100 protein-coding genes and 1 tRNA gene (2 of these 101 cut by a window edge) are annotated in these 115343 nt (G+C 48.5%); 73 read left to right on the top strand and 28 right to left on the bottom strand.

Translation table 11 applies throughout. The features are described from left to right. The 5 genes in view from aroC to M2387_RS11105 are tightly spaced (at most 28 nt apart) and all read left to right on the top strand, a layout consistent with a single transcriptional unit that may run on beyond the window. Positions 1 to 961 carry the 3' portion of a chorismate synthase gene (gene aroC / locus M2387_RS11125; protein WP_259049277.1) on the top strand. It extends 137 nt beyond the left edge of the window, so the window shows 961 of its 1098 coding nt (coding positions 138–1098); its start codon lies off the left edge, out of view; its stop codon occupies positions 959 to 961. Beyond that, positions 954 to 1778 (top strand): penicillin-insensitive murein endopeptidase, encoded by an 825-nt coding sequence (gene mepA, locus M2387_RS11120; RefSeq protein WP_259049275.1) that lies wholly within the window; start codon positions 954 to 956, stop codon positions 1776 to 1778. Before aroC ends, mepA begins: the two co-directional genes overlap by 8 nt. An 11-nt stretch (positions 1779 to 1789) precedes the next feature. After that, positions 1790 to 2587, top strand: coding sequence for a sulfite exporter TauE/SafE family protein (locus M2387_RS11115; protein ID WP_259049273.1), 798 nt, complete (start codon positions 1790 to 1792; stop codon positions 2585 to 2587). Between the two features lie 13 nt (positions 2588 to 2600). Continuing rightward, a complete protein-coding gene (locus tag M2387_RS11110; RefSeq protein ID WP_259049270.1) occupies positions 2601 to 3146 on the top strand; it encodes an elongation factor P hydroxylase in 546 nt (181 codons plus the stop codon). A gap of 28 nt (positions 3147 to 3174) precedes the next feature. After that, complete coding sequence (locus tag M2387_RS11105) at positions 3175 to 3453, top strand: YfcL family protein (RefSeq protein WP_259049269.1); 279 nt, start codon at positions 3175 to 3177, stop codon at positions 3451 to 3453. Positions 3454 to 3493: 40 nt separating this feature from the next. On the opposite strand, the gene mnmC is transcribed toward M2387_RS11105, so the two are convergent. Then, positions 3494 to 5524 (bottom strand): bifunctional tRNA (5-methylaminomethyl-2-thiouridine)(34)-methyltransferase MnmC2/FAD-dependent 5-carboxymethylaminomethyl-2-thiouridine(34) oxidoreductase MnmC1, encoded by a 2031-nt coding sequence (gene mnmC / locus M2387_RS11100; protein WP_259049268.1) that lies wholly within the window; start codon positions 5522 to 5524, stop codon positions 3494 to 3496. Between the two features lie 161 nt (positions 5525 to 5685). Between mnmC and fabB the strand changes: the two genes are divergently transcribed. Together fabB and M2387_RS11090 are read left to right on the top strand one after the other, a co-directional pair. Next, positions 5686 to 6906, top strand: coding sequence for a beta-ketoacyl-ACP synthase I (gene fabB, locus M2387_RS11095; RefSeq protein ID WP_259049267.1), 1221 nt, complete (start codon positions 5686 to 5688; stop codon positions 6904 to 6906). 285 nt (positions 6907 to 7191) lie between these two features. After that, a complete protein-coding gene (locus M2387_RS11090; protein ID WP_259049265.1) occupies positions 7192 to 8373 on the top strand; it encodes an MFS transporter in 1182 nt (393 codons plus the stop codon). Between the two features lie 29 nt (positions 8374 to 8402). Here M2387_RS11090 and flk read toward each other — a convergent pair whose 3' ends face one another. Beyond that, positions 8403 to 9428, bottom strand: a complete 1026-nt coding sequence (gene flk / locus M2387_RS11085; RefSeq protein WP_259049264.1) for a flagella biosynthesis regulator Flk — start codon at positions 9426 to 9428, stop codon at positions 8403 to 8405. A gap of 123 nt (positions 9429 to 9551) precedes the next feature. Here flk and pdxB point away from each other — a divergent pair, with 123 nt between their 5' ends. The 9 genes from pdxB to purF all read left to right on the top strand — a co-directional run bounded on the left by pdxB (position 9552) and on the right by purF (position 18595). Then, positions 9552 to 10688: a 4-phosphoerythronate dehydrogenase PdxB gene (pdxB, locus tag M2387_RS11080; RefSeq protein ID WP_259049263.1), complete on the top strand. Its 1137-nt coding sequence runs from the start codon at positions 9552 to 9554 to the stop codon at positions 10686 to 10688. A gap of 65 nt (positions 10689 to 10753) precedes the next feature. Further along, entirely contained in the window at positions 10754 to 11770 is a 1017-nt protein-coding gene (locus M2387_RS11075) for an aspartate-semialdehyde dehydrogenase (protein WP_259049262.1), read from the top strand. Continuing rightward, positions 11770 to 12585 carry a tRNA pseudouridine(38-40) synthase TruA gene (gene truA, locus M2387_RS11070; RefSeq protein ID WP_259049261.1) on the top strand — a complete coding sequence of 272 codons (816 nt, stop codon included), beginning with the start codon at positions 11770 to 11772 and terminating at the stop codon, positions 12583 to 12585. Before M2387_RS11075 ends, truA begins: the two co-directional genes overlap by 1 nt. A gap of 22 nt (positions 12586 to 12607) precedes the next feature. Beyond that, complete coding sequence (locus M2387_RS11065) at positions 12608 to 13270, top strand: DedA family protein (RefSeq protein ID WP_259049846.1); 663 nt, start codon at positions 12608 to 12610, stop codon at positions 13268 to 13270. Positions 13271 to 13402: 132 nt separating this feature from the next. After that, positions 13403 to 14323, top strand: coding sequence for an acetyl-CoA carboxylase, carboxyltransferase subunit beta (accD, locus tag M2387_RS11060; protein ID WP_259049260.1), 921 nt, complete (start codon positions 13403 to 13405; stop codon positions 14321 to 14323). A gap of 130 nt (positions 14324 to 14453) precedes the next feature. Further along, positions 14454 to 15722, top strand: a complete 1269-nt coding sequence (gene folC, locus M2387_RS11055; RefSeq protein WP_259049258.1) for a bifunctional tetrahydrofolate synthase/dihydrofolate synthase — start codon at positions 14454 to 14456, stop codon at positions 15720 to 15722. Continuing rightward, positions 15712 to 16383, top strand: a complete 672-nt coding sequence (gene dedD, locus M2387_RS11050; RefSeq protein ID WP_259049257.1) for a cell division protein DedD — start codon at positions 15712 to 15714, stop codon at positions 16381 to 16383. Before folC ends, dedD begins: the two co-directional genes overlap by 11 nt. 168 nt (positions 16384 to 16551) lie before the next feature. Beyond that, complete coding sequence (gene cvpA / locus M2387_RS11045) at positions 16552 to 17037, top strand: colicin V production protein (protein ID WP_259049255.1); 486 nt, start codon at positions 16552 to 16554, stop codon at positions 17035 to 17037. Between the two features lie 40 nt (positions 17038 to 17077). Further along, a complete protein-coding gene (purF, locus tag M2387_RS11040) occupies positions 17078 to 18595 on the top strand; it encodes an amidophosphoribosyltransferase (protein ID WP_259049254.1) in 1518 nt (505 codons plus the stop codon). Between the two features lie 77 nt (positions 18596 to 18672). Here purF and M2387_RS11035 read toward each other — a convergent pair whose 3' ends face one another. The 3 genes from M2387_RS11035 to M2387_RS11025 form a co-directional block, all read right to left on the bottom strand. Next, positions 18673 to 19338 (bottom strand): aspartate/glutamate racemase family protein, encoded by a 666-nt coding sequence (locus M2387_RS11035; RefSeq protein WP_259049252.1) that lies wholly within the window; start codon positions 19336 to 19338, stop codon positions 18673 to 18675. Beyond that, on the bottom strand, positions 19338 to 20741 hold the full coding sequence (locus M2387_RS11030; RefSeq protein ID WP_259049251.1) for an MFS transporter: 1404 nt from the start codon (positions 20739 to 20741) through the stop codon (positions 19338 to 19340). The genes M2387_RS11035 and M2387_RS11030 overlap by 1 nt, the downstream gene beginning before the upstream one ends. Before the next feature lie 219 nt (positions 20742 to 20960). Next, the gene (locus M2387_RS11025; protein WP_259049249.1) at positions 20961 to 21827 is read right to left on the bottom strand and encodes a MurR/RpiR family transcriptional regulator; all 867 of its coding nucleotides are present in this window, start codon (positions 21825 to 21827) and stop codon (positions 20961 to 20963) included. A gap of 127 nt (positions 21828 to 21954) precedes the next feature. Between M2387_RS11025 and M2387_RS11020 the strand changes: the two genes are divergently transcribed. From M2387_RS11020 to hisP, 9 genes are all read left to right on the top strand, one after another. Continuing rightward, positions 21955 to 22524, top strand: coding sequence for a histidine phosphatase family protein (locus M2387_RS11020; RefSeq protein ID WP_259049247.1), 570 nt, complete (start codon positions 21955 to 21957; stop codon positions 22522 to 22524). 92 nt (positions 22525 to 22616) lie between these two features. After that, positions 22617 to 22910, top strand: coding sequence for a type I toxin-antitoxin system antitoxin YafN (gene yafN, locus M2387_RS11015; protein ID WP_259049246.1), 294 nt, complete (start codon positions 22617 to 22619; stop codon positions 22908 to 22910). After that, positions 22907 to 23311 (top strand): type II toxin-antitoxin system YafO family toxin, encoded by a 405-nt coding sequence (locus M2387_RS11010; RefSeq protein ID WP_310572771.1) that lies wholly within the window; start codon positions 22907 to 22909, stop codon positions 23309 to 23311. The genes yafN and M2387_RS11010 overlap by 4 nt, the downstream gene beginning before the upstream one ends. A gap of 383 nt (positions 23312 to 23694) precedes the next feature. Then, positions 23695 to 24264: a UbiX family flavin prenyltransferase gene (locus tag M2387_RS11005; protein ID WP_259049245.1), complete on the top strand. Its 570-nt coding sequence runs from the start codon at positions 23695 to 23697 to the stop codon at positions 24262 to 24264. 289 nt (positions 24265 to 24553) lie between these two features. Continuing rightward, the gene (gene argT, locus M2387_RS11000) at positions 24554 to 25333 is read left to right on the top strand and encodes a lysine/arginine/ornithine ABC transporter substrate-binding protein ArgT (protein ID WP_259049242.1); all 780 of its coding nucleotides are present in this window, start codon (positions 24554 to 24556) and stop codon (positions 25331 to 25333) included. A gap of 165 nt (positions 25334 to 25498) precedes the next feature. Then, positions 25499 to 26281 carry a histidine ABC transporter substrate-binding protein HisJ gene (gene hisJ / locus M2387_RS10995; RefSeq protein ID WP_259049241.1) on the top strand — a complete coding sequence of 261 codons (783 nt, stop codon included), beginning with the start codon at positions 25499 to 25501 and terminating at the stop codon, positions 26279 to 26281. A gap of 210 nt (positions 26282 to 26491) precedes the next feature. After that, the gene (locus tag M2387_RS10990) at positions 26492 to 27178 is read left to right on the top strand and encodes a histidine ABC transporter permease HisQ (protein ID WP_259049238.1); all 687 of its coding nucleotides are present in this window, start codon (positions 26492 to 26494) and stop codon (positions 27176 to 27178) included. Beyond that, complete coding sequence (locus M2387_RS10985) at positions 27175 to 27888, top strand: ABC transporter permease (RefSeq protein ID WP_259049236.1); 714 nt, start codon at positions 27175 to 27177, stop codon at positions 27886 to 27888. Before M2387_RS10990 ends, M2387_RS10985 begins: the two co-directional genes overlap by 4 nt. Positions 27889 to 27898: 10 nt before the next feature. Further along, a complete protein-coding gene (gene hisP, locus M2387_RS10980; RefSeq protein ID WP_259049234.1) occupies positions 27899 to 28672 on the top strand; it encodes a histidine ABC transporter ATP-binding protein HisP in 774 nt (257 codons plus the stop codon). 36 nt (positions 28673 to 28708) lie between these two features. On the opposite strand, the gene M2387_RS10975 is transcribed toward hisP, so the two are convergent. Together M2387_RS10975 and folX are read right to left on the bottom strand one after the other, a co-directional pair. Then, entirely contained in the window at positions 28709 to 29611 is a 903-nt protein-coding gene (locus tag M2387_RS10975) for a TIGR01777 family oxidoreductase (RefSeq protein ID WP_259049842.1), read from the bottom strand. A gap of 22 nt (positions 29612 to 29633) precedes the next feature. Then, a complete protein-coding gene (folX, locus tag M2387_RS10970) occupies positions 29634 to 30002 on the bottom strand; it encodes a dihydroneopterin triphosphate 2'-epimerase (protein WP_259049231.1) in 369 nt (122 codons plus the stop codon). A gap of 238 nt (positions 30003 to 30240) precedes the next feature. Here folX and yfcF point away from each other — a divergent pair, with 238 nt between their 5' ends. From yfcF to yfcD, 3 genes are read left to right on the top strand one after another with little or no spacing between them, the layout of a single operon-like run. Then, positions 30241 to 30873 carry a glutathione transferase gene (yfcF, locus tag M2387_RS10965; RefSeq protein ID WP_259049229.1) on the top strand — a complete coding sequence of 211 codons (633 nt, stop codon included), beginning with the start codon at positions 30241 to 30243 and terminating at the stop codon, positions 30871 to 30873. A 28-nt stretch (positions 30874 to 30901) separates the two neighbouring features. After that, a complete protein-coding gene (gene yfcE, locus M2387_RS10960; RefSeq protein ID WP_259049227.1) occupies positions 30902 to 31453 on the top strand; it encodes a phosphodiesterase in 552 nt (183 codons plus the stop codon). A 56-nt stretch (positions 31454 to 31509) separates the two neighbouring features. Then, positions 31510 to 32091: an NUDIX hydrolase YfcD gene (gene yfcD, locus M2387_RS10955; RefSeq protein WP_259049225.1), complete on the top strand. Its 582-nt coding sequence runs from the start codon at positions 31510 to 31512 to the stop codon at positions 32089 to 32091. Positions 32092 to 32191: 100 nt separating this feature from the next. On the opposite strand, the gene pta is transcribed toward yfcD, so the two are convergent. Both pta and ackA read right to left on the bottom strand, forming a co-directional pair. Continuing rightward, a complete protein-coding gene (gene pta, locus M2387_RS10950; protein ID WP_259049223.1) occupies positions 32192 to 34336 on the bottom strand; it encodes a phosphate acetyltransferase in 2145 nt (714 codons plus the stop codon). An 82-nt stretch (positions 34337 to 34418) separates the two neighbouring features. Next, a complete protein-coding gene (gene ackA / locus M2387_RS10945; RefSeq protein WP_259049221.1) occupies positions 34419 to 35621 on the bottom strand; it encodes an acetate kinase in 1203 nt (400 codons plus the stop codon). A gap of 336 nt (positions 35622 to 35957) precedes the next feature. Between ackA and yfbV the strand changes: the two genes are divergently transcribed. The 4 genes from yfbV to M2387_RS10925 all read left to right on the top strand — a co-directional run bounded on the left by yfbV (position 35958) and on the right by M2387_RS10925 (position 39719). Next, on the top strand, positions 35958 to 36413 hold the full coding sequence (yfbV, locus tag M2387_RS10940; protein WP_259049219.1) for a terminus macrodomain insulation protein YfbV: 456 nt from the start codon (positions 35958 to 35960) through the stop codon (positions 36411 to 36413). A 222-nt stretch (positions 36414 to 36635) separates the two neighbouring features. Then, entirely contained in the window at positions 36636 to 37130 is a 495-nt protein-coding gene (locus M2387_RS10935) for a YfbU family protein (protein ID WP_259049217.1), read from the top strand. Between the two features lie 11 nt (positions 37131 to 37141). Beyond that, positions 37142 to 37801 (top strand): sugar phosphatase, encoded by a 660-nt coding sequence (locus M2387_RS10930; RefSeq protein ID WP_259049216.1) that lies wholly within the window; start codon positions 37142 to 37144, stop codon positions 37799 to 37801. An 85-nt stretch (positions 37802 to 37886) separates the two neighbouring features. Then, positions 37887 to 39719, top strand: a complete 1833-nt coding sequence (locus M2387_RS10925; protein WP_259049214.1) for an SLC13 family permease — start codon at positions 37887 to 37889, stop codon at positions 39717 to 39719. Positions 39720 to 39758: 39 nt separating this feature from the next. Here the strand turns inward: M2387_RS10925 and yfbR are convergent, their stop codons facing one another. Beyond that, a complete protein-coding gene (gene yfbR, locus M2387_RS10920; RefSeq protein WP_259049213.1) occupies positions 39759 to 40355 on the bottom strand; it encodes a 5'-deoxynucleotidase in 597 nt (198 codons plus the stop codon). A gap of 120 nt (positions 40356 to 40475) precedes the next feature. Beyond that, a complete protein-coding gene (alaA, locus tag M2387_RS10915; RefSeq protein WP_259049212.1) occupies positions 40476 to 41690 on the bottom strand; it encodes an alanine transaminase AlaA in 1215 nt (404 codons plus the stop codon). Between the two features lie 1073 nt (positions 41691 to 42763). Here alaA and M2387_RS10910 point away from each other — a divergent pair. The 23 genes from M2387_RS10910 to M2387_RS10800 all read left to right on the top strand — a co-directional run bounded on the left by M2387_RS10910 (position 42764) and on the right by M2387_RS10800 (position 68332). Continuing rightward, positions 42764 to 43690, top strand: a complete 927-nt coding sequence (locus tag M2387_RS10910) for a LysR substrate-binding domain-containing protein (protein WP_259049211.1) — start codon at positions 42764 to 42766, stop codon at positions 43688 to 43690. A gap of 579 nt (positions 43691 to 44269) precedes the next feature. Continuing rightward, positions 44270 to 44716: an NADH-quinone oxidoreductase subunit NuoA gene (gene nuoA, locus M2387_RS10905; RefSeq protein WP_259049210.1), complete on the top strand. Its 447-nt coding sequence runs from the start codon at positions 44270 to 44272 to the stop codon at positions 44714 to 44716. A 15-nt stretch (positions 44717 to 44731) separates the two neighbouring features. Beyond that, complete coding sequence (gene nuoB / locus M2387_RS10900; RefSeq protein WP_259049209.1) at positions 44732 to 45406, top strand: NADH-quinone oxidoreductase subunit NuoB; 675 nt, start codon at positions 44732 to 44734, stop codon at positions 45404 to 45406. Positions 45407 to 45492: 86 nt separating this feature from the next. Then, positions 45493 to 47301 (top strand): NADH-quinone oxidoreductase subunit C/D, encoded by a 1809-nt coding sequence (gene nuoC, locus M2387_RS10895; protein ID WP_259049208.1) that lies wholly within the window; start codon positions 45493 to 45495, stop codon positions 47299 to 47301. A gap of 2 nt (positions 47302 to 47303) precedes the next feature. Beyond that, positions 47304 to 47804, top strand: coding sequence for an NADH-quinone oxidoreductase subunit NuoE (gene nuoE / locus M2387_RS10890; RefSeq protein WP_259049207.1), 501 nt, complete (start codon positions 47304 to 47306; stop codon positions 47802 to 47804). Further along, the gene (gene nuoF / locus M2387_RS10885) at positions 47801 to 49144 is read left to right on the top strand and encodes an NADH-quinone oxidoreductase subunit NuoF (protein ID WP_259049206.1); all 1344 of its coding nucleotides are present in this window, start codon (positions 47801 to 47803) and stop codon (positions 49142 to 49144) included. The genes nuoE and nuoF overlap by 4 nt, the downstream gene beginning before the upstream one ends. A gap of 91 nt (positions 49145 to 49235) precedes the next feature. Further along, entirely contained in the window at positions 49236 to 51959 is a 2724-nt protein-coding gene (nuoG, locus tag M2387_RS10880) for an NADH-quinone oxidoreductase subunit NuoG (protein ID WP_259049204.1), read from the top strand. After that, positions 51956 to 52933, top strand: a complete 978-nt coding sequence (gene nuoH, locus M2387_RS10875) for an NADH-quinone oxidoreductase subunit NuoH (RefSeq protein ID WP_259049203.1) — start codon at positions 51956 to 51958, stop codon at positions 52931 to 52933. Before nuoG ends, nuoH begins: the two co-directional genes overlap by 4 nt. A 14-nt stretch (positions 52934 to 52947) precedes the next feature. Beyond that, the gene (gene nuoI, locus M2387_RS10870; protein ID WP_259049202.1) at positions 52948 to 53490 is read left to right on the top strand and encodes an NADH-quinone oxidoreductase subunit NuoI; all 543 of its coding nucleotides are present in this window, start codon (positions 52948 to 52950) and stop codon (positions 53488 to 53490) included. 10 nt (positions 53491 to 53500) lie between these two features. Then, positions 53501 to 54058: an NADH-quinone oxidoreductase subunit J gene (gene nuoJ, locus M2387_RS10865; protein ID WP_259049201.1), complete on the top strand. Its 558-nt coding sequence runs from the start codon at positions 53501 to 53503 to the stop codon at positions 54056 to 54058. Continuing rightward, positions 54055 to 54357 carry an NADH-quinone oxidoreductase subunit NuoK gene (gene nuoK, locus M2387_RS10860; protein WP_259049199.1) on the top strand — a complete coding sequence of 101 codons (303 nt, stop codon included), beginning with the start codon at positions 54055 to 54057 and terminating at the stop codon, positions 54355 to 54357. Before nuoJ ends, nuoK begins: the two co-directional genes overlap by 4 nt. Then, positions 54354 to 56195, top strand: a complete 1842-nt coding sequence (gene nuoL, locus M2387_RS10855) for an NADH-quinone oxidoreductase subunit L (RefSeq protein WP_259049198.1) — start codon at positions 54354 to 54356, stop codon at positions 56193 to 56195. The genes nuoK and nuoL overlap by 4 nt, the downstream gene beginning before the upstream one ends. 81 nt (positions 56196 to 56276) lie before the next feature. Further along, positions 56277 to 57806 (top strand): NADH-quinone oxidoreductase subunit M, encoded by a 1530-nt coding sequence (nuoM, locus tag M2387_RS10850; RefSeq protein ID WP_259049197.1) that lies wholly within the window; start codon positions 56277 to 56279, stop codon positions 57804 to 57806. Positions 57807 to 57812: 6 nt separating this feature from the next. Further along, on the top strand, positions 57813 to 59270 hold the full coding sequence (gene nuoN / locus M2387_RS10845) for an NADH-quinone oxidoreductase subunit NuoN (RefSeq protein WP_259049196.1): 1458 nt from the start codon (positions 57813 to 57815) through the stop codon (positions 59268 to 59270). Positions 59271 to 59383: 113 nt separating this feature from the next. Beyond that, positions 59384 to 59851, top strand: a complete 468-nt coding sequence (locus M2387_RS10840; RefSeq protein WP_259049193.1) for a GNAT family N-acetyltransferase — start codon at positions 59384 to 59386, stop codon at positions 59849 to 59851. A 46-nt stretch (positions 59852 to 59897) separates the two neighbouring features. Beyond that, entirely contained in the window at positions 59898 to 60209 is a 312-nt protein-coding gene (locus M2387_RS10835) for a glycine zipper domain-containing protein (protein ID WP_259049192.1), read from the top strand. Positions 60210 to 60312: 103 nt separating this feature from the next. After that, the gene (gene menF / locus M2387_RS10830; protein WP_259049191.1) at positions 60313 to 61614 is read left to right on the top strand and encodes an isochorismate synthase MenF; all 1302 of its coding nucleotides are present in this window, start codon (positions 60313 to 60315) and stop codon (positions 61612 to 61614) included. 82 nt (positions 61615 to 61696) lie between these two features. Continuing rightward, positions 61697 to 63364, top strand: a complete 1668-nt coding sequence (gene menD, locus M2387_RS10825; RefSeq protein ID WP_259049189.1) for a 2-succinyl-5-enolpyruvyl-6-hydroxy-3-cyclohexene-1-carboxylic-acid synthase — start codon at positions 61697 to 61699, stop codon at positions 63362 to 63364. Next, on the top strand, positions 63361 to 64134 hold the full coding sequence (gene menH, locus M2387_RS10820; protein WP_259049188.1) for a 2-succinyl-6-hydroxy-2,4-cyclohexadiene-1-carboxylate synthase: 774 nt from the start codon (positions 63361 to 63363) through the stop codon (positions 64132 to 64134). The genes menD and menH overlap by 4 nt, the downstream gene beginning before the upstream one ends. A 15-nt stretch (positions 64135 to 64149) precedes the next feature. Further along, positions 64150 to 65007, top strand: a complete 858-nt coding sequence (gene menB, locus M2387_RS10815) for a 1,4-dihydroxy-2-naphthoyl-CoA synthase (RefSeq protein ID WP_259049186.1) — start codon at positions 64150 to 64152, stop codon at positions 65005 to 65007. Next, a complete protein-coding gene (menC, locus tag M2387_RS10810; RefSeq protein ID WP_259049184.1) occupies positions 65007 to 65972 on the top strand; it encodes an o-succinylbenzoate synthase in 966 nt (321 codons plus the stop codon). The genes menB and menC overlap by 1 nt, the downstream gene beginning before the upstream one ends. Further along, entirely contained in the window at positions 65969 to 67336 is a 1368-nt protein-coding gene (gene menE / locus M2387_RS10805) for an o-succinylbenzoate--CoA ligase (protein ID WP_259049182.1), read from the top strand. The genes menC and menE overlap by 4 nt, the downstream gene beginning before the upstream one ends. A gap of 99 nt (positions 67337 to 67435) precedes the next feature. Continuing rightward, on the top strand, positions 67436 to 68332 hold the full coding sequence (locus tag M2387_RS10800) for an Rpn family recombination-promoting nuclease/putative transposase (RefSeq protein ID WP_259049181.1): 897 nt from the start codon (positions 67436 to 67438) through the stop codon (positions 68330 to 68332). Positions 68333 to 68426: 94 nt separating this feature from the next. Here the strand turns inward: M2387_RS10800 and M2387_RS10795 are convergent, their stop codons facing one another. Beyond that, positions 68427 to 69875 carry a catalase gene (locus tag M2387_RS10795; protein ID WP_259049180.1) on the bottom strand — a complete coding sequence of 483 codons (1449 nt, stop codon included), beginning with the start codon at positions 69873 to 69875 and terminating at the stop codon, positions 68427 to 68429. 384 nt (positions 69876 to 70259) lie between these two features. On the opposite strand from M2387_RS10795, the gene M2387_RS10790 reads away from it, so the two are divergent. Both M2387_RS10790 and M2387_RS10785 read left to right on the top strand, forming a co-directional pair. Further along, positions 70260 to 70796, top strand: coding sequence for a YfaZ family protein (locus tag M2387_RS10790; protein WP_259049179.1), 537 nt, complete (start codon positions 70260 to 70262; stop codon positions 70794 to 70796). Between the two features lie 67 nt (positions 70797 to 70863). Next, positions 70864 to 72066 carry a nicotinamide mononucleotide deamidase-related protein YfaY gene (locus M2387_RS10785; protein ID WP_259049178.1) on the top strand — a complete coding sequence of 401 codons (1203 nt, stop codon included), beginning with the start codon at positions 70864 to 70866 and terminating at the stop codon, positions 72064 to 72066. Positions 72067 to 72209: 143 nt separating this feature from the next. Here the strand turns inward: M2387_RS10785 and M2387_RS10780 are convergent, their stop codons facing one another. The 6 genes from M2387_RS10780 to ubiG form a co-directional block, all read right to left on the bottom strand. Beyond that, positions 72210 to 73139: a hypothetical protein gene (locus M2387_RS10780; protein WP_259049176.1), complete on the bottom strand. Its 930-nt coding sequence runs from the start codon at positions 73137 to 73139 to the stop codon at positions 72210 to 72212. A 50-nt stretch (positions 73140 to 73189) separates the two neighbouring features. Further along, a complete protein-coding gene (locus tag M2387_RS10775; protein WP_259049175.1) occupies positions 73190 to 78229 on the bottom strand; it encodes a YadA-like family protein in 5040 nt (1679 codons plus the stop codon). Positions 78230 to 79098: 869 nt separating this feature from the next. Continuing rightward, on the bottom strand, positions 79099 to 79353 hold the full coding sequence (gene yfaE / locus M2387_RS10770; protein WP_259049174.1) for a class I ribonucleotide reductase maintenance protein YfaE: 255 nt from the start codon (positions 79351 to 79353) through the stop codon (positions 79099 to 79101). 3 nt (positions 79354 to 79356) lie between these two features. Further along, positions 79357 to 80487, bottom strand: a complete 1131-nt coding sequence (nrdB, locus tag M2387_RS10765; RefSeq protein WP_259049173.1) for a class Ia ribonucleoside-diphosphate reductase subunit beta — start codon at positions 80485 to 80487, stop codon at positions 79357 to 79359. A 59-nt stretch (positions 80488 to 80546) separates the two neighbouring features. Then, a complete protein-coding gene (gene nrdA, locus M2387_RS10760; RefSeq protein WP_259049172.1) occupies positions 80547 to 82832 on the bottom strand; it encodes a class 1a ribonucleoside-diphosphate reductase subunit alpha in 2286 nt (761 codons plus the stop codon). Between the two features lie 353 nt (positions 82833 to 83185). Beyond that, a complete protein-coding gene (gene ubiG / locus M2387_RS10755; RefSeq protein ID WP_259049170.1) occupies positions 83186 to 83905 on the bottom strand; it encodes a bifunctional 2-polyprenyl-6-hydroxyphenol methylase/3-demethylubiquinol 3-O-methyltransferase UbiG in 720 nt (239 codons plus the stop codon). A gap of 160 nt (positions 83906 to 84065) precedes the next feature. On the opposite strand from ubiG, the gene gyrA reads away from it, so the two are divergent. Beyond that, positions 84066 to 86711, top strand: a complete 2646-nt coding sequence (gene gyrA, locus M2387_RS10750; protein ID WP_259049169.1) for a DNA topoisomerase (ATP-hydrolyzing) subunit A — start codon at positions 84066 to 84068, stop codon at positions 86709 to 86711. 269 nt (positions 86712 to 86980) lie between these two features. Further along, positions 86981 to 89836 carry a two-component system sensor histidine kinase RcsC gene (gene rcsC, locus M2387_RS10745; RefSeq protein ID WP_259049166.1) on the top strand — a complete coding sequence of 952 codons (2856 nt, stop codon included), beginning with the start codon at positions 86981 to 86983 and terminating at the stop codon, positions 89834 to 89836. Between the two features lie 69 nt (positions 89837 to 89905). Here the strand turns inward: rcsC and rcsB are convergent, their stop codons facing one another. Both rcsB and rcsD read right to left on the bottom strand, forming a co-directional pair. Beyond that, positions 89906 to 90559 (bottom strand): response regulator transcription factor RcsB, encoded by a 654-nt coding sequence (gene rcsB / locus M2387_RS10740; RefSeq protein WP_259049165.1) that lies wholly within the window; start codon positions 90557 to 90559, stop codon positions 89906 to 89908. Then, complete coding sequence (rcsD, locus tag M2387_RS10735) at positions 90552 to 93230, bottom strand: phosphotransferase RcsD (protein WP_259049164.1); 2679 nt, start codon at positions 93228 to 93230, stop codon at positions 90552 to 90554. The genes rcsB and rcsD overlap by 8 nt, the downstream gene beginning before the upstream one ends. Positions 93231 to 94061: 831 nt before the next feature. Here rcsD and ompC point away from each other — a divergent pair. The 5 genes from ompC to M2387_RS10710 all read left to right on the top strand — a co-directional run bounded on the left by ompC (position 94062) and on the right by M2387_RS10710 (position 100556). Further along, positions 94062 to 95171, top strand: a complete 1110-nt coding sequence (gene ompC / locus M2387_RS10730; protein ID WP_259049163.1) for a porin OmpC — start codon at positions 94062 to 94064, stop codon at positions 95169 to 95171. Positions 95172 to 95328: 157 nt separating this feature from the next. Continuing rightward, positions 95329 to 96375, top strand: coding sequence for an FAD:protein FMN transferase ApbE (gene apbE, locus M2387_RS10725; protein ID WP_259049162.1), 1047 nt, complete (start codon positions 95329 to 95331; stop codon positions 96373 to 96375). A 166-nt stretch (positions 96376 to 96541) separates the two neighbouring features. Then, positions 96542 to 98188 carry a multidrug ABC transporter permease/ATP-binding protein gene (locus M2387_RS10720; RefSeq protein ID WP_259049161.1) on the top strand — a complete coding sequence of 549 codons (1647 nt, stop codon included), beginning with the start codon at positions 96542 to 96544 and terminating at the stop codon, positions 98186 to 98188. Between the two features lie 318 nt (positions 98189 to 98506). Beyond that, positions 98507 to 99934, top strand: a complete 1428-nt coding sequence (gene mgtE / locus M2387_RS10715) for a magnesium transporter (protein ID WP_259049160.1) — start codon at positions 98507 to 98509, stop codon at positions 99932 to 99934. A 271-nt stretch (positions 99935 to 100205) separates the two neighbouring features. Next, the gene (locus M2387_RS10710; RefSeq protein ID WP_259049159.1) at positions 100206 to 100556 is read left to right on the top strand and encodes a DUF1304 domain-containing protein; all 351 of its coding nucleotides are present in this window, start codon (positions 100206 to 100208) and stop codon (positions 100554 to 100556) included. On the opposite strand, the gene M2387_RS10705 is transcribed toward M2387_RS10710, so the two are convergent. After that, positions 100550 to 100888 (bottom strand): DUF1294 domain-containing protein, encoded by a 339-nt coding sequence (locus tag M2387_RS10705; protein WP_259049158.1) that lies wholly within the window; start codon positions 100886 to 100888, stop codon positions 100550 to 100552. The genes M2387_RS10710 and M2387_RS10705 overlap by 7 nt on opposite strands. A 296-nt stretch (positions 100889 to 101184) precedes the next feature. Between M2387_RS10705 and M2387_RS10700 the strand changes: the two genes are divergently transcribed. The 7 genes from M2387_RS10700 (at position 101185) to M2387_RS10670 (ending at position 107517) form a co-directional block, all read left to right on the top strand. Next, positions 101185 to 101700 (top strand): RNA polymerase sigma factor, encoded by a 516-nt coding sequence (locus tag M2387_RS10700; protein WP_259049157.1) that lies wholly within the window; start codon positions 101185 to 101187, stop codon positions 101698 to 101700. Further along, positions 101690 to 102676 carry a FecR family protein gene (locus M2387_RS10695; RefSeq protein ID WP_259049156.1) on the top strand — a complete coding sequence of 329 codons (987 nt, stop codon included), beginning with the start codon at positions 101690 to 101692 and terminating at the stop codon, positions 102674 to 102676. The genes M2387_RS10700 and M2387_RS10695 overlap by 11 nt, the downstream gene beginning before the upstream one ends. A 153-nt stretch (positions 102677 to 102829) precedes the next feature. Then, positions 102830 to 105259, top strand: coding sequence for a TonB-dependent siderophore receptor (locus M2387_RS10690; RefSeq protein WP_259049155.1), 2430 nt, complete (start codon positions 102830 to 102832; stop codon positions 105257 to 105259). A gap of 5 nt (positions 105260 to 105264) precedes the next feature. Continuing rightward, positions 105265 to 106515, top strand: coding sequence for an MFS transporter (locus M2387_RS10685; protein WP_259049154.1), 1251 nt, complete (start codon positions 105265 to 105267; stop codon positions 106513 to 106515). Then, the gene (locus tag M2387_RS10680; RefSeq protein WP_259049153.1) at positions 106502 to 106939 is read left to right on the top strand and encodes a hypothetical protein; all 438 of its coding nucleotides are present in this window, start codon (positions 106502 to 106504) and stop codon (positions 106937 to 106939) included. Before M2387_RS10685 ends, M2387_RS10680 begins: the two co-directional genes overlap by 14 nt. A 119-nt stretch (positions 106940 to 107058) precedes the next feature. Then, positions 107059 to 107316 (top strand): DUF1902 domain-containing protein, encoded by a 258-nt coding sequence (locus M2387_RS10675; protein WP_259049152.1) that lies wholly within the window; start codon positions 107059 to 107061, stop codon positions 107314 to 107316. 3 nt (positions 107317 to 107319) lie between these two features. Continuing rightward, entirely contained in the window at positions 107320 to 107517 is a 198-nt protein-coding gene (locus M2387_RS10670) for a type II toxin-antitoxin system HicA family toxin (RefSeq protein ID WP_259049151.1), read from the top strand. A gap of 99 nt (positions 107518 to 107616) precedes the next feature. Here M2387_RS10670 and M2387_RS10665 read toward each other — a convergent pair whose 3' ends face one another. The 5 genes from M2387_RS10665 to M2387_RS10645 form a co-directional block, all read right to left on the bottom strand. Next, positions 107617 to 108087: an RES family NAD+ phosphorylase gene (locus M2387_RS10665; protein ID WP_259049150.1), complete on the bottom strand. Its 471-nt coding sequence runs from the start codon at positions 108085 to 108087 to the stop codon at positions 107617 to 107619. Continuing rightward, a complete protein-coding gene (gene parS / locus M2387_RS10660; protein WP_259049149.1) occupies positions 108084 to 108527 on the bottom strand; it encodes a type II RES/Xre toxin-antitoxin system antitoxin in 444 nt (147 codons plus the stop codon). The genes M2387_RS10665 and parS overlap by 4 nt, the downstream gene beginning before the upstream one ends. A 196-nt stretch (positions 108528 to 108723) precedes the next feature. Beyond that, positions 108724 to 108800, bottom strand: a tRNA-Pro gene (locus M2387_RS10655). 75 nt (positions 108801 to 108875) lie between these two features. After that, a complete protein-coding gene (gene yejM / locus M2387_RS10650) occupies positions 108876 to 110639 on the bottom strand; it encodes an LPS biosynthesis-modulating metalloenzyme YejM (protein ID WP_259049148.1) in 1764 nt (587 codons plus the stop codon). 19 nt (positions 110640 to 110658) lie between these two features. Further along, complete coding sequence (locus M2387_RS10645) at positions 110659 to 110886, bottom strand: YejL family protein (RefSeq protein WP_259049147.1); 228 nt, start codon at positions 110884 to 110886, stop codon at positions 110659 to 110661. A 138-nt stretch (positions 110887 to 111024) separates the two neighbouring features. Between M2387_RS10645 and yejK the strand changes: the two genes are divergently transcribed. Continuing rightward, positions 111025 to 112032: a nucleoid-associated protein YejK gene (yejK, locus tag M2387_RS10640; RefSeq protein WP_259049146.1), complete on the top strand. Its 1008-nt coding sequence runs from the start codon at positions 111025 to 111027 to the stop codon at positions 112030 to 112032. Positions 112033 to 112216: 184 nt separating this feature from the next. On the opposite strand, the gene rplY is transcribed toward yejK, so the two are convergent. Continuing rightward, positions 112217 to 112501 (bottom strand): 50S ribosomal protein L25, encoded by a 285-nt coding sequence (gene rplY / locus M2387_RS10635; RefSeq protein WP_259049145.1) that lies wholly within the window; start codon positions 112499 to 112501, stop codon positions 112217 to 112219. A gap of 125 nt (positions 112502 to 112626) precedes the next feature. Then, positions 112627 to 114387 (bottom strand): DEAD/DEAH box helicase, encoded by a 1761-nt coding sequence (locus tag M2387_RS10630; protein ID WP_259049840.1) that lies wholly within the window; start codon positions 114385 to 114387, stop codon positions 112627 to 112629. 305 nt (positions 114388 to 114692) lie between these two features. Here M2387_RS10630 and rsuA point away from each other — a divergent pair, with 305 nt between their 5' ends. Next, positions 114693 to 115343: the 5' portion of a 16S rRNA pseudouridine(516) synthase RsuA gene (rsuA, locus tag M2387_RS10625; protein ID WP_259049144.1), read on the top strand. 51 nt of this gene lie beyond the right edge of the window; 651 of the gene's 702 nt are visible here — the first part of the coding sequence; its start codon is at positions 114693 to 114695; its stop codon lies beyond the right edge, outside the window.

Raw genomic sequence — 115343 nt, 5'->3', positions numbered from 1 at the left:
TCGTCGTCGCCCGGGAACCTCTCGCTATACCACACAACGCCGTGAACCCGATCAGGTGAAAATCCTCTCTGGTGTCTTTGAAGGTGTCACTACCGGTACCAGTATCGGTCTGCTGATTGAAAATACCGATCAGCGTTCGCAGGATTACAGTGCTATCAAAGACGTCTTCCGTCCGGGTCATGCGGATTACACCTACGAGCAGAAATACGGTGTCCGTGACTATCGTGGCGGTGGCCGTTCCTCAGCGCGTGAAACCGCGATGCGTGTAGCTGCCGGAGCGATTGCTAAAAAATATCTCGAGCAGAAATTTGGCATTGTGATACGCGGTTGTATGACACAAATGGGCGATATTCCCTTAGAGATTAAGGATTGGAGTCAGGTCGAAACTAACCCGTTCTTCTGCCCGGATCCGGACAAAATTACTGCCCTTGATGAACTGATCCGTGAGCTGAAAAAAGAAGGCGACTCGATCGGCGCAAAAATCACCGTCGTGGCTGACAATGTACCGCCAGGACTTGGCGAGCCTGTCTTTGATCGACTGGATGCCGATATCGCGCATGCCTTGATGAGCATCAACGCGGTAAAAGGCGTTGAAATCGGTGAAGGTTTTGGCGCGATTAATCTACGTGGCAGCCAGAACCGCGATGAGATAACTCAGCAGGGTTTCCAGAGTAATCATGCGGGCGGTATTCTCGGCGGAATCAGCAGCGGCCAGCAAATTGTTGCCCATATGGCACTGAAACCGACTTCGAGCATCACCGTACCAGGTAAGACGATTAATCGGCAGGGTGAAGAAATAGAGATGATCACCCGTGGCCGTCACGATCCTTGTGTAGGGATCCGTGCGGTGCCTATCGCAGAAGCAATGCTCGCTATTGTGCTGATGGATCACTTGCTGCGTCAGCGTGCGCAGAATGGGGATGTGAATTGCACACTCCCAAGCTGGAGAGGGAATGAATAAAATCCTGACCGGATTATTGGCGCTGACAGCCTGTGTTCAAGCCATGGCGGCAACGCCATGGCAGAAGATTGAACATCCGATTAACGGCAGTGCTCAGTCTATTGGCGGTTTTTCAAATGGCTGTATTGTCGGAGCTCATGGCTTGGCGCTTCAGGACGCTCACTATCAGGTGATGCGTCCCGATCAGCGTCGTTATTTTGGTCATCCGGATTTAGTGGCATTTATTCAGCGTCTCAGCCAGCAGGCCCGCCTGGAAACAGGCGGGACCGTACTGGTGGGTGATATGGGGATGCCAGCCGGAGGACGTTTCAGCTCAGGGCATGCCAGCCATCAGACCGGGCTGGATGTCGATATTTTTTTACAGCTACCGAAAAAACGCTGGACTTCTGCTCAGCTACTACGTCCCCAGGCGATTGATTTAGTCGCGGCAAATGGTAAGCGTGTCGTACCTGCCTTATGGAGTCCGGAAATTGATAGCCTTATCAAAATGGCAGCCAAAGACTCTGAAGTAACGCGAATTTTTGTTAATCCTGCCATCAAGCAACAGCTTTGCCTGGATGCGGGAGCTGACCGCGACTGGTTACATAAAGTCCGCCCGTGGTTCGCGCATCGCGCCCATATGCATGTGCGTTTACGTTGCCCGGCAAACAGTTTTGAGTGCCTGGACCAGCCGGAACCGCCAGCAGGTGATGGCTGCGGGGCTGAATTACAGAGTTGGTTTGCACCACCAGCTCCCGGAAGTTCACCTTCTAAACCGACCACGCCGCCACCTTTACCGGCTTCCTGTCAGGCCTTGCTGGATGAGCATGCTTTATAACGGATAAATTAATGGAATGGTTTATTGTTTCCCCTACAATGCTGGGCGTGCTGTTTATGGTCGCTATGCTGGCAGGGTTTATTGATGCTTTGGCTGGAGGCGGTGGGTTGCTGACCGTTCCCGCATTGCTAGCGGCCGGTATGTCGCCTGCTGAGGCTCTGGCGACCAACAAACTCCAGGCCTGTGGGGGATCCATCGCCTCTTCGGTCTATTTTCTTCGTCGTAAAGCCGTCAGTCTTGCCGATCAGAAACTCAATATTCTGATGACATTTATTGGCTCTGTTAGCGGTGCTTTATTAGTACAACATATTGAGTCTGATATTCTGCGCCAGATTTTACCGGTGCTGGTGATTGGTATTGGCCTTTACTTCTTACTCATGCCCAAGCTTGGGGAAGAAGACAGACATCGTCGTCTTCATGGTCTGCCGTTTGCGCTGGTTGCTGGCGGCTGTGTCGGTTTTTATGATGGTTTCTTTGGTCCGGGCGCAGGTTCTTTCTATACCCTGGCGTTTGTGACCCTGTGTGGTTTTAACCTTGCGAAGTCAACGGCACATGCCAAAGTACTGAATGCCACCTCAAATATCGGTGGTTTATTGCTATTTATGATTAGCGGTAAAGTCGTCTGGGGCATGGGCCTGGTGATGCTTTTTGGACAAATTATTGGCGCACGTCTTGGATCGCGTCTGGTATTGAGTAAAGGGCAACAATTGATCCGACCGATGATAGTCGTCGTCTCGGCAGTCATGAGCATGAAACTGCTCTATGACAGTCATGGGGCTGATATTCTTCGTTGGTTAGGCGTGGCTTGAGTGGAAAAAAATTATGAGTAACAGCCATCATTATCAGGAACTGATCGATATTTTCGACCGTTGTTTCCTGGCTGAGTTTAATACCCGGTTGATTAAAGGTGATGATGAACCTATCTATCTGCCCGCAGATGATGAACAACCGTTTAACCGTATTGTTTTTGCCCATGGTTATTATGCCAGTGGCATGCACGAAATATCCCACTGGTGTATTGCCGGTAAAGAGCGGCGTAAATTGGTCGATTTTGGTTACTGGTATTGTCCGGACGGGCGAGATGCCCAGACGCAAAGCCAGTTTGAAGATGTGGAAGTTAAACCTCAGGCGCTGGAGTGGTTACTCTGCGTGGCCGCAGGTTTTCCTTTCAATGTCAGCTGTGACAACCTCAGTGGTGATGTTGAGCCTGATCGTATCGCTTTTCAGCGCAGGGTACATGCTCAGGTGATGCACTATCTTGAACAGGGGATACCTGAACGTCCGGCGAAACTGATTAGCGCTCTGAGGGAGTATTACCATGTTCCGCCGTTGACCGCAGAGCTGTTTCCCTGGCCTGAAGATCTATAATCCTAACAATGAGTAAAGAGGAAGTAACATGCTCGCGGAGTTTGAGTCACATATTCTGGCGTCCATCGACGGTATGGTTGAACATGGCACGGATGACGAGTTATTTGCCGGCGGTTATTTACGCGGCCATCTGACCCTTTCTATCTCGGAACTGGAGTTTGGTGAAGACCACTCCCACGAAGCTCTTTATCGTCAGGTCAGCGAAAGCCTGGAAAAGGCGATTAGTGCGGGTGAACTTTCTCCCCGTGACCAGGTTCTGGTGCTTGAAATGTGGGATAAGCTTTATACCCAGGCTAAAAACGCATAATATCAGGCCCGTTTCCCTCGAACGGAAACGGGCCTCTTAGCTATAACGGCGAAGACGAGTAATGCCGGGTGGTAACCACCGCTTTTCCTTTCAGTAATTTTCTCACCCACAAACGATTAGGGTTCAGCGCTTCCAGGGTACCGACATCCATCGGAATCGGTTCTTCGCTCATTTGTGCCGCCAGAATCTCTGCGCTCAGTGGTGCACTGCAGAGCCCGCGTGAGCCCAGCGCGGCGAGCATAAACAGATTCGTATAAACTGGGGCAGGCGCTGCACTTTCAGGAGCTTCAGCCAGCGTCGCGTATTGTGTCAGAATCGCTTCATAGTTCGGGACATTTCCTACCATCGGCAGGTGATCGCGCGTAGCACAACGCACGCCGCAGCGGGCCTGATTATCAGACACATCAATGGTTTTCGGCCAGTCGGCGTCAGGCAGGCAGTCAATCAGGCGCTGACGGTTATGCAGCTGATCTTCCTCATTAAAGACCATCTCTTCCTGCCCGCGATGATAGCTGGCACCGATACAATGATGCTGGTTTTCAGGATTAACCGGGGTGAGATACCCGTCGTAACACAGTACCTGGCGTAACGCACCCAGAGTAGGGTTAGTCGGAATATGGCTGACCTGTCCCCCCACCGCATAGACCGGCAGTTCCCGGGTCTGCGAAAAATGGTTAATTTTATGGCCGTTTGCCAGCACGACGACTTGATGTTCACGCGGGGACTGACTGGAAAAAGTTAACTGCCAGTCGGATTCGGTTTGTTTCAGGTCGGTTACTTCATGGTTATAGAATACTTTAAGCCCCTGTTGCTGGGCTAATTCGAGGGTCAGCGCCGTGAGCTGAGCGGGATACAGCCAGCCGCCTTGTGGATAAGTAATTCCATCACAATCGGTCACTACGCCACAGGTTTCGGCTACAGTCTTTGCATCAACCTCAAAGGCAATAGAGGGCGGTAAATTCAGGCTGAGCATTTGCGCTATTTTATGCGCACTTTTTTCGTCCCAGGCCAGCTGTGTGACACCGCACCAGTCATGATCAAAATTGACCGGCAGGCTATCGTATACACGACGGGCGAAGGTAAAAGCGGCCGGGAAAAAATGTGCCAGGGCGGCATCATGGGCGCTTAACAGTGGATACAGTGCTCCCTGACGGTTACCTGAAGCACCTCGCGCCGGTGCATCATCGGCACAATATAACGTGACTTCCCAGCCCCGCCGTAATAGTGCCAGTGCCAGTAAAGCACTGGCAACGCCCCCGCCAATCAGGGCAACTTCACGCTGCTGGCTACCTGAACGTGCATACCAGGGTGTGCGTAAGGTTTGTGGCAGAGGCTGTATCATTTCACCCACCAGCATGGAACGCTTAGGGCCAAAACCTTTGCTTTTTGCCATACTAAACCCGGCTTCCTGCAAGCCGCGGCGGACAAAACCTGCTGCGGTAAAGGTGGCGAGGGTACAGCCCGGGCGAGCTGTACGTGCCATCATCTGAAACAGTTCCTGAGTCCACATATCCGGGTTTTTTGCTGGCGCAAAACCATCAAGAAACCAGGCATCAACTTGCTGATTTAGCTGATCGTCAAGCTGTGGTCCCAGTTCATTAATATCTCCCAGCCATAAATCCAGCGTCACACGTCCATCGGCCAGTAATAACCTGTGGCAGCCAGCGATAGCGTCGGGCCACTGTCGCTGTAGTTCGGCTGCATAAGGAGCCAGAGTTGGCCAGTGTTGCTGGGCCAGGATTAAATCCGCTACCGTTAGCGGAAATTTTTCAAAACTGATGAAATGGAGACGTTTTAGCGTTGCTTCAGGCTGTTTCTGGAGAAACTCATCAAATGCCTGCCATAACGCCAGAAAATTCAGTCCGGTACCGAAACCACTTTCTGCAACCACGAATAACGGTAGGCTATGGCTGGTAAATCGTTCCGGTAACTTATTGCCTCCAAGAAAGACATAACGCGTCTCCTCAAGCCCGCTATCGTTAGAGAAATAGATATCATCAAAATCTCGAGATACAGGTGTACCTTCTTCGTTGAAACCAAGATTAGCGGGCTTTACCGGGGCGTATTTCACGTAAGTTACTCGTCTGTCGGGAGGAATAATAATAATAGCGAGCGATGTAAAGCGGCGCAAATTTCTGAATAATCTGGCTGATCGGACTTGTTCGGCGTACAACTGTACGCTATTGTGCTCATCGAAATCCTACATAATTAAGCAGTGAAAGAGGTATTTGAATGAAACGTGCAGTGATTACGGGCCTGGGCATCGTATCCAGCATCGGTAATAACCAGCAGGAAGTCCTGGCATCTCTGCGTGAAGGGCGCTCAGGGATTACTTTCTCTCAGGAGTTGAAAGACTCCGGCATGCGTAGCCATGTGTGGGGGAATGTTAAATTGGACACTACCGGTCTCATCGATCGCAAAGTTGTGCGTTTCATGAGTGATGCATCTATCTATGCTTATTTATCAATGGAGCAGGCAATTCAGGATGCGGGTTTAAGTACTGAAGCTTATCAGAATAACCCGCGTGTTGGTCTGATTGCCGGTTCTGGCGGCGGTTCTCCACGCTTCCAGGTCTTCGGCGCTGATGCAATGCGTAGCCCTCGCGGCCTGAAAGCCGTTGGCCCTTACGTCGTGACTAAAGCGATGGGTTCTGGTGTTTCTGCCTGTCTGGCAACGCCATTTAAAATCCACGGCGTAAACTATTCAATCAGTTCTGCCTGCGCCACGTCTTCCCACTGTATCGGTAACGCAGTCGAGCAGATTCAACTGGGCAAGCAAGACATCGTATTTGCTGGCGGCGGCGAAGAGCTGTGCTGGGAAATGGCTTGTGAGTTTGATGCTATGGGCGCTCTGTCTACCAAGTACAACGACTCCCCAGAAAAAGCGTCCCGTACCTATGATGCAAACCGTGACGGTTTCGTTATCGCTGGCGGCGGTGGCATGGTGGTCGTTGAAGAGCTGGAACATGCTCTAGCTCGTGGTGCGCATATCTATGCAGAAATCGTTGGTTACGGCGCGACTTCTGACGGTGCGGATATGGTTGCGCCATCAGGCGAAGGCGCGGTTCGTTGCATGAAAATGGCAATGCACGGCGTTGATACTCCGATTGACTACCTCAACACCCACGGCACGTCTACCCCTGTCGGTGATGTTAAAGAGCTGGGCGCAATTCGCGAAGTCTTTGGCGATGCCTCACCTTCAATGTCTGCCACTAAAGCCATGACCGGTCACTCTCTGGGTGCCGCAGGCGTTCAGGAAGCTATTTATAGCTTACTGATGCTGGAACATGGCTTTATCGCACCAAGCATCAATATTGATGAACTTGATGAGAAGGCGGTTGGCCTGAATATCGTCACTAAAGCGACCGATGCACCACTGAAAACAGTGATGTCTAACAGCTTTGGTTTCGGTGGCACCAATGCCACGCTGGTGATGCGTAAGCTTGACGCATAATCATCCCTAAGCGATAAGAATCAGGGTGCCTGTATTAACGGCGCCCTTTTTATTTTTCGTCCCCGCCTGCGTTTTTTTCTGACCTGTTTTGCCTTTCATGCTACGACATTGTTTTACTTTACAAGATATTGACACTTTGTTCAGACCGATGCACTATTCGGCCTCCCCATTATCACTTTGATAATGCGTAAGCGTTTACGTAAACCAACGCACCTTTAATCTGATAGCTCAGAAGAGGGGGCGTGGTCTTTTCCCGCCTGACTCTGCTTAAATGGAGTAGGTTTTATGTCTGTCCAGTCCGATTCCCATCTGCAATCGTCGAAATCATCCAGTGTCTCGCTTTTTCGCATCGCTTTTAGCGTATTCATTGTTTTTCTGACCGTAGGATTACCCCTGCCGGTCATTCCGCTGTTTGTTCATAATGAGCTTGGCTATGGTAATACTATGGTCGGCATTGCGGTGGGTATTCAGTTTTTAGCTACCGTGTTAACTCGAGGCTACGCGGGGCGTCTGGCCGATCAGTTCGGTGCGAAGCGTTCCGTAATGCAAGGCATGTTTGCCTGCGGCCTGGCTGGCGGCGCTTATCTCCTGGCCGCATTATTGCCGGTAGGCCCTGAAGCCAAATTTGGCATACTGATAGTCGGTCGTCTGATCCTTGGCTTCGGTGAAAGCCAGTTACTGACCGGCAACCTGACCTGGGGGCTGGGATTAGTCGGGCCAGACCGTTCAGGTAAAGTGATGTCGTGGAACGGCATTGCCATTTATGGTGCGCTGGCCGTCGGCGCGCCTTTAGGCTTGCTACTCAATAACCAGTGGGGCTTTGTGGCTCTTGGCGTGACAACCTTACTGTTACCGGTGTTTGCCTTACTGTTTAATGCCACCGTGAGGTCGGTTCCGGCACATAAAGGGTCACGTCCTTCGCTGTTAAACGTCATCGGGCTTATCTGGCAGCCTGGCGTCGGTCTGGCTCTGCAAGGGGTGGGTTTTGCGGTTATCGGTACTTTTGTTTCCCTCTATTTTGCCGCGAACAACTGGGCTCATGCCGGGCTGACGTTAACCGCTTTTGGTGGCGCTTTTGTTCTGGTGCGCATCCTGTTTGGCTGGATGCCAGACAGTTATGGCGGCGTCAAAGTAGCTATTTTTTCACTGCTGGTTGAAATCCTCGGGCTGATACTACTCTGGCAGGCACCCGGAGCAGGAATAGCACTGCTCGGTGCGGCATTAACCGGCGCGGGCTGCTCTTTAATATTCCCGGCTCTCGGTGTCGAGGTGGTGAAACGCGTTCCCCCTCAGGTTCGTGGTACTGCCCTGGGGGGTTATGCGGCCTTCCAGGATATTTCATACGGTATCAGTGGCCCGTTAACCGGGATTCTCGCTACCGCCTATGGCTACCCATCGGTCTTTTTAACCGCGGCTATTGCGGCCTTACTGGGCGTAATGGTTACCCTGCTGTGTTTTCGGAAATAATCCGATCCCCGCTTAGCGGGGATTTTCACTTAAAAGAGAATCCACAACACTAAAATAGCCACCAGCAGAGCAATCATCGCCGTTGAATTACGGGTACTGATATTTTTAATCGATTCTATCGTGCTCGCAAAAAATGGACTGACAATCGGTTTGATATCTCTGACCTCGATAACGCCCGACTGACGTTCGGTACGGTTAAGCAAAATTTGCGTTAACAGATCCTGAACCTGGAATGGTGTGAGAATAGTTTGTGGTGTTACCTGAAAGCGTTGCTGGCTGTAATCCGCAATCCACTCACGTTCCGGCTCAGTCAGAGGTTGTTTAAGTGCTGCCTGAACGGTCTCCAGCGTGGGGGAGGGATGCTGACTCAGGGTGTGATGCGCCTGCAAAAAGTTCGACAGCGGAGCAAACAGTTTACCCGGAATCGGCTCTCCGGGTTTCAGACTGACCAGTTCAAGTAAGTTCTGCCAGATTTGCTTACCCGACTCCCCGGTGGCTGTCGCCAGCTTACTGACCAGGTGATTCAGAATATTTTGCTCCACCGGCTGAAGCAGAGGTTCAACGACGGGCGTACTCTGTGCCATTGGCGTCTGAAGCGGCAGCGGTGCTGTGCCGGGCTGATTATTTTGTACCAGTGTTAGTACCGTTTTCAGCTGCGCCGGCGTTAACTGGCTCAAAGCGGTCTGGCCAAACTGCTGACGAATAAAATCACTGACCACCTGACGGTTATTGCCTTGTGGGAGCAATTGCGTCAACTGATGAATAGTCTGACGGGTGACCAGTGTATTTTGTGTCAGCGTTAAACGTTGATTAAGATTTTGTTCAGCTGCAGGAAAGTGTTTTGAGAGCAGGGGAGCATCAGCTTTTAATTTCAAATCCTGCTTTACGCCCGTCCAGACATCGGCGGGTTGTTGCTGGTTTAAGGCGACAATACGCGTAATCAATCGCTCCAGCACTGTGCGTTGCACTGCAGAAAGCGGCGATTCGCCCGCTAATTTTGTCGGGGGCTGAGGTTCCCCCGGAGGACGTGGTATTGCGCCCTGGATAGGTTGCATTATCAATTAATCCTTAAACTTACTTTCGAGACGACAAAACATTACCATCCAGCCCATTGTCCGGACGCAAGATTATGGCACACTATTCGGCCTTATCTTGACGATTAACAGACAGGTAATCACGTGAAGATCCTCGTTGATGAAAATATGCCCTATGCCGTTGATTTATTCAGCCGTTTGGGTGAGGTCAAAGCCGTTCCCGGACGACCAATACCGCTGGCAGAACTCAGTGATGCAGACGCGCTGATGGTACGCTCAGTCACTAAAGTTAACCGCAGTTTGCTGGACGGTAAGCCGGTTAAATTTGTCGGCACTGCGACCGCGGGCACCGATCATATTGATGAAGACTATTTACAGCAGGCTGGGGTGGCATTCTCCGCAGCACCGGGCTGCAATGCGATTGCGGTCGTGGAGTATGTGTTTTCTGCTCTGCTGATGCTCGCCGAGCGTGATGGTTTCACTTTGACGGATCGTACAGTCGGGATTATCGGTGTCGGTAATGTAGGCTCGCGTCTACAGGCGCGGCTCAATGCCTGGGGTGTCAAAACCTTACTCTGCGACCCACCGCGTGCAGACCGTGGTGATAGCGAAGATTTTCATTCTCTGGAGTCACTGGTTCAGGACGCGGATATTCTGACTTTCCATACTCCGTTATATCTCGATGGCCCCTATAAGACATTACACCTGGCGTCTGAATCCCTCATCCGCCGATTAAAACCCGGTGCTATTTTGATTAATGCCTGCCGGGGAGAAGTGGTGGATAATGACGCCTTGCTGCACTGTCTGGCACAGGGGCAGGAACTCAGTACCGTACTGGATGTCTGGGAACCTGAACCGGATCTTAATGCCGAGTTACTGGCAAGGGTCGATATTGGGACTGCCCATATCGCGGGCTATACTCTGGAAGGTAAAGCACGCGGGACGACTCAGGTATTTGAAGCCTTCAGTCAGTTTATCGGTCAGCCACAACAGATCCCGCTGGATACCCTGTTGCCTGCGGCTGATATCGGCTTTATTTCGCTAAGCGGGGCATTGAATCAAGCGATACTCAAAAGACTGGTTCATCTGGTGTATGATGTCCGCCGCGATGATGCCCTGCTGCGTAGTGTGGTTGGAATCACGGGTGAATTTGATAAACTCAGAAAACACTATGCTGAGCGTCGGGAGTGGTCATCACTGTGTGTCGAGTGCAGTGATACAAATACCGCGACCCTTTTGCAGGCATTAGGCTTTAATGCGGTTTATCAGACCCGGGATTAAGCGCAATCTTCTTGCCCCCAGAGTAATGACTTTGGGGTGCTGTTTTTTTTCTGGAGTAAATCAACATGTCTGAAGGCTGGAATATTGCCATTTTAGGTGCCACCGGTGCCGTTGGCTCTGCGTTGCTTGAACTGCTGGCTGAACGTCAGTTCCCGGTCGGAGAGCTATACGCTCTGGCACGCAGTGAAAGTGCAGGTGAAAACCTGCGTTATGAAGGCAAAACTATCAAGGTTCAGGATGCCGCAGAGTTTGACTGGACTCAGGCCCAGCTGGCCTTTTTCGTCGCCGGCGCGCAAGCCTCAGCTGACTATGTTGAAGAAGCAACGAATGCGGGTTGTCTGGTTATCGACTCCAGCGGTTTATTTGCGATGGAACCTGATGTGCCATTAGTGGTTCCTGATGTTAACCCATATGTACTCAGCGAGTACCGTAATCGCTTTCTGGTCGCGGTTGCCGGTAGCCTGACCAGCCAGTTATTGAATGCATTAAAGCCGCTGATTGAAAAAGGCGGTTTATCTCGCATTCAAGTGACCAGCTTGCTGTCTGTTTCCGCAGACGGTAAAGCCGCGGTGGATGCGTTAGCCGGGCAAAGTGCGCGTCTGCTTAATGGTATTCCGGTTGATGAAGAAGGTGACTACTTTGGTCGTCAGCTGGCGTTCAACATGTTACCACGGGTGCCTGACGCTGAAGGAAGTGTGAGCGAAGAGCGACGTCTGGTTAACGAAGTGCGTAAAGTACTACAGGATGAAGGATTACCGGTCTCGGCCAGTATGATTCGTTCCCCGGTATTCTACGGCCATGCGCAGATGGTGAGTTTCGAGGCGCTGCGTCCTCTGGCTGAAGAAGAGGCGCGTGATGCCTTTACTATGGCTGAAGAGGTGGAGCTGTCTGAAGCGGGTGACTTCCCGACTCAAGTGGCTGATGCTTCAGGACAGGTTCATCTCTCTGTGGGCTGTGTACAGAATGACTATGGCATACCGTCCCAGATTCAGTTCTGGTCAGTGGCTGACAATGTCCGTTTCGGTGGCGCATTAATGGCGATTAAAACGGCCGAGAAACTGGTCCAGGAGTATATGTACTGATGTCCGGGGTGCTAAGCGACAGTCCGCTGTACAAAATCGCGCTCGGCATCGAGTACGACGGCAGTAAATATTATGGCTGGCAGCGCCAGAACGAAGTTCGCAGCGTACAGGAAAAGCTGGAAAAAGCGCTTTCACAGGTGGCCAATGAACCTGTGACGGTGTTTTGTGCGGGCCGGACTGATGCAGGGGTGCATGCCACCGGCCAGGTGGTGCATTTTGAAACCCGTGCAGACCGTAAAGATGCGGCCTGGACTATGGGCGTCAATACCAACTTACCGAGTGATATTGCCGTACGCTGGGTAAAACATGTGGATCAGGACTTTCACGCTCGCTTTAGCGCAACGGCTCGTCGCTATCGCTATGTGATTTTTAACCACCGTTTGCGTCCGGCAATTTTGCAACAAGGTGTCACTCATTTTCACTTCCCTCTGGACGCAGATAAAATGCACCGTGCTGCCCAGAGTCTGTTAGGGGAAAATGATTTTACCTCGTTCCGTGCGGTACAGTGTCAGTCACGCACGCCCTGGCGTAACCTGTCACATATCACAGCGACACGTTATGGCGCTTATATCGTTGTGGAAATTAAAGCCAACGCTTTTGTGCATCATATGGTGCGCAATATTGTCGGTAGCTTGATGGAAATTGGTTGTGGTCATCAGGATGAAACTTGGATGGCTGAATTGCTGGCGGTGAAAGATCGCACTAAAGCAGCAGCAACTGCGAAAGCAGAAGGGCTGTACCTGGTGTCGGTTGACTATCCGGATCGTTTTGCTTTGCCGCAGCTACCCGCTGGGCCTCTTTTTTTAGCTGACTAATTTGCCTGGAACCGACCCGATGATGGATTTTATTTATCTTGTTATAGATTTTATTTTACATATCGATGCACATTTAGCTGAGTTAGTCGCAGAATACGGTATTTGGGTTTACGCGATATTATTCCTGATCTTATTCTGTGAAACGGGACTTATCGTAACGCCGTTTCTGCCTGGAGACTCGTTACTCTTTGTTGCCGGTGCGATTGCTGCATTACCGACAAATGATTTGAATGTACACTTGATGGTTGCTGTGATGATAACGGCGGCGATCATCGGGGATGCGGTTAACTACACTATTGGTAGACTCTTTGGTGAAAGATTATTCAGTAATCCGAATTCAAAAATCTTCCGTCGTAGCTATCTTGATAAAACCCATGCATTTTACGAGCGTCATGGCGGAAAAACGATTATTCTTGCGCGCTTCGTGCCAATAGTGCGAACCTTTGCGCCTTTTGTCGCCGGCATGGGGCATATGAGCTATCGTCGTTTTGCTTTCTATAACGTGACAGGCGCGGTTATCTGGGTTTTACTGTTTACTTATGCGGGTTATCTGTTTGGAAACTTGCCGATAATACAGGAAAACCTGAAACTCTTGATTGTGGGTATCATTGTGCTGTCGATTATGCCTGGCGTAATTGAAGTTATTCGCCATAAACGTGCAGCCGCGAAGCAATCAAAATCATAGATGACAGCGGTTCGAGCACTTTTTTATCCAAAGTCTCGTGCCGTTGTGTTTTAATGAATCCCATTTATGGTCTGAGACAGAGTGCTGTCTTAGAAAAACTGGCATCGACCAGGTGCGAGCAGAAGGTCATCAATGAGCTGGATTGAACGAATTCTTAATAAAAGTAACATTACTCCAACCCGTAGAGCGAACATTCCTGAAGGGGTGTGGACCAAGTGCGATAGCTGTGGGCAGGTGTTATACCGTGCTGAGCTGGAGCGCAATCTTGGTGTTTGCCCTAAGTGTGACCACCATATGCGTATGGCGTCCCGGGCTCGTCTTACCAGCCTGTTTGATCAGGGTACAATGGTAGAACTGGGTAGTGAGCTTGAGCCAAAAGATGTCCTGAAGTTTAAGGACTCTAAAAAATACAAAGACAGACTGCTTTCCGCGCAGAAAGAAACCGGTGAAAAAGACGCGCTGGTTGCCATGAAAGGCACCTTATATAACATGCCCGTCGTCGCCGTTGCTTTTGAGTTTGCCTTTATGGGCGGTTCAATGGGCTCCGTCGTGGGTGCCCGTTTTGTCCGTGCTGCTGAGCAAGCCCTGGAAGATAACTGTCCGTTGATCTGTTTTTCTGCCTCTGGCGGTGCGCGTATGCAAGAAGCGCTGATGTCACTGATGCAGATGGCAAAAACCAGTGCTGCTCTGGCGAAATTGCAGGAACAGGGTCTGCCTTATATTTCGGTGTTAACTGACCCGACGATGGGCGGTGTCTCTGCCAGTTTCGCCATGCTGGGAGACTTAAATATTGCAGAGCCTAAAGCATTGATCGGTTTTGCAGGCCCGCGTGTTATTGAACAAACGGTCAGAGAAAAGCTGCCGCCGGGCTTCCAGCGTAGTGAGTTTCTGATTGAGAAGGGCGCTATCGATATGATAATTCGTCGTCCTGAAATGCGTCACAAGCTGGGCTGCCTGCTGGCTAAATTTATGAATCTGCCAGCACCTAATCTTGACGCTCCGCGCGAGCCGATAGAGGTTCCGCCAGTACCGGAGCAGGGTCCAGAGGCCTGATCGAATACAAGGGCAGGCCTTCGGGTTCTGCCCTTTTTCTTGAACCCTTCCTGGCGGTATTCATTCATACAGAGACAGGTCACCGAACAACCATTGAATATCTTCAGGGAACTGAATTAAAGCGCTTATCATGGAAAAACATCCGGTTCCTAAGGCTATGTCGCCTCTAGCGACGTGGCTTAATTATCTCGAAAATCTTCATGTTACAGCGATTGAACTGGGTCTTTCCCGGGTACACAAAGTCGCAGCCGCTATGAATGTCTTAAAGCCAGCACCAACGGTTTTCACTGTGGCGGGAACTAATGGCAAAGGAACGACCTGCCGGGTGCTTGAAACGGCACTGATGGCAGCAGGATTTAAGGTCGGTGTTTATAGCTCACCTCATCTGGTACGTTATACGGAACGCGTTCGTATTCAGGGTAAAGAGATTCCGGAAACCAGTCATACGGCTTCTTTTGCGGTGATAGAGGCCGCCCGCGAAGAGACTTCGTTAACGTATTTCGAGTTCGGTACTCTGTCTGCCTTATGGTTATTTAAGCAACATGAAGTGGATGTTGTGATACTGGAAGTTGGATTAGGCGGACGGCTGGATGCCACCAATATTGTCGATGCGGATGTGGCTGTTATCACCAGTATCGCCCTTGATCATACCGACTGGCTAGGTCCTGACAGGGAAAGTATTGGTCGCGAGAAAGCGGGTGTATTCAGAGGCGGTAAACCGGCCATAGTGGGTGAGCCTGACAGACTTGAGCCAATAATCGAGGTTGCTGCTGAAAAAGGTGCTGAGTTACTGTACCGCGGCGTGGACTGGGACTATCAGGTCATCGGGTCGCACTGGACCTTCCGTGATGCGCAGGGTGAGTTATCCGGGCTGCCTCTTCCTCTGGTTCCTCAGCCTAATGCTGCCACGGCGGTTGCCGCCTTACGCGCCAGTCGATTAGCAATAAGCGAAGATGCGCTGCGTAGCGCACTTGAACAGGCGACATTACCCGGGCGTTTTCAGATAGTTTCTGAGTCACCTCGTGTTATTCTGGACGTTGCTCATAACCCACATGCGGCGAATTACCTGGCCGGACGGTTGTCCACAGTGTCCGGGGAAGGGCGTGTATTAGCCGTTATCGGTATGCTGCATGATAAAGATATCGCCGGTACGCTAGACTGTTTAGCACCAGTAGTAAATAGCTGGTATTGCGCGCCTCTGGAAGGGCCGCGTGGCGCCAGTGCTGAACAACTGATACAGCATCTCGGGCAGGGGCGTCAATTTAACCATGTTGCTGAAGCCTGGTATGCAGCGCTGGCTGATGCAGCAGCAGAAGATACCATTTTGGTGTGTGGTTCGTTTCACACAGTAGCCCACGTAATGGAAGAACTGGATACGAGGAAAACGGGTGGCGAGTAAGTTTCAAAATCGATTAGTTGGCACCATTATTCTGGTTGCTCTGGGCGTTATTGTGCTGCCCGGGCTGCTTGACGGGCAAAAAAAGTATTATCAGGATGAATTTGCAGCGATTCCGTTAGTGCCAAAACCCGGCGATAATGACGAACCAGATATGCTGCCTCAAGTGAATCAGGCGTTGCCTGCCCAACCACCAGAAGGCGCTGGCGCTGAAGTTCAGGCGGGAAGTTCGACGCCTTCTGGTTTAAGAGATGCGGCGATGCAACCTGAACTGGCAATCGCAAACAACGATGTTCCTGTCCCTCGCGAACGTCCGAAACCGGTCGAAAAACCGCAGCCGAAACCGGTTGAAAATAAAACGGAAACGCGGGTTGCTGAACCGGTTGCAAAACCTGAACCCGTAGTGGAAAAACCACCGACAGGGCAGGCATTTGTGGTACAGGTAGGGGCGTTAAAAAATGCTGATAAAGTGAATGAGATTGTCGCTAAACTGCGTCAGGCAGGCTTTAAGGCTTACACCCTGCCATCAACGCCGGTACAGAACTCAGTGACGCGTATTATGGTGGGGCCGGATGCCTCTAAAGAAAAGCTTAATTCTTCTCTGAATGAGCTCAAATCTCTTTCCGGTTTACCGGGAGCTTATGTGATGAGATATACACCTTAAGTCCGGAATTACGTAGCCGATACGAGGTGTTTTTGGAATGGCGTTGAGGCTTTTTTCAACGCCATTATTTATTTGTGCGGGGAAAGGAAATCCCTACGCAAACGTTTTCTTTTTCTGTTAGAATGCGCCCGAACCGGATGTCAGGGCGATTTATCGCGAGAATAATTCATGGTTTGGATAGATTACGCCATCATTGCAGTTATCGGCTTTTCTTGCCTGGTAAGTGTCGTTCGTGGCTTTGTCAGGGAAGCGTTATCGCTTGTAACGTGGGGATGTGCATTCTTCGTTGCCAGCCATTATTATCCTTATCTGTCAGTCTGGTTCACTGGCTTTGAAGATGAACTGATACGAAATGGAATAGCTATTGCGCTATTGTTTATTACGACGCTTATCGTCGGTGCCATAGTGAATTATGTCATTAGTGCACTGGTAGAAAAAACCGGCCTGTCGGGTACAGACAGGGTGTTAGGAATCTGTTTTGGTGCGTTACGTGGAGTGTTGATCGTCTCCGCCATTCTGTTCTTTCTTGACTCATTTACCGGCTTTTCGAAAAGCGAAGAGTGGCAGCAGTCGCAGCTTATCCCTCAATTCAGTTTTATCATCAGGTGGTTTTTTGATTACCTGCAAGGCTCGTCAAGTTTCTTACCCCGCTAATCGTAGCGTGGGAGTTGTGGCTTAATGAGGAAAAGACAACATGTGCGGTATTGTTGGGATCGCCGGTTTTACACCGGTCAACCAGTCTATTTATGACGCCTTAACGGTGCTTCAGCACCGGGGCCAGGATGCCGCAGGCATCGTCACCATTGATTCCTTAAATTGCTTCCGACTGCGTAAAGCAAACGGTTTGGTGAGCGATGTATTTGAAGCCCGTCATATGCAGCGCCTGCAAGGGAATATGGGTTTAGGTCATGTACGCTATCCGACCGCCGGTAGCTCCAGCGCTTCAGAAGCACAGCCTTTTTATGTTAACTCTCCTTACGGCATTACGCTTGCGCATAATGGTAATTTAACCAATGCACATGAGCTGCGTAAGAAGCTATTTGAAGAGAAACGTCGTCATATCAATACGACCTCTGACTCTGAAATACTGCTCAATATTTTTGCCAGCGAACTCGACAACTATCGTCACTACCCGCTGGAAGCAGACAACATTTTCTCTGCGATTGCTGCGACTAATAAACAGATCCGCGGGGCCTATGCCTGTGTGGCGATGATAATTGGTCATGGCATGGTGGCTTTCCGTGACGCGCACGGTATTCGTCCCTTGGTTATCGGCAAGCGCACACTTGATGATGGCCGCACCGAGTATATGGTTGCTTCTGAAAGTGTTGCCATAAATACCCTCGGTTTTGATTTTCTGCGTGATATTGCACCAGGCGAAGCTGTCTATATCACTGAAAAAGGTGAACTGTTCAGCCGCCTGTGTGCTGAAAACCCAGTCAGCAATCCTTGCCTGTTTGAGTATGTCTACTTTGCACGTCCGGACTCGTTTATTGACAAAATCTCTGTCTACAGCGCCCGCGTTGAAATGGGTAAAAAACTCGGTGCGAAGATAGCACGCGAGTGGGAAGACTTGGATATTGATGTTGTCATTCCAATTCCAGAGACTTCTTGCGATATCGCACTGGAAATTGCCCACATCCTCGATAAACCTTATCGTCAGGGCTTTGTGAAGAACCGCTATGTTGGCCGTACCTTTATTATGCCAGGCCAGCAGTTACGTCGTAAATCTGTACGCCGTAAACTGAACGCTAACCGGGCTGAGTTCCGCGATAAGAACGTCTTGCTGGTGGACGACTCTATTGTTCGTGGTACCACCTCAGAGCAAATTATCGAAATGGCGCGCGAAGCCGGAGCGAAAAAGGTTTACCTCGTTTCAGCGGCACCGGAAGTGCGTTTCCCTAACGTCTATGGCATTGATATGCCAAGCGCGAATGAATTAATCGCGCATGGCCGTGAAGTGGACGAAATTTGTCAGATAATCGGCGCTGATGGCCTTTTATTCCAGGACCTTGACGATCTTATCGAAGCGGTTCGTATGGAAAATCCGGATATCACTGAGTTTGAGTGTTCGGTATTTAACGGTATTTACGTCACTAAAGACGTTGACCATAAATATCTCGAATATCTCGAGTCACTACGTAATGATGACTCTCAGGCGGTTGCTCGCCAGAATGAAGTCGAAAATTTGGAAATGCATAACGAGGGTTAATCGTTATGCAGTCCCGCTCAGACCCACAGTGTGATTACTGTGGGTTTTTTTTGCCCTGAGAACAGGGAGCTCGTAGCTCAGCTCTTCGGGCTTTTACTTATCTGTTCAACAGCGCTACAGATACCGGCAATAAGCGGTGAAATAACCGGAACAGGAAGTCTGGTCTTCAGGCGTTCAGCCGCTGGCGCTAAAGGGCCGCCGCCAATAACAATCGCCTCAGCGCCTTTAGCAATCGCTAACAAAGAGGCTTGATACAGCTGCTGCTCAAGATACCGTGGGTCGTCCATCAACAAACTGGCGTCCTCTTCAGTAATAAAGACTCCACGGCAGAGGTGACTGAGCTCCAGACGGCCGATATAGCCAGATATAGAATCTCTTAAGCCCGGAGTCACGGTGACGACCGCAAAGGGGCGTTGCCCCAGGCTTGCTGCCAGCAGTGAAGCCTCGCCGATACCTATGGCTGGCACGGATATGACCTCCCGTAATTTCGAGAGGGCCGGGTCGCCAAAAGCACCCACCACGATAGCATCCACGGATTTCGCTACAGCCATAGCAAGACGCTCGACCTCAAGCTTAGCGAGCGTAATATCTTGAGTCGTGACGAGCATTTCAGGCGTTTTTTCTGCGGTAATCACCTGAAGCCGGAACCCGTCAGGCAGGCAGGCTTCTGCCAGTCTGCCCATCATTTCACTGGTTGCCACAGAACTATTCGGGTTGATTAGCGCAATTTTATAACCTGTCATTATGCTGCTCTGTCTATTGAACGCTTAAAGGTCTCAGACGAGAACTGAATAGCGATAAGAAAAATAATATACATGCCGGCAATCATAGCAAAAAGCCCCGTTGTGCCCATCAGGTCAAACATCTTACCCGCAGGGATCTGCATCAGTGCGCCACCGATGGTGCCCATTGCCAGAATGAAGGAAGTACCAAACCCACGCATTTTTGTCGGGAATAACTCCGGGGCATAAACCCAGACGGTGGTATTAAGTAACAACACACAAAATTGAAACAGCGCGCCGGTCAGTAGAATGGTCGCTACACTATCAGTGAAGGAACCAAAGGCAATCGCCGATGCGCAGGCTGCAATCGAGCCGCAGGTCAAAATGACTTTTCTCGGGAAATAAAAGGCTAAATAGGATGCGGTCAGTGCGCCGAGAAGGCTTCCGCTCTGCATAATAATGGTAAACAGAAAGCTTTTATTAATGGAATAGCCCTGTGAAACCAGAATTGTTGGCATCAAGGTGAGCAGTGCCAGCTGAGCGCCAAAGGTCATCCATGAAGCGATACCCATCGATATCGTCGTCTTACGATAAGAACCGGAAAATATCATTCGCCATGAACCGACACGCTGCGTATCCGCCCGATCGGTGACCGGTTTTTCATCGATATACTGCGAAACCGGGAAAGTCTGATGCAGCAATTTACCGGCAGCCAGCATAGATAGGACATGGTTAGCCTGTTGTATCTCCCCCTGACTGACCAGATAGCGTGGGGTCTCGGGTATAAAACGACGGTAGAGGATCAGCAACAGAGCAGGGAGCACCAGGCAGGCAAATAGCCAGCGCCAGCTATTTTCGCCAGGGAACAGATAGAACACCAGTAAAGCGAATGCCGGGGCAAGCATATTACCCAGGCCACCTCCGCCAACGTTGATGATGCCGACGGCGGTGCCGCGAAAGCGTGATGAACAAAATTCAGCCAGCAGAGTCACGGCGGTGGTTATCTCTCCGCCCAGCCCAAAACCGACAATTAAACGCCCGATAGCCAGAGTGGCATAATTCGGCGCCAGAGCACAAAGAATTGCACCCAGCGTAAAGAGTAATAAATTGACGTTCAGCATAAACCGACGCCCGAAGCGGTCGGCAAAGTAGCCGGATAATAAGCGCCCCGAAGCGGCTGAAATAAAGGTAATGGTATTCAGAAAACCAATATCTGTCGCCGTTAACCCCCATGACATCTGTAGCAGGGGGGCAATAAGCCCAATCGCATTCTGTTCAAAAACATCAAACATGACACCAATCACCACCATCAGGATGATCATCCGGTGTGAGCGTGTAGTGCCTATGTTATCGAGGGCTGTTTCTAATTGCCCCATTGAGGAATTGTGGTGCTGTGTTGTTGTTTCCGGTACCAGTTGTGTCATAAACGGCTCCTGTCGCCACCAGTAGAGTGTGATATCGCTATTTATGAAAAGCATTTTTCATGCCATAAATTTAAAGAAAATATATTTTCATTAAAAGGCGAGGGAAAGCCATTCAGAGGCCTGAAAAAAGAAGGACAGAAACCGTACCAGGATAAAGGATGCACAAACTCAGAGCAGATACTGCCCTTTCAGTGTGCTATTGGGTTTCCGGCAGAGCGTCTACAGCTCTTTCAGCTGATCGTGAGCTTGTTCAATCAATGCCAGGCGCTGTTTACCTGAGGCTGAAACGCGTTGTATCACCCGGCTGGCGAGGATATGGCAAAGCATCATGGCTGCAACATGATTGTCGATGGGCCCGGCTGATTTAGTTTCACAGCGTAAAATCCAGTTAGCAGAGAGAGGGGGGGTAGCGTAGTTATCGGTGATATAGAGGATTTTTACCCCTTGCTGATGGGCAAGTCGGGTAAATTGTTCAGTAACGGGCTGGCTACGGCGCAAATCAAATACCACCAGCATATCGTCCTGATTAAATCCGGGTAAAAACTCTCCCAGTGTCTCACCCGCTCCCGGCAGAACATCGCCGCCAGGGATAACCTGAAGAAGCTGCCAGCGTAGATAAGAGGCAAAGTTATGGTTATTACGGGTGCCGAAGAAGCAGACTCGCCGGGCCTGGATAATCGCGTCAGCAATATCATTGACCTCTTCTTCTGACAAATCTGACAGTGTCTGGCGCAAGTTACTTTCTGCCAGTGACAGGGTGGAGTCCCAGCCATTTTGATTCGTTGATTCACTCTCAGCTGCGGTATCGGCAACCTGGTTTTCACTGCGGACATGCAGGCGGGCAGCCTCGTAATTCTCATAGCCCAGGCGGCGGATAAAGCGGCTGACTGTCGCATTAGAGACACCCACCATTTCGGCCAGCTCTGAGGCTGAATAAGCGGCAAAATCACCGGAAAAACGCAGCACAAACTCACCCAGGCGTTTTTCTGAAGGTGGCAAAGACGGCAAAATATGCCTGATACGATGATTAAATGAGCGTATTACCGGGGTTTCTTCTGGAGGGAGTAACGCATCGTTATCAGGCATAAGTGAGTGACTGTATAGTTGCTTGGCAGATAACTACCATCAGTAAATCATATTCACCGGTATTTCAAGCGGTAATTGGCTTGAGCTGATATATGCAGACTTCTGTTTTAACCTGAGACTCTCTTTTATGGAATTAACATTACTACGCCATGGCAAGCCTGATATTGAAACTTCAACTGCCATCAACGCTTCGGCGATGAACGCCTGGATAGCGGACTATGATGCAGCGGGCATAATGGATATGCCCGCTGCTTCAATCGTTGCAGGCTTTAATGGGCAGTTTGTTGTTGCAAGCCCGATGCGGCGAACGCTTGAGTCCGTTACGGCACTTGGCCTGAAGCCAGATATGATCCTTGATGCGCTCTATGAAGCGCCATTACCGGCCTTTAATCTCCCCCTGTTAAAGTTAACCCCGCTTGCCTGGGCAACAGCATTTCGTCTGGTATGGATGGCGGGTGCCAGCGGCGGTGTGGAATCTTTTTCTTCCGTCAAAAAGAGGGCGAAGTCCGTTTCAGATGAGCTGGCTAATCTGGCAGAAGTGCATGGGCGGGTAATCAGTATCGGGCATGGATTTATGAATATGCTGATTGCCCGAGAACTACAAAAGGCAGGCTGGAAACAGCAGAACTCCGGAGAGTCAGGATACTGGTCGCCCAGGGTGCTGGTCCGTGATAGTTCAGAGGTTGATGTATTTTAATTTTCTTTGTGCGTTTTATAAACAAAGGTAAATTGATGTACGTTTTAATGTGTATTATGATGTGTTTAATGAAATGTGCTTTGAGGTGAATTATGGAACGTATCCTCGCAGAAAAATCTATTAATATCACCGAACTAAGAAAAAACCCGGCGAAATATTTTATTGATGAACCGGTTGCTGTTCTCTCTAATAACCGACCTGCTGGTTATATGGTTAGTGCCAAAGTATTTGAAGAGTTGATCGACTTGTTAGAAGAGAAACAGGGGCGGATACATACCGCCGCGCGATTCAGGCCAACGGCTGAACGTTTAAGTGATATTGCCGATAGTGGGCAGCAACTGCTGCAGAACGCCTCTGATAAGGATCTTACCGAGTTCACGGAATGAGCATAAGGATTTTCAAGTCAGCACCGATCCGCCAGCAATTAAGTCAGCAAGAGCTTGATGATTTGGTGGCGGATTTTTTGTCTTATAAAAAAGACGGGGTGTTGCCAGATACCTTTGGTCGTGATGCGCCTTATGATGATGACCGCACCTGGCCCCTGGTAAAACAAGAGCAAGTGGCCCACATTCATCTTGCTGATGCAGACGCTCCTTTTCCTCAGTTTTTACGTCAATTCAAACGTACCAGCGATAGGGCTCATTTAGTTTACTGTCAGGGTGCAATAGAACCTGATACCTGGCTGCTGATTATTATCCTGAAACCCGAAGCGCATAAAATGGCTCGTAACAATAATCACATGCACAAGCCAGGGATGATGGCCGAGGCGTTCAGGATGAAATATTGAGCAGGTCAAAAGGCACCTTGTTATTTTGAATGACTCAACCGTCATCAGAGCAACCACTATTTAAAACCCATTACCCATTCTTGAATAAATTAAGGTTGACGTATTTATGAGCAATGATTAGCCTTAGGTCAAGTACACCCGCCACGCCTAGTCTCAACGAGATGCGCATTATGGCGGGTTTTTTTTGCCTTAATCCTCAAGCCGGAAAGGATGCCAGTGGCAAGAGCACAGCAAAACAGACCTTTTCTATATCAAAAACCACATTAGCTGAAGTGTGCCGGGTATTGAACGTTGAATTAGGCTTTAGCAGCCAACCCATAGATAATAGGTTGGCTGGAAATAGAAAATTCACCATTAAGCTATGGGTTGACGGAAGATAATACATGAAACGATTGATTGTCGGTATGTCCGGGGCCAGCGGGGCCATTTATGGCGTCCGTTTACTTGAAGTGTTGCAGCAATTGCCTGATGTTGAAAGTCATCTGGTGATGAGCCACGCTGCGCGTCAGACCTTGTCGCTTGAAACTGATTATTCATTGCGTGATGTACAGGCCCTCGCTGACGTGGTGCATGACTCGCGCGATATTGCGGCCAGTATCTCCTCAGGCTCGTTTAAAACTGCGGGTATGGCGGTGCTGCCTTGCTCGATAAAAACCTTATCCGGCATCGTCAACAGTTACACTGATGGCTTGTTAACCCGGGCGGCGGATGTCGTGCTGAAAGAGCGCCGTCCCCTGGTATTAGCCGTACGTGAAACGCCGCTTCATTTAGGGCATTTGCGCCTGATGACTCAGGCAGCCGAGCTGGGGGCGATTATTATGCCGCCGGTACCCGCATTTTATCATCGCCCGCAGTCGATTAACGAGATAATCGATCAGACGGTCAATCGCATCCTCGATCAGTTTGATATCGAACTTCCCTGTGACTTATTTACGCGCTGGAACGGGGCGTAAGCCGGTTGCCCTGATATGGGGCACCAATTAAGGGCAACGGCCTTGCGGAGAATTGTGCTCCAGCTGACACTTTTAGAAGATTTTATCCCTCACTCACCATCATTCTCTTTTTTCCTGCCAGTGAAAGCTGCTATCTTTCATTTTGATAGCAGTGCTGCAACTATTTAATAACAAAACAGACGCTTTCCTGATGCGCGAGGAAAACTGGCACGAAAACTGCAAAATTGTCTGCTAAAGCACTATCACACAACAACACGCCACTTATAAGAAGCCAAACCTGAGGTATTGTATGAAGAAATCGGTTATTGCTCTGTCTTTGCTGCTCGGTCTTTCCAGCTCCTTCAGTGTTTTTGCCCAAGGGCAGTCACTGCGTATTGGAACAGATACGACCTACGCGCCGTTTTCATCCAAAGATGCAAAAGGGGAGTTTATTGGCTTTGATATCGACCTGGGCGATGAACTCTGTAAGCGCATTGACGCTAAATGTACCTGGGTTGCCAGTGACTTTGATGCACTGATCCCGTCACTGAAAGCGAAAAAAATCGACGCGATTATCTCTTCCCTCTCTATCACCGATAAACGTAAGCAAGAGATTCTGTTTTCTGAAAAACTCTATGCCGCTAACCCACGCCTGATAGCGGCAAAAGGCTCAACGTTACAGCCCACCGTGGAGTCACTGAAAGGTAAACACGTCGGCGTATTACAAGGCTCTACCCAGGAAGCTTTCGCTAATGCTGAATGGCGTTCGAAAGGTATTGATGTTGTTGCCTATGCTAACCAGGACTTGATCTATGCAGACTTGGCTGCGGGTCGTCTGGATGCGGCTTTGCAAGATGAGGTTGCAGCCAGCGAAGGTTTCTTAAAACAACCTGCGGGAGCAGAATTTATTTTTGCTGGCCCGGCGGTTGATGACGTGCGTTACTTCGGTGTCGGTACCGGGATTGGCATACGTAAAAACGATACTGAACTGAAAGCCTCTCTGGATAAAGCGCTGGCAGAAATGCGTGCAGACGGTACTTACGACAAATTAGCGAGCAAGTACTTTGATTTTAATGTTTACGGTAATTAAGGTTATCCATTAGTCTGTGTAAGGGTTCTGAACAGATAGCTCAATCTGGCAGTATAAACAGGCACCAAGATGACTAATTTGTTAGTTTCTGCGGATTCCTGTGCTGTTGCTGTCAGATTGCCTGTTTACGAATGTTAAGTAAAAGACAGTCTCCTGAGGATAATTATGAAAAAGCGTGTTTTATCTCTATCTCTGTTGGTTGCACTTTTTGCTACCAGTACTGCGTTTGCTGAGATCCCTAAAAATCTGCGTATTGGCACGGATCCAACCTATGCCCCTTTTGAGTCAAAAGATGCAAAAGGACAGTTAATTGGTTTTGATATCGATTTGGCAAAAGAGCTGTGTCAGCGTCTGGCAACTGAATGCGTATTTATTGAAAGTCCGTTAGACGGTTTGATCCCCTCGCTGAAAGCAAAGAAAATTGATGCGATTATGTCCTCGCTGTCAATTACTGAAAAACGCCAAAAAGAAATCTCCTTTACCGACAAGCTCTATGCCGCCGACTCTCGTCTGGTCGTTCCTAAAGGTTCATCTGTGACTTCGGACGTTGCCACCCTGAAAGGTAAACGTGTGGGTGTTCTGCAAGGAACCACTCAGGAAACCTATGGTAACGAACGCTGGGCACCGATTGGCATTGAAATCGTCTCCTACCAGGGCCAGGACTCCATCTACGCTGACTTAATTGCCGGACGTATTGATGCGGCTTTCCAGGATGAGGTTGCGGCAAGTGAAGGCTTCCTGAAGCATTCTGCTGGTGCCGGTTATCAGTTCGGTGGACCTTCCATTAAAGATGAAGCATTATTCGGCGTCGGTACCGGTATGGGTATCCGTAAAGATGACAACGAACTGCGTGAAGCGCTGAATGCAGCCTTTGCTCAAATGCGTCAGGACGGGACTTACGACAAGCTGGCGAAGAAATATTTTGATTTCAATGTTTACGGTGACTAAACACCACTCTTGATCTACCCGCCCTGCAGCACGAATTATTTTGGGTATAAAACAGCCTCTTATTAAAGAGGCTGAAAAGAATAAAACTTATTCTGTCTCTCCAGAGACACAGGCCGCCTGATAAACAATAAGGAAAAACCGCATTTTTTCCTCTTTTTCTCAGTAATCTGGCTGGTAATAAAGCGAACTCTGACCGACAGGATACGCACCATGTTGTATGGTTTTTCTGAAGTAATTTTAAAAGGCGCGCTGGTCACGCTCGAACTGGCTATAGCCTCCCTTGTTCTGGCCGTAGTGATAGGACTTGTGGGTGCCGGGGCAAAGCTGTCCAGAAACCGTCCGCTGGCATGGTTATTTGAAGGCTACACTACCCTTATCCGTGGAGTGCCCGATTTAGTCCTGATGCTGTTGATTTTTTATGGTCTTCAGATGCTACTGAACGTGATTACCGATGCCTTAGGTTTTGAACAAATTGATATTGATCCGATGGCCGCGGGTATTGTCACTCTCGGATTTATCTATGGCGCTTATTTCACCGAAACTTTTCGTGGTGCCTATATGGCCGTGCCAAAAGGGCATATTGAAGCGAGTACCGCGTTTGGTTTTACCAGCTCGCAAACGTTTCGCCGTATTTTGTTTCCTGCGATGATGCGCTACGCCTTACCGGGTATTGGTAATAACTGGCAGGTGATCCTCAAAGCGACGGCACTGGTTTCTTTACTGGGACTGGAAGATGTGGTTAAAGCGACCCAGCTTGCCGGGAAAAGTACCTGGCAACCGCTCTATTTTGCTTTAGTTGCCGGGGGGATCTATCTGGTGTTTACCACCATTTCGGCAGGGATATTATTGTGGCTTGAACGCCGTTATTCTGTGGGTGTGAAGAGGGCTGAGCTATGATAGAAATCATTCAGGAATACTGGAAACCGTTATTATGGACAGATGGTTACAGAATGACCGGGATGGCAATGACCCTATGGTTATTAATCTCCTCAGTTGTGATGGGCGGTATTCTGGCGATATTTCTTGCTATTGGCCGGGTCTCTGATAACCGATTTATTTCGTTTCCTATCGCGGTCTTTACCTATATTTTTCGCGGAACCCCGCTTTATGTCCAGTTGCTGGTTTTTTATTCGGGATTTTATACCCTGGAAATTGTCAAAGAAACCGACTTTCTGAATGCCTTTTTCCGTAGCGGGCTGAATTGTACTATCCTGGCATTAACATTAAATACCTGCGCCTATACTACAGAAGTGTTTGCCGGAGCGATTCGTGCGGTCCCACATGGTGAAATTGAAGCTGCGCGGGCCTATGGGTTCTCCCGTTTTAAAATGTATCGCTGTATTATTTTACCTTCAGCTTTACGTATTGCCCTGCCAGCCTACAGTAACGAAGTCATTCTGATGCTGCACTCAACCGCGCTGGCATTTACCGCCACGGTACCGGATTTACTGAAAATTGCCCGTGATATTAACGCCGCAACCTATCAACCCTTTACCGCATTCGGTATTGCGGCGGTGTTATATCTGATAATTTCTTATGTGCTGATTAGCCTGTTCCGCAAAGCGGAGAAACGCTGGTTACAACATATTAAACCTGCTTCGCATTGAGTGATTGCTAATGACTGAGAATAAATTAAGCGTAACTGATTTGCATAAACGTTACGGTGAGCATGAAGTGCTTAAAGGCGTTTCATTGAATGCAAAGGCTGGGGATGTCATCAGTATTATTGGCTCCTCCGGATCGGGTAAAAGTACTTTTCTGCGCTGTATTAACTTCCTGGAGAAACCCAGTGAAGGATCGATTGCTGTCAGCAATGAAACTATCCAGCTGGTGCGTGATAAAGACGGGCAATTAAAGGTTGCGGATAAGAACCAGTTGCGGCTATTACGTACGCGCCTGACTATGGTATTTCAGCACTTCAATTTGTGGAGTCATATGACGGTGCTGGAAAACGTCATGGAAGCGCCGATTCAAGTTCTGGGTCTGAGCAAAGCAGAGGCTAAAGCTCGGGCTATTAAGTATCTGGAAAAAGTGGGTATTGATGAGCGTCAGCATATCAAGTATCCGGTTCACCTCTCGGGTGGCCAGCAGCAGCGTGTTTCTATTGCCCGCGCTCTGGCGATGGAGCCGGAAGTGCTGTTGTTTGATGAACCCACTTCAGCCCTTGACCCTGAGCTGGTGGGAGAGGTTCTGCGTATTATGCAGAAGCTTGCTGAAGAAGGGAAAACCATGGTGGTCGTGACCCACGAAATGGAGTTTGCTCGTCATGTTTCCAGCCATGTTATCTTTTTGCATAAAGGGCGCATAGAGGAAGAAGGTTCGCCGGATGACGTCTTTAATAATCCGAAAAGTGAACGTTTACAGCAGTTTCTTTCCGGATCGTTGAAGTAATTGTCTTTTCGGGTAGCCGTCAGGCCTGGCTGCCCGTTATTTCGACCTGCTGAAAATATCCTGCAATGCATCATCGATATTCTGCCAGCGGAATTGAAAGCCGGAGGCTTGGAGACGTTCGGGTAGCGCTCGCTGCCCCCCGAGTACCAGCACAGACGATTCCCCCATCAGTATCTTCACCATAAAGGCCGGAGCCGGCAATCGAGCGGGTCTGTTCAGCGCTTTGCCTAACGCCTGAGTAAATTGTGCATTAGAGACCGGATGAGGTGAAACCAGGTTCCAGGGGCCACTGAGAGGGTGGTCAAGTAACCAAATAATCCCGTTAACCATATCCTCAATATGTATCCAGGCCAGATACTGATGCCCGTTACCCAAATGACCTCCGAGGCCAAGGCGGAAGGGGAGGCACATTTTACTCAGAGCACCACCATCACGCGCCAGGACGACACCGGTGCGTAACAGACAGACGCGGGTCATGGCTGTCTGAGCCTGCATCGCGATGTCTTCCCACTGCTGGCAAAGGCGATGGGTAAACTCATCCTGTGGCACAGTCGTTTCTGTGATGATCTCCGGCCCCTGGTTACCGTAGTAACCGATAGCAGAGCCAGAAATAAAGACGCCGGGCGGACATCGACTTGCTTTGAATAAGGCAACTAACTGTTCAGTAATATGCCAGCGGCTCTGACAAAGACGTTCTTTCTGCGAGGTGGTCCAGCGCTTATCTGCAATGGGTTCACCGGCCAGGTTAATCACCGCATCGAAGTCATCAAGATGGGAAAGCAGGCTTAATTCCGGAAGGAGTGTCACCGTGCTCCCCAGTAACTGGGAAGCACGGTCAGGAGAGCGAGTGACAACGGTTATCTGTACATCAGTTTTCAGCAGGTGGCTAATCAGATGACGACCAATTAGCCCGGTACCGCCAGTTATTAATATACGCATCATCGCCCTCATGACAGAGAATTTACCGCTGCCAGCTCATTGCCATTGATACTGAGTCGGCATAACGTAGTGCATGCAGTTTGTCTATTTCAACTTCAGCATAGGTTACCCAGGGATGAACATGAGTGATCTCCAGCACATCCTGAGTGAGTTTTTCCAGCAGTGAAAAACGGTTGTTTTCTACTAACTGAATAACCTCTTTCGTTATAGTACGGTAGTTCAGAGCATCGCTGATATCTTCACTATTGCGCGCTCTGTCTGCTGGATAATGAATCACGATATTAATAACAATATCCTGACGATTGGCTATTTCTTCTTCTTTGATACCAATAAACGTCCGCAGACGCAGGTTTTTTATACGGATGATGGCATCCGCTTGCGAGGTGGGCATGACCGGCTCCTAAATGAGTGCTTCCTGTGAACGAATATACCAGCGAGAAAAAAATATTGCTTGTCAATCATTGGTCTGGCTTGAGGTTTTGCGATAACAGTATCTTACTGAGTCTTTCAAGCGGGATGATTATTCGGTGAAACGCTGACCAGGGCGGTGTCAGTTGTCTATTACAGATGACAGCGGCATTATTCTATTCTATGTTCAACTGACAATAATCGTATTAGCGGAGAATTCTATGCACCAGCCAGCCATCACATTGTGGTCTGATAACCGTTATTTTAGCCCCTATGTTTTTTCAGTCTATGTGGCATTAAAAGAAAAGGGGCTGGCTTTCACCCTGAAAACGATTGATTTAGATAGTGGAAAAAACCTGAGCCCAGGCTGGGAGGGTTATGATTTAACCCGGCGAGTCCCGGTCCTGGAAAGTGAGGGTTTCAGGCTCAGTGAGTCATCGGCGATTGATGAATACCTGGAAGAGGCTTTTGCTCCACCGGTATGGGCTCGCCTTTATCCGCATGATATTCAACAGCGCGCAAGAGCACGACAGATTCAGGCATGGTTACGCAGTGATTTAGCAGATATTCGTGAGGAGCGCCCCACCTCAGTGGTATTTGGTGGTGAGAAAAGACCTGCACTAAGTGAAAAAGGGCGTATTAGCGCAGAAAAACTGATCGTCACAGCACAAAATTTATTGCCAGAAGGGCAGGCTAACTTATTTGGCGAGTGGTCAATCGCTGACAGTGATTTGGCGGTAATGCTGAACCGTCTCATTTTAAATGGAGACGAGGTTCCGGAACGGCTTAAAGAATACGCCGCATTTCAATGGAAGCGTTCATCAGTACAGCTTTGGCTGGCGCTTTCGGTATAATCCCCCAAGTATATAAGGGAGATACCTCATGAAACTGATGTTTATATCTGACTTACATGGCGCGCTACCCGCTACTGAAGAGGCGTTAAATATCTTTGCTCGCAGTGGTGCCCAGTGGCTGGTTATCCTCGGAGACTTGTTAAATCATGGCCCGCGTAATGCCCTGCCGGAAGGTTATGCTCCAGCTGCTGTCGCGCAATGTCTGAATCAGGTGGCTGATAAAGTGATAGCTGTACGGGGTAACTGTGATAGCGAAGTCGACCAGATGTTATTAGATTTTCCAATAACAGCCCCCTGGCAGCAGGTACTATTATCTCAGCAACGTCTTTTTTTGACACACGGTCATCTATATAATCCTGATAAGTTGCCGCCTCTGGCAACTAACGATGTTCTGGTTTTTGGCCACACTCATCTGCCTGTCGCCAGACACCATCACCCGTACTATTTGTTTAACCCGGGCTCGGTCAGTATCCCAAAAGGAGGATATGAGGCGAGTTTTGGTATGCTCGATGATGACGTTCTGAGCGTTCGCACCTTGAATGGCAACAGGATGATTGCACAGGTTCGTATTACCCCGTAACGTTACAAAAAAATCCAACAACGCGTTTAAAAAACGCTCAGAAAAAGGTTTTCCTGATGGTGGAACAGCAGCATTTTGGTGACACAGAATGGGTTGATATTGTTAATGAGAATAACGAGGTTGTCGCACAAGCCAGCCGCGAAAATATGCGCGCTCAGCGTTTACGTCATCGCGCAACCTATATCGTTGTACATGATGGTATGGGCCGTATTCTGGTACAACGTCGCACTGAAATAAAAGACTTTATGCCCGGAATGCTGGATGCCACCGCCGGTGGAGTGGTTCAGGCTGATGAACAGCTATTAGAATCAGCACGTCGTGAAGCAGAAGAAGAGCTGGGTATTGCCGGTGTTCCTTTTGCAGAACATGGTCAGTTCTATTTTGAGGATGAGCACTGCCGCGTCTGGGGCGGTCTGTTTAGCTGTGTTTCTCACGGACCATTTGCCCTTCAGGTTGAAGAAGTCAGTGATGTTTGCTGGATGAAACCAGAAGAAATTACTGCGCGCTGTGATGAGTTTACGCCGGACTCGCTGAAGGCCCTGGCATTATGGATGACACGTAATGGCAGAAATGATACTTACGAGTCAGCGGCGAATAAAATAGCATCAGACTCAGACAGTCAGCTTACCTCTGAGTAATATTCAGTAGGAAAAAAGCCGTAACCTTTAAAATTAACAGGTTACGGCTTTTTTTATGTCTTACCAAGGCTAACTTTATTGTTAGCCCGAGTAAAATAGCTTACTGCTGTTGTGCAGACTGAATCGCTGTCAGTGCGATGGTATAGACGATATCGTCAACCAGTGCGCCACGTGACAAATCGTTTACCGGCTTACGCATGCCTTGCAGCATCGGTCCGATAGAAATCAGGTCAGCAGAACGCTGTACTGCTTTATAGGTGGTGTTACCGGTGTTCAGGTCAGGGAAGATAAAGACTGTCGCACGACCTGCAACCGGTGAGTTTGGCGCTTTAGATTTGGCAACATCTGCCATTACCGCTGCGTCATACTGTAACGGACCATCGATAACCAAGTCCGGGCGTTTTTCCTGAGCAATACGTGTTGCTTCGCGTACTTTCTCAACATCGCTACCCGCACCGGATGTTCCGGTAGAGTAGGAAAGCATCGCAACGCGTGGGTCGATACCGAAGGCCGCAGCAGAGTCAGCAGACTGAATAGCAATCTCTGCCAGCTGTTCAGCTGTTGGCGTTGGGTTAATTGCACAGTCGCCGTAAACGTAAACCTGCTCTGGTAACAGCATAAAGAACACTGAAGATACCAGTGAGCTTCCTGGTGCTGTTTTGATTAACTGTAACGGTGGACGGATGGTGTTTGCGGTGGTGTGTACTGCACCTGAAACCAGGCCATCCACTTCATCCTGCTCGAGCATCAGGGTACCGAGCATCACGTTATCTTCAAGCTGTTCACGCGCAACGGCTTCGGTCATACCTTTACTTTTACGCAGTTCAACCAGACGAGCGATGTAGCTTTCACGTACCACTTCAGGATCGACAATCTCGATGCCTTCGCCGAGTTCAACGCCCTGAGCCTCTGCAACGCGCAGAATGTCTTCTGGGTTACCCAGTAGCACACAGGTCGCAATACCACGTTCTGCACAGATAGAAGCCGCTTTAACGGTACGTGGTTCATCACCTTCAGGCAGAACAACACGTTTACCCGCCTTACGTGCCAGCTCGGTCAGCTGATAACGGAAGGCTGGCGGTGACAGACGACGGCTACGCTCTGAAGTTGCAGTCAGAGACTCAACCCAGTCAGCATCAATATGGCTGGCAACGTATTCCTGGACCTTTTCAATACGCTGAGTATCGTCGATAGGCACTTCCAGGTTGAAGCTTTGCAGGCTCAGAGAGGTCTGCCAGGTATTGGTGTTGACCATAAACATCGGCAGGCCGGTGGCAAATGCACGCTCACACAGTTTGCTGATGCGAGGATCCATTTCGTAGCCACCCGTCAGCAAGATAGCGCCAATTTCGACACCATTCATTGCGGCCAGGCAAGCGGCAACCAGAACGTCAGGACGGTCAGCAGAAGTAACCAGCAATGAACCAGGACGGAAGTGTTCCAGCATATGAGGAATACTACGCGCACAGAAAGTCACTGATTTAACGCGACGGGTCTGGATATCCCCTTCATTGATAACGGTCGCATTTAAGTGACGCGCCATATCAATTGCACGAGTGGCAATCAGATCAAAGCTCCATGGAATGCAACCTAATACCGGTAACGGACTGTTCGCAAACAGCTGTTTAGGATCGATATTAGCGACGCTGGCTTTGCTTGAATCATCAAAAATTTCAGATAAGTCAGGGCGTGTACGTCCTTGCTCATCTACCGGCGCGTTTAATTTATTGATAATCACGCCATTAATATTGGTGTTTTTGCTGCCACCAAAACTGCTACGTGCCAGTTCAATACGCTCTTTTAACTGCTCAGGAGAGTCATTGCCCAGCGACATTACGAATACGATTTCGGCATTCAGCGTTTTGGCTATTTCGTAGTTCAGCGCCTGAGCAAACTGGTGTTTACGTGTAGGCACTAAACCTTCAACCAGAACCACTTCAGCATCTTTGCTGTTGGTGTGGTAGTTGGCGATGATTTGTTCCATCAGCACGTCTTGCTGGTTATTCGACAGCAGAGACTCTACATAGCTCATTTTCAGGGGTTTTGCGGCTGGAATGGAGCTACTGGCGCGGACGATACTGGTGGTTTGGTCAGGCGTATTTTCGCCGCCATTACGTGGCTGAGCGATAGGTTTGAATACGCTAAGGCTCACGCCTTTTTGTTCCATAGCACGGATAACGCCAAGACTTACGCTGGTAAGACCGACACTGGTTCCGGTAGGAATAAGCATAATTGTACGGGACACGGTATAACCTCTTTCGTTTTCGTGAGCCTTAAGCTCAGCTTAACTGAAAACATGCCGCAGCGAGAGTGCTGCGGCAAGAGAATCAGGCAGTAAGGCGGGATGCATCCTGAGCGATAACCAGCTCTTCGTTGGTTGTGATAACCAGCACCGGACGAGTACCTTCTTTGTTGATAAAGCCGGACTTGCCAAAACGTGCTGCCAGGTTACGTTCGTGGTCAACTTCCAGACCCAGAACACCCAGTTTATTCAATGACAGTTCACGTACCATGGCTGCGTTTTCACCGATACCACCGGTGAATACAACTGCGTCCAGACGACCGTCCATCAGCGCGGTATAAGAACCGATATATTTTGCCAGGCGATGGCAGTAAACGTCCATTGCACGTTTAGCGTCTTCTTTCTCTGCGTAGTTGTCTTCAACATAACGGCAGTCACTGGTGACTTCGGTCAGACCCAGCAGACCAGACTCTTTGGTCAGCATTTTATTGATGTCGTCGATATTCATGCCGAGAGTGTCATGCAGATGGAAGATAATCGCAGGATCGATATCACCAGAACGGGTACCCATAACCAGACCTTCAAGCGGGGTCAGACCCATTGAGGTGTCAACGCTCTTACCGTTGCGAACAGCCGTTACAGAACCGCCGTTACCAAGGTGACAGGTGATGACATTCACTTCATCAACAGGTTTGTTCAGCATTTTTGCCGCTTCCTGGGTAACATAGAAGTGGCTGGTACCGTGCGCGCCATAGCGACGAACACCGTGCTCTTTATACAGTTTGTATGGAAGAGCGTAGAGATAAGACTCTTCTGGCATAGTCTGATGGAAAGCGGTGTCGAATACAGCGACGTTTTTATCGGCAAGTTCAGGGAACGATTTCAGCGCTTCTGCAATACCAATCAGGTGAGGCGGATTGTGTAATGGTGCAAAAGAGGCGGAATCTTTGATACCCTGAATCACAGAGTCATCGATAACAACGGAGCTGGTGTATTTCTCGCCACCGTGAACGATACGGTGACCGATTGCTGTAAGCTGGGCTAACAGTTCTGGTTTTTGTGCCAGAATGTTGTTAACAATGAAGTTAAGCGCTTCGCTATGGGCGGCGCCTGCACCCAGAGCTGCTTCGTGTTTAGCACCATCCAGTTTCCACTTAAGACGTGCTTCAGGCAGATGGAAGCATTCGGCTAAACCAGAAAGATATTCTTCACCGTTTGCCGCATCGATAATAGCGAATTTCAGTGATGAACTACCGCAGTTCAGAACCAGTACAAGCTTACTCGACATGGGAATACCTACTTTAAATTCGTGGCTAAAAAAACATCAGATAGTCTATCATCGTAGCGCATGATGGCCCTGATATTTATGATTAACGTCATGCCAGGAGTATTTTTTTGGCATGGCGAATAAATAATGCGAAGTCTCTGCCGTTTACCCACTTTTTGGCTACGGCAAGTATAATAAAACTTAGGTTGATAGCCTGCGTATTAGACCTGCAGCTATTAAACGCGCACAGGGTAGCAGATAGACAACCATAAATACAAAATCTTTTGAACGATAGAAACTACAGTTGTTGAGTTATGATAATTTTTTATTCTTTATGCAAAAAGTTGAGGTAAAGCCATGTCAACACCCCAGAATAGTCATTTAAGCTGGTTCAGCTTATTCGGACGTGGACAGCATTATGCGAAAACATGGCCTATGGATAAACGTCTCGCTCCGGTATTTGTTGAGAACCGCGTGATTCGTATGACTCGCTTTGCTATACGATTTATGCCGCCTATCGCGGTATTCACTCTGACCTGGCAAATTGCACTCGGTGGCCAGCTAGGGCCCGCTGTCGCTACCGCGCTGTTTGCCTGCAGTTTACCGTTACAGGCGTTATGGTGGTTAGGAAAGCGTTCCGTCACCCCATTACCCCCGTCACAGCTACAATGGTTCTATGATATTCGCGATAAGCTCCAGGCTGCCGATCAGACCGTTGCGCCAATAGAAGGAAAACCTGACTACCAGGCACTGGCTGATGTCCTCAAGCGCGCATTTACTCAGCTTGATAAAACCTTTTTAGATGATTTGTAACCCGTGCTCTACGCTAAATATAGGTGTTTTGTATGACTGGGTCATGAAACGACTTTCGATACCCATCCGGTTTTTCAAAACTCTATTGATTATGGATGGTTTACGGGTATCTGCTGGAGATTTTTTATTAAACTCTTGTGCTATCTCAAGGCAACACCCTGGGGTCGTTCGGTAAGGTGAAGTAAATACTTAAATACTTTTCTTAAAGACAGGAGCCAGTAAATGGAAATGACTCATGCACAGCGTCTTATTCTATCGAATCAATATAAGTTAATGACCATGATGGACCCAGGTAACGCAGAGCGCTATCAGCGCTTGCAGACCATTGTCGAACGTGGTTACGGGCTGCAAATGCGTGAGCTTGATAGTGAGTTCGGCTCACTGAAAGAAGAGACTTGTCGTACTATCATCGACATTATGGAAATGTTTCACGCTTTGCAGGTCAGCTGGACGAACTTAAAAGATAACCAAAGTATTGGTGAATCACGGGTGATTTTCCTTGGCTTTGATGCCATCAAAGAAAGTGAATTTCTGCATTATGTTCGTTTCTTAGTGACCACCGAAAACCGTTATCAGCATTTTACCCCGGGAGCTGACAACTTTAATGCCCAGACTCCTATGTGGGACAAATATATACGCATGCAGACGGCCTGGCATGCTTGTCCGCGTCAGTATCATTTAAGCGCCAATGAAATTACGCAAATTATCAATGCCTGAGGAGATACAGATTGAAGTGTAAAGGTTTTTTGTTTGACTTAGACGGTACGCTTGTTGACTCTTTGCCCGCGGTTGAACGCGCATGGACTCAGCTTGCTGAACGCCTCAATGTTCCGGCACAAGAAGTCCTGGATTTCATTCATGGCAAGCAAGCTATCACCTCAATACGTCATTTTATGCAGGGGGCGTCTGAAGAGGCGATTGCACGTGAGTTTTCATGGCTTGAAAAACGGGAAGCTGAAGACATCGAAGGTGTGACTGCACTGCCTGGGGCAATCGAACTCCTTACTTATCTTAATGAGGCTAATATTCCTTGGGCAATAGTGACCTCAGGTACTGTGCCGATTGCCTATGCGCGTCATCGGGCGGCTGGCTTGCCAGAAACAGAGACCTTTGTCACCGCAGAACAGGTTGAACGCGGTAAACCTGAACCTGATGCTTATCTGCTGGGTGCTCATTTGTTAGGTTTTGAGCCAGAGCAGTGCGTGGTAGTGGAAGATGCCCCGGCAGGGATCCTGTCTGGCTTAGCTGCGGGTTGCCATGTTATCGCTGTTAATGCGCCATCAGAGACTCCACGACTGGAACATGTTGACTATGTTCTCTCTTCACTGACCGAACTGCTAATACAGAAAACAGCAGACGGTTATGTTGAGATCCTAAGAAAGCACTAATTCTTTGATTTAGCCCCTGATTGATGGGGCTTTTTTATGGCATCTTCGCGAATGTGATCAATCTTCATAATGATAAGGGAATATTATGAACCTGGAACTCATTTGGGTATTGTCGCTACTGGCTATTGCCATCGTCTTGTTTGCAACAGGCAAGATGCGTATGGACGCTGTAGCATTACTGATGATTATTGCTTTTGTTCTCAGTGGAACGCTGACACTCAGTGAAGCCTTTTCTGGCTTCAGCGATCCTAATGTCATTCTTATTGCCGCATTGTTCATCATTGGCGATGGTTTAGTGCGTACCGGTGTGGCCACTAATGTCGGTGTCTGGCTTGTTTCAGTTGCAGGAAGCAGTGAAATAAAGATGCTGGTTTTGCTGATGGTGACCGTTGCTGGCCTTGGCGCCTTTATGAGTTCCACAGGCGTTGTGGCCATTTTTATCCCGGTGGTTCTCAGTGTTGCTTTGCGCATGAAGATATCACCCTCGCGTTTAATGATGCCGCTGAGTTTTGCCGGATTAATCAGTGGCATGATGACCCTGGTTGCCACGCCGCCAAACCTTGTGGTTAACAGTGAATTACTGCGTGAAGGTCTGGAAGGTTTTCAGTTCTTTAGCGTCACCCCTATAGGTATTGTGGTTCTGATACTGGGGATTATCTATATGTTAGCTGCCCGTTTTGCCTTAAGGGGCAAGGATCAGGGGACACATAAAGATGCTGGCAGGCGTAGTACTTTCCGGGATTTGATTAAAACCTATCGCCTGAATGGGCGTGCACGGCGTCTTGCCATTCGTCCAGGTTCGCCGATGATTGGTGCCCGGCTTGATGACCTGAGCTTGCGCGAACGTTACAGTGCTAACGTTATCGGGGTTGAACGCTGGAGGCGTTTTCGGCGTGTGATGGTTAATGTCACCGGTGAAACTGAATTCCGTGAACGTGATGTTCTGCTAATCGATATTTCTGCTTCTGAAGAAGAATTACGGCAGTTTTGTAGTGAACAACTGCTGGAGCCAAAAATATTACGCGGTGAGTATTTTTCTGACCAGGCAATGGATGTTGGCATGGCCGAAGTCCTGTTAGTCCCTGAGTCTGAACTGACGGGGAAAACGGTACGGGAAATGGCATTCCGCACTCGCTATGGTCTTAATGTTGTCGGACTGCGACGTGCCGGGAAGGCAATGGAGGGCTCGATAGTCAATGAACCGATACAGTCCGGTGATATTATTCTGGTGGTCGGTGACTGGAAATTAATTAAACTACTTTCACAACAGAACCGCGATTTCTTGCTGCTCAATATTCCTGCTGAAGAGGTCGATGCCTCGCCTGCTCATAGCCAGGCTCCTCATGCACTTTTCTGTCTGGTCCTGATGGTGGTGCTGATGGTGATGGATGAGATCCCGAATCCAATCGCTGCGATTATTGCCTGCCTGCTGATGGGGAAATTTCGCTGTATTGATATGGAAAGCGCTTACAAGGCTATCCACTGGCCGAGCATTATTCTCATTGTCGGTATGATGCCTTTCGCCCTCGCTTTACAAAAAACCGGTGGCGTTGATTTGATTGTCCATGGGCTGATGTCGTTTGGTGGTGATTACGGGCCGCATATTATGCTGGTCTGTTTGTTTGTAATGTGCGCTGCGATTGGCTTATTTATTTCTAATACCGCAACGGCCGTATTAATGGCACCTATTGCACTGGCAGCCGCAAAAACGATGGGGGTTTCACCTTATCCTTTTGCCATGATAGTGGCGATGGCGGCATCTGCTGCGTTTATGACGCCAGTCTCCTCACCAGTGAATACCCTGGTATTAGGTCCCGGCCATTATACGTTCAGCGACTTTGCGAAAATTGGTGTTCCATTCACCTTTATTGTGATGATCGTATGTGTGGTAATGGTGCCTATGCTGTTTCCTTTTTAAGGGGAAATATTTCCTCACCGACAGGCGGTGAGGAATAGATCATAGTGGCGAGTCCTGGCTAATTTCATCCAGCGAGAGATGAAAACTAGGAACGAAGGTTTCGATAAAATAGGCCATCTCATCACTGTGACGTTCAGCTAAGGTCTTTTCCAGACGTGTTTTAGCCAGCGAGAACTCATGATTTCCCGCTGAAAGTTCTTCCAGGCATTTAAGATAAGCACAAAGTGTATCGGCCTGTTTGACGATGGATTTTTCATCATGGCTGTACTGAGCCTCATCAATCAAGGGGGCCCAGATATCACGTAATTCTTCCGGAACCATCTCTATCATTTTTTGTTGGGCAATTTTCTCGATAGCTTTGTACTCATGAGCAATTTGTGAATTGAAGTACTTAACTGGAGTAGGGAGATCGCCCGTCAGTACTTCACTAGCGTCGTGGTACATAGCCAGAAGAGCAATACGTTCAGCGTTAACCTGACCATTAAATTTACGATTTTTAATCACCGCAAGGGCATGGGCGACCATCGCAACCTGGAGACTATGCTCTGAGACATTTTCTGTGCGTACATTACGCATTAACGGCCAGCGCTGGATGAGCTTCAGACGTGAAAGATAGGCGAAGAAGTGACTTTGCATAACACCCCCAAATAAAACAGATAAAGCGTATTTTGCGGGGCTGCGAAGGACATTGCAAATGTCCTTCGCAGATTAAAGATAAAACAGGAAGTTTACTCTTCTGGTGTTACGGGATGCATATTACTGGTGATAGTGGCTAAGGAAACGACCCAGCTTAGTGATAGCCATTTCCAGCTCATCGACACGGGGTAACGTCACTATTCTGAAATGATCGGGCGACGGCCAGTTAAAAGCGGTCCCCTGAACCAGCAGCACTTTTTCCTGAAGCAGAAAATCTAACACCATTTTCTGATCGTCATGAATGTTGAAACGTTTCGCGTCAATTTTCGGGAACATATACAGCGCGCCGCGAGGCTTAACGCAAGACACGCCAGGAATTTCATTAATGAGTTCAAACGCCCGATTACGTTGCTCATATAAACGCCCTCCGGGCACAATGAATTCACTGATGCTCTGATAGCCTCCGAGCGCTGTTTGAATCGCATGCTGAGCGGGCACATTCGCACAAAGGCGCATAGATGCCAGCATTTCCAGACCTTCAATATAACCTTTAGCGTGTTTTTTCGGGCCGCTAAGGACCATCCAGCCCTGACGGAATCCGGCGACACGATAGGTTTTTGATAAACCATTGAAGGTGATTGTTAACAAATCGGGTGCCAGGGCAGCAATAGAATGATGCTCTGCGTCGTCATAGAGGATCTTATCGTAGATTTCATCAGCAAAGATTATCAGGTTATGCTGACGCGCAAGTTCGACGATTTCTAATAGCAGCTCTTTAGAGTACACAGCCCCGGTTGGGTTATTCGGGTTAATAATTACGATCCCGCGGGTACGTGGCGTTATTTTGGCACGAATATCATCAAGATCGGGGAACCAGTCAGCGCTTTCATCACAGAGATAGTGAACAGCTTTACCGCTGGACAATGAAACCGCCGCCGTCCAGAGAGGGTAATCCGGAGCCGGGACCAGCATTTCATCACCACTGTTCAGCAAAGCCTGCATTGACTGAACAATGAGTTCTGATACGCCGTTACCAATGTAAATATCTTCCACCGTGACATCACGCATACCTCGTGCCTGGTAGTGCTGCATGATAGCCTTACGGGCGGAATATAAGCCCTTGGAATCGCAATAACCTTGGGCTGTAGGCAGATTACGAATCACATCCACCAGGATTTCATCCGGTGCGTCAAAGCCAAATGGCGCAGGGTTACCAATATTCAGCTTAAGGACTTTATTGCCTTCCTCTTCGAGGCGCTTGGCCTCTTTCAGTACCGGGCCGCGGATGTCATAACAGACATTATCAAGTTTACTGGATTTTTCGATAGGGGACATGAAACGGTGACCTTTGTTGTTAGCGTTGCTTCCCGCCGTGGAAGCAGATATTTCACAATGTACTCTTGCTACTGCAAGATTTGAAGGGTGCGAGTTCCCTGAAATAGAAATAAATTATCAAATGAATGAAGGGTTATTCTAAATCTTTAATGGTATTAAATTCTGGATTCGGTTTTATTGATGAATTTTTAATCTCATATTGCTTGTTAGTACGTGTTTTTTGTCTGTTATTGCTTGACTGCGCAGCAGGAATGGTCGGATTTTTTTGTGTCTTTCATCGCTATCGGGATAAAGCATTTAGATCTATAGTTTAAACGTCAGCTCTTTCCGGACATGCTGCAGAGCAGAATAAGAAATAGTCAATCAGCATATATATTAGAAGTCATTCAATTTTTTAAAATTCATCAGTGCTGTTATAAATAATGTACGATAAAAAGTAACAAATCGAATGCTTCATTTTTACATTGTGTGATTATAGCAAAACATATTGCTGACGGATAAATGTTACGACAAATATCAAAGAATAGCTCTGCTCCTGTCAGAAACACCATGTCGTTTTAGTCATTGCTAAAAATGGATTCTTTTTTTTCATAAAAATATCGTTCTTTAACAGTTATCAAATCAGTATTCAGTAATAATGATGAAGTAACTTTTATGAGAAGAAATGTCTGCATTATCAATGCGGTAAAATATAAATATGCCAGTGATATTATCAATGTTATTTGTTTTTAGGATTATCGCTAAATATATACAAAAAATAATTTTCGTTGCTTATCGGTGTAACCTGAAGACAGGTGATGAGCATAGATAAGCGATGTGATTCAATTTTTTGAATGTCAGTCACCCCTAGTGACTTGAAGTATCAAGAGAGATAAGCAGGCCTCATGATTCGGCGAACCTTAAGAAAGCTATCTATGGCTTCCAGAAGTCTGATGGCATGGATATACGGGATAGCTGCTGAATTAAGTTGTGAGAGTAATCAGACAAGACAGTAAAGGGAATTGATTTATCTATATGATAAGTCAAAAAATAAACCAAGGAAGACTCGTAAGAGAAATCGACTAGTGAAAAAAATGGCTAACGAAAATCGTCTTATACTTAATCTGGATCTTGATTTACTACGAACATTTGTTGCAGTCGCGGATCTGAATACTTTCGGCGCCGCAGCCATTGCCGTATGCCGTACTCAGTCGGCTGTCAGTCAGCAAATGCAGCGTTTGGAACTACTGGTAGAAAAAGAACTTTTTGTGCGTCATGGCAGGAACAAATTACTGACTGACCATGGCGTTCAGTTACTTGGCTATGCCCGGAAGATATTACGTTTTAATGATGAGGCCTGTTTATCATTACGCGCCAGTACGTTTGATGGCGTATTAACATTATGGGCGGCAGCTGAAATAACCGAAGCGATTTTACCTGCTCAGTTAGACTTGATTCGTTCTATATACCCAAAACTTGTCCTCGATGTAAGAATTAAAAGCAATCCATTCCAGGATGCAAAAGTGAGTCAGCAGGAGGTTGATTTGATCGTTGCAACATCACATCCTGCACATTATGAGAGCACTGTATTACGTCGTTCATCCACACTCTGGTATTGCGCCACTGAGTACATTTTCCGTAAAGGGGAACCCATTCCACTGGTTCTGCTGGAAGAGTCCTGTTTACATCGGGACATGATGCTCAATACCTTAAATAATGCGGGTATTCCATGGAGAATATCCTATGAAGCTACGACCCAGGCTTCGGTTTATGCGGCTCTAAAAGCAGGGCTTGGCGTAACCGCAGGGCCTATGGAAGCGATGATGTGCAACGAACTCCGCATGCTAGGGCAGTCTGAAGGATTACCGATTTTGCCGGAAACAAAATACCTGCTCTGCAAGCATCCTGAAACGCAAAATGCGATGGCTCAGATGCTTTTTAATCAATTATCTGATGAGCTGAATCCCTCCCGTTACCGGGTTAAGGATGAGAGTTCCCTGAGTGCAAGTATGATTGGTTAGCCGCTATTCAGCCTTTTTTTGATATGCACTGTTGCAGTGGATTAAACGAATTTCAGGTAGCGGGTATCGTACTGCATTCACTCTGGCTCAGGAATGAGCAGAGTGAACGGTATGCCTTGATAATCCTGAGATTGCACATTTCTCGCTGACAGACAAGATGTTAAAAAATTCACAAATATGTTACATAATTTTGATGTAAATTCGTGAAACTGTGTCCTGGATCAAAAAAATACTCAGATTAAGGGGAGGAATCAGCGCGATTTCCTGCCAGAATAGAGGGGTATTTTTTTGCACACGACGGACACGATTCAACAAATTATTAATCGGTTTATAAACTTACGAGTATTAGTTTATAAAGCATTAAATGTTAAAGAAAATCTGTCAACGTAAATTTATGTGTGCTTACTTTTGTTAAAGTTGACAAAAGGTTATAGAAAGGAGTAAAAAACCCCATCAATTTTCTGTCTATTGTTCGTTTCTGACAGTCATTGTACGGTTTTTCGTTCTTCCCATGAATCGATGTGGTGTTCATCTGCCAGTAAGAGCAGAGGTTTAAACGTCACTTTTGATGAGTAAGCAATGAGTATGTCAACATCAATCGAAGTTATCGCTCAACACTGGGCGTTTGCTGTCTTTGTTATTGTTGCTATTGGTCTGTGCTGTTTTATGCTCACCGGAGGTTGGTTACTCGGTGGCAGAGCTCGGGCCCGGCACAAAAATACCCCCTTCGAGTCAGGCATTGACTCTGTAGGTACGGCACGTCTACGCCTCTCTGCTAAGTTTTACTTAGTTGCCATGTTTTTCGTCATCTTTGACGTAGAAGCACTGTACCTCTTTGCCTGGGCAATTTCCGTTCGTGAAAGTGGCTGGGTTGGCTTCATAGAGGCCGCAATCTTCATTTTAGTTCTACTGGCTGGGCTTGTGTATCTGGTGCGTGTTGGTGCGCTGGATTGGACTCCTGTGCGTTCGCGCCGTGAGCAAATGAACCCGGAAACAGACAGTACTACTAACCGTCATACGCAGTAACAACGAGGCAATAAGATGGACTATACGCTCACCCGCATAGACCCTAACGGTGAGAATGACCGTTACCCCCTGCAAAAACAGGAAATCGTAACCGATCCACTGGAGCAAGAAATTAACCGTAGTGTCTACGTAGGCAAGCTTGAACATGCTCTGCACGACATGGTTAACTGGGGCCGTAAGAACTCAATTTGGCCCTATAACTTCGGTCTTTCTTGCTGTTATGTGGAGATGGTAACGTCGTTTACCGCTGTACATGACGTTGCACGTTTTGGCGCAGAAGTATTGCGTGCTTCCCCTCGCCAGGCAGACTTGATGGTGATTGCAGGTACCTGTTTTACCAAAATGGCTCCGGTCATTCAGCGCCTGTATGATCAGATGCTGGAACCTAAGTGGGTTATTTCGATGGGCGCTTGTGCCAACTCTGGTGGCATGTATGACATTTATTCTGTTGTGCAGGGCGTAGACAAATTTCTGCCAGTTGACGTGTATATTCCTGGCTGTCCACCTCGCCCGGAAGCCTACATGCAAGCATTGATGCTGCTGCAGGAATCCATTGGTAAAGAGCGTCGTCCGCTGTCCTGGGTTGTTGGCGATCAGGGTGTTTACCGCGCCAACATGCAGTCAGAGCGTGAACGTAAGCGCGGCGAACGTATTGCTGTTACCAATCTGCGTACACCAGACGAAATTTAATTTGCGCCTGCGGTCAGTGAACGCCTTGCATTTCAATAATATCAAAGCAAAGGCACTGGCCGTCAGTCACCACAGACTCATTTGCAATGGTGAGAACTATGACCGATTTAACCGCGCAAGACGCCCTGCCAGCCTGGCAGACCAGGGATCATCTTGATGACCCTGTAATAGGTGAACTGCGTAACCGCTTTGGGCCTGATGCTTTTACCATTCAGCCTACCCGTACCGGGGTTCCTGTTGTTTGGGTTAAGCGCGAACAGCTGCTGGAAGTTGTCGACTTCTTAAAGAAACTCCCGAAACCTTATGTCATGTTGTTCGATTTACATGGCATGGACGAACGTCTCCGTACTCACCGCAACGGTTTACCGGCTGCGGATTTTTCCGTTTTCTACCACTTCATTTCGATCGATCGCAATCGCGACATCATGCTGAAAGTGGCTTTAGTTGAAAACGATCTGTATGTGCCGACGTTGACTAACTTGTTCCCGAACGCCAACTGGTATGAGCGTGAAACATGGGAAATGTTTGGGGTCACCTTTAAAGGTCACCCGAATCTGACTCGCATCATGATGCCATCCACCTGGGAAGGCCATCCACTGCGTAAAGATTATCCGGCACGTGCCACTGAATTCGATCCGTTTGTGTTGACCAAACAGAAAGAAGACCTGGAAATGGAAGCGCTGACGTTCAAGCCTGAAGACTGGGGCATGAAACGTAGCAGCGAAAATGAAGATTTCATGTTCCTGAACCTGGGTCCTAACCACCCCTCTGCGCATGGTGCTTTCCGCATCGTGTTACAGCTTGATGGTGAAGAGATAGTCGATTGTGTTCCTGACATCGGTTATCACCATCGCGGCGCAGAAAAAATGGGCGAACGTCAGTCCTGGCACAGCTATATTCCGTACACCGACCGTATCGAATACCTCGGTGGTTGCGTGAACGAAATGCCTTATGTGTTAGCGGTTGAAAAGCTCGCAGGTATTGTTGTGCCTGAGCGCGTGGAAGTGATCCGCGTGATGCTGTCTGAGCTGTTCCGTATTAATAGTCATCTGCTGTATATCTCTACGTTTATTCAGGACGTGGGTGCAATGACTCCGGTGTTCTTCGCCTTTACTGACCGTCAGAAAATTTATGACCTGGTCGAAGCGATAACCGGTTTCCGTATGCATCCTGCCTGGTTCCGTATTGGTGGTGTGGCGCATGACTTGCCGAAAGGCTGGGAACGCTTGCTGAAAGAGTTCCTCGAGTGGATGCCAAAACGTCTCGATTCTTACGAGAAAGCGGCACTGCGTAACTCCATTCTGAAAGGCCGTTCTCAGGGTGTTGCTGCCTATAACGCTAAAGAAGCCCTGGAGTGGGGTACGACGGGTGCAGGTCTGCGCGCAACCGGTATTGATTTCGATATCCGTAAAGCGCGTCCTTACTCTGGCTATCAGAATTTCGACTTTGAAGTGCCTGTTGGCGGTGGTGTCAGCGACTGCTACACCCGCGTGATGCTGAAAGTCGAAGAGTTGCGTCAAAGTCTGCGTATCCTTGACCAGTGCCTGAAAAATATGCCAGCTGGCCCGTTCAAAGCGGATCATCCGCTGACTACGCCGCCACCGAAAGAGCGTACTTTGCAGCATATCGAAACCTTGATTACTCACTTCCTGCAAGTTTCGTGGGGCCCGGTAATGCCGGCCAACGAATCCTTCCAGATGATTGAGGCAACCAAAGGAATTAACAGTTACTACCTGACCAGTGACGGCAGCACCATGAGCTACCGTACCCGTGTCCGTACGCCGAGCTTCGCGCATTTGCAGCAAATTCCGTCGGCAATTCGTGGCAGCCTGGTTTCTGACCTGATTGTCTATCTGGGTAGTATCGATTTTGTAATGTCTGATGTGGATCGCTAACTATGCATGATAACCAACAAAACCAGACTGAGACTTTTGAGCTGAGTACGGAAGAGCGTGAGGCCATTGAGCACGAGATTCATCATTATGAAGATCCTCGTGCTGCGTCCATTGAAGCGCTGAAAATTGTTCAGAAACAGCGTGGCTGGGTGCCTGATGGTGCGATTTATGCCATTGCTGATGTACTGGGCATTCCGGCAAGTGATGTGGAAGGTGTGGCAACGTTTTATAGCCAGATTTTCCGCCAGCCGGTAGGGCGTCACGTTATTCGTTATTGCGATAGCGTTGTCTGCCATATCACTGGCTATCAGGGCATTCAGTCTGCTCTTGAAGGCAAGCTTGCTATCAAACCGGGCCAGACTACTGCGGATGGTCGCTTCACCTTATTGCCAACCTGCTGCCTGGGTAACTGTGATAAAGGGCCAAATATGATGATTGATGAAGATACCCACAGTCATCTGACTCCGGAAGCGATTCCTGACTTGCTGGAGCGGTATAAATGAAAACCATTATTCGTACTGCTGAAACACATCCACTGACTTGGCGTCTGCGTGACGATAAGCAGCCAGTATGGCTTGAAGAGTACCAAAGCAAAAACGGCTATGCGGGTGCCCGTAAAGCCCTGAGTGGTATGGCGCCAGACGAAATCGTTACTGCGGTTAAAGATGCCGGCCTGAAAGGTCGTGGTGGTGCAGGATTTTCCACGGGTCTGAAGTGGAGCCTGATGCCGAAAGACGAGTCCATGAACATTCGTTACCTGCTGTGTAACGCTGATGAAATGGAACCCGGTACCTATAAAGACCGTTTATTGATGGAGCAACTGCCTCACCTGCTGGTGGAAGGCATGCTTATCTCCGCATTCGCGCTGAAAGCCTACCGCGGTTATATCTTCTTGCGTGGCGAGTATATCGAAGCTGCTGTGCATCTGCGTCGTGCGATTGAAGAAGCAAAACAAGCCGGATTACTCGGGAAGAACATTCTTGGGTCTGGTTTTGATTTTGAGTTAATCGTACATACCGGTGCCGGACGTTATATTTGCGGTGAAGAAACTGCATTGATTAACTCCCTGGAAGGTCGTCGTGCTAACCCACGATCTAAACCACCTTTCCCGGCATCAAACGGTGTCTGGGGTAAACCTACCTGTGTTAACAACGTAGAAACCCTGTGTAACGTCCCGGCGATTCTGGCAAACGGCGTTGAGTGGTATCAGGGTATTGGCGGTTTGAGCAAAGACGCCGGTACTAAACTGATGGGCTTCTCAGGTCGCGTTAAAAACCCGGGTGTCTGGGAATTACCTTTTGGTACTACTGCTCGTGAAATCCTCGAAGATTATGCTGGCGGTATGCGTGATGGTTTGAAGTTTAAAGCCTGGCAACCGGGTGGAGCAGGGACAGACTTCCTGACCGATGCTCATCTGGATTTACCGATGGAATTCGAAAGTATCGGTAAAGCAGGTAGCCGTCTCGGAACCGCACTGGCAATGGCAGTTGACCATGAAATCGGTATGGTTTCTCTGGTTCGTAACCTGGAAGAATTTTTCGCCCGTGAGTCTTGCGGCTGGTGTACACCTTGTCGTGATGGTCTGCCATGGAGCGTGAAAATTCTGCGCGCCATCGAGCGTGGGGAAGGGCAGCCTGGTGATATTGAAACGCTGGAGCAGCTTTGTCGCTCCCTCGGGCCCGGTAAAACCTTCTGTGCTCATGCGCCTGGTGCTGTTGAGCCACTCCAAAGTGCCATTAAATATTTCCGCGACGAATTCGAAGCAGGCATTGCCAAACAGGATTACGGTAACCTCCGCCATATAAGCGGTATTCAACCGAACCTGTTAAAAACGCGCTGGTAATATTCCTTCATCACGATTTTCCGTGAGGAATGGCACAAGAATTTTTGATTAACGCCTGAGTTTATTCAGGCCAACTGGAAGCATGCTGACTATGGCTACGATTCATGTAGACGGCAAAGAATATGAGGTAAACGGAGCAGACAACCTTCTTGAAGCTTGTCTGTCTCACGGCCTTGATATTCCTTATTTTTGCTGGCATCCGGCGCTGGGCAGCGTCGGTGCTTGCCGCCAGTGTGCGGTAAAGCAATATCAGAACGCTGAAGATACCCGCGGCCGCCTGGTAATGTCTTGTATGACACCTGCGTCTGACGGCACCTTCATCTCTATTGATGACGGTGAAGCGAAGGAGTTCCGGGAAAGCGTTGTGGAATGGTTGATGACTAACCACCCGCATGACTGTCCGGTCTGTGAAGAAGGGGGCAACTGCCACCTTCAGGATATGACCGTTATGACAGGTCATAGCTTCCGTCGCTACCGCTTTACTAAACGTACTCACCGTAATCAGGACCTGGGACCGTTTATTTCTCACGAAATGAACCGTTGTATCGCCTGTTACCGCTGTGTTCGTTACTACAAAGACTATGCAGACGGTAAAGACTTGGGCGTCTATGGTGCCCATGACAACGTCTACTTTGGTCGCCCTGAAGACGGTACGCTTGAAAGTGAATTCTCCGGCAACCTGGTAGAAATCTGCCCGACCGGTGTATTTACCGATAAAACGCACTCAGAGCGTTATAACCGTAAATGGGATATGCAGTTTGCACCAAGCATTTGCCAGCAATGTTCTCTGGGTTGTAACACAAGCCCGGGTGAGCGTTATGGCGAGCTGCGTCGCATCGAAAACCGTTACAACGGTACCGTAAACCATTACTTCCTGTGTGACCGCGGTCGTTTTGGTTATGGCTATGTGAACCGCAAAGACCGTCCTCGTCAGCCGATTCAACGTCGTGGCGATGACTTAATTACCCTGAATGCGGAACAAGCATTACAAGGTGCAGCAGATATTCTGCGTCAGTCGAAGAAAGTTATCGGTATTGGCTCACCGCGCGCCAGCATTGAAAGTAACTTCGCGCTGCGTGAACTGGTTGGCGCGAGCAACTTCTACACCGGCATTGCAGCAGGTGAGCAGGCGCGTTTACAGCTGGTACTGAAAGTTCTGCGTGAAAGCGGTATTCATACCCCTGCACTGCGTGAAATTGAGTCTTACGATGCGGTACTGATTCTGGGTGAAGATATTACTCAGACCGGCGCGCGCGCGGCTCTGGCGATTCGTCAGGCAGTAAAAGGCAAAGCACGTGAAATGGCAGCAGCCCAGAAAGTGGCTGACTGGCAGATTGCAGCGATTATGAACATCGGCCAGCACGCTAAACACCCGCTGTTTGTGACTAACGTTGATGATACCCGTCTGGATGATATTGCTGCCTGGACCTATCGTGCTCCGGTTGAAGATCAGGCGCGTCTTGGCTTCGCGATTGCCCATGCACTGGATGAAAATTCACCGGCGGTGGAACTGAGCCGTGACTTGCGCAATAAAGTGGATGTTATCGTTCAGGCGCTGGCGGGTGCACGTAAACCCTTAATCGTCTCAGGTACCAATGCTGGCAGTGAGGCAGTGCTTCAGGCTGCGGCTAACATCGCGAAAGCGTTGAAAGGTCGTGGAGCCGAGGTTGGCGTCACCATGATCGCGCGTGCGGTCAACAGTATTGGTCTGGGCATGATCGGCGGTGGTTCACTGGACGAAGCGCTGGCTGAACTGGAAACCGGTGCAGCAGATGCCGTTGTCGTTCTGGAAAACGATCTGCATCGTCATGCCTCAGCGGCTCGCGTTGACGCAGCCCTGAGTAAAGCGCCACTGGTTCTGGTGATTGACCACCAGCGTACCGATATTATGGATAAAGCCCATCTGGTGCTTTCAACGGCAAGCTTCGCTGAGAGTGACGGTACCGTCATTAACAACGAAGGCCGTGCCCAGCGCTTCTTCCAGGTTTATGACCCGACTTACTACGACGGCTCCGTTGAGATGCTGGAAAGCTGGCGCTGGTTGCATTCCTTGCAAAGTGTTGTCGAGAATCGTCTGGTTGACTGGACGCAGCTCGATAATGTGATTGACGCCTGTGTGAAAGCGCTGCCACAACTGGCAGGTATCAAAGATGCTGCTCCGGATGCGAGTTTCCGTATTCGTGGTCAGAAACTGGCGCGTGAACCTCATCGTTACAGTGGCCGTACCGCAATGCGTGCCAACATCAGTGTTCATGAGCCACGTCAGCCGCAAGATAAAGACACCATGTTTGCCTTCTCTATGGAAGGGAACAACAGTCCGCTTGCCGATCGTCAGCAAATTCCTTTTGCCTGGGCACCAGGATGGAACTCACCGCAAGCATGGAACAAATTCCAGGCTGAAGTGGGCGGTCATCTGCGCCACGGCGATCCGGGTGTTCGTCTGATTGAAGCCTCTGAAAACGGTCTGGATTATTTCACCTCAGTTCCTGAGAGCTTCCATGCAGAAGACGGTAAGTGGCGTGTTGCACCTTACTACCATCTGTTCGGTAGTGATGAAATGTCCCAGCGTTCACCGGTATTCCAGAAGCGTATGGTTGAGCCTTACGTCAAACTGAACCCGGAAGATGCGGCAGCATTAGGTGTTAATGCAGGTGGTCTGGTGTCCTTCAGTTATGAAGGTCAGACTCTGAGCCTGCCTCTGCAGCTCTCCGCTGGACTCGCAAAAGGCTTAGTCGGTTTGCCGATGGGTATGCCAGGAATTGCACCTGTTCTTGCGGGTGCCCGTCTTGAGAATCTGCAGGAGGCTGCGCAATGAGTTGGTTGACGCCAGATGTTATTGATATTCTCATCAGCATCCTCAAAGCCGTTGTGATTGTCTTAGTTGTGGTGGTATGTGGCGCGTTTATGAGCTTTGGCGAACGTCGTTTGCTCGGGCTCTTCCAGAACCGTTACGGACCAAACCGTGTCGGCTGGGGCGGATCGCTCCAGCTGGCAGCTGACATGATCAAAATGTTCTTTAAAGAGGACTGGGTTCCAAAGTTTGCCGATCGTGTCATCTTTACCATTGCACCGGTTATCGCCTTTACCTCAATGCTGCTGGCATTTGCCATTGTGCCTGTCAGCCCGTCGTGGGTAGTCGCTGATCTTAATATCGGTATTTTGTTCTTCCTGATGCTGGCAGGCCTGGGCGTTTACGCCGTACTGTTTGCTGGCTGGTCAAGTAATAACAAATATGCCCTATTAGGTGCGATGCGTGCATCAGCCCAGACACTGAGTTACGAAGTGTTCCTTGGTCTTTCCCTGATGGGTGTGGTTGCGCAGGCCGGTTCATTCAATATGACCGACATTGTTAACAACCAGGCTGATATCTGGAACGTTATCCCACAATTCTTTGGTTTTGTGACGTTTGCTATCGCAGGCGTTGCAGTTTGCCACCGTCACCCGTTTGACCAACCGGAAGCCGAGCAGGAACTGGCTGATGGTTATCATGTTGAATATTCCGGTATGAAATTCGGTCTGTTCTTCGTGGGTGAATACGTCGGTATTGTGACGATTTCTGCCATGATGGTGACGTTATTCTTTGGTGGCTGGCATGGCCCATGGTTACCCCCGTTCATCTGGTTTGCGCTAAAAACGGCGTTCTTCATGATGATGTTCATTTTGATTCGCGCAGCGCTGCCTCGTCCTCGTTATGACCAGGTGATGTCCTTTGGCTGGAAAATTTGTCTGCCACTGACGCTTATCAATTTGCTGGTGACCGCAGCGGTCATTCTTTACCAGACACCATAAGGGGTGAAAAAACCATGACATTAAAAGAGTTAGTGGTTGGTTTCGGCACCCAGGTACGCAGTATCTGGATGATTGGCATGCACGCTTTTGCTAAACGCGAAACGCGCATGTATCCGGAAGAGCCAGTTTATCTGCCGCCACGCTATCGTGGCCGTATCGTGCTGACGCGCGATCCGGACGGCGAAGAACGTTGCGTTGCCTGTAACCTGTGTGCGGTTGCTTGTCCGGTTGGTTGTATTTCTCTGCAAAAAGCCGAGATGCAGGATGGTCGCTGGTATCCGGAGTTCTTCCGTATCAACTTCTCTCGCTGCATTTTCTGTGGTCTGTGTGAGGAAGCTTGCCCGACGACTGCAATTCAGCTTACGCCAGACTTTGAATTAGGTGAGTTCAAACGCCAGGACCTGGTGTATGAGAAAGAGGATCTGCTGATTTCCGGTCCGGGCAAATACCCGGAATATAATTTCTACCGGATGGCAGGTATGGCAATCGACGGCAAAGATAAAGGTCAGGCTGAAAATGAAGCCAAACCTATCGACGTCAAAGGCCTGTTACCTTAAGGAGTCAGGAATGCTATTTGCTTTTTATATTTGTGCCATTGTGGCCGTCCTGACCACCCTGAGGGTGATCACTCACACTAATCCGGTCCATGCGCTGCTGTACCTGATTGTTTCCTTGCTGGCTATCTCCGGGGTGTTCTTCTCACTCGGAGCGTACTTTGCCGCAGCGCTGGAAATCATCGTTTACGCAGGTGCCATTATGGTGCTGTTTGTCTTCGTCGTGATGATGCTGAACCTCGGTAATTCGGTCGTGCAACAAGAACGCGACTGGCTTAAACCACAAGTTTGGATCGGTCCTGGAATACTTTCAGGTTTGCTGCTGGTGGTGCTGATTTATGCCATTAGCGGTCTTAACGATCAGGGCATTGACGGTACGAATATCGATGCGAAACAAGTCGGTATTGCGCTGTTCGGACCTTATGTTCTGGCGGTTGAGCTGGCTTCTATGCTGCTGCTGTCCGGGCTGGTGGTTGCATTCCATCTGGGTCGTGAAGACAGAGCCGGTGAAGTACTCAGCAACCGCCCGTCTGATACAGCTGTGAGAAAGAAATCGGAGGAGAACGTATGATCCCGTTGCAACATGGACTGATCCTCGCGGGCATTTTATTTGTGCTGGGGCTGACAGGGCTGACTATCCGTCGCAATCTGCTGTTTATGCTGATAAGCCTTGAAGTGATGATCAATGCCGCTGCGCTGGCTTTTGTTGTCGCTGGCAGCTATTGGGGCCAGCCTGATGGTCAGGTGATGTATATACTCGCGATCAGTTTGGCTGCTGCTGAGGCCAGTATCGGTCTTGCATTGCTGCTGCAGCTCCATCGTCGTCGCCAGAACCTGAATATCGATTCAGTAAGTGAGATGCGTGGATGAACCTTCTCTGGTTAACTATTTTTCTGCCATTAGTTGGCTTTGTATTACTGGCGTTTTCTCGTGGACGCTGGTCTGAAAATGTCTCTGCGATTATCGGCGCGGGCTCTGTTGGCCTTGCTGCTTTAGTTACGCTGTTTGCCGGGATTGAGTTCCTCGGTGGCTCCCGTGAAGCCTTCATCCAGCCATTATGGACCTGGATGGCGGTAGGCAGTTTTGACATCGGCGTTAAGCTGCACCTTGATGGTCTTTCCCTGACGATGCTGTCCGTGATTACCGGTGTGGGCTTCCTTATCCATATCTTTGCATCATGGTATATGCGTGGTGAAGAAGGCTATTCACGCTTCTTTGCCTACACTAACCTGTTTATTGCCAGCATGGTGGTATTGGTGCTTGCCGATAACATGATGCTGATGTATCTGGGTTGGGAAGGGGTAGGGCTCTGTTCTTACTTGCTGATCGGTTTCTATTACACCGATCCGAAGAACGGCGCTGCGGCGATGAAAGCTTTCATCGTGACCCGTGTCGGTGACGTGTTCCTGGCCTTTGGTATGTTCATTCTCTATAACGAGCTGGGCACCCTGAACTTCAGTGAAATGGCACAACTGGCACCGCAACACTTTGCAGCCGACAACCATATGTTGAATCTGGCAACGCTAATGATCCTGGGTGGTGCAGTCGGTAAATCTGCTCAGCTGCCACTGCAAACCTGGCTTGCTGATGCGATGGCCGGTCCAACGCCTGTTTCTGCTCTGATCCACGCAGCAACCATGGTGACCGCGGGTGTCTACCTGATTGCCCGTACTCATGGCCTGTTCCTGCTGACGCCTGAAGTGCTGCATCTGGTAGGTATTGTGGGTGCGGTAACGCTGGTGATGGCGGGCTTCTGTGCCTTAGTACAGACCGATATCAAACGTATTCTGGCTTACTCAACCATGAGTCAGCTCGGTTATATGTTCCTGGCGCTGGGCGTACAGGCGTGGGACGCAGCGATTTTCCACTTGATGATCCATGCGTTCTTTAAAGCCTTGCTGTTCCTCTCCGCAGGTTCGGTCATTCTTGCCTGCCATCATGAGCAAAACATCTTCAAGATGGGTGGGCTGCGTAAGTCTATCCCGCTGGTTTATGTCTGCTTCCTGGTGGGTGGTGCCGCGTTGTCTGCTCTGCCGATTATCAGTGCTGGTTTCTACAGTAAAGATGAAATCCTTGAAGGTGCGCTGGCCAACGGCCATATGTACTTACTGATTGCCGGTCTGGCGGGTGCAATGCTGACTCCTCTGTATACCTTCCGTCTGATTTTCGTGGCCTTCCACGGTAAAGAACAGATTAAAGCCCATGCGGGTAAAGGTATTACTCATCATCTGCCATTGGTAGTCCTGGCAGTGCTGTCGACCTTTATTGGTGCGCTGATTGTACAACCGTTGCAGGGGGTCTTACCGGATACCACTAAACTGGCTCACGAGACAAAACTGACTCTGGAAGCTATCTCTGGCGCGATTGCCATTGTGGGTCTTCTGCTGGCAAGTTGGCTGTGGTTAGGTAAACGTACTCTGGTCACCGCTCTGGCGAACAGCACTCTGGGCCGTCTGCTCAACAAGCTGTGGTTCAATGCCTGGGGCTTCGACTGCCTGTACGACAAAGTGTTTGTTAAACCATTCCTGGGTATTTCCTGGCTGCTTAAGCGTGACCCGCTGAATGCGCTGATGAATATTCCTGCCATCCTGGCACGCTTCGCGGGTCGTGGCCTGTTAGTGAGTGAGAATGGTTACCTGCGCTGGTATGTGGCATCCATGAGCATTGGCGCGGTAGTGGTACTTGGCTTACTGCTGATACTGCACTAATCCGACGGTGAGTTCCCTCTTTGCAAGGAGAGGGAAGTGAGCGATGTATAAGATTTATTTTAATAAGGGACACAAAACGCCATGCTATTACCCTGGCTAATACTAATCCCATTTATCGGCGGTTTCTTCTGCTGGCAGACCGAACGCTTCGGCGTGAAAGTGCCTCGCTGGATTGCGCTGATTACCATGGGGCTGACACTGGCACTGACTTTGCAATTATGGTTGCAGGGTGACTATTCTCTGACGCAGACTGCGGGTTTGCCACAGTGGCAGTCTGAGTTCGTTCTGCCATGGATCCCAAGTTTTGGTATCTCAATCCATCTTGCGGTTGACGGCCTGTCGCTGCTGATGGCGGTGCTTACCGCATTGCTGGGCGCACTGGCAGTACTGTGTTCCTGGAACGAGAATCAAAAATATCAGGGCTTTTTCCACCTGAATTTGATGTGGATCCTCGGTGGCGTAATGGGGGTGTTCCTCTCCATTGACCTGTTCCTGTTCTTCTTCTTCTGGGAGATGATGCTGGTACCGATGTACTTCCTGATTGCGTTATGGGGTTATAAAGCCTCTAACGGGAAGACGCGTATCAATGCGGCGAACAAGTTCTTCATCTATACCCAGGCCAGTGGTCTGGTGATGTTGATTGCCATCCTCGGCCTGGTGTTCGTGCATTATAATGCGACCGGTGTCTGGACCTTCAACTACGAACAGTTACTGAATACGCCGATGTCCCAGGGTGTGGAATGGCTGTTAATGCTGGGCTTCTTTATTGCCTTTGCAGTGAAAATGCCGGTTGTACCTTTGCACGGTTGGTTACCTGATGCGCACTCCCAGGCGCCAACCGCAGGTTCGGTTGACCTTGCGGGTATCTTGCTGAAAACCGCGGCTTATGGCCTGTTGCGTTTCTCTCTGCCACTGTTCCCTGAAGCGTCGGCTGCTTTCGCACCGATTGCGATGGGCTTAGGTGTTATCGGTATTTTCTACGGTGCGTGGCTGGCTTTTGCTCAAACCGATATCAAGCGTCTGATTGCTTATACCTCTGTTTCACATATGGGCTTTGTATTAATCGCCATTTACACCGGTAGCCTGCTGGCGTACCAGGGGGCGGTGATCCAGATGATTGCTCACGGTCTGTCTGCGGCGGCACTGTTCATTATCTGCGGACAGCTTTACGAGCGTCTGCATACCCGTGATATGCGTCAGATGGGTGGCCTGTGGAACAAGATTAAGTGGTTACCGGGCCTGTCATTATTCTTCGCTGTTGCCAACCTCGGGATGCCGGGAACGGGTAACTTCGTCGGTGAATTTATGATCCTGTTTGGTAGCTTCCAGGCGGTACCGGTTACCACTGTGATTGCGACCTTTGGCGTGGTGTTTGCCTCGGTTTACTCGCTGGCAATGTTCCATCGTGCCTACTTCGGTAAAGCGCAAAGTGAGATAAGCGATAAGCAACTGCGTGGTATGACAGCCCGTGAATTCTCAATTATTTTGTTCCTTGCGGCACTGTTAGTTCTGTTGGGTATTTTCCCACAGCCAATTCTGGATACCTCTCACGCTGCAATGAGTAATATTCAGCAGTTGTTCACACAGTCCATTTCTACTACAAGGCCGTAATTCGCCATGACTATAACTGCTCAACATTTGATTGCGCTACTCCCACTGTTAATCGTCGGATTGACGGTGGTGGTTGTGATGCTCTCCATTGCTTGGCGACGCAACCACTTTCTTAGTGCCACGCTCTCAGTTATTGGCCTCAATGCTGCATTAATCTCTTTGTGGTTTGTGGGTCAGGCAGGCGCTATGGATGTCACCCCGCTGATGCGGGTTGATGGTTACGCCATGCTTTATACTGGTCTTGTGTTACTGGCAAGCCTGGCAACCTGTACCTTTGCTTATCCGTGGTTACAGGGTTACAACGACAACCGTGATGAGTTCTATCTGCTGGTTCTGATTGCGGCCCTGGGCGGTATTCTGCTGGCGAACGCGAACCATATGGCTGCGCTGTTCCTGGGCATTGAATTAATCTCCTTACCGCTGTTTGGTCTGGTGGGTTATGCTTATCGCCAGAAACGTTCGCTTGAAGCCAGTATTAAATACACCATTCTGTCCGCGGCGGCATCTTCGTTCTTACTGTTTGGTATAGCGCTGATTTACGCTAATTCTGGCAGCCTGTCGTTCGTTGAACTGGGCAAAAGTCTGACTGCCGATGCTATCCACGAGCCGTTATTGCTCGCGGGTCTTGGTCTGATGATTGTCGGTCTTGGCTTTAAACTGTCACTGGTTCCTTTCCACCTGTGGACGCCAGATGTCTATCAGGGAGCGCCAGCGCCGGTTTCGACCTTCCTGGCAACCGCCAGTAAAATCGCCATCTTTGCTGTCGTGATGCGTCTGTTCCTCTATGTCCCTGTGGGTGAGAGTGAAGCCGTACGTGTGGTATTAGGTCTGATTGCTTTCGCCTCAATCCTCTTCGGTAACTTGATGGCATTGACCCAGTCCAATATCAAACGACTGCTGGGTTATTCCTCTATTGCCCACCTGGGTTACTTGCTGGTGGCGCTGATTGCTCTGCATGACGGTTCGCTGTCGATGGAAGCGGTCGGTGTTTACCTGGCGGGTTATCTGTTCAGCAGCCTGGGTGCATTTGGTGTGGTCAGTCTGATGTCCAGCCCTTACCGTGGAAATGATGCCGACTCGCTGTTCTCCTATCGTGGGCTGTTCTGGCATAAGCCGGTTCTGTCTGCGGTGATGACCATTATGATGCTGTCGCTGGCCGGTATCCCAATGACGCTGGGCTTCATCGGTAAGTTCTACATCATTGCTGTCGGTGTTCAGGCTCACCTGTGGTGGTTGACCGGTGCGGTTGTGGTGGGTAGTGCGATTGGTATCTACTACTATCTGCGTGTGATGGTCAGTCTCTATCTGAGCGCGCCAGAGCAGCTTAACCGTGATACTCCGTCCAACTGGGCGCTGAGTGCGGGCGGTATTGTGGTACTTATCTCTGCCATTCTGGTACTGGTTCTGGGTGTTTACCCGCAACCGCTTATCAGCCTGGTGCAGATGGCCCAGCCGCTGCTGTAACCTCGCAGTTGATGCAATAAAAAAACCGCTTCGGCGGTTTTTTTATTGGCGTGAGCGACCAAATCTGTTATCACCGTTGTTTATGTTAACTTGACCAGTAATAAGGTACCCCTATGATCCAGTGGCATAATCTTCACCATAGCGAATTAACTACCTCCCAGCTCTATGCCTTGCTCAAGCTTCGTTGTGAGGTCTTTGTTATCGAACAAAACTGCCTCTATGAAGAACTTGATGGTGAGGATTTGGTGGGTGAAAATCGCCATATTCTTGCTATTGAAGAGGGCGAAATCGTTGCTTACGCCCGGATCCTAAAAAGTGAAGACCCGCTTGAGCCGGTTGTTATTGGGCGGGTGATTGTTTCTTCCCGGCTGCGCGGACAAAAACTGGGTGAGCAACTGATGGCATTTACCCTGGAGGTTTGCCAGCAGCAGTGGCCTGATAAAGCGATTTATCTCGGAGCACAGGCCCATTTAAAAGACTTCTATGCCCGGTTCGGTTTTTCAGCCGTGACGCCAGAATATGATGAAGATGGTATTTTGCATATCGGTATGGCAAAAGACCCGGCAGGCGAAATGCGTTAACATTGTCTATAGTTAAAGTGGATACTTTTTTCTTACAGGAGTAATTATGTCCAGATATCTGTTTACACCAGAAGATGACGTTACATTGTTAAGAGAAACACTGGATCAAGTGTTATGCACTATTGATGATCCGGAAAATGAGTACTACAGAGAAATGAAAGCTCAGGCAGTACAGCGATTATATGAAGTGAGACAACGTTTGAGTGGAGAGGCGGAGCAAGGCTACGACACCCTCAAAAAGGCAGCCTGCTGGACCGATAATTATCTGCACCATAAACCCTGGCAGAGCATCGGTATCAGTACTGCGGCGGGTATTACCTTTGGTTTTATTCTTGCGCGTTGTACTTTATCTGATTAATTTTTTCAAAAAATCCAGCATAACTCACTGAATAAAGAGGTAAGTTTTTTTATTCCATGAAAACCACGTATAATTAGTGGTTTTCAAAGAGGGTAAAGTCAACGTGAACTCAGTAGCCACAGCACTGCGACAAATGCAGCGAGAGCTGAATCAGGAATTTACTGATGAACCGGGTTTTCGGGCTCTCAGTGTGGTACTGAGTTTGAGTGAGCGGTCTGACCCTCTCGGCTGGCTTACCCGACAAGTTATCTATCCCCAGTTTTACTGGCAACATCGTGACGGGAAGGAAGAAGTCGCTGCATTAGGCCAGATAAAAACTTTCCCCACCCTTAATGATGCCCGGGCTTTTTGTCAGCAACATACAACCTTACCGAATGTACGACTGTGGGGACTGAATGCGTTTGATTTAACGCAAGGCTATCTTTTTCTTCCTCGTTTTGAGTGGCGCAGGCAGGGTGGCGAAGCCGTTTTGTGGCTCTATCTCTACAGTGAAACCTCCCTCAAAGAAGATGTCCGTCAGGTTCTGGCATTAATCGAACAATTAATGCCGGAAACTTCGATTCCACCGCTCAGTCTTCAGCTCTTCAGTGAAACCCATCACCCCGAATTACCTGCATGGTGTGACTTGATTAATAAGGCCATCACCACGATTGAGCAGGCGGTTCTGGATAAAGTGGTATTAGCCCGGGCAACCGATTTAGTCTTTTCTTCTGCCGTGTCTGCTGCGGGATTTATGGCTGCAAGTCGACGGCTTAATCTTAACTGCTATCATTTCTTGATGGTCTTTAATGCCAGGCAGGCTTTCCTGGGTTCCAGTCCGGAAAGGCTATGGCGGCGTCTCGGCAGGCGTCTGGATACCGAGGCTCTGGCAGGTACCGTGGCCAGCCATGAAGATGATGGTCGCGCTAAAGCTTTAGCCGACTGGTTGTTAAAAGATGATAAAAATCAGCGCGAAAATATGCTGGTTCTGGAAGATATCTGCCAGCGCCTGCAAAACGTGGTTGATGAACTGGATGTTTTACCTCCCGAGATTATTCGGTTGCGTAATGTCCAGCATTTGAAACGTGGCATTCACGCCATGCTGAAGAAGCCTGATGACCAGGTTTGCTTACAGCAATTACAGCCCACTGCTGCGGTCGCCGGATTACCGCGCGAGCAAGCGCGTGAGTTCATTGCTCAGAATGAACCTTTTGACCGGGAATGGTATGCCGGTTCTGCGGGTTATTTATCGATTCATCAGAGTGAGTTCTGCGTGGCGCTGAGATCGGCAAAGGTCACGGATGATACCGTACGCCTCTATGCCGGAGCCGGTATTGTGGCCGGGTCGGTTGCACAGCAGGAATGGCAGGAAATAGAGAATAAGGCCGCTGGTCTGCGTACTTTGTTGTTGAAAAATAGACGTTAAATACTATCTTCACGACGCAAGTCAATTTTCTTGTCTCAGCAGTATCTATACTGTCCGGATAAAACTGTCTCAGGACAATAATATGTCAATAAGCGCATTTAACCGTCGTTGGGCGGCCACTATTCTTGAAGCGCTGACCCGACAGGGTGTGCGTCATGTGTGTATTGCGCCCGGTTCGCGTTCCACGCCGTTGACGCTGGCTGCGGCAGAGAATAGGGCTTTTACCTGCCACAGCCATTTTGATGAGCGCGGTTTAGGGCATCTGGCACTCGGCCTGGCCAAAGCCAGCCGCGAACCTGTTGCCATTATTGTTACCTCAGGAACGGCGGTCGCTAACCTTTATCCTGCTGTAATTGAGGCCGGTCTGACGGGTGAAAAATTAGTGTTACTCACCGCCGACAGGCCTCCGGAGCTGATTGACTGCGGTGCTAATCAGGCTATTCGTCAGCAGGGTATTTTCAGCAGTCATCCTGCCGTCAGTATCAATTTACCGCGTCCCTCGCAAGATATCCCAGCCCGCTGGCTGGTATCCACGCTCGACAGCGCCATGAGCCAGTTAGAAGGCGGCGCGCTGCATATTAACTGTCCCTTCGCTGAGCCACTCTATGGTGAGATGGATGATACCGGCTTATCCTGGCAAAACGCGCTAGGCGAGTGGTGGGAAAGCGACCAGCCCTGGTTACGAGAAATTCGGGCAACGGGCGTTGTCGTTCAGCCGGACTGGTCGGTATGGCGCCAGAAGCGGGGGATCGTCGTCGCTGGCCGAATGTCTGCTGCGGAAGGCATAAAAGTCGCAGCCTGGGCAAAAATGCTTGGCTGGCCACTCATCGGGGATGTGTTATCGCAAACCGGCCAGCCGTTACCTTGTGCTGATTTGTGGCTGGCGGGTAAAACAGCGAATTGTTTGCAACAGGCCGAAATGATTATTCAGTTTGGCGCGCATTTAACCGGGAAGCGAGTTTTACAGTGGCAGGCTGCCTGCCAGGCAGAAGAGTACTGGCTGGTTGACTCCTCTGGCGGGCGGCTGGATCCCGCCCATCACCGGGGCCGTCGGCTGGTGGCAGGGATATCGTCCTGGCTTGAAAATCATCCGCCACAAAGCGCCGCTAACTGGGCTCCTGAGTTGCAGACTCTGGCTGCCTCTACCTTACGTCAGGCTGAAGCCCGGACAGAAAACTTTGGTGAAGCGCAGGTCGCCCAGCGTATCGGGCGATTACTGCCCGAGGAGGGGCAGCTTTTTGTCGGTAATAGTCTGGTAGTGAGATTAATCGATGCTCTGGCACAATTACCCGCCGGTTATCCGGTATTCGGTAATCGGGGTGCCAGTGGTATCGACGGACTTATCTCCACCGCGGCGGGCGTTCATCGTGCGTGTCAGCGAGCCACTCTTGCCATTATTGGCGACCTTTCGGCACTCTACGATATGAACTCACTGGCATTATTACGGGGTACCACCGCTCCTCTGGTCTTACTGGTGGTGAATAATAATGGCGGGCAAATCTTCTCAATGCTCCCGACGTCAGTTGAACAACGAGAGCGTTTTTATACTCTGCCGCAGGACGTTAACTTCTCCCATGCAGCAGCCATGTTTGGCCTTAATTATCAGCAACCTACCCGCTGGGATGAACTCCAGACTGCGGTAGATAAGGCATGGCGGCATCCGGGCACTACGCTGATAGAGGTCATTGTTGAACCGACGGCCGGTGTTGACTGCTTAAAACAGTTACTGGGGCAGGTTAAAACAGCATGATACTTCATGCTGTTTTACACGCCGGAAGTCAGCCCCAGCGGCCTTGTCTTGTCTGGTTACATGGCTTTTCAGGCAGCCACCAGGAGTGGATGCCTGTCAGTACCGCCTTTAATGAGTGGTCTCAGTTATGGCTGGATCTGCCAGGGCATGGTGCTTCCGTCGACCTGCAAGGCAACGACTTCGAGACCACCGATAGTTTAATTGCTGCGACATTAGCGCATTATCATATTGATGATTACTGGCTTGTCGGATATTCATTAGGCGGACGTCTGGCGATGTATCACGCCACGCAGGGTAGAGCCGCGGGTTTATGTGGCCTGGTGGTTGAAGGAGGCCATCCTGGTCTGGATAACGAAACTGACCGGGAAGCCCGCCGGCTGCATGATGCGCACTGGGCGGCTAGATTTTGCCATGAACCACTGAGTCAGGTCCTCGAAGACTGGTACCAGCAACCGGTCTTCAGTGACCTTGATGAGCAGCGGCGGACTGCGTTAGTGGCTTTACGCAGCCAGAATAATCCTGCTGCACTGGCTTTGATGCTGGAAGCGACTTCGCTGTCCCGCCAGCCAGACTTACAGGCTACGCTATCGAAACTCCAGATCCCTTTTTATTATTTGTGCGGCGAGCGAGATATGAAATTTCGTGCCATCGCCGCTCGCCTCGGTCTTACACCCGAAATTATCTCTGGCGCCGGGCATAATGCGCACCTGGAAGCACCTGCTGCATTTAGTGCCCGGCTATTAAACCTGTTACATGATTCTGACTTCTAATTTTAAGGACTGACGATGATCCCTGTTGATGAAAATATGCTGTACGCACCGGTTGAATGGCAGGATTGCTCTGAAGGATATAGCGATATTCGCTACCATAAATCCACGGATGGCATCGCGAAAATTACTATTAATCGCCCGCAGGTACGCAACGCTTTTCGCCCATTAACGGTGAAAGAGATGATCGATGCGATGTCTGATGCACGTTACGATGACAATATCGGGGTGATTATTTTGACTGGGGAAGGGGATAAAGCCTTCTGTGCCGGAGGCGATCAGAAAGTGCGTGGCGATTATGGCGGCTATCAGGATGCCAGCGGTACACACCATCTTAATGTGCTGGATTTCCAGCGCCAGATCCGTACCTGTCCTAAGCCGGTTGTGGCGATGGTGGCGGGATACTCTATCGGTGGCGGGCATGTACTGCACATGATGTGTGACCTGACCATCGCTGCGGAAAATGCCATATTCGGCCAGACCGGACCGAAAGTCGGTTCCTTTGATGGCGGCTGGGGCGCTTCCTATATGGCCCGTATCGTTGGTCAGAAAAAAGCGCGTGAAATTTGGTTCCTGTGCCGTCAGTACGATGCAGCCGCAGCGCTGGATATGGGACTGGTCAATACTGTGGTGCCGTTAAATGAACTGGAAAAAGAAACCGTTCGCTGGTGCCGTGAAATGCTGCAAAACAGCCCGATGGCGCTACGCTGCCTGAAAGCGGCACTGAATGCCGACTGTGACGGACAGGCGGGCTTACAAGAACTCGCAGGTAATGCAACGATGCTGTTCTATATGACTGAAGAAGGCCAGGAAGGACGCAATGCCTTCAATGAGAAGCGTCAGCCAGACTTCAGCAAATTTAAACGGAATCCGTAATGCGTCGGGCTGAGGTATGGCACTACCAGATCCCTATGGATGCCGGAGTCATTTTACGCAACCAGCGTTTAAAGCAGCGTGAAGGTTTGCTGGTCAGACTGACAGAGGGGGAGCAAACCGGCTGGGGAGAGATTGCGCCATTACCGGGATTCAGTCATGAAAACCTGGGCGAGGCGCGATTAGCACTGCTGAACTGGCTGAGTCAGTGGCAGGCTGGGAAGGAGGATCCTTTACCGGAACTGCCTTCGGTCGCCTTTGGTTTGAGCTGTGCTTTAGCTGAACTTGCGGGAGACTTGCCGCATGCCGCTGACTATCGGGCCGCCCCTTTGTGCAGTGGCGATCCTGATGAACTTATTCTGGCTCTTGCTGCGATGCCGGGTGAAAAAATTGCCAAGGTAAAAATTGGTGAATATGAAGCGGTGCGTGATGGCATGGTGGTCAACTTACTGCTTGAGGCAGTGCCTCAATTACGTCTGCGCCTCGATACCAACCGGCGCTGGACGCCGCTGAAAGCCCGGCAGTTTGCTAAATATGTTAATCCGGCTTATCGCTCGCGTATTGCTTTTATCGAAGAGCCTTGTCAGACCCCTGAGCAGTCGCGCGAGTTTAGTCTTGAAACCGGGATTGCTATTGCCTGGGATGAAAGCCTGCGTGAACCGGGCTATGTCTTTCAGTCGGAACCCGGTGTGGTTGCAGTGGTGATTAAACCCACGTTGACTGGCAGCCTGGACAGGATCCGGGAACAGGTCGCTGCAGCTCACCAGCAGGGGCAAATCGCGGTTATCAGCTCGTCTCTGGAGTCGAGCCTGGGGTTAACGCAACTTGCGCGTATTGCTGCCTGGTTAACGCCCGGCGAGATCCCAGGTTTAGATACGCTGGCGCTGATGCAGGCTCAGGTCATTCGTCGCTGGCCAGGTAGCCCGCTTCCTTGCTGGCAACTTGATAATCTGGAACAGATTCGATGAGCTTTCATCACTGGCCCTGGCACCATTGGGCAGAGTTGCGTGGAAGGGATGACGCGCTAATCCTGGAAGGGCAGACGCTTGACTGGACGACCTTATGCCAGCGTGTTAATGCCCTGGCGGGTGGTTTTCATCAGCAAGGTGTCAAGGCCGGTGACGGGGTCGCTCTGCGTGGCAAAAACAGCGCACAAATATTGCTCGCCTGGATGGCATTATTACAGTGTGGTGCGCGCGTTCTGCCGCTAAATCCACAGTTTCCGGATGCGTTTTTAGAGGATTTACTGCCCGGCCTCACGCTTTCCTGGGGCATTTCATTGCCGGGTGAAAAAACCGTCTCTGATTTACCCGTATTGCAATGGCTAACCGCCGATCCCTGGCAAGCGAGCTGGCAGCCTGACCGACTGGCATCCATGACGCTTACATCAGGGAGTTCAGGTATTCCTAAGGCGGCGGTACATACCTGTGCTGCCCATCTGGCGAGTGCCGCAGGCGTCCTTTCCCGGTTGAGCTATGGCGCGAAAGATAGCTGGTTGCTTTCGCTGCCATTATTTCATGTTTCCGGGCAGGGTATCTTTTGGCGCTGGCTCCAGGCAGGGGGAAGCCTGGCGGTCAAACCTGACCAGGCACTCGTCGATGCTTTACAGGGATGTACTCACGCCTCACTGGTGCCCACTCAGCTATGGCGCTTACTGGAACAACAGCAGGAATTCACGTTACGTGAAGTTTTACTTGGCGGCGCTACTATTCCCGTGGCGCTGACACAGCAGGCTACAGCTGCCGGATTAGCCTGCTGGTGTGGCTATGGACTCACTGAGCTGGCTTCGACCGTCTGTACTAAACCTGCTGATGGACTCTCTGATGTCGGTACGATATTGCCCGGACATCAGTTGAAAATCATGAACGGGGAGATTTGGTTACGCTCAGCAACACTTGCCAGCGGCTACTGGCGTGATGGTGAGCTGGTCTCGCTCTGTAATGCCGAAGGTTGGTTTCCGACGCGAGATCTCGGTGTGTTAAACGGCAACCGGCTCCAAATTATCGGGCGTGCTGATAATCTGTTTTTTAGCGGTGGAGAAGGTATTCAGCCGGAAATTGTTGAACAGATAATTTCCAGACACCCGTCAATCGAGCAGGTCTTTATTGTACCTGTGACGGATGTAGAGTTTGGACAGCGTCCGGTAGCGATAGTCGCGGCGAGAGGAGAGATTGATTTTCAGGAAATCAATCTCTGGCTAAAAGACAAACTACCGCGTTTCCAGATCCCCGTGCACTGGTATAGCTTACCCGAGCCGTTCAGACAGGAGGGGATTAAAGTTTCCCGGCAAAAACTTATCTCGTGGGTTGCGCACCGGCATTTGTTGCCCTGAGTCTGAGAAAATTCTTTATTACAGGCTCAGGGTTGTTTCTTGATAGTTACGATTAACTGATAGTAATAGTCTCCCTGCATTATTTCAGAGCCAGGGCCTATGAAAAGGAAAAACAGCACACCCACCCCTCATGACGCAACATTTCAGCAGTTCCTGAGACAGCCGGACGTTGCCCGTGACTTTATCAATCTTCACCTTCCGGTGGAGTTTCGTACTATTTGCGATCTCAATACGCTGAAACTCGAATGCAGCTCGTTTGTGGAAGAGAATCTGCGCCAGTACTTCAGTGATGTGCTCTATAGCATGAAAACGGCGACCGGAGACGAGGGATACGTACATATTCTGATTGAACACCAGTCCACCCCCGACAAGCATATGGCATTTCGCCTGATACGTTATGCGATAGCCGCGATGCAACGCCATCTTGATGCCGGACATAAAAAATTGCCGCTGGTAGTACCGGTACTTTTTTATATGGGGAAACGCTCACCTTATCCTTATTCCACTAACTGGTTACAGGAGTTTACCGACCCTCTTCAGGCGCAAAAACTCTACAGCAGCGACTTTCCGTTAGTGGATATCACGCTTATTCCGGACGACGAGATTATGCAGCATCGCAGTATGGCGGCGCTGACGTTACTCCAGAAACATATTCGCCGTCGGGATCTTGCCGAACTGAGCGAGCGACTCAGTACTATTCTGATGACAGACTCTCTCTCGTCATCTCAGATAACTTCACTTATTCATTACATTATTCATGCTGGTGACTCGGTAAATGCGGAAGTTTTTATCCGTAAACTGGCTGGTAGAGTCCCGCATTATGAGGAGGCACTTATGACTATTGCTCAGAAACTAAAACAAAATGGAATTAATGAAGGACGAAAACAAGAAAAGCAGGATATGGCCCGGACCATGTTACAGCATGGTATCGATCCCAGAATAGTCATGAAAATAACGGCGCTGAGTGAAAAAGAACTGACTCAACTTTGCCATTGAGTATCATTTTTTCTGGTTATCAAGGTACTAAATAACCCGAAAAAAGGCCTGAGTGATAATGACTCAGGCCTTGATAGCTAAGATTTTGGTGCAGTTACTTAGTGCTGGTCAGTTTTTTTAACGCGGCTTCGATACCTGCCCGGTATTCAGGATGAACCTGGGCAAATAAGCCCAGCTGGCGTTCGATGATTTCTTCAGGAACGCTTTGCAGTTCGCCTGCAATACGCTGGAACATACGCTGATGCTCTTCTTCACTGAGTAAGTTAAACAGCGCCCGAGGCTGGCTGAAATAATCGTTGTCTTCACGGTGATTCCAGTGATCTGCCGCACCTTCAAGGCTTAATGGCGGCTCGCTGAAATCAGGTTGCTCCTGGAACACATTAAAGCTATTCGGCTCATAGGTTGCACCATTGCCACTATTGCCATCAATACGCATCGCACCATCACGATGATAGTTATGGAACGGGCATTTCGGAGCGTTAACCGGGATCTGATGATGGTTAACCCCGAGACGATAACGATGAGCATCGCCATAAGAGAATAAACGGCCCTGAAGCATACGATCGGGGGAGAAACTGATACCCGGAACAATGTTGGCAGGGGACATCGCAACTTGTTCAACTTCGGAAAAATAGTTTTCCGGGTTACGGTTGAGTTCCAGTACGCCGACTTCAATCAGCGGATAGTCTGCATGCGGCCAGACTTTTGTCAGGTCGAACGGATTATAAGGCGTCTGAGAAGCCTCGGCTTCTGGCATTATCTGAATAAACAGCTTCCAGCGTGGGAAGTCACCTTGTTCAATGGCATCGTAGAGGTCACGTTGTGAGCTTTCACGATCTTCACCAATGATTTTCGCCGCTTCATCATCCATCAGGTTTTCAATGCCCTGCTGGCATTTCAGATGGAATTTCACCCAGAAACGCTGGTTATCTTTATTGATAAAGCTAAAGGTATGGCTACCAAAACCATGAACATGACGGTAAGAACGAGGTAAACCACGATCGCTGAAATCGATAGTTAACTGATGCAAAGCTTCGGGTAAATGAGAAAAGAAGTCCCATTTATAGGTTGCGTTACGCAGGTTAGTGCGCGGATCGCGTTTGACGACATGGTTGAGGTCAGGGAACTTCAGCGGATCGCGCAGATAAAATACCGGGGTATTATTGCCCACCAGATCCCAGTTACCTTCTTCGGTATAAAACTTGATAGAGAAACCGCGAATATCCCGTTCTGCATCTGCGGCACCACGTTCGCCTGCGACGGTGGAAAAACGAATAAATAATTCGGTTTTCTTACCAACAGTATCAAACAGTTTGGCCCGCGTATAATCAGAAATATCATGTGTCACAGTGAAGTGGCCGAATGCGCCTGAACCTTTGGCATGCATACGACGCTCAGGGATCACTTCACGGTCAAAGTGGGCCAGCTTCTCAAGAAACCAGACATCCTGAAGTAACATAGGACCGCGTGGACCGGCTGTGGCAACATTATTGTTATCGGCAACCGGAGCGCCTGCAGCAGTTGTTAAGCCTTTCTTGCTCATCAGTATCTCCAACAATGAAATAGACAGTTTTACCCTTCATACTTCAAGTTGCTTGGGCGTTTCTTTCGTCAATTCTGCCGAATCACATAGTTTATCTATGCTCATCGACATAATTGACTCAGCGCCGGGAGCAACTCGAATTATTTTGGGTAATAAGAAAATAATGACATTTGCTCACCTTTAGGTTTAGGTGCTTATTGCCATATTAACAATGTGCCATTACCTGATATTGCAATTCTTTGATCCGGGAACGAAGAACGGTCTTATTTGCATTTTCTTACAATGAAAGAAGAAGTAGCTTTTAGTAACCCATTGATTAGATAATCTGCGGACAGTAAACATTATCTACCGGGGATACCCCCCTTCTTTTTCAGGAACCATGGAATGAACAAACTACATCTGGCTTATACACTAGGGCTACTGTTGGCATCTGCTAGTGCGAGTGCGATAAGCATTGGTGGTGGAGTTGGCAAAGAATTTAGCTACGTAGGTGTTGCGACTGAAGCCAGCGGCCTTAGCATTAATGGCAACTATGCCCATCATGAAAACAATGGCAATGCTGCGGGCCTGGGCCTTGGTTTTAATATCCCGCTGGGGCCTGTAACGGCAACGGTTGGCGGCAGAGCGGTCTACCTGAATCCAAAAGATGACAAAAATGGTTACGCTCTGGCGGCGGGTGGCGGTCTGAGATGGCCTGTTACATCCAGCATTAGCGTATTTGGTGACTACTATTACTCACCAGACTCACTTTCCAGTGGCGTAAAAGATTATAAGGAAGCCAGTGCGGGTGCACGCTGGGCTATTTTCCGTCCAATAAGCCTTGAAGGTGGTTATCGTTATATTGCTCTTGATGGTAAGAATGGTAATAGCAATAAAATGATTGCTAACGGCGCTTATGTCGGTGTCAGTGCGAATTTTTAAGCTTTCTGCGCGGCGTTTAGCCGCGCTTTAAGACATCTTCCAGAGCGAAGTATTGCAGGGTAAAACAATGTTAAAAGTGGAAATGCTGTCGACCGGGGACGAAGTATTATACGGGCAAATTGTTGATACCAATGCTGCCTGGCTTGCTGATTATCTCTTTAATCAAGGGTTACCTCTGTCACGGCGTAATACGGTGGGTGACAATCTTAATGATTTGATTGCTATCCTCCGGGAACGCAGCTTTGAGGCTGATGTACTTATTGTTAATGGTGGATTGGGCCCTACCAGCGATGACCTGAGTGCTCTGGCAGCAGCAACGGCTGCCGGTGTTGAACTGATGGAGCATGCCGGATGGTTGAAAACGATGGAGGCCTTTTTTGCCGGTCGGGGCAGGGTTATGGCACCCAGTAATCGTAAGCAAGCCATGATCCCGGCAAACAGTGAAATGATTGATAATCCGGTTGGTACTGCCTGCGGTTTTGCCATGCAGCTTAACCGTTGCCTGATATTTTTTACTCCGGGCGTTCCCTCCGAATTTAAAGAGATGGTGGCGCGGGAAATCTTGCCCCGACTACAGGCGCGTTTTACTCTCCCTGAACCCCCGGTCTGTTTACGCCTTACGACTTTTGGGCGCGGTGAAAGTGATTTGGCGCAGAGCCTCGATCCCCTGGTGTTACCGGATGACGTAGTGATGGGTTATCGCTCATCGATGCCGATTATTGAGCTAAAACTAACCGGACCTGCAACGCAACGGGCAGCAATGGAGGCTATCTGGCCTGAAGTCCGCCGTGTAGCGGGTAATAGCTTCATTTTTGAGGGGACAGAAGGGCTACCTGCACAAATTGCACGTCGCTTACGGGAGCGGTCTCTGACCCTGACTGTGAGTGAACAATTTACCGGTGGTTTGCTTGCCCTGCAACTTGGCCGGGAATCAGCCCCACTTCTGGCAAGTGAAATGCTACCAGCTCAAGAACAAACGCTTACCGATACCCTGAACTATGGTATCTCCTGGCGTAAAAAACAGGTTGCGGATATCGCTCTGGTGATTGCAGGGACTGTAGATGCTCAGGTCAATTTTGTTCTGATAACGGACAGCGGCAGCTATGGCCTGGGAGTTCAATTTGGTACTAGCCACCACAGTTTGAGCACGCGTCAGGAAATTTGTGCACTGATGGCACTGAATATGCTGCGCCGCTGGATGAATGGCGAAGCAATAGCGACCGATCATGGTTGGATTAAGGTAGTAGAATCAAAAGATTTATCATCTTGAATTTATCAAGACTGCACCCGGTCGTATTCTAAACGGGCTGCAATGAATAAATTATGGTCAAACATATCCTGGAGGGGAAGATGCGTTAATTTATCATTGCAGCCATTATCAGAAATCACCTTGGATCCTCAGGGGAGGGGCGATTATTTTGATGCCGGAACCTGAGCTATCATATCAATCAAAGTATCCGGAAAATAACTGACGGCAATCTTGTAATCTTTACCCATGATGTCGCCGCGACCCAGCCAGTTAATGCCGCGATAGGTCAGAAGGGCATTACCTCCATCACGACTGAAGTAATAGCCACCATCGGTATTAAATGCATAGCCTCTGGTACCGAGCTGCGTCAGGTGATAACTGCCGGGCTCCGGGGAATAAAGTTCCTGAACGCGTTTAAGGTAATAAGGCGAAAGCGCAGAGAATGTTTTGCCCGCGGCACGAGCATATTCTTCGAGCGTCAGTCCCGGCATTTTTTCGAGTTCGCTGGCAATAAATGCATAAATCTCAGCATTGGCGCGCAGAACGGATAATTTAACTGCCAGTACCTCTGCGACTTTGTCATTACTGAGCACATTTTCAGTTACCGTTCGCTCTTTTCCCTTATTTTGTCCTTTTTCCTCGATTTTTCGCGTCTTCTGAACGGTGATCTCATCTTCATCGGGTATCCTCGCAGCCCAGCTGGCCAGCCATGCGGCGCACATCTCCGCTCGTTTTTCCTGATCGTCATTAACGAGCAACGATAACGGGTGATCTTGAGCAGGTATTTTGGCAGGATCGAAGTGGCCATCCCGTTTGATTGACTCAATGACTCTTTCTTTACTGACCTCTCCTCGGGCCAGCAAGCAAATTCGCTGAATGACAGAAATATCAAACTGGTTATTAAGCTTTGGAGCAAGTTGAGCGACGGTATTTTCGATAATCGTCAGCGCAGGAAAGTCGATAACTATTTTTTCAGGTACGACAGGTTCAACAGATGCAGCAACTTGCGGTTGCACGCTGGGCTTTTGCTCGGGCCGATCGCAGCCTGCCAGCAGCAGGAGTGGTAATAAAGCGGTGAAAAATCTAATTTTCATATCTGAGTTTTCCATTTAAAAAAAAGGAGGCCGAAGCCTCCAGAAGTGCATCAGAACTGATAACCTACGCCGACACCCCAGCCCACATTATTCTGGGTATTGTTATTCAACTGGGCTTTGGTAACCCAGCGGCCGTCATCAGAAAGGTGGGATAGGCCAAATGACATACCCGATTGCCCGCGATAGCTTGCTCCCCCGATTGACATCATGCTGGCGCCCGGAGTGTAAGGTTGAGGCAGGCTGGCCATTGCCATGGCGCTGGCAATACCCGCGCTGAGGCGACGATCCTGCTGGCTCATACTATCCTGTAGCTCATTAAACCGCCTGTCGGTATAGCCCGACGCTTCGGTGGCCATGCGGTTTAGCTGGGTCAGGTTGACAGCATCAGTCGCTTTGGTGGCTGCCGCCACATTAGTAATCTGACGTTCATGCCCGACGCTCCCTACAGACAGGCTATTAGCGCGATCGGTTACCGAGTTTGTGCCAAGCGCTACCGAGTTCTCGTGAGTTGCATGCGAATTGGTACCCAGTGCCGTGGAGCTCTGCGCGGTTGCTGTAGCAGCGGCACCACCGGCGACGCTGTTTTTACCTGATGCAGCAGCATTGTCCCAGCCTGTAGCATTTTCTACCCGGAAAACACCTTCTGTGCCGACTGCAAGCTGCCCCACCCGCACATTGGTTGTTCCCGCGTTGGTTTCCAGATTAGCGATTGAGTCGTCTGTGTATTTTTTCGCCACTGCAACAGCTCCATCCAGTTGACGAACGTTGACGGCATCATTGCTCTGAACTCCGTCGGCAATGTTACTGACGGTTCGCTGTTCACCGGACGCCGCGTTACCGACTGAAACCGTTCCAACGCTGTTATTGCTGGCACCGGAATATTTCCCAGTGTAGCTTTCCGCGCCGCGGTTGCCATCGGATGCATTGTTACCCAGCGCCACGCTACCATCAGCCTGTGCCTGTGCACCATTTCCCATCGCAATAGTATTGTTACCAGTGGCCTGTGCAGACGGCCCGACCGCGATAGCATCGGATCCACTGGCTACGGACTCTGCCGCTGTGGAATTAGTACTGAAATATTTTGTTGAGAGACCCCCACCTGAACCTAAGATATTTTCGATGCTTGTCACACGACCGCCGAGATTCGCAATGCCGGACGTGTTTTGATCAACCTGACTGCCGACGGCCATCAACTGCTCGACATTCACCGCGTCATTGTTAGCGGTACCCGCTGCAATGCCGGTGAGTTTACGGTTCCCGCTGGCGGTACCAAACGCCACTTCGCCGATCGAATTTTGAAGCGTTGTTAGCCGGTAAGCGCTGTAATCATTTTGTGCTCCCACGGTGGTGACCGAATTTGCACCCAGCGCGAGGCTGTTGGCAAATTTGGCATCCGCGCCGTTACCGAAGGCGACACTGTCTTCCTCTGTGGCAGTCGCCGCCTGGCCAATCGCCACGCTGTTTAAGCCGCTGGCAACGGAATCTGCTCCGGTACCGGATGACCCGGTGCTGAAGTATTTAACTGAAAAATTACCCTCATTAACGCTGCTAAACAGGGTGGTAATATCGGTGGTGTTCTGATCGACCTGGTTGCCGACGGCCATCAGCTGGGCCACATTCACCGCGTCATTGTTAGCGGTACCCGCTGCAATGCCGGTGAGTTTACGGTTCCCGCTGGCGGTGCCAAAGGCCACTTCACCGATAGACGTCTGCGGTGCGGTAAGGCGGTAAGCGTTGTAGCTGCTTTCAGCCCCCACGCTGGTGACGGAATTTGCACCCAGCGCGAGGCTGTTAGCAAATTTGGCATCCGCGCCGTTACCGAAGGCGACACTGTCCTCCTCGGTGGCGGTCGCAGCCTGGCCAATCGCGACACTGTTTAAGCCGCTGGCAACAGAGTCTGCCCCGGTGCCGGTTGAGCCGGTACTGAAATATTTAACGGAAAAATTACCTTCATTAACGCTGCTAAACAGAGTGGTAATATCGGTGGTGTTCTGATCGACCTGGTTGCCGACGGCCATCAGCTGGGCCACATTCACCGCGTCATTGTTAGCGGTACCCGCTGCAATGCCGGTGAGTTTACGGTTCCCGCTGGCGGTGCCAAAGGCCACCTCACCGATAGACGTCTGCGGTGCGGTAAGGCGATACGCGTTGTAGTCAGTTTGTGCGCCCACGCTGGTGACGGAATTTGCACCCAGCGCGAGGCTGTTGGCAAATTTGGCATCCGCGCCGTTACCTAAGGCGACACTGTCCTCCTCGGTGGCGGTCGCCGCCTGGCCAATCGCGACGCTGTTTAAGCCGCTGGCAACAGAGTCTGCCCCGGTGCCGGTTGAGCCGGTACTGAAATATTTAACGGAAAAATTACCTTCATTAACGCTGCTAAACAGAGTGGTAATATCGGTGGTGTTCTGATCGACCTGGTCGCCGACGGCCATCAGCTGGGCCACATTCACCGCGTCATTGTTAGCGGTACCCGCCGCAATGCCGGTGAGTTTACGGTTCCCGCTGGCGGTGCCAAAGGCCACCTCACCGATAGACGTCTGCGGTGCGGTAAGGCGGTAAGCGTTGTAGCTGCTTTCAGCCCCCACGCTGGTGACGGAATTTGCACCCAGTGCGAGGCTGTTGGCAAATTTGGCATCCGCGCCGTTACCGAAGGCGACACTGTCCTCCTCGGTGGCGGTCGCCGCCTGGCCAATCGCGACGCTGTTTAAGCCGCTGGCAACAGAGTCTGCTCCGGTGCCGGTTGAGCCGGTACTGAAATATTTAACGGAAAAATTACCTTCATTAACGCTGCTAAACAGGGTGGTAATATCGGTGGTGTTCTGATCGACCTGGTCGCCGACGGCCATCAGCTGGGCCACATTCACCGCATCATTGTTGGCGGTACCCGCTGCAATGCCGGTGAGTTTACGGTTACCGCTGGCGGTGCCAAAGGCCACCTCACCGATAGACGTCTGCGGTGCGGTAAGGCGATACGCGTTGTAGCTGCTTTCTGCCCCCACGCTGGTGACGGAATTTGCACCCAGCGCGAGGCTGTTGGCAAATTTGGCATCCGCCCCGTTACCGAAGGCGACACTGTCCTCCTCGGTGGCGGTCGCAGCCTGGCCAATCGCGACGCTGTTTAAGCCGCTGGCAACAGAATCCGCCCCGGTACCGGATGAGCCGGTGCTGAAGTATTTAACGGAAAAATTACCCTCATTAACGCTGCTAAACAGGGTGGTAATATCGGTGGTATTCTGATCGACCTGATTCCCGACGGCCATCAGCTGGGCCACATTCACCGCATCATTGTTAGCGGTACCCGCCGCAATGCCGGTGAGTTTACGGTTCCCGCTGGCGGTGCCAAAAGCCACCTCACCGATAGACGTCTGCGGTGCAGTAAGGCGATACGCGTTGTAGCCGCTTTCTGCCCCCACGCTGGTGACCGAATTTGCACCCAGCGCGAGGCTGTTAGCAAATTTGGCATCCGCGCCGTTACCGAAGGCGACACTGTCCTCCTCGGTGGCGGTCGCAGCCTGGCCAATCGCGACGCTGTTTAAGCCGCTGGCAACAGAATCCGCCCCGGTGCCGGTTGAGCCGGTGCTGAAGTATTTAACGGAAAGATTTCCCGAATTGACGAGGTTCTGTACGTTAGTGACACTGCCAGAGAGGGTGGTAATATCGGTGGTGTTCTGATCGACCTGGTCGCCGACGGCCATCAGCTGGGCCACATTCACCGCATCATTGTTGGCGGTACCCGCCGCAATGCCGGTGAGTTTACGGTTCCCGCTGGCGGTGCCAAAGGCCACCTCACCGATAGACGTCTGCGGTGCGGTAAGGCGATACGCGTTGTAGCTGCTTTCAGCCCCCACGCTGGTGACGGAATTTGCACCCAGTGCGAGGCTGTTAGCAAATTTGGCATCAGCTCCATTGCCCAGCGCAATGCTGTCTTCCTCTGTGGCAGTCGAGGCCCGACCAATGGCCACACTGTTGGTACCGCTGGCAGCCGCATTAACCCCGGTGTCTGCTGAACCAGTACTGAAGTATCTAATGGGAATATTTCCCGAATTGATGAGGTTCTGTACGTCAGTAACATCGCCAGATATGCTGGTAATATCGATTGTGTTCTGATTGACTTTCGTTCCGAGGGAATTAACAGCGCTGTTGGTCGCAAACAGCTGGCTGCCGTTTATAGCATCCGTGCTGGTTGCGCTGAGCCGCCCGGCTGCAACGTAGGTAATCTGCCTTTCTGCGCCAGCGGCACCGATACTCAGCACGGAACCTGCGGCGGGTGTTGCACCTGCAAAGTTATAGGTACTGCCATTGATATCAGTACTTCCGGTGCCCACGGCCGCCTGAACGGATGAGCCATTACCCAGCGCGATGGCGCCATTGAGACCTGCATCAATACTGATGTTATTACCCAGCGTAAATGCATTATTCGCTGCAACGGTATTGTTATTGCCCAGTGAATAGGAGTCTGTGCCAGATACCGAAGAGGGGCTACCAATTGCTCCGGAATTATCACCGGTAACGTTGTTTTGGGCCCCGATACTGATAGCGTTGAGGCCGCCTGAGTTTGATTCGAATCCTATGGCTATGCCGTCAGCTTTTCCCACCCGGGAAAAATGCCCTAATGCAATACCGTGCATTGCATCTTCATTTGTTACTTGTGCATCTTCTCCGATAGCTATTGAGGCATAGCCAAATGTTCTTGTGTATGCGCCCACGGAGATTGCGCGGTCTGCATTAACCATGGAACGACGCCCTAGTGCTACCGAATTTCTGTAGGTAGCCTCTGCGGCATCGCCGATGGCAACACCATAATCATCTGCAGTGGCACCGCTGCCCCCGCCAATTGCAATCGAAAAAGTCCCGCATGTGACCGGCTCGTTACCTCCTCCCAAAGCCGTGCTCGTTCCAACTTCGTCCCCCTGAAGGCACGTAGCGGCCAGAGCAGGGGCTGAGGAGGCAAGTAACATAAACAAAAGAGCTAAATGAATGGCCGAATAACGGAATTTTACTTTTTTGAATCCAGGAAAAGTGTCAGCATCAACTTCTGAATGAAATAAGTTATGTGCCTCACCGAATATAAATGATTTATCCATAATCATATTGGCGCCGCCAACCTCCAATAACTCGTCAGGTATAAAACCTTCCGGTTATTACATGTTAACAAGGATGAGTGTTGTGAAATTAAAATTTTACAGGCTGGAGAAAATGTAATTAAGTTATTGTTTATATTGTACCTCGCCTATGAGGAATGAATAACTCAGCGTTATTTTCCTATGGCAATAGTACTTGACACCTCCATGTGTTAACTCAGGGTTGTCAGATTTAAGATTAATCTTAATTATGATAAATGCAATGATTTTATTTATTGAGATATTTTAGGTGTATTTATTGTATATGATTCCAATAAATGGGATTCAAGTGGCGTGAATTAATTATCTATTATTATATTTGGAATAGGTCTGAATTATATGTTTAAGCTTGATGTGATTCTTTTATTTTTAAATGGTTAAGTGATGGGGGGTATTGTGTTGTTGACCTGCTTTATATAGATGTATTTGGTTACCTTTCAACATATACGCAAGTTGAAAATAACATGTTTTTTAACCAGAATAATTACACTAATTGTGGATAATTACATCATCCATAAAAACAGGGAGTATTGAGTTATCTAACGAGGAATGCGAAGGCTGTTGTTATTAATCGGCTAGATCCAATTTTATGGAGTGAACAGAATAAATTTGTCATTGAATAATATTGTAGTTACTGGAAAACATCAGACGGCTTATGAGAATGGCTTCATCTTCCCCGCATGAAAAATATGAGACAAAAAAGAGGTATATCTGTTTATGATCCGGTTTTCCTGGAGGTAACTACAGTGAGTACCGTTGAATCACAGCGTTTATCTATGCTCATCAACGGTTTTCTCTTCAGACTTATATCAGAAAATTAAGGGATACTGTCTGGTGCGCTACAGCTCGATCTCGATATCACCCTTCGCTCTGCAACAGCAGGGGAGTATTTCCCCTGGCTGGATAAATGCGAGTGGTTTTGTGAGCCAGTTAACTTCGCCTGCGACCAGTTTTACCCGGCACGAACCACAGTATCCCTCGCGGCACTGGTACTCAACACAGATATTGTGTGACTCCAGTGCTACGAGTAATGAAGAGTGTTCTTTTTGGCTAATTAACTGTGCGCCAGTAATACTCAGTGTAATACGGCCCATAATTTAAAGCTGGAAGTCGCTCAGATCGTCAGTATTGACTTCTGAGTCAATCTGGCCAACCAGATAAGAACTCACTTCCACTTCTTGTGGCGCAACCTGCACGTTGTCGGAAACCAGCCAGGCGTTAATCCATGGAATCGGGTTTGAACGGGTTTTGAAGGGTAAATCCAGCCCGACGGCTTGCATACGAATATTGGTTATATACTCCACGTACTGACAGAGAATATCTTTGTTCATTCCTATCATGGAACCATCGCGGAACAGATATTCAGCCCACTCTTTTTCCTGCTCAGCCGCAAGTACAAACAGATCGTAACATTCCTGACGGCATTCCAGCGCAATTTCTGCCATCTCAGGGTCATCTTCACCGGAGCGCAGAAGATTCAGCATATGCTGAGTACCGGTTAAATGCAGCGCTTCATCACGTGCAATGAGTTTAATTATTTTAGCATTACCTTCCATTAGCTCTCGCTCAGCAAAAGCAAATGAACAGGCGAAGCTGACATAGAAACGAATAGCTTCTAAGGCGTTAACACTCATCAAACAGATATATAATTGTTTTTTCAACGAACGCAGATTAATGGTTATTGTTTTGCCATTAACACTGTGGGTACCTTCGCCCAGTAAGTGCCAGTAGCTGGTCATTTCAATCAGCGTGTCATAGTAACTCGAAATATCTTTTGCACGTTTGAGGATCTCTTCATTCGTGACAATATCATCAAACACCAACGCGGGATCGTTAACAATATTACGAATGATGTGTGTATAAGAGCGCGAGTGGATAGTTTCGCTGAATGCCCAGGTTTCAACCCAAGTTTCCAGTTCAGGAATAGAAATTAAGGGTAACAGAGCAACGTTCGGGCTACGTCCCTGAATAGAATCCAGCAGGGTTTGATACTTAAGGTTACTCAAAAATATATGTTTTTCATGCTCAGGTAGTGCCTGGAAGTCGATCCTGTCGCGGGAAACATCCACTTCTTCCGGACGCCAGAAGAATGAAAGTTGTTTTTCGATGAGCTTTTCAAAAATATCGTATTTTTGCTGATCATAACGCGCGACGTTAACTGACTGACCAAAGAACATAGGTTCGGCGAGCTGATCGTTTTTATTCTGTGAAAATGTAGTGTAAGCCATTAATAATATTCCTTATACAGAGGTCACGGGCGACATCAATTGATATCGCCCGAGAGGCATCAGATCTTACATGCACCGCTTTCGCAATCGTCATCCTGAGCTGAAGGTAACAGGTCATCCTGAGTATCTTCGGCGCCATCACGGGTGTTTTGGTAGTAAAGCGTCTTCACACCAAATTTATAGGCGGTGAGCAAATCTTTCAGCAATTGCTGCATCGGAACCTTCCCTGATGGGAAGCGAGTCGGATCGTAGTTAGTATTGGCAGAAATCGACTGGTCGATAAATTTCTGCATCAGACCTACTAACTGTAAGTAGCCGTCGTTATTTGGCAGATCCCACAACAATTCATAGTTGTCTTTCAGTCTTTCGTATTCTGGTACTACCTGACGCAGAATACCGTCTTTAGACGCTTTAATACTGATATGACCGCGTGGTGGCTCGATACCATTGGTGGCATTAGAGATCTGCGATGAGGTCTCTGAAGGCATCAATGCTGACAGGGTCGAGTTACGCAGGCCATGAGTTTTAATCGACTCACGCAGCGATTCCCAGTCGAGATGCAATGGTTCATTACTGATTGCGTCGAGGTCTTTTTTATAGGTATCGATAGGCAAAATGCCTTTTGCATAAGTGGTTTCATTGAACCACAGGCAAGCACCTTGCTCTTTTGCAAGTTCGTTAGAGGCTTTCAATAAATAGTATTGAATCGCTTCGAACGTTTTATGCGTCAGATTATTTGCACTACCATCTGAATAACGAACACCGTTTTTAGCCAGATAATAGGCATAGTTGATGACACCCACACCTAAAGTACGGCGACCCATTGCACCGCGCTCGGCAGCAATAATCGGGTAATCCTGATAATCAAGTAACGCATCCAGGGCACGTACTGCAAGGCTCGCCAGTTCTTCTAACTCATCCAGACTATCAATAACACCGAGGTTAAAGGCTGACAGAGTACAAAGTGCGATTTCACCGTTTTCATCCTTGATATCGGATAACGGTTTCGTCGGCAGAGCAATCTCCAGACACAGGTTAGACTGACGTACCGGTGCAACGGCTGGGTCAAACGGGCTATGCGTGTTGCAGTGATCTACGTTCTGAATATAGATACGTCCGGTAGAAGCACGCTCTTGCATCATCAGTGAGAACAATTCAACTGCTTTGATGCGTTGCTTACGGATACTGCTGTCTTGTTCGTATTTTGTATAGAGACGTTCAAACTCAGTCTGATCGGCGAAGAATGCGTCATACAGACCCGGAACATCAGAAGGGCTGAAGAGCGTGATATCGCCACCCTTAAGTAAACGGGTATACATGAGTTTGTTGATTTGTACGCCGTAGTCCATATGACGCACGCGGTTACCTTCAACACCACGGTTGTTTTTCAGTACCAGCAGGCTTTCAACTTCCAGATGCCACATCGGATAGAACAGTGTGGCAGCTCCGCCACGCACGCCGCCTTGTGAACAGGATTTTACCGCTGTCTGGAAATGTTTATAGAACGGAATACAACCGGTATGGAACGCTTCGCCGCCACGAATCGGGCTGCCTAATGCGCGGATACGTCCGGCATTGATACCGATACCAGCGCGCTGGGAAACGTATTTTACAATCGCACTTGAGGTAGCATTAATGGAGTCAAGGCTATCGCCACACTCAATCAGTACACAAGAACTGAACTGACGGGTAGGGGTACGAACACCAGCCATAATAGGCGTTGGCAGAGAAATCTTGAAGGTTGAAACTGCGTCATAAAAACGTTTCACATAATCAAGACGTGTTTCACGCGGGTAGCCAGAGAACAGGCAAGCAGCGACCATAATATACAAGAACTGAGCACTCTCGTAGATTTCACCTGTCACACGGTTTTGTACCAGATATTTACCTTCGAGCTGCTTCACCGCAGCGTAGGAGAAGTTCATATCTCGCCAGTGATCAATTAACGTGTCCATCTGCTTGAACTCTTCTTCCGTGTAGTCTTCCAGCAGATGTTGATCGTATTTCCCCGCTTTAACCATTTTTTGTACATGGTCATAAAGCGCTGGCGGTTCAAACTGGCCATAGGCTTTTTTACGTAAGTGGAAAATCGCCAGACGAGCAGCAAGATACTGATAGTCAGGTGCATCGCGGGAGATTAAATCGGCCGCAGCTTTAATAATGGTTTCATGAATATCAGACGTCTTAATGCCGTCATAGAACTGAATATGAGAACGGAGTTCGACCTGAGAAACTGAAACATCATTCAGCCCTTCAGCAGCCCAGTCTATTACTCTGTGGATTTTGTCCAGATTGATGCGCTCAGTGCGACCATCGCGTTTTGTCACCAGCAGACTCTGATTCATGTACGTTGTACCTGTCCGTGAAAAGAAGATATCCCCGTTTTATACACATCAGCTAATCTGTGACTAACTCTGTGGATAAATACTATATGTAGGGGTTTGATTAAAAATAAATCACAAGATGGTGAGTATTCTAGTAAGGAATCCGTTTAGAACAAGTATTGATTTTGACGAAAAAATCGTGTCGTGAACTATGAGTTTGTGTAAGTCCACGCCACATAAGGCCTGGACGGTTGTCAATGGGATGCAAAAAAAATGATAAATATTTTTGGGTGCTGATTTCTTAAACTCAATGAAGAAATGTGCAGCGTTGCACCGCACATTTTTGAATATCTATTTCTAAAATTTGTGTGTGATTAGGCTTCAGTGTGCAACATATAATTTACATCGACACCAGGACCTAAGCTAAAACGATTGGTCAATGGGTTAAAATGTAGCCCGGTCATATGACGTTCACGCAGAGGGGTTTCATCAATCCAGTGTAATAATTCAGCGGGTTTTATGAATTTTTTAACATCATGTGTTCCTTTAGGAACCATCTGCAACACGTACTCTGCGCCAAAAACGGCCATTAACCAGGCTTTAGCATTTCGGTTGATGGTTGAAAAGAACACATGGCCGCCAGGCTTGACCAGCTGCGCGCAAGCCGCCACAACAGATTGTGGGCTCGGAACGTGTTCAAGCATTTCCATACAAGTGACAATATCATACTGCCCGGGATTATCTCTGGCATGCTGCTCGACTGTTTCCTGTATATAATTGACATCAATTCCATGCTCTAAAGCATGCAGGCGGGCGACCTGCAGCGGTTCCGCCCCCATATCAAGGCCGGTAACCTTAGCGCCTTCGCGCGCCATACTCTCCGCCAGAATGCCACCACCACAGCCGACATCAAGAATTTTTTTACCAAATATGCCACCTGAACGCTGGTTGATATAGCCCAGACGCAACGGGTTAATACGATGCAGTGGCTTAAATTCGCCTTCCAGATCCCACCAGCGGGAAGCAACAGCTTCAAATTTGGCAATTTCTTGTGGATCAACATTCTGCGAAACCGATTGGTTTTCAGGATTCATAACTGCGGTAACTCCTTGTAGAAGTGAATAACAGCAGTATATCAGGCTAGCTGTGCGAATAAAGCGTCAGCAAAAGCGTTCTGGTTTCCCCACTGTGGACCGTATGTGTTATAATTTGCGACCTTTGAATCCGGGATACAGTGAGAGGGATAGCGTTTACATGAGCGACCTTGCTAAACAAATTACACCGGTCAATATTGAGGAAGAGCTAAAAAGCTCCTATCTGGATTATGCAATGTCGGTAATTGTCGGCCGTGCACTTCCGGATGTCCGAGATGGACTCAAACCTGTACACCGTCGCGTGCTCTATGCGATGAATGTACTGGGCAATGACTGGAATAAGGCTTACAAAAAATCAGCCCGTGTCGTGGGTGACGTTATTGGTAAATATCACCCACATGGTGATAGTGCTGTTTACGACACTATTGTACGTATGGCACAGCCATTCTCCTTACGTTACATGCTGGTTGATGGTCAGGGAAATTTCGGTTCGGTTGACGGCGATTCCGCTGCTGCGATGCGTTATACGGAAATCCGTATGTCGAAAATCGCCCATGAACTGATGGCCGATCTGGAAAAAGACACGGTAGATTTCGTCGATAACTACGACGGCACCGAAAAAATTCCAGAAGTTATGCCGACCAAGATCCCGAATCTTCTGATTAACGGCTCATCCGGTATTGCCGTGGGTATGGCGACTAACATCCCGCCTCACAACATTACTGAAGTGATTAATGGTTGTCTCGCTTTCATCGAAGATGAAAACATCAGTGTTGAAGCGCTGATGGAGCACATTCCTGGTCCTGATTTCCCTACAGCGGCAATTATCAATGGCCGTCGTGGAATTGAAGAAGCATATCGTACCGGGCGGGGTAAAATTTATATTCGTGCGCGTGCGGAAGTTGAAGCTGACGCAAAAACGGGCCGCGAAACCATTATTGTTCATGAAATTCCTTATCAGGTGAATAAAGCGCGCCTGATTGAGAAAATTGCTGAGCTGGTTAAAGATAAACGTATTGAAGGGATCAGTGCCTTACGCGACGAGTCTGATAAAGACGGAATGCGTGTGGTTATCGAGATCAAACGCGATGCGGTTGGCGAAGTGGTTCTTAATAACCTCTATTCTCTGACTCAGCTTCAAGTTTCCTTCGGCATCAACATGGTGGCATTACACCAGGGCCAGCCGAAGATAATGACCTTGAAAGAGATTCTTTCGGCATTCGTACGTCATCGCCGTGAAGTCGTTACGCGCAGAACGATTTTTGAACTGCGTAAAGCGCGCGACAGGGCACATATCCTTGAAGGTCTGGCTATTGCTCTGGTCAATATTGATCCGATTATTGAGCTTATCCGTAACGCATCAAATCCGGCCGAAGCAAAAGCAGGGCTGACTGCTCAGTCATGGGATTTAGGCAGTGTTGCTGTAATGCTTGAAAGCGCAGGCGATAACGCGGCACGTCCTGAGTGGCTGGAGCCTGAGTTTGGTATTCGTGATGGAAAATATTACCTCACTGAACAGCAAGCCCAAGCAATACTCGATTTGCGTCTGCAGAAACTGACCGGTCTTGAGCATGAAAAACTGCTGGATGAATATAAAGAGCTCCTGGCATTCATTGCTGAGTTACTGCATATTCTGGGTAGTGCTGATCGTCTTATGGAAGTGATTCGTGAAGAACTGGAAGCTATGCGCAGCCAGTTCGGTGATGAGCGCCGTACTGAGATAACAGCCAACTCCGCTGATATTAATATTGAAGACCTGATTAATCAGGAAGATGTTGTAGTTACGCTGTCCCATCAGGGATATGTGAAATATCAGCCTCTGACTGATTACGAAGCTCAGCGCCGTGGCGGTAAAGGTAAGTCTGCTGCACGCATTAAAGAAGAAGACTTTATCGACCGTCTTTTGGTCGCAAATACCCATGATACGATTCTGTGCTTCTCTAGCCGTGGCCGTCTCTACTGGATGAAGGTTTATCAATTACCAGAGGCCAGCCGTGGTGCTCGTGGTCGACCAATTGTAAACCTGTTACCGCTTGAGCAAAATGAACGTATCACCGCTATTTTACCGGTACGTGAATATGCTGAAGGCGTTAACGTCTTTATGGCAACCGCTAGCGGGACCGTGAAGAAAACTACACTGACTGAGTTCAGCCGCCCGCGTTCTGCAGGCATTATTGCTGTTAACCTGAACGATGGGGACGAATTGATCGGCGTTTCCCTGACTGATGGTCAGGATGAAGCTATGTTGTTCTCAGCGGCCGGTAAAGTGGTTCGGTTTAAAGAAGATGCTGTGCGTGCTATGGGACGTAATGCTACAGGTGTTCGTGGTATCAAACTGGCGGAAAACGATAAAGTAGTATCGTTAATTATTCCGCGCGGTGAAGGTTCCATCCTGACTGTGACACAAAATGGTTACGGTAAACGGACTTCTGCTGCTGAATATCCGACAAAATCACGTGCCACTCAGGGTGTTATCTCGATCAAAGTGACCGAACGTAACGGCAGCGTCGTGGGTGCGGTACAGGTTGAGGATACCGACCAAATTATGATGATAACAGATGCGGGTACCCTGGTTCGTACCCGTGTGTCTGAAGTCAGCGTAGTGGGTCGTAATACTCAAGGTGTTATTCTCATTCGTACTGCAGAAGATGAGCATGTTGTTGGTTTACAGCGTGTAGCAGAGCCTGTTGACGACGAAGAGCTGGATAGCATCGACGGATCGTTAGCTGAAGGGGATGATGATATTGCTCCTGAAACTGACAGTGACGATGATGGCGATGATGACGGCGATGTTGCTGACGAATAATCTGAAAACAGGGTATTAAATTACACTGATTCTTCAGTTGCTGAGACCGCCAATAAGAGGGAAAACGTTTGTTTTTCCTCTTTTTTTTTGCCAAAAATGACTTAAGATATTCGTGCGGTTTAGTTTTATTATTTCGACAAAACTATCGACGATAATGTGGAGATCACTTAAGGTGAGGCGGTGGAGAGCTTCTTCATTGCAGCTTCACTATTTTGCGACTAACTTAACGATATCAGACTCCCTTTTACTCGCTTACTTTCAGGTCTAATTTGAACTATCTCGTTTCTTTCCGTAATACCCTGAAAATATCCCGATATCTTTTTCGGGCTTTAGTGCTGTTGTTCTGGTTACTGGTCGTTATTCTGTCTGTGTTCTATATTATCAATGTATTACACGACCGTGAGTCTGAAATAAGACATGAATTTAATACTAACTTTGATCAGGCTCAGCGCTACATTCAGCGTACCAGTGATGTCATCAAAGAGCTTAAATACGTTACTGAGAATAAGTTCGACGCAACCAGCACAACGAAACCGTCAGTGGGCGTAGATGACGAGTTACCAGAAATACCCACATTCATCTCATTGCAGCGACAATCCAACTGCTCAATTACTAGCACAAACTGGAACAGTTCTCTGCTCTCGATTAGCGCATATCTCCGTTACTGGAGAGAAAATTTTTCTACTACCTATGATTTGAACCGGATTTTTTTGGTCGGTGGCGATGAGCATTGCATTGCCGACTTTACTTTAAGAGACTCACCCTTTGAACGAGAAAAAACGTTCAAAATTTTGCAAGATAAAATACTGACATATTACAGAACACCGAAAAATGAACGTGAAAATAACCTCTATTGGGTAGAGCAAGGTTCTCGTCCCGGAACCGGTTATTTTTATACGGTAACCCCAGTTTATCAGGATAATCGACTACAAGGACTGCTGGGTATTGAGCAATCAGCCCGGATGGAAAACTTTTTTGTACCCGGTTCATTACCTGTTGGAGTCAGTATTTTCGATGACAGCGGAAAGCTGCTTATCTCTCTTAATGGCCCGGAATCGCGCATTGAACTGGAAAGCAAATGGTTACAGAGCCGGACTTGGTTTGGTTACAGCGCAGGTTTTAATTCGCTTATTTTGAAAAAGGATTTATATCCCACCTCGTTGATTGTTGTTTATTCAGTACCGGTCAATCTGGTGCTGGAGCATATACGTTTACTCATCATTAATGCAGCTGTGTTCATTCTGCTGGTGGGGATAGGTTTGCTACTGCTTACCAGAATGTATGAACGCCGCGTTTTTGCTCCGGCAGAAAACGATGCGCAGCGACTGGAAGAGAATGAACAGTTTAACCATAAAATTGTAGCATCTGCGCCCGTGGGGATTTGTATCTTACGCACGCAGGACGGTACGAATATTCTCAGTAATGAATTAGCGCATAACTATCTGGGCATGCTGACCCATGAAGACAGGCAAAAGCTAACACAAATTATCTCCGGGCAGCAGGTCAATTTTGTTGATGTACTGGCCAGTAATCAGACTAACCTGCAAATGAGTTTTGTTCATTCACGATATCGTAATGAAAATGTCGCGATATGTGTGCTGGTTGATGTCAGTGCGCGCGTCAAAATGGAAGAATCTCTGCAAGAGATGGCTCATTCCTCTGAGCAGGCGAGTCAGTCAAAGTCGATGTTCCTGGCCACAGTCAGTCATGAACTACGTACGCCTCTGTATGGCATTATTGGTAACCTTGACCTGCTGCGCAGCGAAATATTACCGAAAGGTGCAGACAGGTTGGTTACTGCAATGAGCAATTCTTCAAGCCTGTTATTAAAAATAATCAGTGATATTCTCGATTTCTCGAAGATAGAATCCGAACAACTGAAAATAGAGCCGCGTGAGTTTTCACCTCGCGAAGCCATTGGTCATATCACTGCGAATTATTTACCGCTGGTGGTCAGAAAACAACTTGGGTTGTACTGTTTTATTGAGCCAGATGTCCCTGCCATGTTGTTAGGTGATCCTATGCGATTGCAGCAGGTTCTTTCAAACTTACTGAGTAACGCTATCAAGTTTACCGACTTTGGCTGCATTGTTATCCACGTTTCTGTCCATGATGAATATTTGAATTTTCGGGTACGAGACACCGGAATCGGTATTCCGGCAAAAGAAGTGATGAGTCTGTTCGACCCATTCTTCCAGGTCGGAAGCGGTGTTCAGCATAACTTCCAGGGAACCGGGCTGGGTCTGGCTATCTGCGAAAAGCTCATCAATATGATGGATGGTGATATCTCAGTTGAGAGTGAGCCGGGTATGGGAAGCCAGTTTACTGTACGTATACCGCTCTATCATGCACAGTTTGATAAAGCGACGACGAGTGAGAAATTATCAGAGTATTGTTGCTGGCTGAATGTACATAATGAGTCATTGAGTAGTTTTCTTGAATCATTACTGACTAAACGTGGCGTTAACGTTCGTTGCTGGTCAGGAGAATCTCCAGCTCATAATGATGTATTGATAACCGACGAAAATATCATCGGTAGCTGGGGAGGGAAGGCGAGTATTCAGTTTAATCGAACGCACATTGGTCTTCCTATTGAGCCCGCTGCTGGTCAGTGGGTTTACAGTACCGTCTCACCTCATGAAATATTGACCTTACTGGAACGTATTTACAGTCTACCCATTACTCGCCCGGATACTAATCCTGAACTACCTGCGCTTCCGGCCTCTGACGAACAAAATGAAGATATGATGATTCTGGTGGTTGACGATCATCCGATTAATAGACGATTACTGGCAGATCAGTTAAATCTACTGGGTTATCGCTGTAAGACGGCCAATGATGGTGTTGATGCCTTGAGCGTGCTCAAAAAACATCATATCGATATTGTACTGAGTGACGTGAACATGCCTAATATGGATGGATATACCCTGACAAAGAATATTCGTCAGTTGGGTTTAACACTACCCGTGGTAGGGGTAACAGCCAATGCCCTGGCAGATGAAAAACAGCGCTGCATTTCATCGGGAATGGATAGCTGCCTGTCGAAACCAGTAACTCTGGAAGTGGTTAAACAGACACTGGCGATTTATGCAGCCAGGGTAAGGAAGGAACGTCAGTCAGACTAACGATTATTTGCAGAGTTGCGCTATTCCCTGGACAGGGAATAGCGCAATATTGATGTGACAACTGAGTTATTACGACTCTTTGTCTTCAGGTGTCAGACTGACAGAAGAAAGATAATTCAGCAAAGCGATATCATTTTCAACACCAAGCTTCATCATGGCAGACTTCTTCTGACTACTGATAGTTTTGATGCTACGATTCAGTTTTCGTGCAATCTCAGTAACCAGAAAACCTTCCGCAAACAGGCGTAAAACTTCACTTTCTTTAGGTGACAGACGTTTATCACCATAGCCACCCGCATTAATTTTCTCTAACAAACGAGCGACACTTTCAGGAGTGAACGTTTTGCCTTTTTGCAGTGCAGCCAGCGCTTTTGGTAAGTCAGTTGGGGCACCTTGTTTCAGCACAATCCCTTCGATATCCAGATCTAATACAGCACTTAAAATTGCTGGATTGTTGTTCATGGTTAATACGATGATGGACAGATCGGGAAAATGGCGTTTGATATACTTAATCAGCGTGATCCCGTCACCGTACTTTTCCCCCGGCATTGAAAGATCTGTTATTAGCACATTGGCATCAAGCTTAGGAAGATTGTTGATCAATGCTGTTGAGTCTTCAAATTCACCAACAATATTTACCCACTCGATCTGTTCGAGAGATTTTCGAATACCAAACAGAACTATCGGGTGGTCGTCGGCAATAATAACATTCATATTATTCATGTAATAGGCTACCTTGCTGAAGCAGACGTTTGACATAAGTGTCAATGTCGTTAATATTTTTTTGTATGTCCGGAGCATTGTTATCGCGGATATGATGCTCTAAGTTTTCACATAACTGCTTGCCTGGAAGTAGGTTTAGCATAGCAAATACACCTTTAAGACGGTGTGCTACCTGCGCCAGTGCGTCAGCGTTGTCCGCTGCTAGTTCAGCATATAATTTTGTTATGTCTTCAGGTACTGTTTCGACAAACAGGGCATAATAGCCGCTAGCATAAAGCTGTAGTAACTCCTTGTCTGCTGATGGCGATGAGGTTTGCTCAACGGCTAGCTGAGATTCTATCAGATGTAGTACCGCATCTTGCATAGCACTACTGATATTAAAGTTAACTCTTAATTGCCCCGGACCTATAGTTTGCATTTCAGCCTCATCATCACTCAATAGCAAGCCTGGGGCAGTAAGGCTGGACGGGTTATCAGTGAGAAAGATATCAAAATGCTCATTGGTAGTCCTTTCATCAGCAATAATGCAGCTCGCACCAAAGTTTTCAAGCCAGCGTACGACTATTTTCCGTATGCCACTGGAGGTAATATCCAGCATCGCAACAACGTCATCCAACAGTTTTTCATCATGGGAATCAGATACCGGAACGATTGGCATGGTCACGCGCAAGTCGTAACGGGTCCCCATTTGCTGGCTGGTTTTAAGCTGCAATGACCCATCAAGCTTAGCAGCTAATCGATTACAGAGATGAAATGTCAGACCGTTTGCTTTGCCGTACCGGTCCTGGTGTGTTTCATTCAGGAATGGGAAGGCGAGATTATCGACTTCACCGCCAGTAATGCCGGAGCCGGTATCAAGCAGACGGAACAACAAACGTCCGGTTACTGATTTATCTTCACTTATTTCCAGCGTTATTTTACCAATTTGTGTAGTGGTAATGGAGTACTGTAACAATAATATCAGAATATGGCGTAAAGTCTGTGGATCGCCGTAACGTTCAGCATTTGCTGTCAGAGTGTTATCAACTATCAGATGTAACCCTTTACGCTTAATCAAAGGTAACATCATCTTGACGACTTCATCAACTAACGACGTTAACACGAAAATGCTGTCATGCCGCTGCCAGTTATCTGCTTCCACGCTATTGAGCAGTCTTATCTCATCGACTCGCTGAATCAGCGCCTGCACTGAATTAATGAAAGGTAGGCGATGGTTTTCCGACATCGCAGTCGAAAACTCCATAATATTTTGGGCGGGATGCTGTAAAGCCTCCCCGATATGTTGCATAAAAATAACGCGTGCTTGCTGATTTTTTTCATACAGGCTTTGCGCTTGTTTGAGTCTCTTATTTACCAGAATTTCACGATCCTGATCGCGGATAAAAAAGAGTTGTGTCTGTGGTGTGATGTGACTACGGAATTGCAGTATTTCATAGAGCTCATTATTGACAGTGGCCTGAATAATTCCCTGATGCTGCTGAGACATCGACATGATTTTTTGTAAGTTCAGATGAGGCAGCAGCCGGTCAGCCATTTTATTACTAATAATGGTTCGATTTGCTTCCAGATCCCACGCGACAAACCCTAGCGGGAGGTGGGTAATAATGTCTTCATTCAGTACTCGCAGCGTAAGTAATTCGTCCGCACTGTTAACGGGTTCCGAAGCTGGAATCTGAGATCGGCGAAAAGTCATTAATCCAAAAATAGTGAGTCCAAGTAAGCCTAAGTTAAGAACTAATGGCAGAAGAGTATTTTTCAGGACATCCAGTAGCAGCACGCTATAAGGAACTTGCCATATCAGAGTCAGTGGCGTGGTAATAATGGGCGCAGTAATCTCGATACGGGCACTGGTGAAACGGGTGCCGGCGACTCTCGGAGCTTCTTTTTCAACTTGTGTTAGTTGCCCGGTTGGATTTTCGGGCTTAATCAGAAAATCATCCGGAGACATTTTGGGCGGAAGTAAATTATTGATGGGTAGATCAAAGGCAACGACAGTCGCCAGATGGCCCGGCTGATTAAATGTCGTTCGCAGGGTAAAGTAATAAATATTCTGCCAGTTAAGCTTACGTAGTGACGAGAAACTTTCACGTTCATCCAGAACATTGGCCTGGTGTAGCATCTCTGCGCGCCGTGAGTCGATAACTGAGGCAAGAATGGAGTCACGGAACCCAGAAGAGATATCCCTTAAAGGCAGGGTGGAAACAAGCGTTAAGCTATTATCAAGGCCATTTAAGTAGTACATCGACCAGGAGTTATCTTCCCCTCCCCAGAGTATATCCAGATAGCGAGAGATCTTCTGTGCCACACCAAGGGTTGCATCATCGTGGGCGCCAAAGATCAGCGCTTCTGTTTTAACACGTGGTTTTTCTAAATAATAGATGTCCTGGCGCAGGCGTATCTCCTGCATTCTTTCATCGGGCAGAGTCTGGTCAAAAGTAATATTGTTATACAGTTGCCATGTCGCATAACGGTATGTCTCTACCCGTTTGTTGAGCGTATCGGCAATGCCGCTAACCTGTTCACTTTTTGTCGCTATCCAGTTGCTTACTGCGCTTTGCAGCATGCTGGCGAGGGTGATCAATAGCACCACGATTAATAACAAAAAAAAGTGCGTGATTTTGCCAGACACAAACGAAACCTTGTTAACAGAAGCGTTCTCAGATTGATCCATTGTTTATGCACAACCCGGCGCAGAACGCCATTTAAAGTGGATTAAAACCATGCCAGACGACGCAACAGAATACCGTAAATTTTCCCTGATCGTCGAACAATAAGCATACTTTTACCCTTCTTTTGCGGCATTGGTTACATGGACACTGAAAAGAGTATAAAGGTTTAATAAATGATTCGCGCACTATAATTTTAGGATTAATCCATCATTAAATGCTGTTCAGGCGTTTGCATAAAATTTTTTTTAGTCTAGCGCTTTCGAAGGATGAGATAAAAATATCTTCCACTTTTATTAAAAATTGATCGGGGATAAGAGAATGAGTAACAGGAGTTACAAAAAATCAAACGATGACTTAATAACCAGGAAAGATGTGAGTTTTTAAGAAATAATGTGGAAGTGTAATGAAAGGTAAAAAAAAACCGGATGTAAGCATCCGGTATTAAAAAATGTGAAATGACATTCAGATTCGAATGACGATAATAAATAAAATTAATGATGATAGCGGGGACTATTTTAAGTGTGAAACAAACAAAATAATTACCATTCAGTGCTAAATTTTGGACTATTTGTAACCTTCTGAAAATAATGTAATTTATATTTTTTTGACTATTAGTGCTAATATTATCGCCTTAGCTATTATTATAATAGTTCCCTTATATTAACTTTTTGTTACATCTATATTGATAAATGAAACATATATTTAGTTTTGGTATCATAAAGCCATTGGATTATTTCTCTTTTGTTCCGGACAATGTGTCTGCCTGATGGTTAATACGTTGATCATTGTGCAGTGGTAAATAAAAAGGCATATAACAAATAGAGGGTAATAATATGAAACTCAAAGCTCTATCCCTTCTGGTTCCAGCATTGCTGGTAGCTGGCGCAGCTCAGTCTGCTGAAATTTACAACAAAGATGGCAACAAATTAGACCTGTACGGTAAAGTAGACGGCCTGCATTATTTCTCTAAAGATAAAGCAGAAGACGGCGACAAAACTTACGTCCGTGTGGGTGTTAAAGGTGAGACCCAGATTCAAAACGAACTGACTGGTTATGGTCAGTGGGAATACGAAGTTAAGGGTAACACCAGCGAAGATACCTCTAAAAACTCTACTCGTCTGGCATTTGCTGGTCTGAAATTCGGCGATGCGGGTTCTTTCGACTATGGTCGTAACTACGGCGTTGTTTATGATGTAACTTCATGGACTGACGTTCTGCCTGAGTTCGGTGGTGACACCTACGGCGCAGATAACTTCATGCAGTCTCGTGCTGGTGGCGTAGCGACTTATCGTAATACTGACTTCTTTGGTCTGGTTGATGGTCTGGCATTCGCACTGCAATACCAGGGCAAAAACAGTGACAATAGCTCAGAAGGCGGAAATCGTAGTCCGTTGACCGCAAACGGTGACGGTTTCGGCGGTTCTTTGACCTATGATCTGGGTCAGGGTATCAGCATCGGTTCTGCTATCTCTAGCTCTAAACGTACTGGTGCGCAGAACGACTTGGCTTACGGCGAAGGTAAAGATGCAACCACCTATACCGGTGGTATGAAGTTCGATGCGAACAACATCTACCTTGCTGCTCAGTATACTCAGACCTATAACGCAACGCGTTTTGGTAAAGATGCAGAGATCCCAGGTTTTGCGAATAAAGCACAGAACATCGAATTAGTAGCACAGTACCAGTTTGATTTCGGTCTGCGTCCATCCCTGGCTTACCTGCAATCTAAAGGTAAGAACATCAACAGCAACGTTGGTGGCCAGGACTACGGCAACCAGGATCTGCTGAAATATATTGATGTTGGCGCAACCTACTACTTCAACAAAAATATGTCTACCTACGTTGACTATAAAATCAACCTGCTGGACAGCAATGAATTCACCCAGAAAGCCGGTATCAACACCGACAACGTCGTTGCTTTAGGTATGGTTTACCAGTTCTAATTTAACGTGCAGCAAAGAGGGTGGTATTTTTACTCTCTTACTCGTGAAAAAGGCGCCTTATGGCGCCTTTTTTGTTGATATTAATTTCTGTTATCAATCTGTTTTGTATTCTTTTTGTATCGTATTCTGATGTGTCCTAACAATGAGAACTCTTCCCATGAACTTACGTTTTATTCGCCATAGCTGGCTTGTGGTACTGTTTTTGGTCCTGGCGGGCTGTGATAACCAGGAAAAAACGGTCTCGCGTGGTCTGATCCTTGAAGGCAAGACGATGGGAACATACTGGCGAGTGAGTGTGGCTGGGGTGGACAGTTCTCAGGAAAAGGGATTAAGAGACAAAATTCAGGATCAGCTGGACGCCGATGACAGATTAATGTCGACCTGGAAAAATGATTCTGCACTATCGCGTTTTAATCAGTTTAACAGTACTGCGCCTTATCCCGTCAGCGAAGCGATGAGCGATATTATTACTATGGCACTGCGTATTGGTGAGAAGACTGACGGTGCCATGGATATTACAGTGGGACCTTTGGTCAATTTGTGGGGATTTGGTCCCCACAAAACGCCAGAAAAAACGCCTGATGAGGCAGAAATTGCTGCAGCAAAAGCCTTAACAGGCCTGCACCATCTTCAGGTTATTAATGCCTCGGATAAACAATGGTTACAGAAGGATTTACCCGATCTTTCAGTTGATCTTTCAACCATCGGCGAAGGTTATGCAGCAGATCATCTGGCCCGTTTAATGGAACAAAATGGGATCAGTCGTTATCTGGTTTCGGTCGGGGGAACTGTGGTTGCCAGAGGGATGAATAGCGAAGGAAATGCCTGGCGGGTGGCGATTCAAAAACCGACCGACAGGGAAAGTGTGATTCAGGCTTTAGTTGACATTAATGGTCATGCGATCAGTACCTCAGGTAGCTACCTGAATTACTATGAGCTTGATGGCAAACGTATCTCTCATATTATCAACCCCCAAACGGGCAGACCGATAGACCATAACTTAGTCTCAGTTTCAGTGATTGCGACAACCGCGATGGAAGCAGATGGCTGGGATACGGGGTTGATGGTGCTCGGAGAAGAAAAAGCGAAACAAGTTGCAGAGAAAGAAGGGCTGGCAGTTTATCTGATAACCAAAGGAGAGAATGGTTTCGAAACCTGGATGTCTCCCCAGTTTAAAACTTTTTTGCTGAATGAGTATAAATAGGCTATTTCATGTTTACTTTTTCATCAATAAGTCAGGATGTATGACCGCCAGAAGAGTGGTTTCGTCGTTCACCTGTCCTCTAAAAGAGAATAAAAATGAGAATTATTCTTGAAGTGAGGGGCAGGCTGTTTAAACTGCAGGCTGTGTTATTTTAGATGATTGAGCTATGGAACTTTTACGTGTGGTATACCGGCAGTATCGCTGGCCTTTTTTGATAGTCATGTTACTAAGCCTCATTAGTGCAGCATTGGGTATCGGTCTTATTGCGTTCATCAGTCAACGCCTGATAGAAACCCCCGATCTTTCATTATCCGTACTGCCTGAATTTCTGGCATTACTGTTGTTGTTAATGGCGGTGACACTTGCCTCTCAACTGGCGTTAACGACGCTTGGCCACTATTTCGTTTATCGCCTGCGCAGCGAATTTATTAAACGTATTATGGATACCCACGTTGAGCGTATAGAACGGCTTGGCGGTGCGACTCTGCTAGCGGGTTTAACCAGCGATATTCGTAATATCACCATTGCTTTTGTACGATTACCTGAATTGGTTCAGGGCATTATTCTGACCATTGGCTCTGTTATCTATCTGGGATTATTGTCACCGAAAATGCTTTCTGTCACTGCTGTCTGGGTGATTATCACCATTTTTGGCGGCTATATACTGGTGTCACGCGTCTATAAACACCTCGCTATACTGCGTGAAGTTGAGGATTCTCTCTATGATGACTATCAAACGGTGATTGAAGGTCGTAAAGAGCTGATGCTTAACCAGGAACGTGCAGAATGGATTTATAACCAGACTTATACTCCCCATGCTGAAAAATACCGCCGGCATATTATTCGTGCAGATACCTTCCATCTCAGCGCGGTGAACTGGTCAAATATTATGATGCTGGGAGCGATTGGCCTGGTCTTCTGGATGGCGAATAGCCTTGGCTGGTCAGACAGCACCGTTGCGGCGACTTTTGCACTGACGTTACTTTTTCTTCGTACGCCGCTGTTATCGGCGGTCGGCGCTTTACCGACGTTACTAACCGCCCAGGTCGCTTTTAATAAACTGAATACCTTCAAGCTGGCACCTTTTGACCCCTCTTTCCCGCGTCCACAGGAAGCTGCCCCCTGGCAGACCCTGGAAATGCGGGATGTGGTATTTCAGTATGAAGATAATAATTTCAGTGTCGGGCCGATCAACGTCACCATTAAACGCGGTGAATTACTGTTTTTAATCGGCGGTAATGGTAGTGGTAAGTCAACCTTTGCGATGCTCTTGACCGGACTTTATCAGCCAGTATCAGGGGACATTTATCTTGATGGTAAGCGGGTGACTACTGAAAATATAGAAGAGTATCGTAAACTCTTTTCGGCAGTATTCACGGATGTTTCGCTGTTCGATAAACTACTGGGGCCGCAGGGCAAAGAGGCTGATCCTGAACTGATCGCTGACTGGTTAGCTTATCTGAAAATGACGGATAAACTGGAACTGGAAAACGGTAAAATCCTCAATCTTAAGCTTTCGAAAGGGCAGCGTAAGCGTGTCGCCTTACTCCTGGCATTAGCTGAAGAACGTGAAATAATTCTGCTGGATGAATGGGCCGCCGATCAGGATCCCCATTTCCGTCGTGAATTTTATCAGATACTCCTGCCGTTAATGCAGCAACGTGGCAAAACGATCTTTGCTATTAGTCACGACGATCATTATTTCAGCCACGCCGATCGTTTGCTGGAAATGCGGCTGGGGGAACTGAGTGAATTAACGGGGCTCGAGAGAGAGCAAGCATCCCGGGATGCAGTTGCCCGCACTGATGTTTAACCTGCCTTAAAAAAATCCGCGTAATTTCCTCAAAGGCTAATGTTATCGGGATCCCGGTGACATTAGCCTGCACGACACACTATCATCATAAACTTACCGCATAGTTCTTGATAAGAACGGTGGTTTTATTCTGCTGATAAACGTTATCCTTATGTCCGTTCACGACCTTATTCGCTCGTTCTTGATATGTTGCCCGTGCGATGTCGTTGTGACGGAGGTAGTTTGAATTATTTAGGGTGTATACTACACAGAGGCTCATTACTTAATTTAAATATTCATCCGATAAACTAGAGCCTTGAGTCAGGGAATCGCTTATTTATGACTGTCTTACGAAAATACAGTACGAAGCAACGCGATATGGATCGCGCACGTATTCTTCATATCTTGCTACTGAATAAAACGGTTGCTACTGCTATTCTGGCGAAAGAGCCCTTCGCGGAAGAACCGGGTGTTGAGCAGGATATTGCTGAGATAATTAAGCTTGTTTCCCGGCTGTCGGCTCCGGACCTGGCTGATGTACTGGAAGCATTGCCCACGGAAGAACGTCTTGCTCTATGGAGCCTGGTGAGTGAGGAACGACGCGGTAGCGTACTGGTCAAAGCATCAGAAACCGTATGGTCTGACTTGATTGAAGATATGAGCGATAAGGCGCTGCTTAACGCACTGCGGCCGCTTGATTTTGATGACCAGATTTACCTCGCACAATATCTGCCTCGTGACCTGATGGGGCGTTTTTTACCTACATTACCTCAGAGCGCCCGGGCGCAAGTACGCAAAATCCTCCACTATGATAAGCACAGTGTCGGCGCTATCATGGATTTCGAGGTTATTACTGTTCGGGCTGATATCTCGCTGGCAGTGGTTCAACGCTATTTACGTATCCGCGGAAAAATTCCACAAAACACCGATAAACTCTTCGTCACGCAACGGGATAACACGCTGATTGGTGAGTTAAAACTGACTACTATTCTGCTTCATCCCCCGCAAACGCTGGTTCAAAAAGTGATGGACGAGAACCCGGCATGTTTTGCTCCCGAAGATAATGACGAACAGGTTGCCCGAACCTTTGAACGTGATGACTTAATCAGTGCCGCGGTGATAGACAGCGGCGGCAAACTGATGGGGCGTCTGACCGTTGATGAGATAGTTGATTTGGTGTACGAAGAAACCGATACCGATCTGCGCCGGATGGGGGGGTTGAGTGCTGAAGAGGACGTATTTGCCCCGGTCAGCAAGGCTGTACGTACCCGCTGGGCCTGGCTGGCGATTAACCTGTGTACCGCATTTATTGCTTCCAGGGTTATCGGCATGTTTGAACATACTATTTCTGAGCTGGTGGCGCTGGCATCCTTGATGCCGATTGTCGCAGGGATAGGCGGTAATACCGGGAATCAGACCATCACTATGATTGTTCGAGCCCTTGCCCTACAGCATATTCAGGCTGGCAATATCTCGTTCCTGATGATGCGCGAATTAGGCGTTGCGGTGATTAACGGTTTAGTCTGGGGGGGCGTGATGGGTTGCGTTACCTGGCTCTTGTATGACGATGCTGCCATGGGCGGAGTGATGACTCTGGCGATGGTACTTAACCTGTTACTTGCCGCCCTGATGGGCGTCGTGATACCTATGACGATGGCAAAATTGGGTCGTGACCCGGCGGTCGGGTCCAGTGTGATGATAACGGCTATTACCGACACCGGTGGATTCTTTATCTTCCTCGGCCTTGCAACGATATTTCTGCTCTGAAGCCCGCCTCTTTTTCCTGCCCGATTACGGGCAGGAAGTCGGTTTTTCCAGTCAGGTCCAGGCCTGACAATACAACAACACGCATTTTTAGCACTTTTGCGGTCTGTGTGGTTTCTTGCAGCAAAAAAAATCCCGCACAGTGGCGGGAGAAAGGATATCAGGGCATAACCAATGAGGGTATATATTAAGTAAGACAGGGATGAATCAGCTTAGTTCACTGTGCGCGCAAATTAATCACGCTATTTTTTGTTTACTTCGGGAAGGCTTCGGTATGTTATCAACTGTTCTCATCATTCTGGTCGCAGTGATTCACCTCTATATTCTGATACTGGAAATGTTTCTCTGGGATACCCGCATTGGTCGTAAGGCATTTAATCTGACGGCTGATTTTTCTCGTGCGACAAAAACGCTGGCGGCCAATCAGGGCCTTTACAACGGCTTTTTAGCCGCAGGATTACTTTATGGCGTATGGGCAGGTGAAAGTGGATTTGCGTTTAAAATTTTCTTTCTGATCTGTGTGCTGATTGCCGGAATCTATGGGGCGTTAACTGCCAACAAGAAAATACTCTATGTACAGGCTCTACCTGCATTACTGGCGCTTATTGCTCTGCTTTTTCAGTAATACCAGCTCCACCAGAACAGGGCTCCGATGACGATAATATTCAGTATCACACTGAGGATAAACAAATTCTTAAAAGGCTGTTTTTGCGTTTTATGCCGAAAGAGTTTCTGACCACAAATGGCGCCCGGCCAGCCACCAACAAAACCCAATAATAGTAAAGTCGATTCTGGCACTCTGCGCCAGGATTTTCGGGCAGCGTATTTATCCACACCGTAAATAGCAAATGTCAGCACATTCACGAGAAATAACCAGGTTACCACTGAATCAGATTGAGCCAGGCTTGCTGCAACTGCGAGCATCAACAGTAAGTAACAGAAACGCTGAAGATTCATACTATTAATCTCACTGAGCCTCAATTTGAAAGAGGAAAAATTATAGCCGATATTTATTGGCAGTACTCAATTGTTAAGCAACGATTTTCTGGACTCCTGCCTGACTTTATTCTGTGTATTGACAGACGATGAAGATCCCAGTTTTCTTGTGCAGCGTTAAATCTATTTACTTGCGGCACACTAGAATTATCCTCAGGCCTGAGTAATAATCCCCGACCAACTGACCGCAGCGAAGACTGATGGCATAGGAACTGTGAGTGTTCTGGTAGTTTTCTTTAGTCTCGGGATTCGATCTTATGGCCGATAAAGGCAAGGATCTTACTGCGTTATATCAAGCCGAACGTAAACGCCTGGAGAGTCAGATCAACCGCAAAGTTGGCTGTCGCAGTACGGCGAGCGATCTGGTGCAGGATATTTTCCTGCGACTGTGGGAAAAAGCCGTCGAGTGGAAAGGTGACTCGGCAGCTTACCTGAGTCGCTGCGCGCGCAATGCTGCCATTGATCATCTGCGGGCCGAGAAAACGCGTGCGGAATATTTGCGTGAAACCTTGCCCGATAATCACATGGGGCTGTCCGCATCGCCAGAAGAGATAATCTCCGCTCATCAAAATATCCGTCATATCGATGAGATTCTGGCCTCTCTGCCGGAGAAAACACGACATATTTTCCTGCTTAATCGGGTTCACGGTCGAAGCTTCTCTGAAATTGCCGCTGCCATGGGTATCTCATCCCGCGCAGTGGCAAAGCATATGGCGCGTGCGGTTGCCGCCTGTGAAGACAACACCGTTAGTGGAGTAAACAATGTCGAATAATGCTGTGGCCGGAAATGCCGGGGTCCGCGCTGAAGCTCGTCGCTGGTTTCTTACAATGCAGAATAATCCTTCACGCCGACAGCGGGCTGCCTGTGATAAATGGCGTAAGAGTTCTCCTGAGCATGAAGAATCCTGGCAGGCTATCGAGTCCGTCTGGCAGGATACGGCCGCTCCGGGTCAGTTACTGGCAGAAAAAGAAGCCGGTATTCTCTCCGGCTATCTGGCAGTGATGGATAAAAATAAAGCACGCACTACGCGCCGTCGAGTGATATCAGCCAGCGTGTTCTCTCTTTTGCTGGTGATAATGATAGTGACGGGGGTACAAAATCCATCCTGGCTACAGAACCTCTCTGCCGATCAGGTAGCTATGAAGGGAGAACGCCGTGAGATACTTCTGGCCGATGGCTCAAAAGTATTACTGGATGCTGATAGCGCATTCAGTGTCGATTTTACTCACGAATCTCGTCGTATTCATCTGTTACGCGGCGGTGCATGGTTTGACGTTACGCCGTCAAAAACGCCCTTTATTGTTGAAACCGATATGGGGAATGTTCGTGTACTGGGCACACAATTTGATGTACGGCTACAGAAACAGGGCGGGGTAGTGACTCTGGTGCGTGGCAGTGTGGCCGTTAGCACTGATGCTCATCCGGAGCCAGTGGTTATCAAACCAGGGCAGCAAGTGGGGTTTAATCAGCATGGCATAGATAAACCTGTGAGCGTGAATACTCAGGATGCGACAGCCTGGCATAATGGTCGTTATATATTTTATCGTACTCGCCTGGCGGATGTCGTTCGTGAAGTTGAACGTTATCGCAAAGGCTGGATAGTGATCCCTTCTGCGGATTTGGCGGATCAGCGAGTGACTGGCAGTTTTTCACTGGATGATACTGATAAAGCGCTGGCGTCATTACAGGCCAGTGTCGGTTTTAAGATGCATAAAAAAACGGATTTCCTGGTCATTATTTCGCAATAAAAACTATTTGTTTTACAGTGGCTTGTGATTTTTTTTAAAAAAAAGACATTTTTTAGTTCAGCGGTGCCGGTTCTGGAACGTAATGATAGTGAAAATGATAATTAATAGTATTTTCATTTGAATGCGTTTATCAGAACAAAAAGAGGCACGTCAGTGAATAATAAAAAAATTCGGCGCGTAGGTTATGTATTAGTATCGGCATTGCTGGCAGGGCAAAGCACAACCAGTATCGCGACTGCCGCTGTACAGCAACCACAGGCACAGCAATTCAATTTTAACCTTCCAGTCAGCCCTGTGACCCAGTCAGTGAATGCGATAGGCCGGATAACCGGTTTGTCCGTCGTCTTTCGTGAAGATAACGCCATTGAGGTGATGGGAAAAGCGGTAAAAGGTCGAATGAGTGTGGATCAGGCACTGACGACGTTGCTGAGTGGAACCGGGCTTGGCTATCGCTTCAGTAATGAAAGCACTGTCCAGATTTATGTTCTGCCTGCGAACTATGCTGCCAGCAGCGACACAATGGTCGTGACAGCATCGACTAATGGAAGACTCGGCCCGGTCAACGGCTATGTTGCCAGCAACAGCATGGGGGCGTCGAAAACCAATACCTCACTGATGAAAACCCCCGAATCTGTCAGTGTCATCACCCGCGATCAGGTTGAGACCCAAGGTGCACAGAGCCTGACTCAGGCATTACGCTACTCCGCAGGTGTTGCGGCAGAAGTGCGCGGGTCTGCAACACGCTATGATTTGCCCTATATTCGTGGTTTTGGATCTCCGGTCGATGGTAACCAGTACCTGGATGGACTGCGTATGCTACGAGGTGGCGGTTACGCTATTCCGCAAATTGAAACATTTGGTATCGAGCGGATAGAGTTTCTTAAGGGACCTTCTTCTACGCTTTACGGCGGAGTGAACCCCGGCGGTCTTATCAATGCGGTATCTAAAGCCCCCTCCAGAGAATCACAGCATTCGGTTGAGATGCTTTACGGCAGCCACAAACGGATGCAGTTAGGTCTGGATTCTACAGGCGCACTGGCGGACGATAACAGTCTGTTATACCGGATGATTGCGCTTGGCAGAAAGTCCAATACTCAGGTGGTTAATACCAAAGAGGAGCGCCTGTTTGTTGCGCCTTCCCTGACCTGGCTTCCGAGCACAGATACTTCTTTTACGCTGAATATGAGTTACCAGCGCGATCCTGAGGGTGGCTACTATGGCATTTTGCCGACGGTCGGGAGTTTATGGTCAAGTTCTGCCGGGAAAATCCCACGTAATTTTAATGATGGTGATCCGAAATATGATGAGTTTAGTCGCACGCAAACGGCGGCAGGTTATCAGTTTGAACACCATTTTAATGACACATGGACCGTGCGCCATAATCTGCGCTATCTCGACCATAAGACCATCACTAAAAGTCTCGGAACATCCGGGCTGGCTGCTGACGAACAGACCATCACACGCTATGCGCTGGGTACGGATGAAACATTACGTGGCGTAACATCTGACCTTCAGTTACAGGCGGAGTTTGATACGGGCAATTTTTTCCATACGGTTATCAGCGGTTTCGATTATCAGGATTACTCATGGCGACAAATGCGGGATTATGGCGCAGCGCCCTCCATTGATTACCTCAACCCTGTCTATGGTGTGGCAACAAACCTGCAGCTTGCGCAGATAACCAATCAGAAACAGCATACCAACCAGTCAGGGTTCTATTTACAGGATCAGATTGATTTTAATAACTGGACATGGGTTGTCGGTGGACGTTATGACAAAGTACGCATCCGAACCGATAACTATCTGAATGCGTCGTACAGCATACAGAATGACTCTGAGGTTAGCGGTAAAACCGGGCTGATTTATAACTTTGATAATGGTATTGCACCCTATATCAGTTATTCCACCTCTTTCCTGCCAGTCACAGGAACGGGCAGCAATGGCGCGGCTTTTAAACCGACGACTGCCCAGCAACGTGAGGCGGGTCTGAAGTATAAGCCCGCGGCTTTTGATGCACTCTTTACTCTCGCCTGGTTTGACATCATTCAGAAAGATGTGGTGACTTATGCGAATGCTTATACCACCTATCAGACCGGAGAACAGCGATCGCGAGGTCTGGAATTCGAAACGAAAATGGCACTCAATGACAGCGTTAATGTCACCGGGGCCTTTACTTACACCAAAGCCGAAATCACCAAAAGTCTGGCGGTGGATCAGGGTCAGAAACCTATTGGCATCCCCGACTATACGGCATCGCTATGGGCTGATTACACGTTCCGCCAGGGACTGCTACAAGGCTTAACCCTGGGAGGAGGGGGGCGCTATGTTGGAGAGACTGTCGGGGGCTATTCACCTAACGTCTACGCAGCCAATGCAACCCGTCTCGATGTCCCGGGCTATACCGTATTTGATACGGCGATAGGCTATGACTTTGGTAAAGGGTTCAGTTCGCTCAAAGGGCTAAGCTCTCGGCTTAGCGTGAATAATCTGTTCGATAAAACCTATGTTACCTGTCTGTCGAATAACTTCTGTAACTACGGTAATGAGCAGGTAGTGAATCTCTCCGTAAACTACCGCTGGTGATCCTGATGACTTCCTGTGAACAACACAATAGCAGTCCGTTGCCCGTAAGGAGCGGGCAATGGGCTATCCTGCTGGCGATAAGTGCGTTGTATATTGGCTTTGGTATGACAATGGGGCTTATCCAGGGTGGATTCCCCACCATCATGCGTGACCGAGGGATGAGTCTTGAATCGGTGGGCTGGCTTTACGCACTCTATTTACCGCTGGGTGTGGCATTCCTTTGGTCACCGTTGGTTGACCGCTGGCGGCCTCCTTTTTTAGCACCCGAACTGGCATGGATTGTACCGATGCAGCTCGCTTCCGCCCTGGTGGTTGTGGCGGCAGCATTTATGGAGGGAGCCTCACTCCACCTGCTATTTATTCTGGGTCTATTCGTTGCTTTTGCTATGGCGACCATGGATATTGCACTGGATGCCCTGGCCGTGGAACGTATTGAGGCGGCCTGGCGTCCGCGTGCTGCTGCCTGCAAGTTAGCGGCGCTGTCCATCGGAGCAATGATTGGCGGTGGCGCTTTTGTGGCACTGTTTAACGCTCTTGGCTGGACGCTTATTTTTCTCTGTTATGCCGCCAGTCTGCTTATGCTGATAGTCCCGATGCTGCTATTAACCCGAGGAACCTCATCACTCTCCAGGGCTCCCATCGCATCCGGACAGGGGGCCAGCTTGCGTAAGTTAATCCGGCACCCCGCACAACGAAAACGACTGATTTTGCTGACTCTCTGCTGCTGCGTTATTTTTCCACTTTCGGCACTTAACCGTTTGATGTTACTCGACCTGAACGTACCTATGTCATTAATCGGCGGGATTGTCGGTACGCTTGGTCCCGTCACGATGCTGCTGACCGCGGGGGTTTCAGCGCCATTAATGCAACGTTTCGGCTTGCCCGAGGCTATCTGGCTTTTTACCATTCTGGGCGTCTCGGCGTTAGCGGCAATGATAGTGGGTTACACATGGGTTCTGCCCTGGCTTGCGATATCCGGGGCGGTAGCCATCGGGGCTGCGGTGAGCGGTATCTATGTTGTACTGAGCGCCCGGATCCTCGGGTGGTCACGAACCGAACAGCCCGCGACCGATTACGCCACCTTTTACGGTGTCGGTCGCTTTGTCAGTACGCTAACAACGATAGCCTTTGCACAGATGGTTGCGTGGCTGAGCTGGCCTCTATTTTACCTTGGTGGAGCCGTGGCTCTGCTGATAGTCGTAGGTTTGCTGCATAATTCAGTAGATGAAAAGGATAAAGAGTATGAACCCGCATAATAGTTATCCCGGCGCGCAGCCGGATGCTGAAATATTTGATGTGACCGACTGGCCGATTGTCTTCATTCGTTTTCCGCAACTCGGTATGCCGGACAGAACCCCTCGTTTGCTGAACGGACTCAGCGAATTTCTGACCCAGCAGCAGCGGGTGGTATTTGTCTGGATCCCGGCGCGTCACGGACACGATCGTGAACCTCATGAGGAAGAAAAGCAGTCAACGCGCTGGATGAAACAGTATAAAAATGAGCTGCGTGACTGGTGTGCGGGCTATGTCTATATGACCAGCGATCCCGAAGTCCGTACCAGCTTGAGTACACTTTTTCCTAAACTGAAGAAAATTATGCCATTCCCGAAAACACTGGCAGATGACAGGGAAGACGCTTGTGCAAAGGCACGGGAATTCCTAGCGAATCCAGCAACATAAGGTAGTCGTGCGGCGGAAAGGTTATTCAGGGAGAGATGCACAGGGATGTGTTTAAAACGACGTATTGACGATTTTTTGAACTGATGTAAAATTATCTGATTGGTAAACAGGAGGCTCTTATGGGAGAAGCATTAGTAGTTATTTTTTCTCGGCCTTTCGAGGTTAACATACACCACGACCACGAAGAAAATGTGTGGGTAGCCGAATGCGATGCTCTCGGATTAGTCACAGAGGCTGGAACATACGAAGAATTAACCGAACGCGTGTGGGAAATTGTCCCCGAGCTGTATGAAATAAATGGTCTTGGCGATAATCCTGATGGTATCAGACTGTCATTTAATCAGGCGCAATCGTACTCTGATAGAATGGTACTCTGAGATATGGGGACGGGACTATACCCTAAACTTACGGAATTGCTGTCAGCTGCTGGTTGTTATTTTGACAGGCAAGGGAAAGGAAGTCATGAGATATGGTTCAGCCCTCTAACAGAAAAGAGTTTCAGTGTTCCATACACCATTGTTTCACTACATACGGCGAATGGAATTTTGAAACAGGCAGGTCTGGCAAAGAATTTTTGAGATAAATCTGCAAAAAATCTCAAAAACAGCAAATTATCAGCTAGCCTTCATATTCTGGTGATGTATATATATTTTTTTGTGAATCAGAGCTCATGCTCTTTATTTACAACCCAGTTTTAACCGACTATCAAATTGAAACGGGATCGTCTCTGCTTTCCTGATTATCTCGTAGAAATCTGCATGTTCAGGGTTTAACAGGTAGTTATATTCCACCGGAGACAGGGCGCTGGGAACGCGTAGTGCTATCGAACCTCGGGTCAAACACCAGGCGTCGCCGTATTCGGCTAACTCTGGCGGCGCTTCTTCATCGGCCCAGTTATCCGGCAGTTCGTCCATATCAACGCTCTGAATCAGCTCATCAGGCACGGTGATACGCAATAGTGTAAAGTATTCCATGATCTGCACGGAATGCAGATGTACCAGGGTCTCCAGCATGGTAAGTGAGGCTGTTTCTGATACATAAACCATTGAGACACCGACACTGTTCCAGCGACCGCCGGCCTCTTTTGCTCCGTATCCGGTCCAGGCTGTAGAAAGGTACTTAGTTTTTATCAGCTGGTAGAGAATCAAGAGTACACTCCAAGATCGAGGCGGGTTATCAATTTCATGACTTCGTAAGCCCCGGTTTCGGATGCCACCAGTTCCGCGGGAACTTTCCAGTTCAGCGCTCTGTTGGGATCATTTAGCCACTTTTGAGCCTCTTCTTTATCACCTTCGAATAACTCTACTGTCCTGTCAATAACGCGGATAATGCGTACCAGGCGTTCACTTTGTTCGGCACTAAACCGTGATTTCAAGCTGCGACTGAAAGTGGTAGACGGGATACCGGACATTTTTCGTAGGTCGTTCTGCGTCATCTTCGCCCAGTCGACGATAAGGTTAACAACCTTTCCATCAAGGCCTTCGTTAATCTGCCCGAGTACCGCGATACCATCTGAAGTATGTAACCCTGCTGCCTGCCATAGGCGGGGTTGTCTGGCCTGAGTGGTCGATAAGCTGAATGTTTTCATCAAAGGATCTCCATTTGGTCATTTAATTATATCCATATGGTTTAATGTGTGCAAATTATCCTCTGTGGCGGGAAATACTAGAGAAAACGGAAGAGTGCGCTGATTAACTTCAGGCAACAAAAAACCCGCAAACTCAGTGAGAATGCGGGTTTTTGTGGGGATTCAGTAGGTAACCAGTACATACCGAATATCAATTTGGTCGGCACGGAGAGATTTGAACTCTCGACCCTCGCCACCCCATGACGATGCGCTACCAGGCTGCGCTACGTGCCGATGTTAAAAGTTATACTACTGCTTTTGCCATTGATTGCAAGCCACAAACGAACTAACTGATTCATAAATAATCAATTAATTAGAGATAAAGCGTTTTTCATCAATCAGGACTTGCAGCAGTAATCCCAGCAACGGTTTGGTCTCTTTCATCTGTTCGCCTTGCAAGTCATACATGCGATAGCTGCCATTATTGTTCAGAACTAAAGTCATATCTGCTGTGGTGACGGCAAGGGTACTGTTATTGGCAGCAATCAGCCAGTCATTCTTGCGTACGGCAGCAAACAAGTCCTCACCTTGCGAATACTCATTGGTCGGCGTACGTGCATGCAGTAAGCGCTGCATCAGCGTTGTCATAATATCCTGATGTTCAGTCAGTTTATTGATTCGCTGGGCCGGTGTACCAGGCCAGTGAATCACTAATGGCACTTGAATATTGGCGCGTGACCACGGGAATCGGTTTTCTGCCTCAGTAAGAGGAATACCGTGTCCGGCAGTAATAATGACTACGGTATTTTGCAGTTTTCCGCTGGCTTCCAGAGTATCCAGAACTCGCTTAATTTGTTCATCTACGCTGGTGGCAGCTTGATGATAGCGTGAGACAAAATGTTGCTTGTCTTTGTTCTGATCAATATTCAGACCATTAAAAGAGATCCACGAGAACCAGTGGTTCTCATTACTGGTGGAGCCAGTTAACCAGTTACTCCACTGTTTCACCGTCAGGCTATCTGACTGAGGTTTCGCTGGTGACAGAGAGAAATCTGACAGTAATGCCTGGCGATAAAGTGGTGAACTAAAGCCATCTGAGGCAAAAAGACCTAACTGATAACCTTTCTGGTTAAGCCCGGTTATCAGTGCAGCAGGAATACGAGCCGCTATCACGCCATCCATATAGGTTGGCGAAATACCATAAAACAGGCCGAATATACCGCCATCGGTATTATTGCCGGAACTCATATGCTGCTGGAAATTGATGTTATTGGCGGCAAATTCACGCAGGGCTGGCATATCTTGCTCTGCACTTTGTGCATTAAGGCCATCCACGGTTATCAGCAGAATATTTTTGGTCGCGGCCTCATCACGGAACTGTAGCGGACTTAATGGATACTGTACTGAAAGTGCCGCCGGGTCGCCTTGCTCTATCAGTCTTTGCTGATACACCTGAGCATCCAGCAGACCATGTTTTTCCAGAAAACGACGTGCTGTCATCGGGTAGGAGAGCGGAAGGTTGGCGCGTTGCATAGTAATAGGACGATAGAAGTTAGCATCGGCCCAGATATACATCAGATGGCTGGCGAAAAAAGAGATAATAAACAAGGCTACCACCGGGCGGGCATACTTACGGCGCCGCCCAAGGCTGCGCAATTTATGCCAGCTCCAGGTCGCAAATAGCATTTCTATCAGCAAGATAACAGGAAGGCTGATGAACATCAGCTGCCAGTCGCGCGCGACCTCACCATGATCGGGGTTAACGACCACATCCCAGACCACAGGATTAAGATGGAGATGGAAGCGGGTAAAGACTTCGCTATCAATCAGCAGTAATGTCATGCCCACCGCAGCAACAACGGCAGAGATAAACCGCAGCAGCCGTTGTGACATTACGACAAATGTCAGAGGAAAGATAATCAACAAATAGGTCGCGAAGACCACGAAGCTGAAGTGACCAACAATGCTCAAATATGAGTAAACGCGCCCGGTAAGCGTAGCGGGCCAGTCAGCCACAAATAAATAGCGGCTGCCGAGCAAAATGGCCAGTAAGATGTTAAACAGGGCAAACCAGTGTCCCCAGCTGATCATCTGGGAAACTTTTTCACGGTAGCGCTGACTGTTGGTCACCATAACTTATTGATATCTTTTCTTAGTGTGCTTTGTCATCGTTTACAGAGGCTTGTAGCGCTTCTGCAAAAGAACGCGCTAAGGTTACGCGTTGTGCTGACGAAACACGGGTATTAATTAAGTGCGTTATCATATTCCCAAGTACCATCAGTGACAGATCGGTAGGGGCTTTGTGCTTTTCCAGCACGGCTGCAAGCTCAGCCAACATGACTTCGATTTCTTCGTCATTATAACGGGATGTTTGTGGCATAAATTTAAAATCATTCGTCTACAAGAAATGGGGGGGTTATCTTACCGTAGCAAGGACTTTTTTACCGCTTTTTTATCTGAGCTTGCTTAGCGGCACCGGCAATGTTTGAATAACGCCGTTATTAGAGGAGAGTTTATCATGAGTCTGGATATCAACCAGATTGCCCTGCATCAACTGATTAAGCGCGACGAACAGACACTTGATGTTGTTCTGCGTGATTCATTGCTGGTCAATAATAGTACTGTCGAAGATATGATGGCTGAGTTACATCGTGTCTACAGTGCAAAAAATAAAGCTTACGGGCTGTTTAATGAAGAGAGTGAATTAGCTCAGGCATTATCCCATCATCGTAAAGGCGATGAGGATTTTCTGGCCTTTAGTCGTGCAGCAACCGGCCGTCTGCGTGATGAATTAGCCAAATACCCCTTTGCTGAAGGTGGCATCGTACTGTTCTGCCACTATCGCTATCTGGCGGTCGAGTACTTGCTGGTCGCGGTGCTGAATAATTTGAGCAGTCAGCGCGTGAATGAAGAGCTTGATATTAGCGCGACCCATTATCTGGATATTAATCATGCTGATATTGTGGCACGTATTGATTTGACAGAATGGGAAACGAATCCGGAGTCCAGTCGTTATTTAACCTTCTTGAAAGGACGGATAGGGCGTAAGGTCGCTGATTTCTTTATGGATTTTCTTGGCGCCAGCGAAGGGCTGAATGCCAAAGCGCAAAATAAAGGCTTACTGCAAGCGGTGGATGATTTCACCCATGAGGCACAACTCGATAAAAATACCCGCCAGAGTGCCCGCCAGCAGGTCTATGACTACTGTAAAGAGCAGTTAGATGCCGGGGAAGAAATAGAACTGGCTTCGCTGTCTGAAAGTTTGCCCTGGGCAGTAGATGATAAAAGTTTTCAGGCGTTTACAGCAGAGAAAGGCTATGAGCTGGAAGAAAGTTTCCCGGCAGATCGCAGTACCTTACGTCAGTTGACCAAGTTTGCGGGTAGTGGCGGTGGTTTGACCATCAATTTTGATGCCATGCTGATGGATGAGCGCATTTTTTGGGATCCGGTAACGGATACCTTGACCATTAAAGGTACTCCGCCTAACTTGCGCGATCAGCTTTCGCGTCGCCTGTCAGGTAAGTAGCTAAAAAAGCGGGGGGAAACTTCCGCTTAAATGAGAATGGAAAGCAGGAAAGCAGAAACAGCAACGGGCACAATATCAGATTTAAAGATAAACAATAAATCAAATAATTGTGCCCGTCTAACTCACCAGTAACGGACTCTGAAAGAATTCAGTGCCCATTACGGGTTATCAACCGAACGCGAAATTAAGCGCGAACGAAGTCGATGTGAGCCAGTTTTGGCTTGAACGGGTGACGCTGAACAGCCTGAACTTTAACTTTAACTTCTTTACCGTCGATAGACAGGGTCAGAACTTCGTCGTAAAAACCAGGTTTAGCTTGTTGGTTCATTACTGCGTCGTGATCCAGTTCGATGGAGATTGCAGCTTCATTTCCGCCATAAACGATAGCAGGGAATTTGTTAGCTACACGCAGGCGGCGGCTCGCACCCTTGCCCTGCTCTTTACGTACTTCAGCATTAATAGTAAACATTGAATGTTTCTCTTTAAATAAGCCTGTTACAGGCGACCCAGCAACAGGTAAGTTTTCTGCCTTGCGGATGCAAAAGCGGGCGAGATTATAGCCGTATATGACTCATCGGGCAATGAAAACTACGGTTAACCCCGTAATTCATTCGCCCGGCGGTAGCGCCCCTGGTAATCGAACACCTTTTCGCGGACATTCCAGAACTGGCCATTTTTTCTTGCTACGACAAAATCCGGGTGACGGAACAATACCTGCTGCGCCACCAGATCCGCGGCCGTAACAAATTTCAGCGGAATACCCGGTGCGTGCAGATGCGGGCGAACAAAGAGAAATTCAAAGGCCGTCTTCTGAGCCGGGGTTTGTAGCCGGAATCGCTCACTGACATCCGCGCCTTCTTCATCATAGTAGGTCACACGTAACCATTCCCCCTTGGCATCATGCCCCTGCTGCAAGGTCATACCGCTACAGCGTAGCACCAGAGCATCTTTCAGCCTCAACGCTGCTTTCAGCATATCATCCGGATCGACCAGCACATGGTCACATTGATGGCAGCGTCTTGCGGCAATGTCATTTTCGGCATTACAGTTAGGGCAGTTTTTAAATCTAAAGCGGTAGTCGCACTGTTCACGTAAACCGTCATCATCCTCGAACCACCCCTGACAGCGTCGGCCGAAGTGCTCAATAATGGTGCCATCACTGGTTTGTTTCCCCCAGAACAGATTGGCGAAACCGCAGGAAGGGCAGAATACCTGCACCGGCTGATTATCACTTTTTTGCTTACCGCCTCCGACCTCTGGCACAAACAGGTCGTGGGGATTACCTGCATAGTCGAGGATCAGACAATCTTTTTTCCCGGGAGCCAGACGTAAACCACGACCAACAATTTGTTGATACAGGCTGACTGACTCAGTAGGACGAAGAATCGCTATCAGGTCAACATGTGGGGCATCAAAGCCCGTGGTCAGAACGGAAACGTTAACCAGAAAACGATACTCTTGCTGTTTAAAACGGGTAATCAGCGAGTCTCGCTCAGGTCCTGGAGTATCTGCTGTAATCAGTGCCGCCTGGCCTGCAGGAAGTAGGGCGGTGATTTCTTTAGCATGTTCCACGGTGGCCGCAAAAATCATGACCCCTTGCCGTTGTTCGGCAAAACTGACGATTTGGCTGATAATATGGGGAGTAATGCGTTTTTGTTGCGCGAGTTCACGATTCAGAGCGGCTTCGCTAAACAACCCGTCACCTTGAGCCTGTAATCGACTAAAATCATATTGCACCACCGGCATATCGAGCCGTTCAGGCGGCGTCAGATAGCCGTTTTTGATCATATAGCGAAGCGGCAATTCGTAGATACAGTCACGAAATAAGGACTGGTCATCCCCACGAACCATACCATGGTAGTGGTAATGATAAATCCAGCCTTTCCCCAGACGATAAGGGGTCGCGGTAAGACCAAGGAGCCGGATTTCAGGGTTACTGGCGCGTAGATGAGACAGAATCTGCTGATACTGACTGTCTTCTTTATCACCCACGCGGTGGCATTCATCGACAATAAGCAGTGAAAATTTTCCGTTAAAATGCTCAAGATTGCGAGCAACGGACTGCACGCTACCGAAAACCACTTTACCCTGTGACTCTTTTCGGTGAAGACCGGCCGCAAAAATATCGGCTTCCAGCCCTAAGGCCAGATATTTAGCGTGATTTTGTGCAACCAGTTCTTTTACATGGGCAAGGACCAGTACGCGTCCTCTTGCCAGGCGCGCCAGTTCAGCAATCACCAGACTTTTTCCTGCACCTGTCGGCAGGACAATCACGGCGGGTTCAAGGTGTTTGCGAAAATAACTTAGCGTCGCATCCACAGCTTCTTGTTGGTAAGGACGTAGGGTAAAAGACATCATGACTCGGAGAATAACAAATATCAGCCATGATTATGGCATGAATCATGCTTTTAACTTGAGAGAGTTTTTGATGTCGCTATACCCGTCATACTTCAAGTTACAGATGCGTTGGCTGCATTCTCTCACCTGAATCACTTACTCGTGTAAGTTCATCGGGATTCATTCTCTTGCCGCCTTCCTGTAACTCGAATTATTTTGTGTATATACTGGCGAACTCATTACCAGACAAACTCATTTTTATCTGACAGAGGTCTCTTCTGTCGGATGCCAGTCAGTATTTTGAAAAAACAGGCAATAGCTTAATGCGACTCGATAAATTTATTTCTCAACAGCTTGACACTAGTCGAGCTATCTCTGGCCGTATAATTCGTGAGAACCGTGTAACGGTTGATGGCGAGATAGTACGTGATGCCTCTTTTAAATTGAAGCCAGAACACCTGGTCACTTTTGATGATAATCCGCTGATTCAGCATAATGGCCCGCGTTACTTTATGCTGAATAAACCACAAGGGTATGTCTGTTCCACAGAAGATCCGGATCATCCAACCGTGCTCTATTTTCTCGATGTACCTTCTGCCCATAAATTGCATGCGGCGGGACGTCTGGATATTGATACTACCGGGCTGGTGCTAATGACTGACGACGGTCAGTGGTCTCATCGTGTAACGTCACCGCGTTATGAATGCGAAAAAACCTACTATGTCACGTTGAGCGAACCTGTTGCTGATGATACAGCAGAAAAATTTGCTGCAGGGGTTCAGCTGCACAATGAAAAAGAGTTAACAAAACCAGCACTGCTTGAAGTGGTAACTCCGAATGAAGTGCGTGTGACGCTTAGCGAAGGGCGTTATCACCAGGTTAAACGCATGTTTGCCGCGGTAGGCAATCATGTTGTAGGACTACACCGGGAACGTATTGGCGGAATTAAGCTTGACCCGGAACTGGCTGAGGGT

It is taken from the genome of Klebsiella sp. BIGb0407 (assembly GCF_024807845.1).
GTDB lineage: Bacteria > Pseudomonadota > Gammaproteobacteria > Enterobacterales > Enterobacteriaceae > JGM124.
This window is presented reverse-complemented; position numbering and strand designations above follow the sequence as displayed.

Bases quoted from the DNA above. Each gene is read 5' to 3' on its own strand.
- yfaE (WP_259049174.1), bottom strand. From the start codon at position 79,353: ATGGGCCGTATTACACTGAGTATTACTGGCGCACAGTTAATTAGCCAA.
- nuoE (WP_259049207.1), top strand. From the start codon at position 47,304: ATGCATGATAACCAACAAAACCAGACTGAGACTTTTGAGCTGAGTACG.
- nuoM (WP_259049197.1), top strand. From the start codon at position 56,277: ATGCTATTACCCTGGCTAATACTAATCCCATTTATCGGCGGTTTCTTC.
- nuoG (WP_259049204.1), top strand. From the start codon at position 49,236: ATGGCTACGATTCATGTAGACGGCAAAGAATATGAGGTAAACGGAGCA.
- M2387_RS11110 (WP_259049270.1), top strand. From the start codon at position 2,601: ATGAGTAACAGCCATCATTATCAGGAACTGATCGATATTTTCGACCGT.
- M2387_RS10700 (WP_259049157.1), top strand. From the start codon at position 101,185: ATGGCCGATAAAGGCAAGGATCTTACTGCGTTATATCAAGCCGAACGT.
- M2387_RS10780 (WP_259049176.1), bottom strand. From the start codon at position 73,139: ATGAAAATTAGATTTTTCACCGCTTTATTACCACTCCTGCTGCTGGCA.
- M2387_RS10775 (WP_259049175.1), bottom strand. From the start codon at position 78,229: ATGATTATGGATAAATCATTTATATTCGGTGAGGCACATAACTTATTT.
- yfcE (WP_259049227.1), top strand. From the start codon at position 30,902: ATGAAACTGATGTTTATATCTGACTTACATGGCGCGCTACCCGCTACT.
- cvpA (WP_259049255.1), top strand. From the start codon at position 16,552: ATGGTTTGGATAGATTACGCCATCATTGCAGTTATCGGCTTTTCTTGC.
- M2387_RS10990 (WP_259049238.1), top strand. From the start codon at position 26,492: ATGTTGTATGGTTTTTCTGAAGTAATTTTAAAAGGCGCGCTGGTCACG.
- alaA (WP_259049212.1), bottom strand. From the start codon at position 41,690: ATGTCCCCTATCGAAAAATCCAGTAAACTTGATAATGTCTGTTATGAC.
- M2387_RS10800 (WP_259049181.1), top strand. From the start codon at position 67,436: ATGAAAAGGAAAAACAGCACACCCACCCCTCATGACGCAACATTTCAG.
- menH (WP_259049188.1), top strand. From the start codon at position 63,361: ATGATACTTCATGCTGTTTTACACGCCGGAAGTCAGCCCCAGCGGCCT.
- M2387_RS10985 (WP_259049236.1), top strand. From the start codon at position 27,175: ATGATAGAAATCATTCAGGAATACTGGAAACCGTTATTATGGACAGAT.
- menC (WP_259049184.1), top strand. From the start codon at position 65,007: ATGCGTCGGGCTGAGGTATGGCACTACCAGATCCCTATGGATGCCGGA.
- M2387_RS11010 (WP_310572771.1), top strand. From the start codon at position 22,907: ATGAGCATAAGGATTTTCAAGTCAGCACCGATCCGCCAGCAATTAAGT.
- M2387_RS11075 (WP_259049262.1), top strand. From the start codon at position 10,754: ATGTCTGAAGGCTGGAATATTGCCATTTTAGGTGCCACCGGTGCCGTT.
- M2387_RS10835 (WP_259049192.1), top strand. From the start codon at position 59,898: ATGTCCAGATATCTGTTTACACCAGAAGATGACGTTACATTGTTAAGA.
- hisP (WP_259049234.1), top strand. From the start codon at position 27,899: ATGACTGAGAATAAATTAAGCGTAACTGATTTGCATAAACGTTACGGT.
- nuoL (WP_259049198.1), top strand. From the start codon at position 54,354: ATGAACCTTCTCTGGTTAACTATTTTTCTGCCATTAGTTGGCTTTGTA.
- rcsD (WP_259049164.1), bottom strand. From the start codon at position 93,230: ATGGATCAATCTGAGAACGCTTCTGTTAACAAGGTTTCGTTTGTGTCT.
- nuoH (WP_259049203.1), top strand. From the start codon at position 51,956: ATGAGTTGGTTGACGCCAGATGTTATTGATATTCTCATCAGCATCCTC.
- folX (WP_259049231.1), bottom strand. From the start codon at position 30,002: ATGCCCACCTCGCAAGCGGATGCCATCATCCGTATAAAAAACCTGCGT.
- M2387_RS11035 (WP_259049252.1), bottom strand. From the start codon at position 19,338: ATGACAGGTTATAAAATTGCGCTAATCAACCCGAATAGTTCTGTGGCA.
- M2387_RS10695 (WP_259049156.1), top strand. From the start codon at position 101,690: ATGTCGAATAATGCTGTGGCCGGAAATGCCGGGGTCCGCGCTGAAGCT.
- truA (WP_259049261.1), top strand. From the start codon at position 11,770: ATGTCCGGGGTGCTAAGCGACAGTCCGCTGTACAAAATCGCGCTCGGC.
- M2387_RS10670 (WP_259049151.1), top strand. From the start codon at position 107,320: ATGGGGACGGGACTATACCCTAAACTTACGGAATTGCTGTCAGCTGCT.
- fabB (WP_259049267.1), top strand. From the start codon at position 5,686: ATGAAACGTGCAGTGATTACGGGCCTGGGCATCGTATCCAGCATCGGT.
- M2387_RS10675 (WP_259049152.1), top strand. From the start codon at position 107,059: ATGGGAGAAGCATTAGTAGTTATTTTTTCTCGGCCTTTCGAGGTTAAC.
- M2387_RS10840 (WP_259049193.1), top strand. From the start codon at position 59,384: ATGATCCAGTGGCATAATCTTCACCATAGCGAATTAACTACCTCCCAG.
- menB (WP_259049186.1), top strand. From the start codon at position 64,150: ATGATCCCTGTTGATGAAAATATGCTGTACGCACCGGTTGAATGGCAG.
- ackA (WP_259049221.1), bottom strand. From the start codon at position 35,621: ATGTCGAGTAAGCTTGTACTGGTTCTGAACTGCGGTAGTTCATCACTG.
- mepA (WP_259049275.1), top strand. From the start codon at position 954: ATGAATAAAATCCTGACCGGATTATTGGCGCTGACAGCCTGTGTTCAA.
- M2387_RS11025 (WP_259049249.1), bottom strand. From the start codon at position 21,827: ATGCCTGATAACGATGCGTTACTCCCTCCAGAAGAAACCCCGGTAATA.
- M2387_RS11105 (WP_259049269.1), top strand. From the start codon at position 3,175: ATGCTCGCGGAGTTTGAGTCACATATTCTGGCGTCCATCGACGGTATG.
- gyrA (WP_259049169.1), top strand. From the start codon at position 84,066: ATGAGCGACCTTGCTAAACAAATTACACCGGTCAATATTGAGGAAGAG.
- menD (WP_259049189.1), top strand. From the start codon at position 61,697: ATGTCAATAAGCGCATTTAACCGTCGTTGGGCGGCCACTATTCTTGAA.
- M2387_RS11020 (WP_259049247.1), top strand. From the start codon at position 21,955: ATGGAATTAACATTACTACGCCATGGCAAGCCTGATATTGAAACTTCA.
- parS (WP_259049149.1), bottom strand. From the start codon at position 108,527: ATGAAAACATTCAGCTTATCGACCACTCAGGCCAGACAACCCCGCCTA.
- yfbR (WP_259049213.1), bottom strand. From the start codon at position 40,355: ATGCAAAGTCACTTCTTCGCCTATCTTTCACGTCTGAAGCTCATCCAG.
- M2387_RS10910 (WP_259049211.1), top strand. From the start codon at position 42,764: ATGGCTAACGAAAATCGTCTTATACTTAATCTGGATCTTGATTTACTA.
- M2387_RS11090 (WP_259049265.1), top strand. From the start codon at position 7,192: ATGTCTGTCCAGTCCGATTCCCATCTGCAATCGTCGAAATCATCCAGT.
- nrdB (WP_259049173.1), bottom strand. From the start codon at position 80,487: ATGGCTTACACTACATTTTCACAGAATAAAAACGATCAGCTCGCCGAA.
- yfcF (WP_259049229.1), top strand. From the start codon at position 30,241: ATGCACCAGCCAGCCATCACATTGTGGTCTGATAACCGTTATTTTAGC.
- folC (WP_259049258.1), top strand. From the start codon at position 14,454: ATGGAAAAACATCCGGTTCCTAAGGCTATGTCGCCTCTAGCGACGTGG.
- nuoN (WP_259049196.1), top strand. From the start codon at position 57,813: ATGACTATAACTGCTCAACATTTGATTGCGCTACTCCCACTGTTAATC.
- M2387_RS10705 (WP_259049158.1), bottom strand. From the start codon at position 100,888: ATGAATCTTCAGCGTTTCTGTTACTTACTGTTGATGCTCGCAGTTGCA.
- M2387_RS11005 (WP_259049245.1), top strand. From the start codon at position 23,695: ATGAAACGATTGATTGTCGGTATGTCCGGGGCCAGCGGGGCCATTTAT.
- M2387_RS10785 (WP_259049178.1), top strand. From the start codon at position 70,864: ATGTTAAAAGTGGAAATGCTGTCGACCGGGGACGAAGTATTATACGGG.
- M2387_RS10720 (WP_259049161.1), top strand. From the start codon at position 96,542: ATGGAACTTTTACGTGTGGTATACCGGCAGTATCGCTGGCCTTTTTTG.
- rplY (WP_259049145.1), bottom strand. From the start codon at position 112,501: ATGTTTACTATTAATGCTGAAGTACGTAAAGAGCAGGGCAAGGGTGCG.
- argT (WP_259049242.1), top strand. From the start codon at position 24,554: ATGAAGAAATCGGTTATTGCTCTGTCTTTGCTGCTCGGTCTTTCCAGC.
- M2387_RS10790 (WP_259049179.1), top strand. From the start codon at position 70,260: ATGAACAAACTACATCTGGCTTATACACTAGGGCTACTGTTGGCATCT.
- apbE (WP_259049162.1), top strand. From the start codon at position 95,329: ATGAACTTACGTTTTATTCGCCATAGCTGGCTTGTGGTACTGTTTTTG.
- M2387_RS10935 (WP_259049217.1), top strand. From the start codon at position 36,636: ATGGAAATGACTCATGCACAGCGTCTTATTCTATCGAATCAATATAAG.
- nrdA (WP_259049172.1), bottom strand. From the start codon at position 82,832: ATGAATCAGAGTCTGCTGGTGACAAAACGCGATGGTCGCACTGAGCGC.
- M2387_RS10795 (WP_259049180.1), bottom strand. From the start codon at position 69,875: ATGAGCAAGAAAGGCTTAACAACTGCTGCAGGCGCTCCGGTTGCCGAT.
- yejM (WP_259049148.1), bottom strand. From the start codon at position 110,639: ATGGTGACCAACAGTCAGCGCTACCGTGAAAAAGTTTCCCAGATGATC.
- M2387_RS11115 (WP_259049273.1), top strand. From the start codon at position 1,790: ATGGAATGGTTTATTGTTTCCCCTACAATGCTGGGCGTGCTGTTTATG.
- nuoA (WP_259049210.1), top strand. From the start codon at position 44,270: ATGAGTATGTCAACATCAATCGAAGTTATCGCTCAACACTGGGCGTTT.
- flk (WP_259049264.1), bottom strand. From the start codon at position 9,428: ATGCAACCTATCCAGGGCGCAATACCACGTCCTCCGGGGGAACCTCAG.
- nuoF (WP_259049206.1), top strand. From the start codon at position 47,801: ATGAAAACCATTATTCGTACTGCTGAAACACATCCACTGACTTGGCGT.
- hisJ (WP_259049241.1), top strand. From the start codon at position 25,499: ATGAAAAAGCGTGTTTTATCTCTATCTCTGTTGGTTGCACTTTTTGCT.
- nuoK (WP_259049199.1), top strand. From the start codon at position 54,055: ATGATCCCGTTGCAACATGGACTGATCCTCGCGGGCATTTTATTTGTG.
- yejK (WP_259049146.1), top strand. From the start codon at position 111,025: ATGAGTCTGGATATCAACCAGATTGCCCTGCATCAACTGATTAAGCGC.
- M2387_RS10710 (WP_259049159.1), top strand. From the start codon at position 100,206: ATGTTATCAACTGTTCTCATCATTCTGGTCGCAGTGATTCACCTCTAT.
- nuoC (WP_259049208.1), top strand. From the start codon at position 45,493: ATGGTGAGAACTATGACCGATTTAACCGCGCAAGACGCCCTGCCAGCC.
- ompC (WP_259049163.1), top strand. From the start codon at position 94,062: ATGAAACTCAAAGCTCTATCCCTTCTGGTTCCAGCATTGCTGGTAGCT.
- nuoI (WP_259049202.1), top strand. From the start codon at position 52,948: ATGACATTAAAAGAGTTAGTGGTTGGTTTCGGCACCCAGGTACGCAGT.
- menE (WP_259049182.1), top strand. From the start codon at position 65,969: ATGAGCTTTCATCACTGGCCCTGGCACCATTGGGCAGAGTTGCGTGGA.
- M2387_RS10645 (WP_259049147.1), bottom strand. From the start codon at position 110,886: ATGCCACAAACATCCCGTTATAATGACGAAGAAATCGAAGTCATGTTG.
- yafN (WP_259049246.1), top strand. From the start codon at position 22,617: ATGGAACGTATCCTCGCAGAAAAATCTATTAATATCACCGAACTAAGA.
- yfbV (WP_259049219.1), top strand. From the start codon at position 35,958: ATGTCAACACCCCAGAATAGTCATTTAAGCTGGTTCAGCTTATTCGGA.
- ubiG (WP_259049170.1), bottom strand. From the start codon at position 83,905: ATGAATCCTGAAAACCAATCGGTTTCGCAGAATGTTGATCCACAAGAA.
- M2387_RS10630 (WP_259049840.1), bottom strand. From the start codon at position 114,387: ATGTCTTTTACCCTACGTCCTTACCAACAAGAAGCTGTGGATGCGACG.
- M2387_RS11065 (WP_259049846.1), top strand. From the start codon at position 12,608: ATGGATTTTATTTATCTTGTTATAGATTTTATTTTACATATCGATGCA.
- mgtE (WP_259049160.1), top strand. From the start codon at position 98,507: ATGACTGTCTTACGAAAATACAGTACGAAGCAACGCGATATGGATCGC.
- rcsB (WP_259049165.1), bottom strand. From the start codon at position 90,559: ATGAATAATATGAATGTTATTATTGCCGACGACCACCCGATAGTTCTG.
- nuoB (WP_259049209.1), top strand. From the start codon at position 44,732: ATGGACTATACGCTCACCCGCATAGACCCTAACGGTGAGAATGACCGT.
- M2387_RS10680 (WP_259049153.1), top strand. From the start codon at position 106,502: ATGAACCCGCATAATAGTTATCCCGGCGCGCAGCCGGATGCTGAAATA.
- M2387_RS10925 (WP_259049214.1), top strand. From the start codon at position 37,887: ATGAACCTGGAACTCATTTGGGTATTGTCGCTACTGGCTATTGCCATC.
- purF (WP_259049254.1), top strand. From the start codon at position 17,078: ATGTGCGGTATTGTTGGGATCGCCGGTTTTACACCGGTCAACCAGTCT.
- nuoJ (WP_259049201.1), top strand. From the start codon at position 53,501: ATGCTATTTGCTTTTTATATTTGTGCCATTGTGGCCGTCCTGACCACC.
- accD (WP_259049260.1), top strand. From the start codon at position 13,403: ATGAGCTGGATTGAACGAATTCTTAATAAAAGTAACATTACTCCAACC.
- M2387_RS10685 (WP_259049154.1), top strand. From the start codon at position 105,265: ATGACTTCCTGTGAACAACACAATAGCAGTCCGTTGCCCGTAAGGAGC.
- M2387_RS10975 (WP_259049842.1), bottom strand. From the start codon at position 29,611: ATGCGTATATTAATAACTGGCGGTACCGGGCTAATTGGTCGTCATCTG.
- yfcD (WP_259049225.1), top strand. From the start codon at position 31,510: ATGGTGGAACAGCAGCATTTTGGTGACACAGAATGGGTTGATATTGTT.
- M2387_RS11030 (WP_259049251.1), bottom strand. From the start codon at position 20,741: ATGACACAACTGGTACCGGAAACAACAACACAGCACCACAATTCCTCA.